Genomic DNA, 112,222 nt, shown 5'->3' with positions numbered 1-112,222 from the left:
CTGCTCGCCACCCAAGGAGCCGTCTCGAACTGGGCGCTGGAATGGGTCGGCTTCTACCTGGTGGCCAAGATCGTGATCGGCGTCCTCGCCGGGCTGGTGGTGGGGAAGGTCCTCGCCTACGTCGCGTTCCGGTCCAGCAGCCGGTCCCTGCGCGTGGCCGAACGCGGCGAGTCGCTGCTCGCCCTCGCGGCCCTGATCGCGTCGTACGGCGTCGGCGAGGTTCTCGGCGGCTACGGCTTCCTCTCGGTCTTCGTCTGCGCCATGGCCTTCCGTTCGGCCGAGCGCTCGCACGACTATCACGCGGCCATGCACGAGGTGGCCGAGCGGCTCGAGCGCCTGCTGACCCTCTTCGTACTCCTCGTTCTCGGGATCGCGCTCACGCGAGGCCTGCTCGAGGCTCTCGACTGGCGCGGGATCGCCATCGGGCTGGCGCTGATCCTCGTGGTCCGTCCGGCCGCGGGGATCCTGGCCCTGGCGCCGTGGCCGGACCGAGGAGAGCGTACGTCGCCTCTCACCCGGCACCAGCGCTGGGCCACGGCGTTCTTCGGTGTCCGCGGGGTCGGGTCCGTCTACTACCTCGCCTACGCCGCCGGGCAGGACGAGGCCCTGGCTCAGGACTGGCTGTGGTCGACGGTCGCCTTCACCGTCGTCGCCTCGGTGCTGATCCACGGAGTCCTCGCCACCCCGGTGATGGCGCGCGTCGATCCCGCCCGGGGATGACCACGAGGGGCGTACGTCAGGCGGGGCCGCCTTCGCCGCTGTCGGCGGCGAGCAGGTCGACGTCGACGTCCTCCTGACGCGAGATCCGGTCGGTGACGAGCTCCTGCTGCTCCTCGGTGAGGGTCACCCCGGCCTCGTGCAGCGCCTTGGCCAGCTCTTCCCGGATGGTTCCCTCGGGTGCGGTCTCCTGCCATGCGTTGACCCGTTCGACCACACCTTGGAGTGCCTGTACGCGTGCTTCGTCCTGGTTCATCTCAGTCATCTGCACGCGGTACCCGCCCTGGGCGAGGACATGCCGCAGACGGGTCAGGCCTGCGAGCGGGCTGGCCTCGGGATCATCCCTACCGGAGGAGGACACGACCCGCCGCGGCGGCCACCGTGGTTCCTGTGGTCGACGCATGGCGTCCCGCAGTCGTTCTGACAAAGGTGAGGGGTACCGATGAGCAGCACCGAGGTGGCAAGCCGAGCAGGTGGTGTCCTCCTCGTCACCTGCCTGTCGACCCTGGTGGTCAACGCCAACACGTCGGCGGTGAGCATCCTGCTCCCCGCCATCAGCGCCGATACCGACATGGATGTCACCACGCTGCAGTGGGCCGTCACGGGCTACTCGCTGGTGGGTGCCGCGACCATCGTGACCTCCGGCTCGTTGGGCGACGAGTTCGGCAGGAAGCGCATCTTCCAGCTCGGTCTGCTGCTGTTCATCGCTTCGTGCGTGCTGATCGCCCTCTCCGACTCTGGTGCAGCCGTCATTGCCGGGCGATGCATCCAGGGTGCATCCGGCGCGACGATCCTGGCCTGTGGCCTCAGCCTGCTCACGGTCGGCACACCTGAAGAGGGCAAGCTGCGGGCGGTCTCGCTCTGGGGCGCGGCGGCAGGCGTGGGTGCTGCGGTCGGGCCGCTGCTCGGGGGTGTCCTGGTCGAGCTGACGAGCTGGCAAGGTCTGTTCTGGCTCGACGCCGGCGTCGCGGCGGTGTGCATGGCGATGACCGCACGCATGGTGACCGAGTCCCGCGACGAGGACCGGCCACGCTCGATCGACGTCGGTGGCAGCGTGCTGGTCGCCGCCACCCTCACCCCGATCATCCTGGCGCTCAGCGAAGGCAGCGACTGGGGGTGGACGTCGTTGGCCACGCTCGGGTGCCTTGCCGTGGCCGTGGTGTCGGGATTCGCCTTCGTCGCGGTGGAGAAGCGGGTCGCCGTCCCCATGCTCGACCTGGCCCTGCTGCGCAACAGGGTGCTGGTCGCGTCCACGATCGCCATCCTCATCGGCGCCGGCACCATCAACGCGCTGATGTACCTGGTGAGCCTCTACTTCCAGGACCCGAGCACGCTCGGGCTCAGCTCGCTGCAGGCCGGCCTGGCGACACTTCCTGCCACCGCCGGCCTCGTCGCGGTTGCTCCCTTGGTGCCACGGGTCGCGGCGCGGTTCGGCGGTCGCCCGGTGGTCGGAGCCGGGTTCGCACTCACGGCGATCGGCTTCGGATGGATCGGCTTCGTCGAGGGCTCCTGGGGGTACGGCGCGTTCGTGCTGCCGCTCGTCGCGGCAGCGATCGGGATGGGCCTGTCCAACGGGCCCGCGACGTCAGCGTCGACCGCATGTGTCTCGGCGGCCCAGGTGGGGGCCGCCTCAGGTGTCTCCAACATGGCACGGTACGTCGGCGCAGCCGTGGCCACGGCGCTCGCTGCGACGATCTACGGGAACGTCATCGCCAGCCGGACCGCTGAGGGCCAGTCCAATGTCGATGCCCTGTCCTCCGGCCTCGCCGCCGCGTCCTGGGTGATGGCGGTGTTCAGTCTCGCCGGTGTCGTGATGGCCGTGGTCATGGGGCGTCACCGGGTCGCCCGGGGCACCATCGCCGACTCGGGCGCCGCGGCCGCTGCACACATGCACACCCTGCCGACCTCGGCGACACCGACGTCGGCCGGAAGGACACCCTGACGCCACGACGGCACGTTCGCCGCACCGAGAAGGCCTTTCACGACTCTGCCGGCCCGGCGACCTCCAAGCGCACCACGACGCCCTTCGAGGTCGGGGTGTTGCTGCCCTCGGCAACGCTGTCGAGCGGCACGAGCACGTTGGTCTCCGGATAGTACGCGGCCGCCGAACCCCGGCTCGCCGGATAGGCGACCAGGGTGAACCCCGGGGCGCGCCGCTCGACCCCGTCCTCCCAGACCCCGACGATGTCGACACGGTCGCCGTCGGACCGACCCAGCTCGGCGATGTCGGCCGGGTTGACCATCACGATGCGGCGAGCGTGGTGGATGCCGCGATAACGGTCGTCCATGGCGTACGGGATGGTGTTCCACTGATCGTGCGAGCGCAGCGTCTGCAGGATCAGATGACCCGGCGGGGCCTCCAACCACGTCAGGTCGTTGCGCGTGAAGACGGCCTTGCCGCTCGGCGTCCGATAGACACCGGAGTTGACCGGGTTCGGCAGAACGAACCCGGTCGGATTCTTGATCCGCTGGTTGAAGTCCTCGAACCCCGGCACCACTCGTGCGATCCGATCGCGGATCCGGCCGTAGTCCGCCTCGAAGTCCGCCCAGCGGATGCCGTACCGGCCACCGATCGTCGCCTGGGCCAGGCGCGAGATGATCGCGACCTCGCTGAGGAGATGCTCCGAGGCGGGCTGGAGCTTGCCGCGGGTGGCGTGCACGGAGCTCATCGAGTCCTCGACGGTGACGAACTGCTCACCGCTGGACTGGACGTCGATGTCGCTGCGGCCCAGCGTGGGCAGGATCAGCGCGGTCTCCCCGACCACCGTGTGCGAGCGGTTCAGCTTGGTGGAGACCTGGACCGTCAAGCGGCAGTTCCTCAACGCGGCCTCGGCGACGTCGCTGTCCGAGATCGCTCGGACGAAGTTGCCGGCGACGCCCACGAAGACCTTCGCCTTCCCGTCGCGCATCGCCCGGACACCGTCCACCGAGTCGTACCCGTGCTTGCGCGGTGGGTCGAACCTGAACTCGGCACCCAGTGCGTCGAGGAAGGAGTCGGGCATCTTCTCCCAGATGCCCATCGTCCGGTCGCCCTGCACGTTGGAGTGACCGCGGACCGGGCAGACCCCGGCTCCGGGCTTGCCGATGTTGCCCCGGAGCATGAGGAAGTTGACCACCTCGCGGATCGTCGGCACGCCGTGTTTGTGCTGGGTCAGTCCCATCGCCCAGCAGACGATGACCGAGCGGCTGGCCAGCACCTGCTCGTGGACCGCCTCGATCTCCTCGCGGGTCAAGCCGGTGGCCTCGAGCGCAGCCTCCCAGGTGATCGTGCGGGCGTGCTCGGCGAAGGCGTAGAACCCGGTCGTGTACTCCGCGATGTACTCCCAGTCCAGCACTCCGCCGCCCTCGGCCCGGTCCGTCTCGAGCAGACGACGGTTGAGCATCTGGAACAGCGCGAGGTCACCACCCGGGCGGATCTGCAGGAACTGATCGGCGATCTGGGTGCCGCGGCCCACCACTCCGCGGGCCTTCTGCGGGTTCTTGAACCGCATCAGTCCCGCCTCGGGCAGCGTGTTGACCGCGATCACCTTGCCGCCCCGCTGCTTGGTCTCCTCCAGCGCTGACAGCATCCGCGGATGGTTCGTGCCCGGATTCTGGCCGACCACGAACACCAGGTCCGCGTTGTAGATGTCGTCGAGCTGGACGCTGCCCTTGCCGATCCCCAGCGTCTCGTTGAGCGCCGAGCCGCTCGACTCGTGACACATGTTCGAGCAGTCGGGCAGGTTGTTGGTGCCGAACGCGCGGGCGAAGAGCTGGAGCAGGAACGCGGCCTCGTTGTTGAGCCGGCCCGAGACGTAGAACATCGCCTCGTCGGGAGAGTCCAGGCCGTTGAGCTCCTGAGCGATGGTGTGGAACGCGTCCTCCCAGGTGATCGGCTCATAGTGCGTCGCACCTGGCCGCTTGACCATCGGCTCGGTCAGCCGGCCCTGCTGGTTGAGCCAGTAGTCGGACTTCCCGTCCAGCTCCGAGACCGGGTGACGCGCGAAGAACTCGCGCGTCACCCGGCGCGACGTCGCCTCGTCGGCGATGTGCTTGGCACCGTTCTCGCAGTACTCGTTCCGGTGCCGGTGACCCGGCTCGGGCCAGGCACACCCCGGGCAGTCCATCCCGTCGGGCTGGTTGAGGTTCAACAACGTCAACGCCGTACGCCGCACCGATGTCTGCGTCAGCGAATACTCGATCGCCTTCCGCACCGCCGGCACGCCGGCGGCCCAGGTCTTCGGCTCGGTGACACTGAGTGCGTCCACCGGTTCTTCCACGGCGTACGAGCCGTTCGCGTCTTGTTTCACCTCAACCGTCCCTTCGCGACTCGAGCTAGCTAGCCGACAGCTCGGTGTCCTCGTCATCAGCCGATTCGTCGGCGGGCGCATCGGGATCACGGGAGACCTTGATGACGAAGTCGTCACCGTGCTCCGAGACCCCGTAGACGACGGCCTGCTCGACGGCCCTGGAGGCGTACTGGGCACGCACGACCAGCGGGTCCTCCCGGAGGTCCTTCACCAGGGACACGCACAACGCGATCATGACCAGCACGAACGGGACCGCCGCGACGATCGTGATCGTCTGCAGCCCGCTCAGCGCGTCGGAGCCGCCGACTAGGAGCATCACCGCAGCAACGGCACCCGTGGCGACACCCCAGAAGATCACCGTCGGCCTGCCCGGCTCGATGGAGCCGCGCTCGGAGAGCGTGGCCATCACGATCGATGCCGCGTCCGCGCCCGAGACGAAGAAGAGCGCCACCAGGACCATGACCACCACGCTTGCGGCCGTGGCCAGCGGGAAGGACCCGAGGGTCGTGAACAGCTGGGTCTCCACACCACCCGCGCCGGCGATGTCCACACCCTTCTGCTGCAGGTCGATGGCCGCGCCGCCGAAGACGGCGAACCAGACCAGGCTCACCAGCGACGGCACGAGGAGCACACCGGTCACGAACTGGCGAATGGTGCGGCCGCGCGAGATCCGGGCGATGAACATGCCGACGAACGGCGTCCACGAGAGCCACCAGGCCCAGTAGAAGACCGTCCACCCCGACAGCCAGGCGGCGGTCTCGGATCCCTCTGCCGACGTACGCGCCGACATCATCGCAACCTCCTGGAAGTAGCTTCCTACGGTTGTCGGGATCAGGCTGAGGATGAAGACGGTCGGACCGACCAGGAAGACGAACAGGGCGAGCCCGACGGCGAGCACCATGTTGATGTTCGAGAGCCACTGGATCCCCTTGGCGACACCCGAGACCGCCGAGAAGACGAACGCGACCGTGAGCACGGCGATGATGGCGACCAGGATGCCGTTGCCCGTCGTACCGAGCCCGCCGACGATCTCGAGTCCGCTGCGGATCTGAAGGGCGCCCAGGCCGAGCGACGCGGCCGACCCGAAGAGCGTCGCGAAGATCGCGAGCATGTCGATGACCTTCCCGCCTGCGCCGTGCGCGTGACGCCCGAGGAGCGGCTCGAAGACCGAGCTGATGAGCAGGCCGCGGCCCTTCCGGAAGACGCTGTACGCGATCGCGAGCCCGACCAGGGCATAGATCGCCCACGGGTGGATCCCCCAGTGGAAGAGGGTCGTGGCCATGGCCGTCTGGATCTTCTCGGACTCACCGTCGCCGACAGAACCCGGCGGAGGTGTGATGTAGTGGCTGATCGGCTCGCTGACGCCGTAGAAGATCAGCCCGATCCCCATGCCGGCGCTGAACATCATCGTGATCCACGAGACCGTACGGAACTCCGGCTCCTCGCCGTCGCGGCCGAGCGGGATGTTCCCGAACTTGCCGAACGCGAGCCACAGCACGAAGCCGACGAAGGTCGATGCCGCGGTGACGAAGAGCCAGCCCAGGTTGGCCATCACCCAGGACAACGACTTCCCCGAGACCGACGCCAGCGACTCCGTGCTGACGAATCCCCAGACCAGGAAGGCGATCGCGATGACCGCGGTCACCCCGAAGACGACGCGATCAAGACCGCCGGCATCCTTGGCGAGTTCCTCAGGAGGACAGTCGAGGGCCGGATGGGTCGGGCTTCCGTTCTGGCCGACCGATTTGTGGCGCGGCGATACCGGGGAAAGGTCGCCGCTACGTGCAGATGATCTCATGACGCACTCCGATCAAGAGCTCTTGGGATGAGCAGCATCTGTCGGTGCCATGAAGGCTCCGGGTGGCGGCACGACAGTGGGGCGCTACGCGGCCAGACGCTGATATACTAGTTACCTTATATGTGATGCATCACACAAGGCAAGGGTCGATCTCGACGACGAGCTCGACCTCCACCGGCGCATCCAGGGGCAGAGCCGAGACCCCGATGACGGAGCGTGCGTGTCGCCCCGAATCGCCGAACACCCGGCCGAGAAGCTCCGAGGCACCATTGGCGACCAGGGCCTGGTCCGCGAAGAGGGTGCCGGATGCGACGTACACGACGACCTTGACGATCCGCTTCACCTGCCCGAGATCACCGATCTCCGACTTGATCGCGGCGAGCGCGTTGAGCACGCACCATTGCGCACAGGCCTGACCGTCGGCGACACCGAGAGCGTCTCCGACCCGGCCGGTGGCGAGAAGCTCGCCCTCCCGGATGGGCAGCTGCCCCGAGGTGAAGACGAGCGTTCCCGCGCGCACCGCCGGAACAGGAGCCACGGCGGGCGCGGCCTCACGAACGGACAGGCCGAGCCCGGCCAGCACCACGTCCTGTGCCGACGCGGCCGCACTCGGCCCCCGAGGGCTCAGCAGCCGCAGCACCCGGCCCGAACGATCCGTCATAGGCTGACCCTATCACTGATATACTAGTTGTCGTTAGTGTGAGTTTTAGAGAGCTGGCGCACATGCACGACGTTGCTCCGGGGGTCGTGGACATCCACCCGACCACGAAGATGACCGCCGAGGAGCGCTTCGCCGAGATGGCGAAAGCCGAGCCCCGCTGCTTCTGGCTGGACGCTGGGCCCGGGCAGACCTCCCGGTCGATCATGGGGGCCTTGTGCGACGACGACATCTCCCTCACCTACGACGCCGGGCGAGGCGAGGTGCTTCGACACCGCGGCGGAGAGGTCAGCCTGGTTGGCACGGACATCTTCACCGTCCTCGGGGACGAGCTCACCCGCACGCCCCCGGACGAGATCTGGGTCGGCTACTTCGGCTATGCATGTCGTCCGGACCTCCCGGCCAGGGCGCGTCACGCGGGTCAGCCCGGAATGCCTGACGCGATCTGGATGCGCACCCGCAACACGACGATCGTCGACCAGCCGCCCGCACACTCGGCGCGCCCCACCGTGCGGCTCCCGCCTCCGCAGTCGGTGAGCACCGCCCCGACCGCCTACACGCGAGCCTTCGACGAGGTGCAGCGGGAGCTGCGGGCCGGCAACACGTACGAGGTGAATCTGACGCACCGGATCGAGGTCCAGGACGCCATCGACCCGGCCGTCGCGTACCTGCGTCTGCGCGAGCTCAACCCGGCTCCGTACGCCGGCTTCATCCAGCATCACGGGTTCCGGCTGCTCAGCTCATCACCCGAGCGCTACGCCACGATCGACCGCAACCGGTGGATCGAGACCCGGCCGATCAAGGGCACCACCCCGCGTGGCACGTGCGCCGACGAGGACGAGGAGCTGCGCCGGGACCTGGCGTCGAACCCCAGGTTCCGCGCCGAGAACCTGATGATCGTCGACCTCCTCCGCAACGACCTGGCGACGGTGTGCGAGCCCGGCACGGTGACGGTCCCGTCGTTGATGGCGGTCGAGTCCTACGCCTCGGTGCACCAGCTCGTGACGACCGTGCGCGGCCGGCTGCGTGACGACGTCACCGGCATCGAGGCGCTGCGCTCCCTCTTTCCGGCCGGCTCGATGACGGGCGCCCCGAAGCTGCGGACCATGGAGATCATCCGCCGCGTGGAGACCACCCCGCGCGGCGTGTACTCCGGCGCCTTCGGATGGATCGCACCTGACGGCCGGGCAGATCTCGGCGTCGTGATCAGAAGCCTCACGACCCCTGGCAACGGCACCTGGGAGCTCGGCACCGGGGGCGGAATCACCGTCCATTCGACCGCTCAGGACGAGTACACCGAAACGGGCTGGAAGGCAGAACGGCTCCTGCGGGTGTTCGGCACGCCGTTGCGACGTAACTGATGTATCAGACTAAGATGGTAAAAAGCGGCAGAGGATCTGATGCCGACGAGCCGGAGCGGACAAGTGGGGCAAGAACTCAATGACAGTTGACGAGATTCTGGCGGCAACGGCGAATCCCCCCGCCACCTCGCTCGCCGATCAGGCCTACCAGTACATCCGCGAGCGCCTGGTGATGCTCGACATCCGCCCGGGTGCGCCGATCAACGACGGCCAGATCGCAGAAGCGATCGGCATGGGGCGTACGCCTGTCCGGGAAGCGATCAAACGGCTCGAGGCCGATCACCTGGTCCACTCCTTTCCGCGCCGCGGCACCTTCGCCACGACCATCGACGCGACCGAGCTCAGCGCGATCGCCGAGATCCGGCGCCAGCTCGCCCCGTACGCCGCCCGCGCGGCCGCGGAACGCGCGACGACACAGCAACGTGAGCAGATGCGCGACCTCGCGGCCCAGATCGGCAAGGGCAAGCTGGGCGACGGTGATCGCACCTCCCTGATGCGCGTCGACAAGGCGGCGCACGGCCTGATCTACCAGTCGAGCGGCAATGCCCACCTCGAGGACATCCTGATCAGGTACGACAACCTCGCCATCAGGATCTGGTGGATGGTGATCGATCGCCTCCCCGACCTGGCCCACCACGTCCTCGAACAGGCCCAGCTCCTCAACGCAGTCGCAGACGGCGATGCCGACCGGGCCGAGAAGCTCACCCTCGAGCACATCGGCAGCTTCGAGCGCGAGATCCGCCAGGTTCTCTGACGCCGCAGGTGGCTGTCGGGCCGGGGACGACCCGACAGCCAGCGCTGCGTACGCCTCCTCAGCAGTCCAGCTGGATGTCACCCAGAGGCTTCGAGCAGCAGATCAGCACCTTCTGGTTGGCGATCTCCTTGGGCCGGATGCCGCCGTTGTGCTGCATGTCGACCTCCCCGGAGAGCATCGACACCTTGCAGGTCCCGCACATGCCCTGACCGCAGGCAGCCATCGGCCGCATGCCGGCCGCGACCGCCGCCTCCAGGATGGTCTCGTCCGGGCCACAGGTGATCATCCGGCCGCTGCGCGCGAACTCGACCGAGAACCCGGCTCCGGCCTCCTCCTCGGCATCCTGCTCGACGGGCGGTGCCGCCGTCGGAGCAGGGACCGCGGGAGCGCCGAAGTCGAAGCTCTCCTCGTGGTACATCTCCATGTCGTAGTCGAGCTCTTCGAGCAGCGACTTCGCCGCCGCCATGTAGCCCGCCGGACCGCAGATGAACGTCTCGCGCTCGTTGAGGTCAGGGGCCAGGATCTCGAGGACGGGCTTGGAGATGCGTCCCTGCAGACCCATCCAACGCTCGGTGGGGGCATCGCCCTCACAGATCTCCACCACTCGCAGGTTGGGCATCAGGCGTGCCATCGCCTCGAGCTCGCCGCGGTAGATGATGTCAGCCGGCGTACGCGCGCTGTGCACGAAGAGGATGTCCGCCTCGGAGCCGAGGTCGTACAGCGTCCTCGTCATCGACAGCACGGGGGTGATGCCGCTGCCGGCCGAGAGGAAGAGGTACTTCGGCGCGTCCTCCTCCGGCAGGACGAACGCACCTGCCGGAGCGTGCATCGAGATCCATGCCCCGGGCTCGAGGTTGTCGTGGAGCCAGTTCGAGACCACACCGTCGGCGACCCGCTTGACCGTGATGGCCAGCCGGTCCGGCCTGGTCGGCGGCGAGGCGATCGTGTAGCAACGGGTCATCAGCTCGCCGTCGATCTCGACCCGGATGGTGATGAACTGGCCCGCCTCGAAGTCGAAGGGACGTCGCTCGGGGGTCGTGAAGACGAAGGTCTTCACGTCATGGGTGACCGCCAGAACCTGGCTGCACACCAGGTCCATCACGTCGCTCTCGGCCCAGCAGGGCTCCAGCATCCGCTTGCTGCGTACGGGCGCCGGGCGGCCGTTCTGCAGCCCGAACGAGTTGGGCTCCGACACCTTGGGGATGTCGGTCTCCATGATGCTCATCTCTGCTCCCGGGCTCCGGCTAGGCGTTGGCTTGGACGCGTTGGACGTACCAGGTGACGAAGGCATCGACCTCTCCTTCGACCACGGAGTACGGACCGGGTACGTAGCCCGGGTCCGCCACTCCTCGCTGCGTGCCCTCGACGAGGACGCGGTCCTGGTCGTTGGTGGCGCGCCACACGGAGGTGAGCGACTCGACCGAGTAGTCGACTCCTTCGACGGCCTCCGGGTTCACCAGCCACGTCGTCCGGACCAGCGTCCGGTCGACCGCGAGCGGGATCACGGAGAAGACGACGGCGTGGTCACCGAGGAAGTGGAACCACGAGTTGGGCTGCATGTGCAGCGACAGGTCCCCGAACCTCGGGTCCTCGATGGACCCCATCAGCTTCGCGCACAGCTGCTGGCCATCGGGGCCGAACGAGGCACCCGCGCCGTCGAGCGGCAGGTGGGAGATCTGGAACGCCGTCGTACGGCCCTCGAGCTCGCAGCGCTCACCGACGGGGAAGCCGATGGCCTCGCAGGCCTTCTCCAGCTCCGCCTGCGCCACCTGGTAGCGCTCGAAGGTCGACTGCATGCGCGGCGGCACGTCCTCGGCCTCGTAGCGGCTGATCGGGAAGTACGCCGTCACCAGCTCGGGGTGGGAGGCGTCGCAGTGGTGACACTCGCGGTTGTTCTCCATCACCAGCTTCCAGTTGCCCTCCTCGACGATGTCCGTCTGGTGGGCGACCTTCGCCGAGGCGAGCGAGTAGGGCTTCAGGTAGGGCTCGATGAACTCGGCGACCTCGTCGAAGTCGGCCGGCGGCTCGTCGGCCAGGCAGAGGAAGACCAGTCCACCGACCGCGCGGACGTTGACCGGCTTGAGCCCGAACTTGTCGTACTCGAAGGTGCCCGGCTGCGACTCGGCGAAGATGAGGCTGCCGTCGACCCGGTAGGTCCACTGGTGGTAGGGGCACACGATGTTGCCGATCGAGCCGCAGGCGGACTCGAGCAGTCGCGAGCCACGGTGGCGGCACACGTTGCGGAAGGCACGGACGTTCTCGTCGTCGTCGCGGACGACGATCACGGAGTGAGCGCCCAGATCGACCGTGACGTAGTCACCGGGGTCCGGAATCTCGGCCTCGGCGACAGCGAAGATCCAGTGCTGGCCGAAGATGACGTCGAGGTCCTGCTCGTAGATCTCCGAGCTCGTGTAGAAAGGTGCCTCCAGGCTGTAGCCGGATGCTCGCCTGTCCGCCAGGGACGCCAGATCCTCAGGCGTCGATTCGATGCTCATTCGCGTCACGTTGATGTCTCCCACGCTCAAACCGGGCAGATTCCGGGTTCAGATACGGCGGTCCGCCAGACGGCGGTTGTTTCACTCTGCACAACTACTGCGTAGCGTGAAACGATTCTGCCGCGCCGAAGAAGACGCTGTCAACGGATCGATCTGGATTCGCCAGCAGGATTTACACGGGCTTTACGACGTACGCGAAGTGGCCCGCATGCACGAGGCATGCGGGCCACTTCGAGAGTGCCGATCCGTGTCTCGGCAGGCGCAGATCACTCAGCCTTGGGGAAGCCGTTCCGCTCGGAGATCGCAGCAGCGGCGGCCAGCACGTGCTCGGCCAGCTCGGGCACCTTCTCGGACGTGATGCGGAACGACGGGCCGGAGGCCACCACCGCGGCGATCACCCCGCCGCCCAGGGAACGGATCGGCGCGGCGACCCCGGTGAGACCGATCTCGTGCTCGTCGGCCGAATAGGCGTAGCCCAGCTTCCTGACCTCGGCGAGCTGCTCCTCGAGCAGCGCCGGGTCGACCACGGTCTCCTCCGTGTAGCGCTCGAGCCCGCCCTCGAGGATCCGTCGGCGGTCCTCCGGCGACATGGTCGCCAGGAAGACCTTGCCGGACGCAGTGGTGTGCAAGGGGCTCCGCTGCCCGACCCAGTTCACCGATGTGATCTCGGCACTCCCGATCACCTGGTCGATCGTGATGGCCTCCTCGCCGTCGTTGATGACGATGTTGACGGTCTCACCGACCGCGTCGGCCAACGCCATACAGATCGGGCGACTCGTGACCGAGATGTCGTGTTTGCGGGTCGCGCCGGCGGCCAGCTGGATGACGCCATAGCCGAGCTGATAGTGCCCCCGAGTCGCGTTCTGCTCCACCAGCCCGCGCGCCTCGAGGGTGGCCAGCAAACGGAAAACCGTTGACTTGTGCACCCCCAGTTCTTCGGAGATCGGCGTGACTCCGACAGCCCCCCGACGGGCGAGCACCTGGAGGATGGAGATGGCTCGGTCCACTGAGTGAACGGTCGTGCTCCGTGTTTCGCTCGTGTTGCTCATGCTGAAACAGTATGCCTCCCTGTCAGATTCTCCCCTTCGCCCCTACCGCCGGGTAGCCGCGGCGCGAGCCATCAGACGCCTCCGTACGAGCCCAGAAATCGGTCGGAACAGGGTCTTGATGCCGACGCCGTCGACGGTCTAGTTTGTTTCATATAGCGCTCTTGTTTCGCTATGAGAAACATCCCCGCAACTGAGCAAGCTGGACGCCCCCATCCGGGGCAGGAAGAAGAGACGCCATGGCAGACAACAGAGTCGTCGTCTACAAGGGGCCGGGCGAGGTGGCCGTCGAGTCCATCGAGTACCCGAAGCTGGAGCTCCCCCAGGACGTCGTGAGCGGCCTGGGCATCAAGCGCGCCGCGCCGCACGCGGTGATCCTCAAGCTCGTGACCAGCAACATCTGCGGCAGCGACCAGCACATGGTGCGCGGCCGGACGACCGCCGCCGTGGGTCAGACGCTCGGCCACGAGATCACCGGCGAGATCGTCGAGATCGGCGACGACGTCCTCTTCCACGAGGTGGGCGACATCTGCTCGGTCCCGTTCAACATCGCGTGCGGTCGTTGTCGCATGTGCAACGAGGGCAAGACCGGCATCTGCCTCAACGTGAACCCGGCGCGGGCCGGCGCGGCGTACGGCTATGTGGACATGGGCGGCTGGATCGGTGGCCAGGCGGAGTACGTCATGGTCCCGTTCGCCGACTTCAACCTGCTGAAGTTCCCCGACCGCGACCAGGCCCTGGAGAAGATCCTCGACCTGACGATGCTCTCCGACATCTTCCCGACCGGCTACCACGGTGCCTACACCGCCGGCGTCACCACCGGGTCGACGGTGTACGTGGCAGGCGCAGGCCCGGTCGGGCTCGCCGCGGCGTACTCGGCACAGCTGCTCGGTGCCGCCACCGTCATCGTCGGCGACATGAACGCGGACCGGCTCAAGCAGGCCGCCAGCTTCGGCTGCGCGACCGCCGACCTGTCCTCCGGTGACGCCCTGGCGGACATCATCGCGGACATCGTCGGGGAGCCCGTCGTGGATGCGGCGATCGACGCGGTCGGCTTCGAGGCCCGCGGCCACGGCCGAGACGCCGCCGAGCAGCCGGCCACCGTCCTCAACGACATCATGGACGTGGCGCGCGCGGGTGCTTCCCTCGGCATCCCCGGCCTGTACGTCACCGGCGACCCGGGCGCCGTCGACGACGCTGCCAAGCAGGGCCAGATCGGTGTCCGGCTCGGTCTGGGCTGGGCCAAGTCGCACACGTTCGTCACCGGCCAGTGCCCGGTGAAGCAGTACAACCGCCAGCTGATGAACCTGATCCTCGCCGACAAGGCCCACATCGCCGACGCCGTCAACGCGAAGGCCATCAGCCTCGACGAGGCGCCGGAGAGCTACGCCGCGTTCGACCAGGGCGCGGCCACCAAGTACGTCATCGACCCGCACGGCATGGTGAGCTGACGCAACCGGACAGCTCGACGGTCCTGCCCCTGGCCATGTCGGCCGGGGGCAGTACCGGTTCACCCACCCAACAGGCGTCGCGCCTCACCCACGGTGACGACGGAGCCGGTGACCAGTACCCGAGCCGGCGCTTCCTCGTCCGGGGAGAGGGCCAAGGCCTCCCTGGTCGCTTCGAGGAGCGCATCGGCGAGGCTGTCGATCTCCAGAACCCGATCAGCGCCGAGGACTCCTCGAGCCGCGGCCGCGGTGTCGCGAGAGGACAGTGAACGCGGACTGCTGTTCCGGGTGCAGATCATCGTCGTCACGACGGGGTCCAGCTCCGCGAGCATGCCCTCGAGGTCCTTGTCGCCCATCGCGGCGACCACGGCGACGGTCGGCCGCGTGCCCAGATCGGTGAGGCCGGCCGCCAGTGCCCGGGCACCGTCGGGGTTGTGGGCTGCGTCGAGGATCACCGCGGGGGTGCCGGGCAGCACCTCGAGCCGCCCGGGCGAGCGGGCCGAGCCCAGCGCCCGTCGCAGTGCGTCCAGCGGGATCACGTCTCCCAGGAGTGCTTCGATGCTCGCGATCGCGAGTGTCGCGTTGTGCGCCTGGTGGCGGCCGTGAAGCGACAGCGGGATCTCGGGATAGTGACCGGCGAGGCCGTTGACCGAGATGATCTGTCCATCGCCGAACGCTCGTCTGCCGCTCAGGCGGAAGTGACGGCCCTCGACCATGAGCCTCGCGAGATGCGCGTCGGCGTGGGCTCGGAGGAGCTGCTCGACATCTGGGGTCTGCCGAGCCGTGACGGCCAGCGCCCCCGGCTTGATGATCCCGGCCTTCTCGGCCGCGATGTCGAGCCTGGTCGGACCCAGGTGATCGACGTGGTCGAGGCCGATGGGGAGGATCGCGGCGACCGGGGCGTCGATGACGTTGGTCGCGTCCCACATGCCGCCCATGCCGACCTCGACCGCCGCGACGTCGATGCCGGCCGTCGAGAACGCCTGGTAGGCCATGGCGACAGTCATCTCGAAGAACGACAGCGGAGTGGGACCCTCGCGGTCCACGGCCTCGGCCGCGGAGAGGACATCGCGGTAGGCCTGGACGAAGCCATCCTGCGGGATCGGCCGCCCGCCGATGCTGATCCGTTCCCGGATGTCGGCGAGATGAGGGCTGGTGAACCGGCCGACCGTCGAGCCCAGCTCGAGCAGGATCGCCTCCACCATCCGCGCGGTGCTCGTCTTGCCGTTGGTTCCGGTGATGTGGATCGACCGGTAGTCGCGCTGTGGCCGGCCGAGCGCGTCTGTCACCGCTCGGATGCGCTCCAGGGACGGGGCGATCCTGGTCTCGGGCCAGCGGGCGAGGAGTCGCTGCTCCACCTCGTCGACGTCGAGGCCGACGTCGAGGCCGGTCACTGGGGTTCTCCGCCCAGGCGCGCCAGCAGGTCGCGGCGCCAGGTCTCGGTCTCGGCGACCTGGTTGAACGTGAACAGGTGCAGACCGGCGATCGCGGCTTCCGGCCCGTCCAGGTCCGGCGCCGCACGGGTGAGGAACCGCTCCGGCGAGTAGCCACCGGGCGCGGCGATGCGCGCGAACATGCCCTTGTTCTTGGCGAGGAACCGCGTCGACTCCCCCACCCCGATCTTGGTCGCCATGGTGAGGAGCTTGGCGGGCTCGACCGGGCCGGGCAGCCCGACGATGATCGGCGTCGTGACGCCTCGGGCGCGCACGCGACGTACCCAGTCGGTGAGGGCTCTGTCGTCGAAGGTGAGGTTGCTGACGATCTCGGTGGCGTGGTGGCGCTTGTCCCACATCGCCTGCACGAGACGGTCGTGGATGATCGTCGGATGGTCCTCGGGATAGCCGGCGACACCGACGTGACTGAACGGGTCGCCGAGATCGACCAGCGCCTCGAGGAGCTCCAGCGCACCGGGGAACGCGCCGGGGCGCTCCGCGTCGCCGGCAGGTACGAAGACCTTGTCGATGCGGGCTGCCTTCAGACGAGCAGTGATCTCGGCGAGCTCGGCCCGGCTCGAGACCATGCGGGCGGCGAGGTGTGGCACGACGTCGTAGCCGTGCTCGGCGAGCCGGATCGAAAGGTCCACCGTCTGCTCCAGGCCCTTGGCCGGCGAGGCGGTCACCGTGAGCGTTCGGCCTGCGGGAAGGGTGCTCGTGACGACGTCCTCGATCGAGGCGGTGGGAAGGACCTCGTAGCGAGCGTCGAGCAGCAGCCTCCGGACGGTCGCGGCGGCCGAGCGACGGCTCATCGCTGGCCGGCCCGGACCGGTTCGGCCGCGACCGTGGTCCCACGCAGGCGGGCAGCCACCCGAGAGGCGGCGGCGGCGCCGGAGACCGAGTGGACGCGTACGCCCCACGCTCCCCCGGCAGCGGCGATGGCGGCCACGGCGTCGGACGCCTCGTCCCGGTCCGCGGCGACGTCCGGGGCCCGCCGTCCGTACGCGGCGGCCTCGGCGAGGAACCGCTTGCGGGAGGCCCCGACGAGGACGGGGAACCCGAGGTCGCGCAGCGCCGGGAGGGCCGCGAGCAGCTCCCAGGACTGGGCGGCGTTCTTCGCGAACCCGAGACCGGGGTCGAGGACGATGCGCTCAGGACGTACGCCGGCGGCGAGCGCGGAGTCGACCCGGCCGCGGAGCTCGGCGCAGACGTCGCCGACGACCGAGTCGTAGAAGCAGAAGTCGTCCATCCGCATGGAGTGGGCGCGCCAGTGCATGAGTACGCAGGTGACCTCCGCCTCGGCCAGGAAGGGCAGCATCCTGGGATCGGCGAGCCCGCCGGACACGTCGTTCACGATGACGGCCCCGGCCGCGACGGCTCGCTGGGCGACCGAGGCGCGCATGGTGTCGACCGAGACCGGCAACCCCTCCCGGGCCAGGGCCTCGATCACCGGGATCACGCGGGCGATCTCCTCGGTCGCGCTGACCCGCTGGGCACCGGGCCGGGTGGACTCGCCGCCGACATCGAGGAGATCGGCGCCGTCGCGCATGAGCTCGAGGCCTCTGCGTACGGCGGCGTCGACGTCGAGGAACCGGCCGCCGTCGGAGAACGAGTCGGGGGTGACGTTGATGATGCCCATCACCTGGCAGCGCTGGTCTACCTCGGCGAGCAGCTGCGTGGCACTCATGTCAGAGCCCCGGCGATCGCCTCCCTGGCAGCCAGCTGCTGTTCGGCGATCTCGACGATGTTGGTCAGCAGCATGGCCCGGGTCATCGGTCCGACCCCGCCGGTGGCACCGCTCATCTTGCCCGCGACGACGTCCACGTTCGGATCGACGTCGCCCAGGATGCCTTCGATGGTGCGAGTGATCCCGACGGACAGGACCGTGGCGCCGGGGCTGACCCAGTCGGGCTTGACCAGATGAGCCACACCCGCCGCCGCGACGATGACGTCCGAGGCCCGGGCGTGGGCGGCGACGTCGCGGGTCTCGATGTTGCACAGCGTGACGGTGGCGTGCTCGGTGGGTCGGGTGAGCATGAGCCCGAGCGGCCGGCCGACGGTCAGACCGCAGCCGATGACACAGAACCGCTGTCCGGTGATCGGCACGTCGTGCTGCCTCAGGAGCTCGATGATCCCGCGCGGCGTACACGGCAGCGGAGCAGGAGTGCCGAGCACCAGCTTTCCGAGATTCGTGGGGTGAAGCCCGTCGGCGTCCTTGTCCGGGTCGATGAGCTCTAGGACCCGATGGGTGTCGACGTGGGGCGGCAGGGGCAGCTGGACGATGAAGCCGGTGCAGGTCGGATCCTCGTTGAGCTGCTGCACCGCTGCCTCGATCTCGGCCTGCGACGCGCTGGCGGGGAGCTCGATCCGGATGGAGGCGATGCCCACCTCGGCGCAGTCGCGGTGCTTGCCCGCGACGTAGGCGCGGGAGCCGGGGTCGTCACCGACGAGGATGGTGCCGAGGCCGGGGTCGATCCCGGCTTCGTGCAGTGCCTTCACCCGCACGGCGAGCGCGGTCTTCAGATCAGCAGCAACGCGCTTGCCGTCGATCTTTGCAGCGGTGGTCATGCACTTCTCCTTCTCGCGAGACCCGTGACGTCAGCATTCGATGACGTTGACGGCGAGGCCTCCGCGGGAGGTCTCCTTGTACTTGATCTTCATGTCGGCTCCGGTCTCGCGCATGGTCTTGATCGCGGCGTCGAGAGAGACCCGGTGGCTGCCGTCGCCGCGAGCGGCGATGCGGGCGGCATTGATGGCCTTGTTGCTGGCGATCGCGTTGCGCTCGATGCAGGGAATCTGCACCAGGCCGCCGACGGGGTCGCAGGTGAGGCCGAGATTGTGCTCGATGCCGATCTCGGCCGCGTTCTCGACCTGCTCCGGGGTGCCGCCGAGCACTTCGCACAAGGCTCCGGCAGCCATGGCGCAGGCCGAGCCGACCTCGCCCTGACAGCCGACCTCGGCCCCGGAGATCGACGCGTTGATCTTGAACAGGATGCCGACCGCGGCGGCAGCGAGGAGGAATCGCACGATCCCGTCCTCGTCCGCGCTGGGCACGAACTTCTCGTAGTAGTGGAGCACGGCCGGGACGATGCCCGCCGCGCCATTGGTCGGCGCAGTCACGATCCGTCCGCCCGACGCGTTCTCCTCGTTGACGGCGAGGGCGAAGAGGTTGACCCAGTCCATCGCTCTGAGCGGGTCCGTCTCGTCCGTCGATGCCTGGAGGTGGGTGTAGAGACCGGGCGCACGCCGCGGAACCTTCAACCCGCCGGGCAGCGTGGGGTCGGTGCGGGTGCAGCCGTTGTGCACGCACTCCTGCATGACCGACCAGATGTGCAGCAGCTCGCCGCGCACCTCCTCCTCGGTACGCCACGCCAGCTCGTTGGCCATCATCACGTCGCTGATCCGCTTGCCCGACTCGGCGCAGACCGCGAGCAGCTCCGCCCCGGTGGTGAACGGGTACGGGATCGGGGTCGCGTCCTCGACGATCCGATCGGCGCCGGCCGCGTGCTCGTCCACGACGAAACCGCCGCCGACCGAGTAGTAGGTGCTCTCCAGGAGCATCTTCGTGTCGGCGTCGAACGCGCGGAAGATCATGCCGTTCGGGTGCGCGGGAAGGGTCTTGGTGCGGTGCATGACGACGTCGTCGGCGTCGAACTCGATGTCCCGGGCGCCGGAGAGCCTCAGGCGCCGGGTGGCACGGACCTCGGCCACACGAGCGTCGGCGTTGCTGGTGTCGACGCTCTCGGGCCGGTTGCCCTCGAGCCCGAGGATCACGGCCTTGTCGGAGCCGTGGCCGTGACCGGTGGCACCGAGGGAGCCGAACAGCTCCACCTGGGCACGAGCGACGGCGTCGAGCAGTGAGCCTGCCTTCAGGGCATCGATGAACTGCGCCGCCGCGCGCATCGGGCCGACCGTGTGGGACGACGACGGCCCGATGCCGACGGAGAACATGTCGAACACGCTGAGTGCCATCAGCCGGATCCCAGGCGCTGTGTCGAGCTTGTCGAGATGAGCTTGAACTCGGCCATGGCGTCGATCAGCCAGCGGCCCAGGTAGTCGGCGTACGAGGCACGCGGCAGGATCCGGTAGGAGTCCGTGTCGACCTTCCAGAGGATCACCGGAACACGTCCGATGGTGCTGGCGACCGCCTTGCCCGGCGTGAAGGCCCTCGGGTGGAGGTCGAGCGGACAGCCCTTCTCGAGGACCGCCTGCGCCGAAGGTCCCTCGAGCCGGAAGGTGGTGCGGTTGGCCGACAGGTCGACGACCGCGGCACCGCCTCCCGTGACGCCTGCACGGAGGTAGGACACCAGGGTGGACCCGGCCACGCTCTGCGAGATGACCAGGAACTCGTCGGGCGAGAGCCACAGAACGACCACGTCGTGGCCGGTGGCGACCTCGCCGCACCAGGCGGGAAGCTCGGCGCCGAGGATCTTGGCCAGGCGCTCCCGGTCGGGCGAGCCGACCGGCACTCGCAGACCCACCATGGTGAGGAACTGCTCCTCACGCACGCGCACCCCGAGCGCTCCGGTGACGCCGGCGTCGACGAAGGCGCCGTGCAGGTGCTGGGCCGGGCTGACGCGCAGAGCCGAGATCTTCTTGTCGAGCGGCTCGATCGTGGTCTCAACCATCGCGGCGGGTTCCTTCCGGGTCGTAGAGGACGGTTTCAGCGACGACGACGTCGACCAGTCGGTCACCGACCGGCGCGACGAGGGTCTGGCCGATGCGGTTGCGGCCATCCTTGATGAGTGCCAGGGCGAACGAGCGCCCGAGCGCGGCACTGTGGTAGCTCGAGGTCACGTGCCCGAGCATCGGCACCGGTCCCTCGGCCGGGGTGATCGGCGTACCTGATGCGACCAGCTGGGTGCCCTCGGGCAACCGGAACGACTTGTCGACGGGCAGCACCGAGACGAGGTGCTTGCGGTCCGTGCGTGCGGTGTCGGCCCGGTTGTAGGACCGCTTGCCGACGAAGTCCTTCGCCTTGGAGACGATCCACTCCATGCCCGCATCCTGGGGAGTGACCGTGCCGTCGGTGTCCTGGCCGACGATCGGGTAACCCTTCTCGGCGCGGAGCACGTGCATGGTCTCGGTGCCGTACGGGGTGATCGCCCACTCCTGGCCGGCGGCGTGGATCTCTTCCCACACGCGCTGTCCGAACCAGGTCTCGACATTGACCTCGAAGGCGAGCTCTCCGGAGAACGAGATCCGGCACACCCGCGCCGGGATACCCGAGGCGAGCGTCGTCTCGCGGAACGTCATGAACGGGAACGCCTCGTTGCTGACGTCGAGCTCCGGAGCGATCTTGGCGATCACCTCGCGCGACTTCGGGCCGACGACGGCGACGGTGGCCCATTGCTCGGTCACCGAGGTGAAGCTGACGTCCAGGGTCGGCCACTCGGTCTGGTGCCACTCCTCGAGCCAGTCGAGGACCTTGGCGGCGCCGCCGGTGGTCGTCGTCATGAAGTAGCGACCCTCGTCGATGCGGAGCGTGACGCCGTCGTCGAAGATCATCCCGTCAGGCGTGCACATGACGCCGTAGCGCGCGGATCCGGGGGCGAGCTTCTTGAAGGCGTTGGTGTAGATCCGGTTGAGGAACTCACCGGCGTCACTCCCCCACACCTCGACCTTGCCCAGGGTGGTCGCGTCCATCATGCCGACGGACTCGCGGACGGCGGCGCACTCGCGGAGAACGGCCTCGTCCAGGGACTCGCCGTTCTGCGGGTAGTACGACGGCCGCAGCCACTGCCCCACGATCTCCATCTCGGCGCCGTGCGCGACGTGCCAGGGATGGATCGACGTCAGCCGGGCCGGGTCGAACAGGTCACCCCGCTCGCGGCCGGCAAGGGCGACGAACGGGACCGGAGCGTACGGAGCGCGGTACGTCGTGGTGCCGATCTCGCCGGGGCTGCGACCGTCGTTGAGCGCGGCGGCGATGACGCCGATGGCGTTGACCCCGGAGGTCTTGCCCTGGTCGTTGGCGGTGCTGATCGAGGTGTAGCGCTTGATGTGCTCGACGCTGCGCATGCCGGCCCCGGTCGCCCGCAGGACGTCGTGAACGGTCTGGTCGCGCTGGAAGTCCACGAAGTGGTCGACCAGATCGTCGAGCGGAACGGAGGCCTCGGCGGCGAGCCACAGAGGGCGGGTCGTGCCGTCACCTGTCGCCGCAGGGAGCGGCCCGGTCGGGGCCTCGGCCTCGCCGATGAAACCGGCAGCGAGGAGCGCGGTCGCTGCCGCATGCCGCCCCTCGGCGAGACACGCATCGAGGGTGTAGCTGCCCCGGGCCGATCCCACGATCTGCTGACCGGCGACCTCGCCGTCGGGGACGAACCCGGCCAGGTCCTCGTCCCAGCGGACCTTGCCCTGCCGCTGGCTGTGCAGGTGGACCACGGGGCTCCAGCCGCCGGCGACGGCGACGACGTCGCAGGCGATCTCTCGCCGCTCGCCGACCGCGGCGCCGTCGGCGTCGATCGCCGACACCGTCGCGCCGGTGACCCGCGGGTCACCGTCGGTGTCGAGGACCGCGGAGCCGAGGATGACCTCGATGCCAGCCGCCGCGGCGCGACGGGCGGCCTCGGACTGCTCCGCGCGAGCGTCGACCACAGCCGCCACGGCGACCCCGGCACCCGTCAGGTCGGCGGCGACCTCGTAGGCGCTGTCGTTCGTGGTGGCGAGCAGCACGTTGGAGCCGGCGGCCACGCCGTAGCGGTTCAGGTAGGTGCGGACCGCGGAGGCGAGCATCACGCCGGGGCGGTCGTTGTTGCCGAACACCAGGGGACGCTCGTGCGCGCCGGTCGCGATGACGACCTGCTGCGCCCGGATGTGCCAGAGGCGCTGGCGGGACACACCGGTGAGCGCCTCCTTGGCGGAGGCGTCGAGGTGGTCCAACCGGCTCTCGAGCGCGATCACGTAGTTGGCGTCGTAGCTGCCGAAGGCGTTGGTCCTGGTGAGCACCGTGACCTCGGGGGCAGCCGCGAGCTCCTCGGTGACGCCGCTGAGCCAGGCGTCGGTGTCCACGCCGTCGATGCTGAGACCGCGCGTGGAGAAAAGAGACCCGCCGAGCTCCGGCTGGTCGTCGATGAGGATCACCCGAGCGCCGGATGCGGCGACGGTGCGGGCCGCGGTGAGCCCGGTCGGACCGGCTCCGATGACGAGGACGTCGGTGTGGACGTACTTCTTGTCGTAGATCGCGGTGTCGTCGGCGGGGTCGAGATCACCGAGGCCGCTGAGGTAGTCGGCCTCGATCCCGTCGACGAGCTCGACGGTCGTGGCCGGCAGCATCGACTCGGTCACCGAGTCGCCGGGACGCCTCAGCTTGACCAGCGCGTTGGACTCCTCGAGACCGGCGGCGAGGACGCCGCGAGGACGCTGTCGGTACAGCGAGGGGCCACACTCGAGCACGCCGTTGGCGATCAGTGCCGAGGCGAGGGTGTCACCGGCGTGGCCGGCGTACTCCTGGCCGTCGACGCTGAAGGCGAGACGGGTGGATCGGTCGATTCGGCCGCCGTCTGCGAGGCGGTGCGACGTCGTGCTCACTGCGGGCCTCCATCCAGGGTGGGACGCGGTTCGCCGGCCTGATAGACGGCGGCGATGCGGTAGGTGACGGTGTCGCGAAGAACGTTGAACCACTTGCGGCAGCCGGAGCTGTGGACCCAGCGCTCGGCGAAGATGCCCTTGGTGTTCTCGCGGTAGAACAGGTAGCGACCCCACTCCTCGTCACTGAGGGCGCTCGGGTCCTCCGGGTAGGGGACGTGGGCCTGACCGCCGTAGTGGAACTCGGTCTCGTCGCGGGACCCGCAGTTGGGGCAGCTGATGAGAATCATCGTCGGCTCCTTTCAGTGGGCCACGGCGGCTGCGCCGTGCTCGTCGATGAGGGCACCGGTGCTGAATCGCTCCAGCGCGAACGGTGCGTTGTACTCGTGGGGCTCGTCGTGGGCGATCGTGTGCGCCATCGTCCAGCCGGCGCCCGGCGTGCCCTTGAACCCGCCGGTCCCCCAGCCACAGTTCACGTAGAGCTGGTCGATCGGCGTCTTGCTCACGACCGGGGAGGCATCCGGGGTGACATCGACGATGCCGCCCCAGGTCCTGAGCAGATGCGCGCGGGCGAAGATCGGGAACAGCTCCACGGCGGCCGCCATCTGCTCCTCGATCACGTGGAACCCGCCGCGCTGCCCGTAGCCGTTGTACGCATCGACGCCCGCGCCCATGACCAGCTCGCCCTTGTGGGCCTGGGAGACGTAGACGTGGACGTGGTTCGACATCACCACGGTCGGGTGGACGGGCTGGTGGAGCTCGGAGACGAGCGCCTGGAGCGGGTGCGACTGGATCGGCAGGTCGAAGCCCGCCATCTCGGCGAGGACGCTGGAGTGCCCCGCCGCGCACAGCGCGACCTTGCCGGCCGCGATCGTGCCGCGGCTCGTCTGTACGCCGACCACCCGGTTGCCGTCCTTGAGAATCCCGGTCACCTCGCAGTCCTGGATCAGGTCGACACCGAGCTCGTCCGCCTTGCGGGCGAACGCCCAGGCGACGTGGTCGTGCTTGGCGATGCCCGCGCGGGGCTGGTAGGTCGCGCCGAGGACCGGGTAGCGGATGTTGTCGCTGACGTTGATGATCGGGCAGACCTCCTTCACCTGGTCGGCGTCGAGCCACTCCGCGTCGATCCCGTTGAGGCGGTTGGCCTCGCAGCGCCGCACCGAGTCGCGTACGTCCTGCAGCGTGTGGGCGAGGTTGAGCACGCCGCGCTGGCTGAACAGGAAGTCGTAGTCGAGCTCCTCGGGGAGCACCTCCCACTGCTTGAGGGAGTGCTCGTAGATCGCCGCGGACTCGTCCCACAGGTAGTTGGACCGGATGATCGTCGTGTTCCGGGCCATGTTGCCGCCCGCGAGCCAGCCCCGCTCGAGAACGGCGACATTGGTGATGCCGTGGTTCTTCGCCAGGTAGTACGCCGTCGCCAGACCGTGTCCGCCGCCGCCGATGATGACGACGTCGTAGGAGGACTTGGGCTCCGGGTTGCGCCAGAGGAAGTCGGGGTGCTCGGGCAGCAGGTCTGCCATCACTCGGCTCCGTTCGACTCGATGAGGTGGGGGTAGAGCGGGTGCTTCTCGGCGAGGTTCGTGACCCGGCTGCGCAACGCGTCGGCCGTCTCGTCGGTGAAGTCGTCCTTCAGCGCGGCCGCGATGATGTCGGCCACCTCGCTGAAGTCGGTGTCGCCGAAGCCGCGGGTGGCGAGGGCCGGCGTGCCGATCCGCAGGCCGGAGGAGACCATCGGCGGACGCGGGTCGAAGGGCACCGCGTTGCGGTTGACGGTGATGCCGATGCGGTGGAGCCGGTCCTCGCCCTCCTGACCGTTGAGCTCGGAGTCGCGCAGGTCGACCAGCACCAGGTGCACGTCCGTGCCGCCGCTGACCACCGAGACTCCCGCGGCCGCGACGTCGTCGGCGAGCAGCCGCTCGGCGATGATTCGGGCACCGCGCAGCGTACGCTCCTGGCGCTCGCGGAACTCGGGCTCCGCGGCGACCTTGAAAGCGACCGCCTTGCCGGCGATGACGTGCTCGAGCGGACCGCCCTGCTGGCCGGGGAAGACCGAGGAGTTGATCTTCTTGGCGATGGCGGGGTCGTTGGTGAGGATGACGCCACCGCGCGGCCCACCCAGGGTCTTGTGCGTGGTCGAGGTGACGACGTCGGCGAAGGGCACCGGGTTCGGGTGGAGGCCGGTCGCGACCAGGCCGGCGAAGTGCGCCATGTCGACCATGAGGCGGGCGCCGACCAGGTCCGCGATCCGGCGGAACTCCGCGAAGTCCAGCTGCCGGGGGTAGGCGGACCAGCCGGCGACGATCAGCTTGGGCCGGTGCTCGAGGGCCAGGCGCTCGACCTCGGCCATGTCGATCAGGAAGTCCTCGCGGCTGACCTCGTACGGCACGACCTGGTAGAGGCGCCCGGAGAAGTTGAGCTTCATGCCGTGGGTGAGGTGGCCGCCGTGGGCCAGCGAAAGACCGAGGATGGTGTCGCCGGGCTCGAGGAGGGCGAACATCGCGGCGGCGTTGGCCTGGGCTCCCGAGTGCGGCTGCACGTTGGCGTACTCCGCGGAGAAGAGCGCCTTGAGGCGGTCGATGGCGAGCTGCTCGATGACGTCGACGTGCTCGCAGCCGCCGTAGTAGCGACGACCGGGGTAGCCCTCGGCGTACTTGTTGGTGAGGACCGAACCCTGAGCCTCCATGACGGCGGCGGGAGCGAAGTTCTCCGAGGCGATCATCTCCAGCGTCGTCTGCTGGCGGCTCAGCTCGGCGTCGATCTGCGCGCTGACCTCGGGGTCGAGGTCTGCGAGCGAGGCGGTCAAGACGTCAACCACGATGAACTCCCAAACTCTTGAAGTACGATTGATATATCAGTTCGGGATCAACAGTATGCTGGGTAGCGAACACCTGTCAACGGCCCAGATCAGAAAGCGGTGACTTGGTATGACCGACGTTCAGGCGCCCGCCCGGCCGGCGATCGGCGCAACGATCTCGCTGGCGCACGCGGCCTACGAGCGCATCCGGGACCGGCTGATCATGCTCGACATCAGGCCCGGCGAGCCGATCAACGACGGCCGGCTCGCGGACTCGCTCGGGTTCGGCCGTACGCCGGTGCGCGAGGCCCTCAAACGCCTGGAGACCGACCATCTGGTCGTCTCCTACGCACGCCGCGGCACGTTCGCGACGGCGGTCGACGTCACCGAGCTGGGCGCCATCTCCGACCTGCGCCAGCAGCTCGAGCCGTTCGCCGCCAACCGAGCGGCGACCGCCGCGACCGACCAGATGCGGGCCGAGCTGCGCGACATGGCCGAGCGGGTTCGCGGTCTCGATCCGTCGGGCGACGACCGACCCACCCTGATGCGGCTCGACATGTCTGTGCACCGGATGATCTACCGCGCCACGGGCAACAGGCACCTCGAGGACGTCCTGGTCCGCTACGACAACCTTGCGACCCGGATCTGGTGCCTGGTCGTGGACAAGCTCCCGGACCTGGCGTCCCACATCTCCGAGCACGCCCCGCTCCTGGAGGCGATCGCCGACGGCGACGCCGAACGCGCCGAGCGGCTGACCCGACAGCACATCGACGGCTTCTCCACCGAGATCCGTCGCGTTCTCTGACTGCGTTCTCTCAACATGAGATCGGGCGCCGGCCCACCCGGCCGGCGCCCGATCTCGACCCGTCGGGTCACCCGCGCAGGCGGCTCATCTCGGGGTCGAAGAGCGGCTCCGGGGTGACCGTCGCGGAAATCCGCTGGCCGAAGTACTCGATCTCGACCTGGTCACCCTCGCCGATCTCCGCCGGGAGGTAGGCGTATGCGATCGGCTTGCCGATCGTGAACCCGTACGCCGCACTGGTGACGTACCCGACCGCGGTCTCCCCCGACAGCACGGGCTCCTTGCCGAGCACCATGGACTTGCCGTCGTCGATGGTGAGGCAGCGCAGCCGGCGAGCCGAGGTCTCCACCGAGCGACCCGCGAGGGCGGCCTTGCCGACGAAGTCCTCCTTGGCGGTCTTCACCGCGAACCCGACCCCTGCCTCGTACGGGTCGTGCTCGGTGGTCATGTCGGCGCCCCAGGACCGGTAGCCCTTCTCCAGCCGGAGCGCGCCGAACGCGGCCCGGCCGGCGGCGATGACACCGTGCTCCTGCCCGGCGTTCCACAGCACGTCCCACAGCTTCTGGCCGTTCTCGGCGGAGGCGTAGATCTCCCAGCCGAGCTCGCCGACGTAGGACAGGCGCAGGGCGGTGACGGGGATCCCGCCGATGGAGGCCCGCTTGCCGCGGAAGTACTTCAGACCGTCGTTGGTGAAGTCGTCCGTGCTGACCTTGGCGATCAGGTCCCTGGCCAGCGGCCCCCACAGTCCGATGCAGCAGGTGCCGCCGGTGATGTCGCGGACATGAGCGGCGAGCGCCGGGTTCTCGGCACGCAGCTTGCGCGCCTCGCGCCGGAGGTACGCCAGGTCGACCGTGCCGTTGGCGCCGACCTGGTAGAGCTCGTCCTCGAGTCGGGCGACGGTGATGTCGCTCTTGATCCCGCCCTGCTCGTCGAGGAACAGGGTGTAGGTCACCGCACCGGGCTTCTTGGTGACGTCACCGGTGGTGAGCCGCTGCAGCAGGGTCTCGGCGCCGGGTCCGGAGACCTCGAGGCGGCGCAGCGGCGTCATGTCGTACATGGCGACCGCGGTGCGGGTCTTCCACGCCTCGACGGCCGCGATCGGAGAGTAATAGCGGGCCGACCAGTCGTCGCGCGTCGGCGACTTCCACTCCTCGGGCAGCTCGTCCAGCAGGGCTGCGTTGGCCTCGTACCAGTGCGGCCGCTCCCAGGTCCCGGCCTCGAGGAAGAAGGCGCCGAGCTCGACCTGACGGGCGTGGAACGGGCTGACCCGGATGTCACGGGGCGAGTCCTTGGGCTGCAGCGGGTGGAGGATGTCGTAGATCTCGACGAAGTTCTGCTGCGACGTCTCGCTGACGTACGCCGGAGCCAGCTGCGTCTCCTCGAACCGGTTGAGCTCGAGGTCGGCGAGGTCGTACTGCGACCGTCCTGTGGTCAGCACCTCGGCCACCGCCCGGGCGACGCCCGCGGAATGGGTGACCCAGACCGCCTCGGCCACCCAGAAGCCGTCCAGGTCGCGGGACTCACCGACGAGCGAGCCGCCGTCGGGCGTGAACGAGAAGATGCCGTTGAACGACGACTCCGCGATCTCCGTCTCCTGGAGGCACGGGAGCAGCTTGCGGCACTCGTCCCACGGGCCCTCGAAGTCCTCGGGCGTGAAGTCGAGCCGCGACGGCATGTTGTCGTGGTCGACGTGCTCCGGGGTCGGGCCGAGATCGGAGGCGACGTACGGCATCGGCCTGTGGGCGTACGAGCCGATCCCGTAGGCATCGCCCCACTCCCGGAAGTAGAGGTCCTGGTCCTGGTGTCGCAGGATCGGCAGGGTCGCGCCGTCGGGCGCCTCGTGCTTGCCGGCCAGGACCGGCACCGATGTGGTCTTGATGAACTGGTGGGCGAGCGGGAGGAGCGGCACGTCGGTGCCCGCCATCTTCCCCACCTCGACACCCCAGAAGCCGGCGCAGGAGACGACGATGTCGGCCTCGACCACACCGTTCGTGGTCTCGACGCCCGTGACGTGGCCGCCCTCCTGGAGGACTCCGGTCACCGCGGTGTGCTCGAGATAGGTGACGCCGGCCGCCTGCGTACGCTCGATGAGCAGGTCGACGGCGCGCGCCGCCCGGGCCAGACCGTCGCTGGGGATGTGCAGGCCCGCGAGGACCTGCGACTCGTCGATATGCGGGTAGAGGTTCTTGCACTCGGCGGGACCGATCACCCGGGCCTCGATTCCCCAGGACTTCGCGTAGCCGAGCTTGCGGTAGAGCTCAGCGACGCGGGCCTCGGTGGTCGCGACCTCGAGGCCGCCGACCTGGTTGAAGCAGCTCACCCCGTCCTTCTCGAGGGACAGGAACTTCTCCACGGTGTACTTGGCGAACAGGGTCATCGTCTTCGACGGGTTGATCTGGAAGACGAGACCAGGCGCATGGGAGGTCGAGCCGCCGGGCAGGCTGAGTGGGCCCTGTTCGATGACCGTGATGTCGGACCACCCGCGTGACACGAGTTCGTCCGCGAGGTTCGTGCCGACGATGCCGGCGCCGATGATGACTGTGCGGGGCGAGGACGTCATGAGCAACTCCTGAGATTCGGGTTGGTGGTCAGCGGAACACAACGGTGCTGGAGCCGTGCATGAAGACGCGGTGCTCGCAGTGCCAGCGGACGGCGCGCGAGAGTGCGAGGCACTCGGCGTCCTGACCGACGGTGGCCAGGGCCTGCGGTGTGTAGGTGTGGTCGACCCGGTTGACCTCCTGCTCGATGATGGGCCCCTCATCGAGGTCAGCGGTGACGTAGTGAGCGGTGGCGCCGACGAGCTTCACACCGCGTTCGTGCGCCTGGTGATAGGGCTTGGCCCCCTTGAAGCCGGGCAGGAACGAGTGGTGGATGTTGATCGCGCGGCCCTCGAGCTGGCGGCAGAGGCCGTCCGACAGGATCTGCATGTAGCGGGCGAGCACGACCAGGTCGACGTCGTACTCCTCGACCAGGTCGAGCATGCGCTGCTCGGCCTCCGGCTTGGTCTCGGGCGTGACCGGGATGTGGATGAACTCCAGTCCGGCCGCCTCCGCCATCGGCCGAAGATCGTCGTGGTTGGACGCGACGACAGCGATCTCGGCCCCCAGTGTCCCCCCGCGCCACCGGAAGATGAGGTCGTTGAGGCAGTGGCCGAACTTGGAGACCATGACCAGCAGTCGCGGCTTGCGCTCGTCGTGGAACGCGTACGACATGCCGAACCGGTCCGCGATCGGCCCGAACGCGGCGGTGAGCTCATCGACATCCGCCCCGTCGACGGAGGCGAACGCGGTCCGGAGGAAGAACAGCTCCCCCACCCGGTCGTCGTGCTGCTGGTGCTCGAGGATGTCGAACCCGCGGTCGTACAGGAAGCTCGTGACCGCCTGCATGATCCCCGGGCGCTCCTGACAGGACAGCGTCAGCACGTTGGTCGTCGCGGTGGGCGCGGTCGCCACGGACGCAACGGCGGTCGGGCTTGGCGGGCTGATGGTCATGCTGGGCTCCTGGTTGCCGATGATGATACACAACTCATATATCAGAATGATCGTAGAACGGCTCTCAGATCGCCGTCAAGGGCTTCGCCTATCGCGCGGCGAACACAGGTGCCTGAGTGCAAGGCATGGGATACAACAGGCTGTCGAAATGAAGAAAGCCTCTGACCAGTTCGTCTTCCCTGATCAGAGGTTCTTCAAGTGGCTTCCCGAGCCGCTACACGGTGACCGAGTTGCGGTTCTCGCCCACTGCCAACGGGTCATAGGTCGGGTTCAGCAACATCTCGTGGAGGTGGCGGCGTCGAACACCCATGTTCCCGCCGTCGTAGACGGGGAAGCAGAGCACGTCCTGCATGATCCGGCCGAGTGGCGTCCGGTCGCCGTAGGAGTCGACGCCGACCAGTCGCATGGCGTCGTACACCGTCTGGACAGAGAGTTCGGAGTTGTAGATCTTGACCATGTTGGAGAGCTCGCGGTCCGCCCCTCCTGTCTTGTCGAAGTGATCGGCTGCCTTCCAGGCGAAGTAGCGCCCAGCCTCGATGCGCGTCTTGATGTCGGCGAGCATGTAGCCCGCGTTCTGGTACTCCAGGATCGGAACCGGCCCGGATCGCTTCTCCGTCCTGACGAAGTCGTAGGCGATCTCGAAGGCCGCGCGCATCTTGCCGACTGCGGCCGCGCCGATGCTCGAACAGGTCCACGAGAAGGCAGCCTTGGTCAGGTTGAGGCCGTCACCGGGCTGCCCGATCAGGTTCGACAACGGCACCCGGACGTCCTTGAACTCCACGATCGGCGAGTTCGTCGCGGGGTGGCCGAAGGTGTCGATCATTCCGGTGATCTCCACGCCGGGAGTGCCCTTCTCGACGACGATGATGGCCAGCGACTCAGCCGGACCCTTCGTCTTGTCGATGCGGCACACCACGCTGATGAGGTCCGCGCCGTCGTCGTCCCAGCCGGAGGCATTCGTGGTGTACGCCTTACGACCGTTGATCACCCATTCGTCCCCGTCCTGGACGGCGAAGGTCTGCACGCCGAAGTCGGGGTCCGGGTGATCGAAGTTGGCACCACCGGCAGCCTCCGTGAATGCGATCGCCCCCAGGGCCGGGCTGCCGTCCAGGAAGGGCCGGAAGAAGCGTTCCTTCTGCTCCGGCGTACCGGCGACGACGATCGGGTAGACGCCCAGACCGGTCCCGAGCACGGCGGTGGGAGTGTTGATCTCCACGCGGGCCAGTTCCTCGACCGCCAGCGCGAACTGGAGATTGGTGAAGCGCTGACCGCCGTGCTCGGCGGGAATGAGGCCCTTGATGAACCCCGCGTCGACCATCTGCTGATAGAACGGCTTGAGCGCGCGGAAGCGTTCCAACGGCGTACTGATCGGTGCGATGACGGAATCAACGCCCGCGAGCACGCCCTCGGCGAACTCGCGGGCCTGGGAACGCAGGCCGAGCTGCTCCTCGGACAAGGTGAAGTCGATCGACATGGTGCTCCTTCGTTCGGTGTCGGCAGATAGGAAAACGTTCTGCCACTTCGAAGTGCGCTGCCGCGGACCAGAGTGCACATCAACCGGAACCACGGTGCATCGATCTGGCAGTGAGTCCGTGAGGGGCCGTTGACAACGAGACGCCGTCCGGAGTAACACCGACGTAGGCGGGGCATGCGTTGATTGGCTCAATCAACTGCGGGAGGTGGCGTTCGATGCGTTGGCAGACGAATACTCGTCCGCGAGCCGAGCAGTACAGCTACTGGCGCGAAGTCGTATGCGAGGCGTTCACCCCGCTTCGACCGACGGCTCGCGGCGCCCGCGACTCTTGGGATCGCGAGGGACTGTCCGGCTGGGTGGAGACGCACGCGTTCGGAGCGGTGAACGGCGCCGAGATCGGAACCTGCGACCAGACGATCCACCACGGCAAGGCGGAGGTCGACCGGTTGGAGGAGGGAGTCGCCTTCGTCAATCTGATGCTTCGTGGCCGATCCGTGGTCACGCAGGGCGGCTCCATGTGCCTGTCGGAGCCCGGCACCTTCTCGATCGTCGATGCGACCCAACCATTTCGCCTCGACTACCTCGATGACTGGCGCGCGATCTCGTTCCGGGTACCGCTGGAGCTGATTCCTGATGGCGTGGCCAATTCCGATACCGCCGTGCGTTACACCACGAGCCGAGGGCTTGCCTCGGTCCTTGCTGACACCATGCGATCAGCGTGGCGCGCAGGAACGACGCTCAACGACGGCCAGGCCGATGGCGCCGGCCTCGCCGTCGTCTCGCTCGTGACCGCGCTCCTCCGAGACGCACCGGCGACCGAGCTCGCCGCAGACCCGGTCGGCGGCACGGTGCTTCGGGAGAACATCGAGCACTTCGTGGCCAGACACCTCCAGTACGGCGAGGTCAATCCGACCGCGGTCGCCCAGCACTTCGGGATCTCGGTCCGCAAGCTTCACCTCCTGTACGAGGACAGACCCGCCACATTCGGCCAGACCGTGATGAGGCTGCGCGCCGAGCAGTGCGCAGAGGACCTCCTCGCGAATCCAGGCGGAATGACCATCACCGATATGGCGGCCAAGTGGGGATTCAGCGATCTGTCACACCTCAACAGGGTGTTTCGACGGCGCTTCGGCTGCCGAGCGTCCGAGTACGCACTGCAAGCGCCGCACGTTTCGACACCGTGAAATTTCCCGCGGGAATGCAGAGCGACCGTTGACAGCGGCACCGGAGAAGCGCACGGTTGACGGTCATACACCAGCACCGAGACTGGGGGGAGTTCTATGCCATCGCAAGAGCTCGTCGCGATCGACACGCAGCAGGTCGCCGCGACCGAGCGTGCCGACTACTGGCGCGAGAACGTATGCGACACCTTCGTCCCCCTGCGGGTGCAGCCTGCCGGCGATGACATCGGCGGGAGGATCACCGGTTCCACTTTGGCGCAGACGCACGTCCGACGCATCCGGGCCGTCGGCCACGAATTCGAACGACGCCCCGCCGACATCCGCCGCAGCGACCCCGAGGTTCTCCACTTCATGGTTCTCAACCGCGGTGTGACCCAGGTCGACCAGGATGGACGCACCGCGACACTCCATCCGGGCGACCTGCTCTTCTACGACAGCTCACGACCATTCCGATTCATCACCCCGAACGCCCTCGACTACACGATCGCACTGCTCCCCAAGCACCTTCTACCGGTATCCGAGCTGAGCGTGCGGTCCGGCACTGCCCGTGCCATCAGCGGCGACGAAGGGCTGTCGGCTGTCGCTCGCGACTTGGTCCGCGCCCTCGCTCGGCATGCCATCAGCGACGCGGCAGAGAGGCAATTCGCGCTCCAGCACACGCTGGTCGGGTTTCTCGCTGCCCTCCTTCCTGCCGAGGCGGCCCCGTCCCCTTCTGGTGCGGTCCACCGCCAACTTGCACGATCTTTCATCGAGCACCATCTCGGTGACCCCGACCTGTCCCCCGCCGACATCGCAGCTGCGTGCAGTATCTCGGTGAGCTACCTGCACCGGCTCTTCGCTGACGACGGCTGGACGGTGGCCGGCTACCTGCGCGAGCGGCGGCTTCAGGCCGCGTACGAAGAGCTGGCGGGCGGTCGCAACCCGGGCGAGCCGGTCGCCGCTGTCGGCCATCGGTGCGGACTTGTCGATCCGTCACATTTCAGTCGGCTCTTCAAGGCGCGCTTCGACCTGCCGCCCGGGGAGCTGCGCCGGGCGTCAGCGGCGTTGCCAGGGTCGAATGTGGAGCCATCGTCAACGGCTGGATAGTCGCGTCCTACGCTGATGTGAACCTGCCTTCCTAGTGTCGATCACGAGGTCACGAAGACCCACCCGACACCGCCAGGAGGCAGCCATGGAGTCCGCGATCGACCAGCATCTGACCTGTCCGAGGTCCCTGTCCCGCCGCGTCCCCGACGGCTACGAGCCACCGTTCCCGATGTGGGTCGGGCGCGCCGACGCCTCCGTGGAGCAGGTCGTGATGGCCTACCTGGGTGTGCAGTTCCGGGACGAGGCACAGCGTCCCGCAGCCCTCGCCGCGTTGCGCCACATGGTCAGCGGCCTCGAGGGCACCGACGGCGCCTCCCACCACGACCTCACCTACCACGTCGACAACCAGGGGCATCACAACCTGATGGTCGTCGGCTATTGGAACGACCCCGCCGCGTACTGCCGCTGGCTCCTCTCCGACAAGATCGCTGGCTGGTGGAGCTCGGAGGAGCGCCTCTCCGAGAGCCTCGGCTACTTCCGTGAGGCGGTGTCACCGCGGGTTGACCAGTTCGAGACGCTGTACGCCTTCCAGGACCAGTTGCCCGGCGTCGGCGCGGTCATGGACGGGATCAGCGGTGAGATCAACGAGCACGGCTACTGGGGTTCGATGCGGGAGCGCTTTCCCCTTTCCCAGACCGACTGGATGCAGGGCCGTGGTTCACTGACGGTCGTCTCCGGTGACCCCGACACCGGCGGCCGCGTGGTGGTCCAGGGCCACGACAACATCGCCCTCATCCGCTCGGGCCAGGACTGGATCGCCGCGGGCGCGGAGGAGCGGGCGCTCTATCTCGACGAGATCCTGCCGACGCTGCAGGCGGGCATGGACTTCCTGAGGGACAACGGTACCGAGGTCGGCTGCTACAGCAACCGCTTCGTGCAGAGCATCGACCTGGACGGAAACCTGCTGGACGAGAGCTACAACATCGGCCACTGGGCCTCACTGGACCGGCTCGAGCGCTGGGCCGAGTCACACCCGACGCACCTGCGGATCTTCACCACGTTCTTCAAGGTCGCCACCCGCCTCGACAAGCTCCGGCTCTACCACGAGGTTTCGGTCTCCGACGGGCGGCAGCAACTCTTCGAGTACATCAACTGCCACCCGGGCACGGGGATGATGCGCGACGCCGAGGTCCCGGCCGACGTCTGAGCGAGGCCCCTCGCCTGCGCCTTTCGGGCGCTCACGCATTTCGTCGGCGTGACTTTTCACCCCAATGCGTCGACAACCATTGACATATCGTTGCATTCAGAGCCACAGTCTCCGGACAACCGGGTGAGTTCCCAGCCACCCGACGCATCACCCTTTGGAGGAATCCCATGCCGATCGACCAGCCAGATGCGCAGGGCTTCGAAGCCCTCGCGACGGCCAACCGGCTCGCCATCGACCCCACCGATCTCTCGACCTATCTCGGTGCCGCGACCGGCCTGCTCCAGTCCTGGAATGTCGTGGAGGAGCTCTACACCGAGATCGCTCCCGTGATCCCCGAGCGGACGTGCAGTCGCCCCTCGGAGGAGGAGAACCCGCTCGGCGCCTGGTACGTCACGACCGAGATCACCGGCGCTCCCGACGGTCCGCTCGCGGGCCGACGTGTGGCGATCAAGGACAACACGGCGGTCGCAGGCATCCCGATGATGAACGGGTCGAGGACCGTCGAGGGTTATGTGCCCGCGACCGACTCCACCGTGGCTGCCAGGCTGCTCGCGGCAGGCGCCACGATCGCAGGCAAGGCGGTGTGTGAGGACCTCTGCTTCTCGGGCGGCTCGCACACCTCGAAGACCGGACCGGTCCGAAACCCGTGGGACACGACCCGCTCCGCGGGCGGCTCGTCCAGCGGCAGCGGCGCGCTGGTCGCGAGTGGAGAGGTCGACCTCGCCATCGGCGGCGACCAGGGCGGCTCGATCCGCATCCCGTCGGCCTTCTGCGGCACGGTCGGACACAAGCCGACCTTCGGACTCGTGCCTTACACCGGCGCCTTCCCCATCGAACAGTCCATCGACCACCTCGGCCCGATCGCTCGTACCGTCGCCGACGCGGCACTCGCTCTGAACGTACTTGCCGGCCCCGACGGGCTCGACCCTCGACAGCCTGACACGGTTGCCCCGGTCGACTACGTCGCGGCCCTGCAGGAACCGGCTGCGGGCCTGCGCATCGGCGTCATTGCCGAGGGCTTCGGGCTGGCCAACTCCGAGCCGGAGGTGGATGCGACCGTGCGCGACGCCATCGCCACCCTCGAGGGTGCCGGTCTGGTGGCCGAGGAGGTCTCGATCCCCTGGCACCGGCACGGTGCCGCGATCTGGGACGTGATCTCCGTCGAGGGTGCCACCTTCCAGATGGTCGAGGGCAACGGATACGGAATGAACTGGAAGGGCTACTACGACCCCGATCTGATCGCCCACTACGGGCGCCAGTGGCGCGATGACCCCAACGCATTCTCGGAGACCGTCAAGCTCGTCATGCTCGCGGGCAAGCACGCCCTCGGCACAGCGTACGGTCGCCACTACGCGATGGCACGTGCTCTGGAGGCCTCGCTCCGCGAGGCGTACGACGAGGCGCTCGCGACCTATGACGTGCTTGTCCTTCCGACCGTGCCGATTCGCGCCAGCGTCATCCCTGGCCCCGACGCCCCCGTCGAGGAGGTCCTCGGCCGCGCGCTGGAGATGGTCGCCAACACCTGCCCGTTCGACGTCACCGGCCACCCCGCGTGCTCGGTGCCGGCCGGGCTCTCCGACGGCCTGCCCGTCGGCCTGATGATCGTCGGCAAGTTGTTCGACGACGCCACCGTCCTGCGTGTCGCGCAGGCCCTGGAAACCGCAGTCGGGGGCTTCCCGCTGCCGACCACTGTAAGGAGCAACGCATGAACGGAGTGTTCGATCTCGGCGGCACCGATGGGATCGGTCCGATCGATCCGCCGGCGGAGGAGCCGATCTTCCGCGCCGAGTGGGAGAAGCCGATCTTCACCATGTTCGCCGCACTCTTCCGCGCCGGCTGGTTCGGCGTGGACGCGTTCCGCCACGGCATCGAGAACATGGATCCCGCGGTCTACCTCAAGGCGCCCTACTACGAGCACTGGCTGGCCAGCTTCGAGTACCACGGCGCCCGAACCGGCAACCTCGACATGGCCGAGCTGGACCGGCGGACCGCCCACTACCTGGCAAACCCGGATGCCCCGCTTCCCGAGCACGAGCAGAGCCAGGAGCTGCTCGACTTCGCCAACGCCGTGGTGCCGGCAGGTGCCAGCGCCCTCAGGCCGACCGACAACGAGCCCCGCTTCAAGGTCGGCGACACGGTCCGGATGAGCAGCGACGTCCCGTTCGGCCACACCCGCATCGCGGGCTACACCCGCGGCAAGGTCGGCACCGTCATCGCCCACCACGGCTCGTTCATCTACCCCGACACCGCCGGCAACAACCTCGGCGAGGACCCCCAGCACGTCTACACGATCAAGTTCGACGCCACCGAGCTGTGGGGTGCCCACGGCGATGCCAACGGCACGGTCTGCTTCGACGCCTGGGACCCCTACCTCACCCTCGTCACCACCACCGAAGGAGCAGCAGCATGAGCAGCCTCGTCCCCAGCCAGGAGGAGATCTCCGCCCGCGTCAAGGCCCTGGAGTCGATGCTCATCGAGCAGGGCGTCATCACCACCTCGATGGTCGACCGGATGGTCGAGATCTACGAGAACGAGGTCGGCCCCCAGCTCGGCGCCAAGGTCGTCGCCAAGGCCTGGAGCGACCCCGAGTTCAAGGCCCGCCTCCTCGAGGACGCCACCGAGGCCTGCAAGGAGCTCGGCATCAGCGGACTCCAGGGAGAGGACATGGCTGTCCTCGAGGACTCCGACGACGTCCACCACGCGATCGTGTGCACCCTGTGTTCCTGCTACCCCTGGCCGGTGCTCGGGCTGCCGCCGAACTGGTACAAGGAACCTGCGTACCGCGCCAGGATCGTGCGCGAGCCGCGCAAGGTGCTCGCCGACGAGTTCGGATACGTCGTCCCTGAATCCACCGAGATCCAGATCTGGGACTCGAGCTCGGAGATGCGCTATTGGGTCCTGCCCCAGCGCCCGGACGGGACCGACGGCTGGTCCGAGGACCAGCTCGCCGAGCTCGTCACCCGTGACTCGATGATCGGCGTCGGTCCCGTGAAGGTCGCGTCATGACTGCCACCATGACCGACCTCCACACACTCCCCATCGAAGCGCGCCGCCGGGTCGTCGAGCAACTGGTCTGCGGTCTTCCTGGTGGCCGCCCCGGCGAGCTGTCCTTCGAGCAGCCGTGGGAGATCCGGGCGTTCGCACTGGCCGTTGCGGCTCATAAGGCCGGCGAATACCGGTGGCCCGCCTTCCAGGGAGCACTCATCGACTCGATCAAGGAGTGGGAGACCCAGAACCCGGGCCTCACGGACCCGTCATGGTCCTACTACGAGCACTGGGTCACGGCCCTCGAGACCGTCCTCGGCGAGGCCGGGGTCATCGAGTCCTCGACGGTCGAGGAACGCACCCAAGAGGTTCTGGCCACACCCGCCAACCGCAACCACCACGAAGCTCACCTCGAACCGATCGCCATCGACCCTGCTCGCAGCTGAGCCATCCACCGAAGGAGAATCCCATGAGCAACTCGTCCCCATCGCTCGCTCCGGCACAGTCCGCCAGCGTCCCCCTCTGGGCCTGGGCGGTCGCCGCCATCGCCCTCTTCGCCGTGTACTTCCTGGTCCAGGAGAACGGTGCCATCCTCTCGGCTGACGCCGCCACCTGGCTCCACGAGGTCACCCACGACGGACGGCACGCACTCGGCGTGCCCTGCCACTGATGTCCGCGGCGAAGGCGGGCTGGGGAGCCCGCATGCTCACCGGTCTGGGCGCCGGCGCTGCTGCCGGCATCTCGTCCGCGGCAGTCCTTCTGCTGGCGGTCGAACCCCGCATCGACGCGGCCATCGCCATCGAGGAAGGCAACTCGGGTGGGCACGCTCACTCGCATGAGGCGGCCGCAGGTGCGCATGACCAAGGCGAACTGGTGACCCGGCTGCAACAGCAGATCGGTGGCGCAGTCACGGTCATCATCGTCGCCGCGCTGCTGGGGCTCGCCTTCGCCGTGGTCTATGCCCGGGTGCGACACCGCCTGCCCGGGTCGACAGAGGTCGGCCGCTCGGTCGCACTCGGCGTACTCGGCTTCACGGCGTTCGCCCTCGCACCGGCGCTGATACTGCCTGCCAACCCCCCTGCGGTGGGCGACCCGGACACGGTCAACCAGCGCACGGCCGGCTACCTGCTGGTCATCCTGCTGACGATCGTGCTCACGATCGCGGTGTTCGCACTCATCCGTTCGCTGGCAAAGCGCGGCGTCAGCTCGGAGACACGCTGGGTTGCGGGCTGCCTACTCGGCATCGTGGGCGCCGTCGCCATACTCATACTGTTCCCACGGGTGGACACCGAGATCCCACATGAGGTCCCTGCGGCGCTCATCTGGGAGTTCCGTGTCAGCTCGCTCGGGCAACTGGCGGCCATGTGGGGCGTCCTCGGACTGGTACACGGCGTGCTCGCCGGCCGGCTGCACACGTCCCGAAGCCGGCGCCGAGCCTCCAAGCCCAGGCCCGTGGCCGTCTGAGCGGCCGACGGGCATGCACACCACAGCCGCGGCAGGCGGTGACCGCTGTACCGTCACCGTCTGCCGCGGCTGCTGCTGCGGCAGCACCGAGGTCCATCCGGACGTGGACCACCCAGGGCTCGTCACCGACCTCGGCGACCGCCTCGGCACCCGAGTCTCGCTCCGCGTGACCGGCTGTCTGTGGGTCTGCGGCGCGGCTAACGTCGTCGTCGTCTCCCCAGGCGCCGGCGCGCGGCGCTCAGGCGCCCGGCCAGTATGGTTCGCACGCATCCTCGGCCCCGAAGAGAACGCGGCGATCGCTTCGTGGGTTCATGCGGGAGGCCCGGGGCGCGCCCCGCTCCCCAAGCTGCTCGAACAGCACCTCACGCTCCCCTTCCGACGCCGCCGGAAGCAGCTGCCGCTCACCTCGCCAGATGCGTGAGCTGCTCGGTCACGTGGAGTGTTCCGCCCTGAGAGGTGGCGAGATAGATCGGCTGACGCATACCCCGCCACGACGTGCTGACCCTCCCCCGCGGACCGTCGTACGTCACTCCCTCCCGAAGCCGTTCGCCGACCACGCCCGGATCCCAGGACCCACCGTCGGCGGCGGCCCGGGTGACCAGATGCACCGCCTCGTAGAGCCCCTCGGTCATACTCGACACAGGCGCCGCCCCGGCCCCGAACCGCCGGTGGTACTCGGTTTTGAATGCATTGTTGGCCGCGGAGTCGAGGCTCTCGAAGTACGAGAACGCCGTCCACAGCCCTTCGCTGGCGTCCGGGCCGATGAACTCGTGTGTCGACTCATCCAGGACGAGCGCCAGCGTCGCCACCTCCTGGCGTAGACCAGCGGCGTGCATCTGCTGCTCGAACGCGACCTCGTCAGCGCCGACGAGCGAAGAGACGACGAGATCAGCACCGCTACGGCGAATGGAAGTGATGAGCGAGGCGAAGTCGGTCGTCCCCAGTTCGGCGTACGCCTCTGCGGCCACCGATCCACCGGACCGCTCGACCACCCTACGAACCGCCCGGCTGGCGCCGCGGGACCAGCAGTAGTCGTTGCCCGCCAGGTAGAAGTGGGACCCACTCGTCGCACGCATCAGAGCTGGGATGGCGGCGGCCGCCTGGGCGGCGGGGCGCTCGCCGAGACGAAAGAGCTCTGGCCCGCCGGCACCGCCCTCGTTCAGCGGCGTGTGGATGATCAAGACGCCGTACTTGCGTGCCACCGGGCGCAGCGCTTGGAAGACCGCGGAGGTGACGTTCGCCAGCACCAACCGGCACCCGGCGTGAGCCAACCGGACGAGCTCGGCCGCGCCGAGGCCCGGATGGGTGCCGTCGTCACCCGTCATCAGCTCGAGCGGGCGGCCCAACACGCCACCGTCTGCGTTGATCTGCTCAACGGCCAACCGTGCGGTGCTCCGTGCCGCGATCGAGAACACGCTGGCTGGGCCTGTGCCGCTGGAGATCAGGCCGAGTCGCCAGACGTTGCCGGCCGCGGGAGCCGGAGCTGCCACCATCCGCCGTGCCCAGCCCAAGACCTCCTCGTCCAACTGCACCGCAACCCGCACCGTGGAACGCGCAGGGCCGTCGGGACGTACGCTCACCGTCACGCTCCCGGTCCACGGGAGGTCGTGGTGGACCACGAAGCGCCGGGGGCGGTCGACGCTCACGACGCGACCGAGGATCTCGACGCGCTGACTGCCGAGCGCGGCAGGAAGGGTCAAGGGGATGGCCACCGGCACGCCGAGTCGCAGCGCTTGCCGCCTCGGCAACCGCCAGCCCGGCAGGCCGCCGACGGCGATCACATCGAAGGCCTGCTCAGGTGGACACGGGAGTTGTTCTCGGTCCGCGAGGATGATCTCGCCCATGGGCGACCCCTGTCAGCCGGTAGCGGTGGAGCGCCCGTCTGCGCTCTGCGGAGCCACCCTGGAGTCGGACCTCAACTCGTCGAGCGAGTCCCGGTAGACCTGGGCGACGAACCCCACCAGCTGCGATGCGGGTGTCGGGTCGATGCTGTAGAGGCGGAAGCGGCCCTCACGACGCTCGGTCACCAGGCCGGCCATGCGGAGCACGCGTAAGTGGCTGGACACCGTCGTCCGGCCGACACCTTGGACCCGGTCGGCGATGTCGCCGACTGCGAGCTCCCCGTCCGCCAGCGCGAGCAGGATCTCGCGGCGCGTCGGGTCGGCGAGGGCTTCGAAAACGACCCCACCTTGCGGCGCCACGGCGGCCTCCGGATCCGTCGAGAGATGATGACATATCGACGATATCTCAACGATCAGGTGTGTGGGAAGAAGTCACGTATCGGTGTTCGCGCGGCGGCCGCTGGTCAACGACGTCCTGCTTCCAGACCCGGAGCTCGACGCGCCGACCCCAAGAGCGCTGCAAAGTGTGACCAAGCCTCTGAACCGGACAAAACAACGAACTCAGCCTGTCTTGTTTGACCAGGTCAGACGGAGTTTCTTGCTCCCCCGGTTGGACTCGAACCAGCAACCCTCCGTTTCGAAAGCCCGCCGACGGTGCTTGACGCACGTTGACGAACAGCCACCCTCACCTGCTGGAACGTGAAAACGTCGGACCCGCTGTCAATCCGTGTCATCTGCCCAAAAACGGGAGAAAGGCAGGATCCTCACCGATCCGGGTCGAATCTGCCCAGCTCCTCCAGCATGTCGGCGGGCGTACCGCCCACGTGCCGCTCGACCGCGCAACTCGCATCCGACCTCAAGCCGAGCCGCTCCGTTCGCGACTGTGCCAACGCTCGTCGAGCGCAGCCTGAATCTCGGACCTGATCTCCTTGTGAACTTTGAGCAGGTTGGCGTCTTTCTGGGTTTGCTCAGCGCCTGGCTTGGTCTTCGCCTCAATCGCGTCGATCCGTTTGTCCAGCACGCCCAGTACGACACTCTCGGCATCGTCGTACTTCGGACGAGTCGCCCTTTCGATGATCACTTCCGCGAACACATCGCGGAGGATCTCGGCGCCCCTGGCCAGGGCACCCTCGGCCTTACCTTGCATACGCTCGCGGCGAGATGGCTCCATCCGACGATGCTAGAGCGAAAGCCTCCCAGATGCTTCCGATTGCGGTTCCGCCAGCGATGGAGTTGCCCCTCTACTTGGTCCAGCCAACAGACTCCCCTCGCTAGCCTGGTAGTCCACTTCACGACCTCTGGTCTGTGGTGGCTGATGTCGTGGCTAGGTCTCCGACGAGGTCGCTGCTGTTCCCGCGCCCCGTACATCTGGAACACGTTCCTGGTTACCGTGTTCGGCACCAACGGGGCAGTCAGGGTGACTACTCCTACGTGGAGCGCGACACCACGATGGGTGCCGTTGGTGCCGCGGTCTCGGGCACCGACTCGGGACCGCGGTCTGGTTCACGGCCCCGCAGCGGCTGCTGGACTCGGGCGACCATGCGTCGGGAAAAATCTCCGGCATTCGGTTTAGAACCGGTCTCGTCGGGGTAAGAAGCAGGCATGAGGAAGCCTGTTGTCGAGTTCCCACCGGACCTGCTCGACGATCCATCGCTGCCGTTGCCGGAGCGGGTGGATCGGATGGCGGCTCGCAGTGACCTGGAGTGGGCGGCATGGCAGGAGGCGTACGGGAATGTGGTCGAGCTGCCGTTCGGGATGCGGGTGTTGCCGGTCGAGGCGGATGAGCCGGGTTGGTCGACGCCCGGAGAGTGAGCGCCGGGCCTGCGGACTGGACGCTCTTTTCGTCATGGGCTCAGAGCCGGTGGGACGGGGGCGCGTAGAGGGCGGCAGCGATTGCGTCGATCGCACAGGTGATTGCAGCGATAACGTCGTACCGGGTCGCTCATCAAGATCTGTTGACCCGTGGGCGCACCAGGCCGGCTCCGTTCGAAGAGGGCCGACCACTGGGCGGTGGCTCGCCGGGGGCGTAACGCTCGGTTGAGAGTTGGTCGGCGGAGACCCACTCCGTCGACCAGTCCGTCGGCGTCGTCATCCGCACGATCTGAGCCCACCACACGTACTCGCCGAACTGATCCGCCGGCGAGTGCGCCCAGCCCAAGAGGAACACCGGATCCCCTTCACTCCCCGGCGACGGCGACAGATGGCGCCAGCAATGCCGCGCCTCCGGACGAGGCGCGATGATGGGTGGCTCAAGGCGGGACGGCTTCGAGGAACCTGGCGCGCGGGTCATGAATCGATCATACGTTCGAAGTCGAACCCCGAGCGTTCCGGAAGGCTCCGAACCAGAACCAACAGCGTCAGCTCACCCTTGGGCTGCCCGTAATCCTGACCTGAACCGGAGGATCCTGCGCCGATCTATGTGACCCTCTGTTGGATGACCGCTTGGCGAATGGCGTCCTCCCCCCGGTGCGCCACGTGACGGTGATGACCTGCGAATACGGGCACGAGCAGAGCATTGGGCCCTATTGGACCCGTCTCGCCGCCACGATCCAGGCGCGCAAAGTTTGATCTCAGCGCTGACACGCACGGAGCAGCCTACGAGCCACCCGTTGTCCACGTTGTCAGGCAGATAGTCACATCTAGGGGTTCGTGATGCATTCCAACCACCGCCCGCGCCGCACGCTGGTATGAGTTGGAATATGAGCGCGGAGTGGGACCCCGAGGTGGTTCAGCATCTGGAGCACGCTCGCGCGGCGTACGAAGCCACGGAGGTAGTGCAGGTTGTTCACACCGTTGTGAAGGAGACTTGGAGCGCCAACCTTGCGAGGTGGTCTCCTAGTGCCCACTTCGACGACACGAACACGCTTGGGTACCAGACGAGTCGTAACGTCAATAACCGACTTGTAGCTGCAATGCAGCATGCTGAGGCGTTCGCTCCTGGCATGGCTGAGACGGAGTCAGGGATCTTGGTTGTCCGCGTCGAGGGGTACCGCTTGCGCGTTGTGAAGGCGCCAATCGAAAGTGGCATTACTCCTGACTTCCAAGCTGACTTCGACTGGTCTGCGTCGCTGTCCCGCGCGGCAGCAGCGCAGCGAAACCAATCCGTCTACTACCCGATGCGTGGCGATGGGACACTCCCCTATGAGACTGATCCGCGCCCCGCGCACTTACGACAAGTGGAGAAGTGCCGCGACGTTTTCCTGATCTGGGCAGCGGAGCTGACATCTACTCGCACTCTGGGATGGCTCGGACTCCCGTCACTTGGCGACCTGCCATGGATGGGCGTGATCGAGTTGTGGCGGGACGACGACGAGACGGCAGTCAGTTACGTATGGGATGACGACGATCCCGAGGACTAGTAGCACCTAGTCTCGTTCGCGAATGAGAAACCGCAACTGTTCGAGTCGGTCCTGATCCACTTCAGAGAGGGTCGCGTCGTAGATGTCATCTTCTTTCAGCACCTCGCTCGCAAGCGTCCATGCTGGCCCAAGTTCGGCGGAAAGGGCAAGAGCCCCGGGCCGGGAGATCCCACCGACCCTCATTAGAGTGACTGCCGTCTCGTCCGATGCACCGTACTCGACGGCGCCGGCGATCCATGTCGGTAGAGATAATTCGTAGATCTCGTTAGCCAGCGTGTGCGCGGCCGACCACGTCCAACTGCCTGGATAGCCAACCTTAGAGACGTACTCAGCCACATCAGAAACTCTGTCGGACTGATTGTTGCTCCCAAACAACCCTTGTCGACCGAAGGTTGGCATCGTTTCGGCAATTGAGGCGAAGTCGAGGCCTCTCATCCACATTGCGAGAGCATTGACTTCCGCCCAGAAAATTTCGCTTTCGACGTGCTCTTCGGCAGCGTTCTGGGCGAAGGACGATAGATATGCGGACTTCGCTATCTCGGTCTTGTGCTCGCGTCGCAGCCACAATGTCTGTGCCATCGTCTCCGTCGATTCGTACACAGTGCGTGCGACTTGCGAACACTGATCGAGCGTCAGATCCACGCTGTCCACTAGCGCTGGTAGCCAGCCATCGACGCCGGCCGCGATCGCCTCCTCAATGCGAGTGACGCTGCCCGTGCTCATGCCCGTTAGTCGAGCTCGCTTGCCTCTGTCCGTCAGCCGGAACGGGCTGGCTGCAAGGGCGAACCCGTCTCGTTCGAGGGACTCCAACACATCCTGGGTGAGGTCCTGAACGTGTTGTCGATGCGATGAGTTGCCGGTCTGGAACGTGAAGGTAGCCGCGGCGAGGCGCGACGCTTGGTCCGGGTAGTAACTGTCGCCGTCACCCAGCCAACCCACGACCTGGGACTCAAACTCGCCGTACCAGGTTGTTTCCTCCGCAGATTGAGGGTTAGCGGTGATCGTGCTCAGTTGACCGCGGACCTTTCCAGTCTGGGCTGTGGTCCAGAGCGTTCCGCGAATGTGCGATTGCAGTGTGGCCGCCTTCGAGCCAAGGATGAAGACGACCCCTTCCATCGCAATATTGGCGCGTCCAGCTCTTCCGATAATGTTCAGGTACAGATCGCGCTCGAGCTTCCCGGTACCTCCCTGGAAATTGAGATGGGGGATGACGACTGCCCTGAATGGAAGGTCGGCTCCTTCAGCAACGGTTGTCGTCGCCGCCACCGAACGTAGGATGCGGCTCGCAGCGAGGTCCTCAATCAAGCCGAGAACCATCGACGGCACCCCTGCGTGATGAAACGCGATTCCGTTGCGGAGACAGTGTGTCAAGGGGTGGTGGGGGCCCATCATCGATGAGACAACTTCGACGGCATCATTAAGTTGCTCGATGGCACCCGGGGGAAGGGCGTCAAGCCAAATTCGATTCCCAGTGGGGTCGTTCTCCACCAGTGAGGTCGCGATTTTTTCCGCATATGCCCGTTGTGTGCATACAGCAAGTACCGGGCGGTACTCACTGGAGAGCCGCGAGACCAAGAGAATTGCATCCTCGATTGGCTTCGCAGTCCGCGCCAACTCCGCAACGGCGGTTGGGGTGTGCTTGTCGACTCGCTGGACGAAGGCGCCGTCTGTCTCCCAGGCAACCTCGATGGTTCCGGTGGGTCGCCGACCGCTTCTGACAACATGTCCGCGTGTGAGCCAATCGGCGACGTCGTCCACTCCCTGGCTGGCAGCAGACAGCGCAAGAATCTGCATGCTCGGGAAACGCAGTCGAAGGCGGGTAAGAAGCAGTTCGAAGCGAGGCCCGCGGCCGGTACGGCCAATTAAGTGCATTTCATCGAACACTAGCAACTTGCACCGCTCGAGCGTCTCGCTACTCTTAGGATCAGAGGCGGCCGTGCGAATCAACGCGTCCAAACGTTCCGGCGTGCACACCAGCACATTGCCATACTTTTCGGGAGAGTCGACGTCGTACCCAGCGCCAAGGTCTTGGACAGTGTGGCGGAGTCTCGGCCCGAGGTATCGTTCGAAAGCTCTAGTCACTTGGCGCGCCAAGAGGCGGTACGGAGCGACATAGATGACTGTTGCGTCGGGATGCCGTTCAAGTGTTGCCGCGATCTTGAATTCCGCTAGAAGGGTCTTTCCGCTCGACGTTGGCAGAGAAACGGTTAGATCTCCGTCTCTCGTGAGACCAGCTTCGATCGCGGTGATCTGCGCCGGAAAAAGAACGTCGACGTCGCGTCGCTGCACATAGGTGGCAAGCGATTCCGATTCGAAGGTAGGGTCAGCGCCCTGAAGCACAGATAGCGGGTTCGCCGCCTTATGTGCTTCATACCAGGCAATGGTCGTGTCAAGCATTGCGATTCCGAGCCCATTGTCACCCAAGCGAATCAGTAAGTCTCGCGCCCTGACAGCGTAGTCAATGTCATCCCTAACCACGGCAGCGCGAAGTGCCCCTGCTACAGCGAGGTCACGCCGGGTGGCGTTGACGAGCTTGGAGGTCGACGCTGGCGCCCCAGGCCCTAAGCCTCGCTCAAGGTCGCTTCGTGCGGCAGCCGGAGCACCACTCAAGGCTTGGCCTAGCGCCGTTAGACCTAAACGCAGGTACTGGCGATCCGGCGATATGTTCGCCGCACCGGCGTGTAGTCGTGCTGCGAGGATTTTGACCCGAGCGAACTGCCCATCGCGGATCAGTAGAGTCAAACACTCAAGCAGGATGAAGACGCGGTCTTCAGGTTCATCGGGGACATCGGCTAACGCAATACTGACGATTGTTTCAACTTGAACCTCAGCCAATGAACTAAACGAGAGGTCGCGGGTTCGGTCGATGGCAAGAAGTTCGAGAAGGTGGTCTCGATGGGCCCTCGCGTTAACGCCTTGCCGGGGCATCGTGAGCGCGCTTTGAATGCGCGCTCGACGCAACTGCCGACGCGATACCGAGTAATCTGGAGCCCTCACTTCGGAACCAGCTGGTCATGGAGGGTTTCAAGGCCAGGCACAAAGAGCATCCGAAAATGCGCGTCGGGTTTATTTGAAGGCGATAGCAGCGAAGGCTGGTCGTCTAGGTTGCAGGCTGGGGTGGGGGAAGCTGCGCCAACACAAACGATGCGAACATTCGGCGTTCCGACCTGGCCGAGAAAGTGCATTACCCGATTGGCCCCCTCACCGAGCCCCTGCTCTTTCATTCGACCGTTGACGGTTATGAGTTGTCGGTACAAGTACGCCAGTGTGAGATCATCATCCACGGACTTTTCGAGCAAGTCGCGCATCCCGCTAGCGTGTTTCTGAATCGTGTGTTTGACGCTGACCAGGATGAGCCGCTCGCCAGCGACGATTGGTCCAGTGGTTGTGGGATCTAGTTCCACACCGATGACGTCGATGCCGCTGTCGCTCTTGGCCTCGGACATCTTGGGGACGTTGGGCATGTACAGATTGTCGAGGTGCGTCTGCTCCACGGAGACGACCGTGGCTGCAGCAACCAACTCGATCGCGTCGGCACGAGCGACCTTGGCGTGTTGCTTCGTGACGGGCGGCGGGCCGAGGCGATCGATCTCGAGTTCGACGAGCAGCGCATCGAGTTCGTCGTCGAGGCTGATGCTCAAGATTGCCTGGTAGGCGGCGACAGCACGGGTCACATCGTCGTCGGTTAGGTGCCATTGCTCTACGTCCCAGCCGTTGTTCGACTCCAGTGACACTACGGCGCAGTTGTCTGCCAGCGCCTGAACCTCGTCGCGGGCATGGGGTAGCACGCCGACAGCATAGGTTGAGAGAGGCGGACCCGGAGGCGGAATCGCGCGAGAACACGCTTGTCTGGAAGTGATCGCCGATGGGGCCGCGGGGTATGCGCAGGGTCATCGCCTTCGCCCAACGCGCATCGTTGCGCGGGCTGGCAGCCGCCGCCCTTTTCCGGGGTGACGCCGCCGACGTGCCGACCATCGTCACCGAGTTGCCAACCCAGTCGGGCCGCCCCAAGTGTGTGTCCATCGGCCGGCGACGCCTGCGGGAGAGCGACGGCTTAGACCGCCTCGACGTTCGGAGTCTCCGGCCTCGTGCAGCCCGATTCATGCAATCTACGACCTCTTGCGGGAGCGCTCTGCATTCCAGGAACTGATGGCATCCGGATGCCAGAGCGCTGTGCGGCCCACATGTTTCCCGGGGCTGGGCATCTGACCGCGGGCAGCGTATGCGCGAATCGTGGATGCCGCGACGTTGAGGTGCTTCGCAACGTCCTCCGTCGTCCACCATTCCAGATCAGCCGCGTGAGTGATCACCCCATGCTCGAGGTAAGCCACTTGCGCGTCGTGGCGTGCGTCGATTGCTGCCTGAACTCGACGAGAGAGGCGAGGAATCAGCCGACTGGGCAACTCAGAACTGGGGAAGTAGCCGTACGCCTCCAACTCGTCGGGAGGCAGCGCGATCGCATCGCGCTCTGCCTGCGAGAGCGTTCCGCCGTCGAAGACGAACAGGATCTTGTCGCCCTCCTTCTCTGAGGGTGCCCAATCAGCCACCAGGAGCTTGGTGATCTGGCGATTCAGGCCTAGCTCTTCCTTGATCTCGCGCTGGCATGCACCGATGGGTGTCTCGCCTGGCTCGACGTATCCACCGGGGATCTCCCATCCTTCCTTGTAGGTGGGCTTGACGAGCAGCACATGGTCGGCGGCATCAAAGAACAGTGCGCCAGCAGCGACGCGCGGCTTGGCCATCGGCGGGGTCGTCATACACCCACCCTAGGAGTAGTCGCTCCCACTCAGGCCACGCGGAGTCGATCCGCGAGTCCCTTCAGTTGGTGGCTCGGCTTGCCCTTGTGGGTCCGGACCCAGGTCTGGACTAGGTGGCGGCTGAGGAAGTGGTATCGAACCTGCTCAGGGGCAAGCTGTTCAGCCCTCAGAACCTCGACCAGCGCCTCGTCGCGGCGGTTGGCCGTGCTCAGCGCTCGTGCAACCTCAAGCGCGTGACGTACGCGCCGCTCGGTTGTGACCCCGGACGTGTCGAGGGATGGCCCCAAGTTCAGGGCTTGCTGAACGTCACCGAGTTCCATCGCGGTCGAGACGCGATGCATTCCGACGTTGGTCGGACCGAATGCCGTCCAGAGGTAGTTGCCGTCACGTCCGAGCCGCGCCGCCGTGCGCTCGGCCACATCGAGAAAGTCGCGAGCAGTTGAACGGTCGTCGTTACGCGCCGCCGCCATCGATCCGGCGAGGAGCCCGGTGCCATACACCGACAAAAGCGTTGCCCCCGGCTTTACAAGGTGGGGCTCCAGGAACTCAGCAGCGTGGTTCGTCAGGCTGACCGCCTCCGCGTAGGAGCCGGTCGACAAAAGTGAGTGTGCGACCGATCGCATCAGCGAGCCAATGACCACCGGATTCTCACTCTGGTGAGCCGCTTCGATACCCCGGTTGGAGGCGTTCCACGCAAGGTCGGCCTCGCCGAGTTTGGTGAGCACTGTGGCGGCCAACTGGTACGCCAGGGCGAGTCGTCCCGACGCTGTGCGACGAGCGTCGCCGGCCTCGGAGCTCATCGAATAGCGGGCCTCTGGGATGAAGTCGACGAGGCGGCTGACGACGTACCCGAACTTGGCCTGCTGGTAGCCGTCCCAGAGGTCATCCAGCGAGTCTTTGAGGCCATCCAGGCTCATCGGTTCGTGATCGCGCTCCGTGCCGATGTTCATGCCGGTGACTTGTCGGTAGTCCATGAGGACCGACCGCAGAGCCGGGACCGTCTGTTGGCCGCTGCCCTCGGTCCACTCCATCAGGCGCGGCTCGTCGATCAAGTCGGCTAGCGAAACGTCGAGCGCCTCGGCCAGTGCGCTGAGCACCGAGAGCCGGTCCAGATCCATTCGGCCGTTCTCGATTTTGCTGAGCCAGTCGACCGTTCTACCGACGCGGCCGGCGATGACCTCCTGCGTAAGGCCTCGGCGCTGGCGGTACCAGGCAATCCGCTCTCCGAGCGTGAGCTGTGTCGTCATTCCTCGCATGGCCCCAACCCTCGCCTCCCGAGAGGTATCAACCCCGGAATTTTTCTCCGGGCTGTCGGGCGAAACCGCTCCTAGCGTCTATGTCGAGCAAGAACCGCCGCCCAACTGAGGGTAGCGGGCTAGACAATACAGCGCAACGCTGTATTGTGGTCGATTGAGAGGACCTAGAGATGTTGGAGCGCGAACCCACGCTCGACGAGCTGGCAGCGATCGAAGCCGAGATGCCTTCGATCACGGCTGGTGTCGATCTGGTCGACGCGGAGTGCCGCGTTCTGGCCAATCCAGCAGACGTGCTGGCTCGACGGGCTCACCGTCGGGCGATGAGCGCCCTGCTGTCCCTGCTGGTTCAGGAGGCCAACCACGACGCGGCGATCAAGCCCGCGCCCGTCTACATGATCACCAACCTGAGCCCGGCCGCCGCGGCTGAGGCTGCCTGATTCTCGGAAGGAACCGTCATGGTTACCGCACCTTTGTTCATCATCTTCGCGATCGTGGCGTTCGTCGCGGTCAAGTGGGGACCGGCCACCCCTGGCGTTGTCCTTTTGGGCATGCTGCTGGGTCTGTCGCTGGCCTCGACCTCGATCGGTGGCCCGATCCTGTCTGGGCTGGAGACCGCTTCGGCCTCTGCGATTCAGACGATCACCGGCGCTGTTGGCGGTGCGCGATGAGTGCCGCGAAGTCCTGGGATCTGACCTGGGTCGCCACCCTCCTCGAGGGCCTCCCGAACGTCGAGATGCACGGGTTCTCGGTCGACGCCGAGCCGCGCCTGGAGTCCGCCAAGACGATTGGCGCCGCTGGTCGTCGGCCGATGGTGCGGCTGGCGATCCGCCCGGCCGGCTACGAGGCTGCGGCCAAGCTGGCTGAGTTCATGCACCTGTCTGAGCACATGACCGCCGACACCGAGGACGGTCTGGGGTTGCTGGTTCGCCACAGGTGGGCGGGCTGGGAGCCGAACGCCTCGACCGAGGTCGAGGTGTGGGTCGAGATCACCACGACCCAGCGGGTCTGGTCCGAGGCGGTGGCCTGATGGAACCCGCCGATCTCCGACTGGCCGGCTGAGTGAGCGATGACCGGTGCCAGGCGTGCGAGCAGTACCGCCGCGAGCTCTACCTGCTGCGCGACCGGCTGGGACAGATGACCCAGGGCTTGGCCGCCGTGGTGGTCCTGCTGGATGCCGAGCAGGTCGAGCCGTCGATGCCGAAACAACGGCTCCTGGCGGTCGTCCATCACCGCCTGACCCACCTGCTGAACCAGACCAGATGACACGGGACCTAGGAAGGAACCGAACAGTGACTGAGCACCAGAGCAACGAGATCGGCCTCGCCGATCGTGCTGATGACACCGGCGAGTTCGGTGAGGTGATCCCGTTCGACCGGGGCGCCGACGCCGAGCGCGTCGACGTGGTCGACGGGACCGTCCTCGCCGTGGTTGACCAGCTCGACCGCGTCACCGCCGCCGACGAGGACGAGTCGACGGATCTGGTCGAGTCCGGCGAACCGGACGACCTTCAGTCGTCGCTGACCTGGGCCGCGCCGGACCGGGCGTCCGGTGATCGTGCCCCGGTGATCCCGCCGTGGCTGCGGTCTGCCGAAGCCCGCAAGGCTGCCGCGGTTCAGGCCGTCTCGACTGCGCGCTACTACACCGCATTCCACGCCGTGCGTACGCCGATCTATGCCACCAAGACGCTCGGCTACTCGCTGGTCGGCGTCGGCCGGGTGACCGGCCGGGTCACCCGGTGGGTGCGTGCTGAGGAGGGCAACTACGAGCTGCGGCAGCAAGCCGCCGCCTCGAACGACGCCTACACCTGGCAGGCCCTGAACAAAGTCCGGGCACGAGAGGCACGCGGCCGGATGTGGGCACTGTCGATCGCGTCGGCCGCGCTGCTGGTCTTGGTCACGGTCCTGCTGACCACCGGCCTGCTTGCTGGACCGGTCCTTGCTGGTGTCCTGGTCGGTCTGGTGCTGCTGTTCGCCCGTCTGGGCCGTCCGGCTGACAAGCCGATCCTGGGCCGCGTCGCTTCGGGGCGGAAGTTCACCAAACTGACCGGTGACCTGGTCCGCAACGCCCTGGTCGCCCTCGCGGTGCGCGGGATCACCGGACCGGAGCAGGTCGAGTTCTGCCACCCCGGCATCCACCGCGACGGCCCGGGCTGGCTGGCCCGCGTGAACCTGCCTGAGGGTGTCACCGCGGTGAAGGTGCTGGAGAAGCGTGACGCCCTCGCGGCTGCGCTGCGGCTTCCGGTCGACCAAGTTTGGCCGGCCGCCGGCCCCGACCACCCCGGCCAGCTCGACCTGTGGGTCGGCTACCACCCCGCCTCCAAGACCGGCCAGCCGACTTGGTCCCTGGCCGGCGACACCGCCTCGGCGTCGTTCTTCGAGGAGGCCGAGTTCGGTACCGACGAGCGTGGCCGCCCCGTGACCACGACCCTGTTCCAGCGCTCCTACCTGATCGGTGGCCAGCCCGGGTCGGGTAAGTCCTACGCTGCCCGGGCGCTGCTGGGGATCGCGATGCTCGACCCGACCTGTGAACTCAAGATCGCCGAGTTCAAGGGCACCGGTGACTTCCTCGACCTCGAGGACCAGTGCTCCACCTACGTCTGTGGTGTCGATGAGGAAGCCCTCGACAAGGGTGTCGAGATCGGCCGCTGGCTGGTCGCCGAGGCCGAGAAGCGCGGCCGCCGCATCCTGGCCGCCCGTAAGCGTGGCGAGGCCCCGCAGGGCAAGGTCACCCCCGAGCTGGCCGCCAAGCCCGGCTCCGGGCTGCACCCCGTCTGCGTGTTGATCGACGAGGCCCACGAGCTGTTCCTCTACTCACCCGACGCCGCCGGCGACTTCGAGCGCGCGATCAAGCGCCTGCGCGCCCTGGGGATCTGCGTCATCCTCGCCACCCAGATCCCCGACAAGTCCAGCCTGCCGCCGGGCATCACCCGCTGCGTCACCAACCGCTGGTGCCTCTCGGTCGCTGGCCAGGTCGAGAACGACATGATCCTCGGCACCGGCGCCTACAAGCGCGGCCTGACCGGCACCGTCTACCGACCCGTCTTCGACGCCGGATGGGGCTGCATGACCGGCGGCGCTGCCCCGGTCGCGGTCCGCTCTCAGTTCCCCGATGACGAGGCCTGGGCCGGGATGGTCGCCCGATCCGCGTCGCTGCGTGGCGGAAAGGTCGTCGGTGCCCCGATCGAGACCGCACCGGCCCGAGATCTGCTCGCCGACCTGACCGAGGTCGCCGCATCCAACGGCCAGCACTGGGACACCGCCGCCGAGGCCCTGGCCGAGACCTGGCCCGAGGCCTACCCCCACCTCACCGCGGCCGCGCTCTCGGACATGGCACGTGCAGCCGGGCTCGCCTCGGTCAACGTCAAGATCACCGGCGAGGTCCGCCGTGGCTACCGCCGCACCGACCTGGTCCAGCTCCGCACGACCCGCGACGAGGCCACCCAAGGCACCCAGGCCAACACCGGCGCCGAGACCGCCAGCGACAACTGAAAGGCCCCTGACATGTTCGCCACCATCTTCGTGCTGCTCTACGTCGCCCACCTCCTGGCCGACTACCCGTTCCAGACCGACCACCAGGCTGCACACAAGGCCGAGAAGTCCGCCGCTGGGGTGGCCGCGAACCTCTCCCACGCCACCACGCACGTCCTCACTTCCGGAGTGGCCCTCATCGCCGGAATCGGTCTCCTCGGGCTCCACATCGGCCCGTGGGGCGTGATCGGCACCCTCGCCTGGATCGCGATCACCCATGCCGCGATCGACCGCCGTACCGGCGTTCAGGCGTGGATGCGCCTGGCCCGACAGACCCAGTTCGCCGAGCACGGCGGAGCCGCCCACGTCGACCAGACCGCCCACATCACCGCCCTGGCCATCGCGGCACTGACCCTCGCTGGAGATGCCAGCTAGCCCGAACCGAGGTAGCGCGGGAGGTAACGCCCCCGCTACGGGTAGCGGCCCCGCTACCCACCCCGCTACCACCAAACCCCGCCCTGACCAGCACACACGTTCGAAAGTAGCGGTAGCGACCCCTCGGCCGCACCCGCCCGAAACCCTCCAGGAGACCAATCCGATGACACCGCTCACGCTCGCTACCGCGACCGTCCTGGTCGCCCTGGCCGGCCTCGGGATCTACGCCTCGATCTGCGCCACGCTCCCGTTCACCGCATGCCGCCGCTGCGAGGGAACCGGCCACCACACCACCGGGATCCTCAACAAGCTCCGCCCGTGTCGCCGCTGCAAGGGCGTCGGCACCCACCTCCGCACCGGACGCAGGCTCTACCACTTCGCCCGCCGCGTCCACGCCGAGGCCTCTACCACCATCCTCCCGTCCCGAGACACCAAGCCGAACAAACCCGGCTGGTAGCCACCTCGTCGCCCGGCTCTGAGTCGCCCATTGACTCAGGTCCCTACCCGACCCATGTCCAGAACACCTCAGGAACACCGTCTGACCAGGAGAAACACACCATGAACACCGCACCCATACCCCTCTCCAGCCGCCTCTCTGGCCTGGCTGCTGTCGGCTACGGCATGACCGGCGTCGGGTTCGTCCAGGTCGCCGTGACCATCGCGCCGCAGGTCGCCGCGATGATCCCCGCCGCCGGTGCCGCCGCACCCGCTGTCGGCGTCGCGGTCGCCCTCGCCGCCGACGTCGTGTGGGCCGCCCTGGGGCACACCACGATCGCCGCCTACAAGTCCGGCCAGCGGGCTGCCGCCTACGGCTTCGGGGCCGCCACCGTGGTCGCTGTGGCCGTCTCGACGGTCCTGCTCGCTGCTGTCGGGCACATGGGCCCATGGTCCGCGATTCCGGCGATGGCTGCGCTGCTGCTGGTCGCTGACGGCATCCGGGATCAGGTCACCGTCTCAGCCGAGACCGCCGAGATCATCCGGGCCCGGACCGCCGAGATCCGCGACCAGCGCGCCCTGGCCGTCATCGAGGCCCGCCACGCCGCCCACATGGAGACCATCACCGGCTACCGCGAGTCCGCCCGGCTCGCTGCCAGGACGCACGCCCTGGCCGAGATCAAGGTGACCGTCGAGCGCGCCGAGAACCGCGCCGCCAAACGCCTCACCACCTCGGCCGAGAAGCACGCCGCCGGCGCGGTCGCCTACCGCGAGCTGCTCGGCAACCAGCCTGCCAGCAACCCTGACCACCAGCCTGACACCGAGGATGACACCGACCCTGACAACCGGCCCCACGCGATCACCGCCCCGGACCTCACCGTCACCTCGGATGTCACCCCAGATGTCAGTGCCACACCAGCCCTGACCGTCATCCCTGACACCCACGACATCGAGACAGTCCCGGACGACGCCGAGACCGGGCTGTGCGCCATCTGCGTCACCGACCTGGGCGAGGACGACGGCAACCACGTCCACCCCGCCTGTGCCGCCGTCGAGCTGCGCCGAGTCATGAGCGTGCCCGAGGTCGCCGAGCTGCTCGGCGTCACCGAGCGCACCGTCTACCGCTGGACCAAGGAGGCGAACCGCGATGACGTCGCCTGACACCACCGCCATCCACCCCGGTGAGCTGCCCGGCGCACTGTGCCCGCAGACCGATCCCGAGATCTTCTTCCCCGAGCCCGGCGGCAGCCCCGCGGCCGCCAAGAACGTCTGCGCCGCCTGCGACGTCCGACCCGACTGCCTCGCACTGGCGTTGTCCCTCGGCCCCGTCATGGGCGTGTGGGGCGGCCTGACCGAGCGCGAACGCACCAACCTCAAGCGCGCCGCCCGAACCCCAGCGCCGACCCGCCGCACCTGCCCGGGCTGCTCCGAAGAGTTCACCCGGCCAACTCCCCACGCCATCTACTGCAGCGACCTGTGCCGCCAGAAGGCCCGCCGTGCCACCAAGGCCACCTCCGCGGCCCGCCGCACCCGCAATGCCCGAGGAGAGAGGAAGGCCGCCTGATGTACGCCGCACCCCAGACCCGCCCGATGCTCGCCGGAGCCCTGGCCGCCGCTGCCCGTGGCTGGCACGTGTTCCCGCTCCTGCCGAACACCAAACGCCCCGCACGCCCCAACCACGCTGCCAACAAGTGCACAGGCACCGACCCCCGCTGTAAGACCGGCCACGCCGGCTGGGATGCCCGTGCGACCACCGACGAGACCCGGATCCGACGCGCTTGGTCCGACGACGCCCCGACCTACGGCCTAGGGATCGCTTGCGGCCCCTCCAGCCTGATCGTGGTCGATCTGGACACCGCCAAGCCCGACACCGAGATCCCCGAGCCGTGGAACCGGTTCGGGATCACCACCGGGGTCGAGGTCCTCGACCACATCGCCGGAGCCCGCGGCGGCACGATCACCCCGACCTTCACGGTGCGTACGCCCTCGGGTGGCACCCACCTCTACTACCGAGCCCCGGAGGGTGCCCGGTTCGGGAACACCGCCGGAACGATCGGCTGGCTGATCGACACCCGCGCCCACGGCGGCTACGTCGTCGCCCCGCCGACGATCATCGCAACCGGCACCGGTGCGAGCTGCTACGCGGTCGTCGAGGACCGGCCACCGGCCCCGCTGCCGCTGTTCCTGCTCGACCTCCTCGGCTGCCAGCACCGCCCCACCCCGGCCGGGCCAACGAGGATCCCGGCCGCGACCGACCGGCTGCCCGCCTACGTCAAGAGCGCGGTCACCCAAGAGGCCGCCAACGTCGCCAGCGCCCCGGCCAAACAGCACAACATGCGCCTGTTCGTCTCGGCGAAGTCGCTCGGCCAGCTCATCGCCGGGGGCGTGCTCGACGAGCACACCGCCTACGACGCCCTCACCACCGCCGCGCACTCGCTCATGGGTCCGGGCTGCGAGTGCAACCCCCACGAGATCGACAACACGATCCGCTCCGGGTTCCACGCCGGAGCCGCCAACCCCCGCACCCCCAACTCGAGGAAGGCCGCCTGATGCCCACGATGACCGACCTGTTCTGCGGCGGCGGAGGCTCCTCGACCGGCGGAGCCTCGGTGCCCGGTGTCGAGATCCGGATGGCCGCCAACCACCTCCCCCTGGCCGTCGAGGTCCACAACACCAACCACCCCGAGGCCGACCACGCCTGTGTCGACCTCCACCAGGAGGACCCGCGCTACTTCCCCCGCACCGACATCCTCTGGGCCTCCCCGGAGTGCACCAAGTGGTCCCAGGCATCGGGCAACAAGTACGCCAAGATCTCGATGGAGACCGACCTCCTCGACCTGCTCGACCCCGAGCTGGTCGATGAGGACCCGGAGAAGGCGATCGTGCAGCGCTCCCGGCTGCTGATGTTCGATGTGCTCCGGTTCGCCGAGCACCACCGCTACCGGGCAATGATCATCGAGAACGTCGTCGACATCGCCACCAACCCCCGCTACGCCGAAGCCTGGACGCTGTGGCGCAAGGGCCTGCGCAACCTCGGCTACGACTTCCGCGTCGTCTCCCTCAACTCCATGCACGCCCAAGCCCACGGCGACCCGGCCCCGCAGTCGAGAGACCGGCTCTACATCGTGTGCTGGCTCAAAGGCACCCGCGTGCCCAACATCGACAAGGTCCTCCGGCCGCTGGCCTGGTGCCCCAAGTGCGACCAGGTCGTCGAGTCCCGCCAGGCGTGGAAGAACGGCCGCACCGTGGGCAAGTACCGCTCCCAGTACGTCTACGTTCACAACGCCTGCGGCACGACTGTGGAGCCTGGCTACCTCCCTGCTGCGGCCGCGATCGACTGGACCATTCAGGGCACCCGGATCGGGGAGCGCACCAAGCCGCTCGCGGAGAAGACGCGGCGGCGGATCGCGGCCGGGATCGCCCGGTATTGGTCGCCGTTCCACCTTGAGCACGGCGGCAACCAGTACGACGCTGCCGACCCGAAACACCCCGCGCACGGCAGTCCCAACGGCTACTACCGCGCATGGTCCATGTACGACACCCTCCGCACCCTCCACACCCAAGAAACCAAGGCCCTCGTGGTCCCCCTCGAAGGTCGCGCCGGCGACCGGATCAAGACCACCGGGCACACCCTGCGGACCCAGACCAGCCGCCACCTCGACGCGCTCTGCGTCCCGGCCGGAGGGACCTGGAGCGACGCCGCCCGTCCCACCACCGAGGCGCACCGGACGATGACCACCCGCGAGACCACCGCACTGGTCACCACCGCGGCCCCTGCTCCGGAGCCGTTCATCGCCGAGCTGCGCGGCGGCGGCTCTACCGCCCGCCTGGTGGCCGACCCCGCAGCGACGTTCACGGCCTCGGGGAACCATCACGGGCTGGTGATGCCCTACTACGGCACCAGCCACACCGCGAAGCCCGCCAATGACCCGCTCGGCACGGTCACCACCCGCGATCGGCACGCCCTGATCACGCGGCACTTCGGCACCAACGGCGGCGCCGAGCACCGCATGACCACCCCCGCAGCCGAGTACATGCGGACCCTGACCACCACCGCCCAAATGTCGGTCCTCACCCCGGGCGACATCACCGCCGCTGAGGCCCAGGTCGACGACTGCCTGTTCCGGATGCTCGAACCTCACGAGGTGGCCGCCGGGATGGCGTTCCCCACCGATTACCAGTGGGCCGGCACCCGCCGCGAGCGGGTCAAGCTCGCCGGAAACGCCGTCACCCCACCAGCCGCGCGCGACCTCATCGCCGCCGTTGCCGAAGCCCTCGCCTGACCAGTTCCGACTCGGAGGAATCACTGTGACCACTGCTGACCAAGAGCCCCAAGACGCCAACCACTCCCGTAGCCCGTTCCGTCGAGAGGAGCACACCACTCACCTGCACTCCGTGCCCGGCGGGCGTCGCCGGATCAAGATCGGGTCTGACCCGCACGCGATCCGTGAACTCGCTCGCGAGATCGATGGCCGGTGCCTGCCCGAGACCTACGTTCACGAGGGCTCCCCCGTCGTCCTCGAGCGCGTCTCCGGCACCGCGCAGGTCGCTGCTGGTGACGAGGACGTGACCCTCCCGGTCCGCCCGACCGTGCTGCGTCCCTCGCTGCTGGCCCGGCTGCTGGCCGAGGAGGTCGAGGTCTTCCAGACCGCGAACAAACGCGGAGGAGGCGGCACCTATGACGAGGAGGTCACCCCCACGGCCGCCGTGCTCGGCGCGGTGCTCGCCCGCCAGACCTGGCCCGGACTCCCGGTGCTGCACAAGGTCATCTCCACCCCGGTCCTGCGGCCAGATGGGACGCTGCTGCAGGAGCCCGGCTACGACCCCGCGACCGGCTACTACCTCGCCGGCCGGATCCAGACCGGCCCGATCCCCGAGGCCCCCACCTCCGAGCAGGTCGCCGAGTCCCGTGAGTTCCTGCTAGGCACGTTCCTGCGCGACTTCCCCTGGCGCACGCCCGCCGACAAAGCCAACTACCTCGCCCTCCTCGCCACGCCGATCCTGCGGCCGATGAACCGCGCCCTGTGCCCCTTCGGCGTCGTGGATGCGACCATGCCCGGCTCCGGCAAGACCATCCTCACCTCGTGCGTCGGGCTGCTGGTCGGGCAGCGGGTGCTGACCTGGACCGACTCCGAGGAAGAGCTCAGGAAGTCGATCACGACCGTGCTCGGTGACCCGGCCGGGGTGGTGGTCTTCGACAACCTCGTCGAGGGCTGCACGATCGACTCCGCCGTGCTCGCCCGGCTGGTCACCGAACGCACCTGGACCGACCGGCGCCTGGGCACCAACTCGGCCACCGTCGCCGAGAACGACCGCCTGTGGCTGGCCACCGGCAACAACCTCCGCACCGGCGGCGACATGGCCTCCCGCGCAGTCTGGGTCCGCCTGGATCCGGACTGTCCGCGGCCCGAGGCCCGCACCGGGTTCAGCATCCCGCACCTGGACACCTGGATCCTCGACCCCGCCAACCAGGCGACCGTGCTGCGGCACCTGCTCATCCTGATCCTGGACTGGACCCACGCCGGGGCAAAGCCCTCCTACGACGTGCCCGCGATGCGGCAGTTCACCAAGTGGGCCCAGCACCTCGGCGGCTTCCTCGCCCACCACGGCGTGGCCGGGTTCCTCGCCAACGCCGAAGAGTCCCGCGAGCTCGACGACGACCAAGCCGAATGGCGCGCCTTCCTGCTCCAGTGGTCCCAGGTCATGCCCAACGTCCACGTCCCCGGAGCCGGACTCATGCCCCGCCGCGTCGGCGCCGCCGAGCTGCGGCGAAGCGCTGAACCAGAAGTGGGACCCGACCCGTGGGACGGCACCTTCCCCACCACCACCTCAGGCCGGCCCCTGACCGTCAAAGCCCTCGGCAAACGCCTCTCCGGACAGATCGGCCGATGGCGTGGAGACATCGTCCTGCGCTCCGAGATCGACCCCGCCACCAACACCCGCACCTACTGGATCGAACGCGAAGGAGACCCCAAACCACACCCCGACCAGACCCAAAAACTCCTCTGAGACCTCCAAACCAAACCCGGAAACCCGGAAACCCGGCAAAACAAGGGTTGACCTGGGGCTTTAACTTCCGGGTTTGAGTCCCGGGTTAACGGATGCAAACCCGGAAACCCGGCAAATCACCGGGTTTCCGGGTTTGGAACCAAAGTTAATGACTACTAACCCGGCGACGTTTCGCCAGGTCATCCCCTTAATTCCGGGTTTCCGGGTTTCCGGGTTTGATTCCCGCCCTCGCCCCGTAGAGCAACACCCGCATGGTCCAGCAGCACTCGCCAAACACAAGGAGCACCAACGATGGGACGCCCCTCGAAGTCCGCGCGACACCTCCGCTCTGCGTCATCATCTGTAGACGCCTCGCCTGCACCGTCTAGCCCGCGGTCATCGGTGCCGATCGACCCCACCGGAGCACCAATGTTCGAGCCGCTCTTGACGATCGACGACCTCGCCCTATGGCTTGGCAAGCCGCGGGGGACTCTCTATCAGTGGCGCACGCGCGGTCTCGGCCCGCGAGCAATCAAGGTCGGCAACGACCTTCGCTATCAGCGCAGCGAGGTTGAAGCGTGGCTTGCATCTCAGCTCGACACGCGAGAGTCCGCATGACCGTGATCCAGAACCAGCGAAAGGAGACCGACTGATGGCCCGCCGCCGTATTCCGATCGGCCAGCATGGCGAGATCCGGTTTGATAGGCCGACCGCCCAGACGGGTGGCAGCAACCCGTACCGCGCACGGTGCAACGTGCGCGACTTCGACGGCGCCCTTCGCGAGGTATCTGCGTCGGGGCCGTCGCGGGAGGCCGCGCGCCACGCGCTGCTTGAGGACATTCGCCTTCGGTTCGAGACGGCCTCCGGCGTGGGGGCCGATGGCATCACTCCTGACACGAAGATCCACGTTCTTGTCGATGAATGGCTCGAAGAATGCCGAACCCGCAACCTCTCGACGAGCACGATGCGGATCTACGAGTCGTCGGCACGGCTTTACATCAAGCCCTACATGGGCGAGTGGCTGATCCGCGAGGCGAAGACCGCGCGGGTGGACCGAGTGATCAAGGAGCACATCGCCGCCGGCCTGGACCACAAGGCTCTCCGGAAGCACCTGAACCAACTATTCGACGTTGCTATCCGCCACGACGCGCTGGCAACGAACCCAGTCGACGCGGTAGCCAAGGTCAACGCCAAGAGGTCAGGCGGCCGGAAGGTCAAGGGCATCGAGACAGCGGCCCAGGTTGCCGAGATCCGCGGGATCATCACAGCGTGGCAGACGAAGGACCGCCCCGGCCCCAAGGCCACGGACGACCTATTCCTGTTCGTCATGCTGCTAGTGGTGACCGGCCTTCGCCCTGGCGAGCTCCTCGCACTTCGGTGGTCGGACGTAAACCTGTTGGCACCGCGTCCGTACCTCGAAGTCACTGGCACCATCAAGCAGGAAAAGGGTCTCGGGGTCTACCGACAGGAGTACCCGAAGTCCGAGTCGTCAGAGCGCCCAGTCGAGATCCCCGGGTCGCTCGTTGCAATGCTCCTCGAGCGGCAGGTAAACCAGACCGGACCGAACCCCATCGACGCGGTCTTCCCCTCACGCGTCGGCTCCTGGATCCCGTACTCCAACATGCGGCGCCGCTGGGTCTCCGCCGTGGCAGGGACCAAGTACGCCTGGGTCACCTTCAAGACGTTCCGCAAGGCCGTGGCGAAGCTGCTCACCGAGCAGTACGACCTCCGCACGGCTCAGGAGCAGCTCGGCCACGCAAGCCAGACCACGACAGAGACGTTCTACGTCGGGCTCAACACGGAGGCACCAAAGGTCGCCGAGACCCTTGAGAAGTTCTTCAAGGAGTCCACTCCGAGCCCTAAAACCGGGTGAATTCCGGGAGAAACGGCCTTGGATCGAAATGACGAGAGCCGCTGACCTTGGTGTTTTGCCTGGTCAGCGGCCCTTTTCTTGCTCCCCCGGTTGGACTCGAACCAACAACCCTCCGGTTAACAGCCGAATGCTCTGCCAATTGAGCTACAGGGGAATTGCACCTTGCGGCGCGGGTGAAACCTTAGCAACCCGGCGGCGGCGATCGGAAATCGGCAGGCCGTCACTCGGCGACCAGGTTGCGGAGGCCGCGGCGGTGCTGTTCGAGGGCGGCCAGCTGGGCGAAAAGACGGTTGTACGCCTCGGGGTCGGCGGCTGCGTCGGAGCGCTGCAAGCGGCTCTTCACCTCGGCGATGCGGCGCTGGTCGAGGAGCTCGAGGAGGCGTACGACGTACTGCAGGACGTACGCAGCATCCGGCTCCTTCGCGGACGGGATCGGCTCCACGGCGAGCTCGGCGAGGATGCGGCTGACGAGCGGGTCCGAGGCGGCGGCACCGAGCTTCTGGGCCCAGCCGGCGTCGCCGGTGCCGGCACCGGGGCCACCGAGGCCGGCGATGATCTCCCACAGCGCCCGGTAGAGGGGGTGGGTGAAGGCCTCGGGGGTGATCTCGCCGGTGGTGCGTCCCAGGGCGACCGGGTGCTGCACGAAGAGCTTCAGGGTCTCGCGCTCGACCGTGAAGCGCGGCTCGCGCGGGTGCGGCATGGGCGGACGCTGCGGCGCGACGGGAGCCTCAGGAGCGGCCGCGGGCTCGCGCCGCGACGGAGCAGCCGAGGGCGCGGGACGGCCCGCGGCGCGGCGTACCTCTCGGGCCGCGTCGTCGGGATCGACGCCGAGGAAGCGAGCCAGGTCGCGGGTGAAGCCCATCTTCTTGGACTCGTCGCGCACGGAGGCGACCAGCGGGGCCGCCTCGCGGAGGGCATCGACCCGCCCGTCGGCACGGTCCAGGTCGTACTTGGAGGCGACGTTGCGCAGCACGAACTCGTAGAGCGGGACGCGGTTGGCGAGCAGCTCGCGGACCGCCTCGTCGCCCTTCTTGATCCGCAGGTCGTTGGGGTCGAGGCCATCGGGCTCGACGGCGACGTAGGTCTGCGAGGTGAAGTTGCCGTCGCCCTTGAACGCCTTCAGCGCCGCAGCCTGACCGGCGGCGTCGCCGTCGAAGGTGAACACGACCGCGCCACGCAGCTGCTGGTCGTCGGAGATGAACCGGCGCAGCACCTTCGCGTGGTCGTCACCGAAGGCGGTGCCACAGGTCGCCACGGCGGTGGTGATCCCGGCGAGGTGGCAGGCCATCACGTCGGTGTAGCCCTCCACGATCACGGCCTCGCGGGTGCGGGCCATCTCCTTGCGGGCCAGGTCGATCCCGTAGAGGACGTGCGACTTCTTGTAGATCGGCGTCTCGGAGGTGTTGAGGTACTTCGCCTCGATGCGGTCGTCGTCGAAGAGGCGGCGCGCGCCGAAGCCGATGACGTCGCCACCCGACTCCCGGATCGGCCACATCAGCCGACCGCGGAACCGGTCGTAGTGCGACCGCCCGTGCGCGACCAGGCCGGCAGTGACGACCTCCTCGTCCGAGAACCCGCGCGCACGCAGGTGGCGGTAGAGGTCCTCTCCCCCGCGCGGCGAGAAGCCGACTCCGAAGTGCAGCGCCGCGTCGCGGTCGAAGCCCTTCTCGGCGAGGAACTGCCGCGCGACGACGGCGTCCGGCGTCAGCAGCTGCTCGGCGTAGAACTCGGCGGCGACCTTGTGGGCCTCGACCAGCTTGCCGCGACCGGGGCCGCGCCGCACCGGCGCCTCGTCGCCCTCCTCGCGCTGGACCTGCACGCCGACCTTGTCGCCGAGCCGCTCGACCGCCTCGAAGAAGCTGAGTCCCTCGAGCTTCATCACGAAGTCGATGACATCGCCGCCCTCTTGGCAACCGAAGCACTTGAAGAAGCCCCGCGACGGGTTCACGTTGAACGACGGCGACTTCTCGTCGTGGAACGGGCACAGGCCCTTGTAGGTCCCCGGGCCCGCACGGCGGAGCGTGACGTACTGGGAGACGATGTCGTCCAGGCGCGCCTTCTCGCGCACCTCTTGGATGCTCGTCTCCTTGATGCGGCCCGCCACAACGTCTGATCCTACGGGGCCGTGGACCGGCCTGAGATGCTTGACCTGATGTCCACCACCACACCGGCCCGACCGCCGACCCGACCGCGAGCCCGCCGGGCGACTTTCTGGCTCGGTCTCGCGATGGTCCTGGCCGGTGTGGGGCTCCTCGGCTACACCGCCTGGGAGCTGTACGGCACCACGATCATCAGCAAGCAACGCCAGCAGGAAGCGACCTCGACGATCGAGAAGGCGTGGGACTCGGGCCGGGCCGAGGCCACGACCGAGTTCGGTTCGGCCGAGGCGCTCATCGAGATCCCCCGCTTCGGCGAGGACTACCGGATCCCGGTCCTCGAAGGCACCTCGGACCGGGCTCTGGGCGCCGGCGTCGGCCACTTCTCCGGCACCGCCGGGCCCGGCGAGGTCGGCAACTTCGCGCTCGCCGGCCACCGGATCACCGACGGCGAGCCGCTGCGCGACCTCCCCGAGCTCCGCGAAGGCGACGAGATCCGAGTGCTGACCAGGGAGAAGACGTACATATACGCCCTCACGACCGACGGCGACGATCTGATCGTGCCGTTCACGTCGGGCTGGGTCACGGACCCGCTTCCCGACAACCCCGATATCGACGGGGCGGAGCCCGAGCAGATCGAGGGTCAGCGGCTGATCACCCTCACCACCTGCTCCGAGCTCTTCCACACCGACTACCGGTTGATCGCCTTCGGCAGGCTCGTCGCCGAGGAGCATGCCGGCTGACGGACGGCTAGAGACGGAGCGTACGCCGCGGGCCGAGGTCGGCTCGGCGGTCTGCCCACATCCGCTGGTCGTCCCGGACGCGTGCGACCTCGGCCGGGTCGATCGTGGCGACGATCATCCCAGGAGTGGCGTCATCGAGCCGCTCGACCGGCCTACCGAGCGGGTCGTAGACCGCGGAGCCGCCGATGAGGCCCACCGGCCCGCCGACGAGACCGGCGAAGGCGACGTACATCGAGTTGTCCAGCGCCCGGGCGGCGTAGTGCAGATCGCGCCGGTGACCACCGCCGGGGAAGTAGGCACCGGTGTTGAGGTAGAGGATCGCGCCGTCGGCAGCCGCGGCGGCGGCGTGCTCGGGGAAGTTGGCGTCGTAGCAGACCGACAGGGCCACCCGGACGCCGTCGATCTCGATCGTCGTACCGTGCTGGCCGGGCTCGAAACGTTCGACCTCGGGCGGGTAGAGGTGCTGTTTGTCGTACGCCGCGACCGGCTGCTCCCCCGGCGCGATGACCAGGCTGGTGATCGCCCGTCGTCCGGCCTGGTCGAGGGGCGAGTTGAGCACGAGCACCGCACCGGCCTCGTCCACTGCGGCCTGCGCCGGGGCGAGCCAGGCGGTGTCCTCGAGCGAGGGCAGCGGGCCGTCGAAGGCGTCGAGGTCCCACGAGGTCGTGAAGGTCTCCGGAAGCGCGACCAGTCGGGCTCCCTTCGCGGCCGCTTCGCGGACCCGGTCCGCGGCTGTCGCGACGTTGGCCACCACATCGCCCGGCAGCGCCGTCTCCTGGACGACCGCGATTCGCAGCATGTCAGCAACCGTAGCGGCGGGGTAGTCCGGTAGCGAACTGCCCAAATACTGACGAGTAATAGGCAGTTCGCTACCGGACTACCCCGACATCAACGGATCAGTAGGCCCCCGACATCACGTTCGCGAGCGGCTCACCGGCGGCGAACCGCTCGAGCTGCTCGCGTACGACCCGGTAGGCGCGGGGCCACATCGCGCTCGACGCGCCACCGACGTGCGGGGTGATGAGCAGGTTGGGCGAGCTCCACAGCGGGCTCTCCGCCGGGAGCGGCTCGGTCTCGGCGACGTCGATCGCCGCGTGGATCCGCTCCGTGGCGAGCTCGGCGACCAGGTCCGAGGTGACGACGACACCGCCACGGGCGACGTTGACCAGCAACGCGCCGTCCTTCATCTGCCCCAGGAACTTGCGGTCGACGAGGCCGCGGGTCTCGTCGGTGAGCGGCGTGGCCAGCACGATCACGTCGGCCTCGGGCACGAGCGTGTCGAGCTCGTCGAAGCCGTGCACGCCATCCCGCGAGGTCCGCGCGACCCCGACCACCTCGGTCTCGAACGGAAGCAGCCGCGCCTCGATGGCCCGGCCGATCGCGCCGTACCCGACGATCAGGACCCTCTTGTCGGCCAGCGACGGGAACCAGCCCGGCCGCCAGGCGTGCTCGTCCTGGTGGCGTACGTGGCCGGGGATGCCCCGCAGCGACGACAGGATCAGCGTGACGGCGAGCTCGGCCGTGGAGGTGTCGTGGATGCCGCGGCCGTTGCAGAGGGTCACGCCCTCCGGGATGTGGCCGCGGGCGGCGTCGACCCCCGCGGTGAGCAGCTGCACCACCTGGAGCGCGGTCATCTGGCTGACGACGTCGAAGATGCGCGAGCCGAGCATGTAGGGCGGCAGGTAGAACGCCACCTCACCGACTGAGTCCGGCACCTCCACCTCGCCACCGGTGAAGCGGGTGTGGTCGAAGAGCTCGAAGCGGAGGCCTGCGGGCACCTTGCCCAGCTCGGACGGGTCGAACGGCAGCCAGACGAGGGGATCGCTCACACCGGAGACTCTCCCATACCCCGGGAGGGGTGATCTCAGTCACACCCCGTCGCTAGGGTGACCGCCATGGATCCGCTGGCCCCCGCTCACCCCACCTGGGTGATGCTCCTGATCGCCGCCGTGGCGGTCGCCGTACTCCTCTTCCTGATCGCCAAGGTCAAGCTGCACGCATTCATCTCGCTGGTGCTGGTCAGCGCGGTGACCGCGGTCGCGGCCGGGATCCCGGTCGCCGACGTGCCCGCGGCGATGCTGGCAGGCTTCAGCGCCACGATCGGCTCGGTTGCGCTGCTGGTGGCGTTCGGCGTGATGCTCGGACGGCTGCTCGAGGTGACCGGTGGTGCGCAGGTGCTCGCCGACACGCTCATCGGTGCGTTCGGCGAGAAGCGGGCCCCGCTCGCGCTCGGCGTCGCCGCGCTGATCTTCGGGTTCCCGATCTTCTTCGACGCCGGCCTGGTCGTCTTCCTGCCGATCATCTTCGCGGTCGCACGGCGCTTCGGCGGCTCGATCCTCGTCTACGCCCTGCCCACCGCCGGCAGCTTCGCGGCGATGCACGCGGTCGTGCCGCCTCACCCGGGCCCGGTCGCCGCGGCCACGGAGCTGGGAGGCGACATCGGGCTCACCCTGTTGATCGGCGTGCCGGTCGCCGTCCTGGCCTGGTTCCCCGGCGCCTACCTCGTCGGCACCAGGCTCGGCGCCCGATACAACCCGGAGCCGCCCAACGTGTTCGCGAGCAGTGAGTCGGACGCCGCGGCGAAGAGCGACGCCACTCCCCCGCCGTTCGCCACCGTCGTGCTCCTCCTGGCTCTGCCCCTCGTCCTGATCGGCCTCAACACGGTCGTCAGCACGCTGGTCGCCGCCGGGACGGTCAGCGAAGACGCCACCTGGGCCAGCGCACTGATCCTCATCGGCCAGACCCCGATCGCGCTGCTGATCACCGTGCTCGTCGCGATCTTCGTACTCTCCCCCGGCCGGTTCCCCATCGGCCGGGCGAGCGACATCCTCGACCAGGCGCTCGGCCCGATCTGCGCGATCATCCTGATCACCGGCGCAGGCGGGATGTTCGGCGGCGTGCTCCGCATCAGCGGTATCGGGGAGGCGCTGTCCACCTCGCTCTCCGGTCTCGGGCTGTCGCTCATCGTGCAGGCGTTCCTGATCTCGACCCTGCTGCGGGTGGCCCAGGGCTCCGCGACCGTCGCACTGACCACCACCGCCGGCCTGATCTCCGCACAGGTCGCTGCTGCAGGACTGGGCAACTTCGACATCGCCCTGCTCGTCTTCGCCATCGCGGCCGGCGCGACCGTCCTCTCCCACGTCAACGACTCCGGGTTCTGGCTGGTCAGCCGCTTCTTCGGGATGGACGTCATCACCACCCTGAAGACCTGGACGGTCCTGGAGACCACCCTCGGCCTCTCGGTCTTCGTGATCGCCTCGGCGCTCTGGATCATCGTTCCCTAGCTCCGGGTTCAGCCCGTACGTTGCACCCTGCTCTCGAGCGTCGCCAGCCCCGGCCCGGCGAGCTCGGGCAGGGCGACGGCCCGCCCGCAGACCGCCATCAGCAGCGCCTCCCCCGGCCCGTTGACCTCCTCGCCGCTCCCGTGGGACCAGGCGAGGTCGGTGGCCACCAGACGCAGGCCGCGTACGTTGCGCCTGGCCGGCAGCGGCGGCGCCATCAGCGCGAAGTCGAGCACCGGCGCGAGCCGCTCGGCCGGCACCTCGCGCGGCCGTCCGAGCGCCCGGCGGATGTCTTGGTGGTGGATGAGGCCGTCGGTCAGCCCGATCCTGGCATCGGCCATCGCCGTCGGCCCGGACGGTCGGGCATGCGCCCGCACGTAGGCGACCAGCTCGGCCGGAGCCCGGGCACCGAACTCCTCGAGCTGGCGGGCGTTCATCCGGCCGAACCGGAGCCCGGCGCGCAGGAAGCGCCCGGCGAATTCGCCCAGCCCGATCTCCTCGTAGCTGATCAGGTGCGCGACGACGTCGCGCACCGTCCACTCGCTGCAGAGCGAGGGCCGCTCCCAGTGCTCCGGCTCGAGCGTCTCGAGGAAGTCGGCGAGATCCTTCCGTTCGGCGGTCGCGAGCGCCGTGCGGTCCACCCCGATCACGGCTGCGCGAGAGCCCGGAAGCGCTCCAGATAGATCCCCCAGGCGTCCGATCCGGCGGCCCGGTCACGCCACCCCTGCCACCCGGCGCCGTGCCGGTCGAGGTGGCGGTGCTCGAGGCGTACGTGGGTCTGTTCGGCTCCCACCGCGGTGAAGGTGAACTCGACCTCGCTGCAGCGCGACGGGTCCGGTTCGAGCTGGAAGTCGGGGGTGATGTCCCAGGAGATCACCAGCCGGTGGGGCGGTTCGACGGCGAGGACGCGCGCCCACTGACAGGTGCTGCCGTCGACGCCGCGGTCGTAGACGCGCCCGCCGACCCGTGGCTCCAGCACCGTCTCGGCGATCTCGACGGGGAGCATGTTGTGCTCGCGCGGCTTGATCCGGTCGAAGTCCTCGGTGAACACCTTGAAGGCGTGCTCGACCGGGACGTCGACGGTGATCTCCAGGTCCACGGAGGTCTTGTCGCGGGTGGTGCTCATGACTACTCCTTCTGCTCGCTTCGCTCGCTTACTCTCTCGCTCGGCACGGACGGACGAGCAAGCTCGCCGCCCGACCTCGCTCCGGTCGTCTCTGCCCGGTAGCTGTCCTCAGCCACCTGCTTGAACGAATGCAACGCCTGGGTCCAGTAGGTATCCAGCTCGGCGCGCAGCTCGGCCAGGCCCTCGATCCGGGCCTGATAGATCCGGCGACGACCAGCCGGCGTCATCGACACCAGCCCGGCCTCGCGCAGGATCTTGAGGTGCTGGGACACCGCGGCCATGCTCACCGGCAGGGCATCGGTGAGCTCCCCCACCGAGCACGGCCCGGCGGCCACGCGAGCCAGGATCTGGCGGCGGGTGGAGTCGGAGACGGCGTACCAGGCATCGGTCACGACATTTAAGGTAGCGCTTAAATGTCGTGACCGCAATGGTCACGCGCGCCGGCAGAGCCGTTCGTGCCAGGACAGCGCGGTGATGTCGGTAAGCGAGGCGACCTGGTCGATCACGACGCGGAGCCGGGCGGCGTCGTCGGCCGCGGCGTGCCAGTCGTCGGCGAACTGCCGGTCGAGGTCGTCCGGCCCGGTGGCGACGAGGTGCTCGAGGAGTTCGCCGAGCAGGTTGCGCTGGCGGTCCATCTTCACGGCCCGCTCGTCGGTGCGCATCACGTAGTGCGCCGCGATCCCCTTCAGTAGCGCGATCTCCAGACGGGTCTGCTCCGGCACCACCAGGTCGGCGCCGTAGCGGACATAGGGACCGCCGCCGGCGGCGTACGTCGCCTCCCGCACCGCCCCGCAGAACCGGCCGATGATGTCGGAGGTCAGGTTCTTGAGCATGGCCCGGGACCGGCGAGAGGCGTCGTACGCGGCGCCCTCGGGGATCCAGCAGCCGGCGGCACTCAGGTCCGCGATGGTCGAGACCGCGAGAGTGCGGTCGAAGCCCGGGACGTACCAGTCGGCCACGGTCGCGGCGACCCCGTCGAGGTCGAGGCGGGCGAGGTCGATCTTGCCGGCGACGATGCCGTCCTCGACGTCATGGACGGAGTAGGCGACGTCGTCGGAGAGGTCCATGATCTGCGCCTCGACGCACTGCCGCTGGCCGGCGTCAGCCGCTCGCAGCCAGGTGAAGACCGGCAGGTCGTCCTCGTAGACCCCGAACTTGGACCCCTTGCGCTCACCGAAGCCCCACGGATACTTCGTGCAGGCGTCCAGTGTCGCCCGGGTCAGGTTGAGCCCGACCGAGCGCCCGTCGACGTCGAAGGTCTTCGCCTCCAGCCGGGTCAGGATGCGCAGCGTCTGCGCGTTGCCCTCGAACCCACCGATGCCCTTCGCCTGCTCGGCAAGCACGTTCTCGCCGTTGTGCCCGAACGGCGGGTGCCCGAGGTCGTGGGCGAGGGCCGCGGTCTCGGCGATGTCGGGCTGCGGCGAGTCCGGCCCGCTCAGGGCACGCGACAGATCCCGCGCGACCTGGGCTACCTCGAGCGAATGGGTCAGCCGGTTGCGTACGAAATCATCGGCCTGCGGCCCCACGACCTGGGTCTTCGCCGCCAGCCGCCGGGTCGAGGCGGCATGCACCACGCGGGCGCGGTCGCGCTCGAACTGCGTACGCTCCGGCGCGACCACCCGCTTGGGCGGCTCGGCGACGATCCGCTCGCGGTCGGCGGCCCCATATAGCTCCACATCCAGGAGGCTATCGGCTACAGCGGGATCGCCGTGGTCAGCACCCCGATGGCCAGCATCGTGAGCGACACCGCAGCCGCGCGCCACAGCACCTTCTTGTGGTGATCGGCGAGAGGCACCCGCGCCAAGGTCACCAGCAGCAGGATGGCGGGCACGAGCGGGCTCTGCATGTGGAAGGTCTGACCGGTGATCGAGGCGCGCGCCATCTCCTCCGGAGCGATGCCGTAGGTCGAGGCCGCCTCGGAGAGCACCGGGAGGACTCCGAAGTAGAAGGCGTCGTTGCTCATGAAGAAGGTGAACGGAAGACTGAGTACGCCGGCGATCACCGCCATGTGCGGGCCCAGCGCGGGCGGGATGATGTCGATCAGCCATCGCGCCATCGCCTCGACCATGCCGGTCCCCTGGAACACTCCGGTCAGCACCGCCGCGGCGAAGACCATCGCCACCACGGACACGATGCTCGGGGCGTGCCGAGTGATCGCCTCCTGCTGCTCCTTGACCTGCGGGAAGTTCACGACCAGCGCGATCGCGGCGGCGACCATGAAGAGCACCAGGATCGGCAGGATGTCGAGCACCAGGACGACCAGCAGCGTGGCGGTCAGGAGCGCGTTGAACCAGAACAGCCCTGGTCGCAGCGTCGAGCGCTTCGGGTCGAGCCCGTCTGCGAACCAGTCGGCGTCGTCGTTCTCCGCGTCGTGGCCCGAGCGGCCTCCTGCACCAGCCGCGGCCGAGGCGGGGGCGCCGGCACCGACCAGCACCCGCTCCTCGGTCGTCTGGGTCATCTCGGTCAGCTCCAGCGAGCCGATCCGGCGGCGCTCGAGGTATCCCAGGTGCACGGCGAAGGCCAGCACGACGGCCAGACCCGCGATCATCGACGGGATCATCGGCACGAACACGTCGGACGGGGAGACACCGAGCGAGGCAGCGGCGCGAGCCGTCGGACCACCCCACGGGAGGATGTTCATCGCGCCGTTGGCGAGGCCGGCCACCACGGTGAGCACGACCGGGCTCACCCCGAGCTTCAGGTAGAGCGGGAGCAGCGCGGAGGTCACGATGATGAACGTGGTCGACCCGTCGCCGTCGAGCGAGACGACCATCGCGAGGACAGCGGTCCCGACGACCAGACGCATCGGGTCGTAGCCGACCATCCGCAGGATCAGCTTGACCAGCGGGTCGAACAGGCCGACGTCGATCATGATCCCGAAGAAGATGATCGCGAAGAACAGCATCGCGGCGGTCGGCGCGAGCTCCTTGACCGCGTCAACGATCATGTCGCCGATGCCCAGCCCGGCGCCCGCGGCGATGCCGAACGCCACCGGCACCGCGATGAGGCCGACGACCGGGGTCGCCCGTCTGGACATGATCAGGAACATGAAGAGGGCGACCATCATGAAGCCGAGTGCTACGAGCATTGCCGATCCTGGTTCTATACGCCGTGTGCTGACCGTCACGTGGTGACACCCGAGACTGCGGGTGACGCGCACCACAGGTCAACGTTGCCGTCGTAACGGACGTTGTGGTCGTTGCGGTCAAGCGCGAGACGGCCCTCAGGGCAGCAGGATCGCGAAGTCCTCCGCATTGAAGCCGGCCGTCGACATCACGTCGTCGAGCGTGATCCCCGAGAGCTCGTCGAGGACGGCGCGGGCGACCCGGCGATCGAGGTCGACGAGGACACCCTGGATGTTGGCACCCACCGCGCAGGCGGGGTTGGGGCCATGGATCCCGAGGACCTGGTCGTCCCCCTGCAGCACCTGCCACACCTGGGCCAGGTTCACCGTCTTCGGGTCGACCGCCAGCTCCCATCCCCCGTGGGCGCCGGGCCGGGACCGAACCAGACCAGCCGTACGCAGCGGACCGAGCACCTTGCGCACATGGACCGGGTTGACCGCGGTGCTGCCGGCGAGCTCGTCGGAGCTGACGGGGGTCGTGCGGCCGGCGGCAGCGCACGAGGCGAGGTACGTCAGGACATGGACGGCCACCGCGAAACGGGTGTTCGTCGGGGCGGCCATACCCCCATCTTGCCTTATTGCCATCGGTATGACTACATTTATGGAACCGTCATCGCCGTGATTACAGTTACGGCACTACCGATAGGACTCCCATGACCATCGCCATCACCGGCGCCTCCGGCCAGCTCGGCCGCCTCGTCGCCGACCAGCTCCTCACCACCGTCGACCCCGCCGAGCTCGTGCTCCTCACCCGCGACCCTGCGAAGCTTGCCGACTACGCCGAGCGCGGTGCCGACGTCCGTGCCGCCGACTTCAGCAAGCCCGACGAGCTGGTCGAGGCCTTCGCCGGCGTCGAGCGCGTGCTGCTGATCTCCACCGACGCCGTCGGCGCCCGTGTCGAGGGCCACCTCGCCGCCATCGACGCGGCCGTCAAGGCGGGCGTGCGCCACATGGCCTACACCTCGGTCTCCGGGCCGACCGCGGACAACCCGGCCGGCGTCGTCGCCGACCACGCCGCCACCGAGGAGGCGCTGCGCGAGAGCGGCCTGGCCTGGACCATGCTCCGCAACAACCTCTACGCCGACATGCAGGTCGACTCCGTCGCCCAGGCCGCCGCGACCGGGCAGCTGGTCACCAACTTCGGCGACGGCGGCGCGGCCTACGTCACCCGGGCCGACTGCGCTGCTGTCGCCGCCGGGGTCCTGACGGGCGAAGGACACGAGGGCAAGGCGTACGACGTCACCGGCCCGCACGCCTACACCGCGGCCGACCTGGCCGAGCTCGCCACCGAGAAGTCCGGCAAGCCGGTCGAGGTCGTCCAGGTCGATGACGAGGCCTACACCGCCGGCCTGGTCTCCGCCGGGCTCCCCGACTTCATCGCCCCGCTGCTCACCTCGTTCGGCACCGCGACCCGCCTCGGCAAGCTCGCCACCGTCACCGACATCGTGGAGCAGGTCGGCGGTCGCAAGCCGACGCCGCTGAGCGCGCTGATCTGATCTCGCCTTGGCGACTCGGCGTAGATTTGGGGTGACTGACCGGGGATGAGGCTCCATTCGGACACCTCTTGTGCCGGTCGAGAGGCGGACATCATGTCGACGTCGCGAGAGATCGGCCAGTGACCATGGCCGGCATCGTCCTTCGCGTACGGCTCATCGGCGGTGACAGCCTGGACGTCATCTACGACGACGCAGAGACGGCGAGCGAGGCCGAGACGATCGACCACCTCGCCGCCGTGCTGTCGAGCGACACCGGGGTCATCCGCTGCAAGCACGGCGAGCGACTGCTGCTGTTGTACGCACGAGGGGTCTCCACCGTGGAAGTAGCGCCACGGGGCGCGGTCCTCTGAGCGACAAGCCCCGCCGAGTCGGCTCGAACTGACCACAAATCCCGCCGAGTCGGCGCGTCATGACGCGCCGACTCGGCGGCGTACTCGGTCAGAACGAGCCGACTCGGCGATTCAGTTGACGGCTACGTGCACGTGGTCGTAGTGGTTGGCGGTCGGGTCGCCGCGGTCCTCCATCGGGCGCCAGCCCTCGTCGGCCCGGACCGGGGTCCAGATGCGCTGGTACCAGATGATGTCGTAGATGTTCAGCGCCGCGGCGTGCTCCTGGACGAAGGCGGCGATGGCGTCGCCGAGCTCCTTGTCGTCGGTCATGAAGTCGAGCGCCTTGCCGTTGATGTGCTCGCCGTGCGGGTCGTAGCCGTACGTGGTGCCGGAGGCGACTGCGGGGAAGGCGTTGCAGACGGCGCGGTAGAGGTCGACCGCGTCGGGGACCAGACCGTCCTCGACCGAGGAGTCACCGCAGGCCGAGAAGTCGAGTCCTGCCGGGGCGTCCTCCGACGGCGTCGGGGAGGGCGTGGGGGTCGGCGTGGGAGTGGGCTCGGGCGGGGGTTCCGGCTTGGTCTTGCCGAGGTTGCCCTCGGGGATCCACACCGGGTTGCCCTCCAGGACGATCTCCTGGCGGTCACCCTCGTCGCGACCGGTGTAGTAGACCGCGCGCCCGAGCTTCAGCTCGCCGAGCTCCTTGGCGCGCTTTCCGTAGGAGGCGTAGACGGTGACGTCATCCTGTACGTAGCGCAGCACCGCCTTCTGGGCACCGCCGCTGACCGACGTCGGCCGCTCGATCAGCGACTCGATCGTGGCGACCTCGCTCAGCGCATTGGTCGCCGCCTCTCCCCCACGCTCACCGCTGCGGCTGACCGTCGCCTCCCGGCCGGTGACCTCGCGGCGGTCGTTCGACATCCGGGTGTCCTCCGGGGTCGTCGGCAGCGCCGGGACCTTCACCGTCGCCTTGGCCTCGGCCTCGATGCGCCGATCGGCCAGTGACGGCAGCCGGAGTCCGGACTTCTCCTCCACCTCGGAGATCACGACGCCGGGGTTCGCCGCGGCCGCCCCGGCGGCCATCGCACCGCTGGTCGCGAACGTCACGATTCCTGCGGTCGCCACGGCGTTCTTGGTTCTACGGACAGCTCGATAATCGCCTCTGTGGCTGGTGGCCACTGCGCAATCCTTCGCTCGACAATGTGGGGGTATCGCCCGAGAGCACCCATCGCCACTTCCGCTGAAGCTGGGTCGTGAGCCCGGGCACAGCGCCTGAGTCAAGCACACACCTGCGGGGGTATCCCACGACGGGTCGGAGACTTTTGCGAAGTTGTTGATCTTCCGACGGAGCGAAAACGCAGGTCGGCCCGGGCTTCGAGAGCCCGGGCCGACCTGTCGTCGAGACCAGTAGCGTCAGTTGGTGGAGACGTGCACGTGGTCGTAGTGGTTGGCGGTGGCGGACCCGCGGTCCTCCATGTAACGCCACCCCTCCGAGGCACGCACCGGCGTCCAGATCCGCTGATACCAGATGATGTCGTAGAGGTTGAGCTCCGCAGCGTGCTGCTGCAGGTAGGCGGCGATCGAGTCGCCGAGCGCCTTGTCGCCGGTCATGAAGTCGAGCGCTTTGCCCGAGGAGTGCTCGCCGTGACCGTCCCAGCCGCCGACCGTCATGGACTCGACCTCGGGGAAGGCGTTGCAGACGGCGCGGTAGACCGTGACTGCGTCGGAGACCAGACCGCTCTCGACCGAGGGGTCACCGCACGCGGCGGTGCTGACGCCGGCTGCGACACCGGTGGCCTCGGGCTTCTCGTCGACGAGGTGACCGGCGGTCACCCAGGCGACCTCGCCGTCGACGAGGATCTCGTCGCGGCCGGCCTCGGTGCGGCCGGTCGCGTAGACCAGCTCGCCGGCCTCGATCTCACCGGACTGGTTGGCGTGCTTGCCGTAGGCGGACCAGAGGTTGAGCGTCTCGTCGGTCCAGCGCTTGACTGCCTTGGCGGTGCCGGTCTCGACCTGCTCGGGACCCTTGGTCAGCGTCTCGACCGAGGAGACCGACTCGCGGTCGCCTCCGTCACGGCTGACGACGGTCTCGCGACGGTCGCTGGCGACGCGCGCGTCGTCACGGGTGCTCGGCACGTTGGCCGTGGACGAGGAGAGGGAAGCGCCTGCGTTCTTCGCGATCAGGGAGGAGGTTGGCTCCGCGAAGGCGGCTCCGGCGCCGACGGCGGCACCTGTCGCGAGAACCGCGACCCCTGCGCTGACAACTATGGATTTGGTCTTACGGACGGCCCGAGTGTCGCCTCTGTGGCTGCCGGCCACACGCAATCCTTTGCTCGACTACATGGTCTGTGCCCGAGATTCCCACGGTTTCAACGGATGAAACCCGTCGAGGGTTGTGCTGGTGGGGGCTCGGCACGGCAATGAGTACAACACACACGACAGGGGGTATTCCAATTCCCTTACCGAGTTTTTGCGTAGTTTTGTACCTGTCGAGCGACTGATTCCGAAGGCTCGAAACACGCCTCGAGACCCGTCCGAACAGGCCCCGCAGCCTCAGCCGCCGGAGGTCTCCGACACGTTCTCGGCGAACCCGCAGCCGCGCCCGTCGGCGTCGTCGAGCCACCCCTCCGGAAGGACCACCTTGTCCCGCGGCGCACCCTGCCGCCCACGCGGTGCACCCAGCTGTGACGAGGGGAAAGGCTCGTTCCGGTCGAGCTTGGCGAGCATCTCGTCGAGGTCGGCGAGGCTGTTCACCAGACCGAGGGTGCGGCGCAGCTCACCACCGGCGCCGAAGCCCTTGAGGTACCACGCGATGTGCTTGCGGATCTCCTTGCAGCCGCGCTCCTCGCCCATGTGCTCGCAGAGCAGCTCGGCATGCCGCCGCATGATGTCGGTCACTTCGCCGAGATTCGGCAGAACGTTGACCGTCTCACCGGCGAAAGCGGCCGCCAGGTCACGGAAGAGCCAGGGCCGCCCGAGGCAGCCGCGGCCGATGACGACACCGTCGACACCGGTCTCCTCGACCATCCGGATCGCGTCGGCCGCCTCCCAGATGTCGCCGTTGCCGAGAACCGGGATGTCGACCGAGGCCTTGAGCTCGGCGATGGCGTCCCAGTCGGCGGTGCCGGAGTAGGCCTGGGCGACCGTACGTCCGTGCAGCGCGATCGCCGCGGCACCGCTCTCCTGGGCGATCCGGCCGGCGTCCATGTAGGTCAGGTGGGCGTCGTCGATGCCCTTGCGGGTCTTCATCGTCACCGGTACGCCGTAGGGCTCCGCCGCGCGCACGGCGTGCTCCAGGATCTCGCCGAGCAGACCGCGCTTGTAGGGCAGCGCTCCCCCGCCGCCCTTGCGGGTCACCTTGGGCACCGGGCAGCCGAAGTTGAGGTCGACGTGCGCCACCCCGTATTCGGCGCAGAGGATCTCGGTCGCCTTGCCGACGTAGACCGGGTCGGTGCCGTAGAGCTGCACGCTGCGTACGGTCTCAGCCTCGTCGAAGACGAGCATGTCCTTGGTGTGCTGGTCGCCCTCGACCAGGCCGCGGGAGGTGATCATCTCGCAGACGTAGAGGCCGGCACCCTGCTCGGCGCACAGGCGTCGGAAGGCGGCGTTGGTGACACCGGCCATCGGCGCGAGCACCACAGGGGTGTCGACGGTCAGGCTGCCGAGCTTCAGAGGGCCAGGGAGGGACATGCCTTCCATTGTCCGGCCAGCGGCGCGCCGTACGAAATCAAGCGGTCGGCGTCAAGAGGTCGGCGAGGCGGAAGGCGATCCGGAGGGCTTCGGTGCCACGTACGGCGTCGGCTCGCTCTCCCAGGTGATCGGGTCGAACTCCTCGTAGGGCCGGAAGCTCACGCCGACGAGCTTGCCCTGGTCGGGGACGAGCATGACCAGGCAGGCGTTGACGCTGTCGCCCGCGGCGAACGGCTTGGGGAAGGTCTTGCCGTCGCAGGGCTTGAACGGCTCCTTGAACGCGGCCGCCTCGACCAGGTTGCCCTCGTCGTCGAGGCCCCACAGCGGTACGTCGTAGCCACCGAGGTCGGTATCGCCGTCGTTCTTGATGGTGGCGCGAACGAAGTAGGGAGCGCGGGCCAGCGTCGCCTCGTCGAGCTTCCAACCGGAGAAGGTCTGCTTGTAGGAGGTCGACTCGAGCTTGGTGACGGTGATCGAGAGCTTGCCGTCGACACCCTCCTTGGGCGCCCACTCGACCGTCGCGGTCTCACCGAGCCTGCGGTCGGCACCGGGCTCGGTGAGCGCCCCGGCGGAGGGCGAGGCCGACGCCGAGGGTGAAGCGGAGGCCGAGGCGGATGCACTCTCGGACGGCTTGGGCGCGTTCGTCCGCGGCGCGGTGCCGCTGCACCCCATCACTGACATCGCCATGGCCGCACCCGTGAGGGATGCGGCGAGTACGGACCCCGCTCGTTGCATAGGGATATCCTGCCGCACGCCTCTCGAGATCGTGCGGCAGGACGCCCCCTGCAAGGTTTACGAGGTGGTAACGGCCCGGCGTTGAGCTACTGGCTCAGGCGCCGATCAGACGCTCGGCGAAGTAGCGGCTCACGCCCTCGAGCGGGATGCGCTCCTGCTTCATGGTGTCGCGCTCGCGGATGGTGACTGCGTTGTCCTCGAGGGTGTCGAAGTCGACGGTGACGCAGTACGGCGTACCGATCTCGTCCTGGCGGCGGTACCGCTTGCCGATCGACTGGGAGTCGTCGAAGTCGACGGCCCAGTTGGCGCGCAGCTCGGCCGAGAGCGCCTTCGCCTTCGGGGAGAGCGCCTCGTTGCGGCTGAGCGGGAGCACGGCGATCTTGACCGGCGCGACCCGGTGGTCGAGACGGAGCACGACCCGCTTGTCGACACCGCCCTTGGCGTTGGGGGCCTCCTCCTCGGCGTACGCGTCGACGAGGAAGGTCATCAGGGCACGGGTCAGACCGGCCGCGGGCTCGATGACGTAGGGCAGGTAGCGCTCGTTGTTGGCCTGGTCGAAGTACTGCAGGTCCTGGCCCGAGTGCTTCATGTGGGTGCCGAGGTCGAAGTCGGTGCGGTTGGCGATGCCCTCGAGCTCGCCCCACTCGCTACCGGGGAAGTTGAAGCGGTACTCGATGTCGACGGTGCGCTTGGAGTAGTGGCTCAGCTTCTCCTTGGCGTGCTCGTAGTGACGCAGGTTGTCGGGGTTGATGCCGAGGCCGGTGTACCACCGGGTGCGCTCGTCGATCCAGTACTGGTGCCACTCCTCGTCCTCGCCCGGCTTGACGAAGAACTCCATCTCCATCTGCTCGAACTCGCGGGTGCGGAAGATGAAGTTGCCCGGCGTGATCTCGTTGCGGAAGCTCTTGCCGGTCTGGGCGATGCCGAACGGGGGCTTCTGGCGGGTCGAGGTGACCACGTTGGCGAAGTTGACGAAGATGCCCTGCGCGGTCTCCGGACGCAGGTAGTGGAGGCCCGACTCGTCCTCGAGGACACCGAGGTGGGTCTTGAGCATGCCGGAGAACTCACGCGGCTCGGTCCAGGCGCCACGGGTGCCGCAGTTCGGGCAGGCGACGACCTCATTGATGTCCACGGTGTCGGGGTCGTCGATGCCCTTCTTCTCCGCGTACTCCTCCTGGAGGTGGTCGAAGCGGTAGCGCTTGTGGCACGACTGGCACTCGACCAGCGGGTCGTTGAAGGTCTCGACGTGGCCGGAGGCGACCCAGGTCTGGCGCGGCAGGATGATGCTCGAGTCGAGGCCGACGACGTCGTCGCGCTGCTGGACCATCGCCTTCCACCACTGGCGCTTGATGTTCTCCTTGAGCTCGACACCGAGGGGGCCGTAGTCCCAGGCACTCCGGGTGCCGCCGTAGATCTCGCCGCTGGGGAAGACGAATCCGCGCCGCTTGGCGAGGGAGACGACGAGGTCAAGGGTCGATGCTGGCGGCTTTGCCACGATGAATGCTCTCTGCTCGAGGTGAGCCCGGCCGGCTGCCGGGCCTGGTGTTGAGGGGGATGTCTACAGCGACAGGGAAATCCTATCCGTGGTGTCATCTTGTTATGTACGCCGCCCGCGGGGCCAATTCGCTCGGCCGCTCGGGCATCTGCCGATAGCGTCGCTGGACATGGAGTCGAACGCGCGTCGTCTGTGGAAGCTGCTCGAGCCGATCCATGCGGTGGGCTACTTCTCACCCGAACCGATCGCCCTGCTCAAGGCGGCCGGCTACCGCGGCTACTGGATGGGCTACTTCGCCGCTCGGTCGGCTCCGCTGGGCGCTGTTCCGGCCGAGGTCGTCCATGCCATCTTCTACAACTTCGCCTTCTCACACGTCTCCCGGGCGCTTCCGGACGCCTGGACGTACGCTCCGCCCGGGGCCGCGCACGATGCCCGCCGCTCCGGCGCCGTCGCTGCGCTCCGCCGTCACCTCGGCCCGCTCACCGATTCCGACGACCTGACCCGGGCTGCCTCGCTCGCCTCGCGAGCCGCTCTCGGCGCTCCGTTGGAAGGCCGACCCCTGTACGCCGCACTGCGCTCGCTCCCCGTCGCCGAGGACCCGCTGACCCTCCTGTGGGATTCGGCGACGCTGCTGCGGGAACATCGGGGCGACGGTCACGTCGCGACCCTGCTGGCTGCCGGGATCGGTGGCCGCGAGTCGCACGTCTTCCATGCCCTCGCCAATGGCACCGCTCCGTCGGTCTACGCCACCTCCCGCAACATCCATGAGACCGAGTGGGACGCCCTCATCTCCGGACTGCGATCCCGCGGGCTCGTCACCGACGACGGCCAGTCCCTCACCGACGCCGGCAGGGAGACCAAGGCCGGGATCGAGTCGACGACCGATGCGCTTGCCGCCACGGCGTACGCGAGCCTGGAGCCTGCCGAGATCGACGATCTCATCGCGCTGCTGCGGCCACTGACCAAGGCCGTGGTCGCCTCCGGTGAGATCCCCGGCCAGTCGCCGATGGGCCTGAACCTCGACGACATCTAACCCGTTGCCGCTCCGAATTCAGGGGGTCATGCTGGGCCCCATGGCCATGAAAGACCTCGATCCCCGGCTCGCACCGATCCTCGAGCTGGCCGCTGTCGCCGCGCAACGCCCCGAGGTCGACGTCGATGAGGAGACCCTGCGCGAGATCTTCGAGGAGGCCGCGATGTTGCTCGACCTCGGAAACGTCCTCGACGAGCTCGACGACCACGACTCTGGCAGCGTGGTCGCCGGCCTGTGCACCGACCTGCTGGCTGCCGACCCTGCCGACAGCGTCCGCGCCCACGCCGAGCTCGCCCTGGCCGACGAATCGCTGCACGACCCCGTGGCCGCCGCAGTCGCCTTCCGCATGGCTGCCCACGCCCTTCGCCTCTGACGCAGACGGTGTCGGCAGCAGGTGGGGCGCGATCGTCTCGGCGGTCTTCACGGACGTCAGCGGCTCGGGTCGTTGAGGGAGAGGATCTGGCGGCGCTCGGCGTACTCGTCTCGGAGGTCGTCGCGCCGGCGCAGGATGTCGCGGACGGCCAGGTGGTTGCGTACGTTCATGGTGCCGGCCGCGCACACGTACACGTGGCGCCGGGGTCGCCCGTTCGGCGCGACGGTCATCGCACCGGCTTCTAGGATCTCGGCATGAGCCAGCCCGCGACCACCTCCCCTCTCCAGCTCGGCCGACAGGGATTCGGTGCCATGCGCCTGCGCGACACCAAGTCCGGCGACCCGGACCGGGACCCGTTCCGGGTCGTCAACACGGCGCTGGACGAGGGAGTCGCGATGATCGACACGGCTGAGCTGTACGGCAACGAGGAGCTGGTCGGCCGCACGATCGCCGCCCGGCGCGACGAGGTGGTGCTGGCCAGCAAGTTCGGAGTCGTGCGGACCGACGGCCGTCCCGATGGCCCTCCCGACGGCTTCGAGGTGCGAGCGGACGCCGGGCAGGTTCGGCGCTCCTGCGAGGCCAGCCTTCGCCGGCTCCGGACCGACCGGATCGACCTCTACTACCTGCACCACCGCAGCGAGACGGTCCCCATCGAGGAGACCGTCGGAGCGATGGCGGACCTCGTACGGCAGGGGAAGGTCGGCGCGATCGGGCTCTCCAACGTCACCGCCGAGGATCTCCGACGCGCTCATGCCGTCCACCCGGTGGCGGCGCTCCAGGAGCACTGGTCGTTGGCCGAGCGCACGGTCGAACGTGACCTCGTGCCGGCCGCCGCCGAGCTGGGCGTCGCACTCGTCGCCCACTCGCCTACGTCGCACGGTGTGCTGCACGGTGCCGCGGGCGACGCTGCCCCGGCCGACGAGAGGCAGGTGGTCCACCGCGAGATCGCCGCAGCGCACGGGGTGTCGGCAGGTCAGCTCGCGATCGCGTGGGTCCACAGCCGCGGGCCCCTGCACGGCCTCGAGGTGGTGCCGTTGCCCGGGACGACGCGCGCGAGTCACGTTCGTGCGAACGTGGCTGCCCGGGAGATCGTCCTCGGTGCCGAGGAACTGCGGCGACTGACGGCGGCGTGGTCACCGACCGCCTGACCGAAGCGGTGCTCGGGCGCGCGCGACCTGCTCACCGCCGACCCGGCCGCCAGCAGCCGCGCCGGAAGCATCAGCGGCTGGGGTCGTTGAGGGAGAGGATCTGGCGGCGCTCGGCGTCGGTCAGGTCGGCGGCGGCGGCGAGGACCTTCTGCAGGACGTCGGACTTGCGGGCGATGTAGGTGTCGATGTCCATGTCGGGGTCGGCGGCCAGCGCCAGCTTCACGGCTGCGTACTCGTCGCGAAGGTCCTCACGGCGGCGCAGGACGTCGCGGACGGCGAGATGATTGCGTACGTTGAGCGTCCCCGCGGCGCAGACGTAGACGTGGCGTCTCGGGTCATCGTCGGGGGCGAAGAACGCCTCGCGGCCGGCGACGCCGAGGTCGCCGCGGTGGACGTAGCCGATGCGGACGAGCGCAGCGACCGCAGCGGGGACGTCCTCCGGCGCGACGATCACGTCGATGTCGAGGATGGGCTTCGCGGCCAGCCCCGGGACCGAGGTCGAGCCGACATGCTCGATGCTCGCCGACGGGCCGTCGGCCAGCGCGCCGCTCAGCGCCGCGGCGACCTTCTCGAACCGGTCCTGCCACGAAGGGTCGTACGCCACTACCTCGATGCTCACAGGCACCAGAGTCTGGCAGGTCGGCTCAGGCTTCGGCGGCGAAAGGCCGAAGCCGCCGACGCGGGCCGGTGACGAACCCGGCGACGGCGTCGGAGAGCGCGAGGACGAGCGCCGCGGGGGTCGCGGCGCCGACCAGGACCGCGGAGGTGACCACCGGGCTTCCGGACAGGTCGAAGAGGAGCCAGGCCAGCCAGGTGGCTCCGGCGGTGAGGAGCACGAGGATCGCGGAGCCGGCGAGGAATCCCTTGAGCCCACCGAGCACACGGGCAGCGAGCGCCGCAGGGGCCGCGATGGCCACGCAGAGCGCTCCGACGGCAGCCCCGAGAAGTACGAGCACCGGGCCCGCGAGCGGTCCGCCCATCCCGTGGCCGCCGGTCGCAGATGCGACCAGAAGGCCGAGGTAGACCAACCCTGCGAGCACCGGGTAGGCGAGCCCGACGAGCACCATGGTGACGACGAAGGAGGCGATGCGAACGGCGGTCACGGGCAGACTCATGCGCTCAGGATGCCCGGCACCGCCGCGCGCCGCCGCAGACGTTGACCCTTCGTTGACGAACAGCGCCATTGTCAATCGATCCGCGGTCAACCGACGTGCGCCTCGACCTGGGCGAGGAGCGGGTCGCGAAGACCGACGGCGTCGTGCGCCCAGAACGCCTCACAGTAGACGAACGCACCGGTCATCCAAGGCTCGTACGCCGGGAGCCGGGTCACCTGGAACGCCTGCTGCGGAATGCGGGACGAGGGGGCGGTGAAACCGAGCGGCGTCGCGGCCGAGAAGCCGCGGGAGCCGTAGTAGTCCCAGCCTCCCTCGAGAAAGACCGCCGGAGCCTCGAGGCGCTCCGCCTCCGCGAGCGCCGCTGCGACCAGCGCCGTGCCGATCCCGGCCCGCTGGCGGTCCGGGCGCACCGAGAGCGGACTCAGCACGAGCACGTCGACGAGCCGCTCGCGCGCGTCCACCCACGAGCGTGACAGCGCGAGATGGCCCACGATCTCGCCACCAGCGACCGCGACCAGGCTCGCTCGCAGCGCACCGGAGTCGGCCAAGGCACGCAACAGCCGCACGATCCGCCCGTCGGTCTCCTCCTCGAAGGCGCCTGCGGCAACGGCCTCGATCGCGGCCTGGTCTTCGGCGAGGGCAGCTCGGATCTCCATGGCCGAACCGTTTCACGGCTGCATCACCGCCGCCAACGGGTTTCGCCAGCGCGGTCAGACCCGCCCACGGACCATCCCGATGAGGCGGTCCAGGACCTCCTCGGGGGCGACCTGGACGCCGTTGTGGAGGTGGGCGTTGGTGATCCACGGGCGGAGGGTGGGGACCAGCTCGGCGGTGCCGAGGGAGTGCTCGCGCAGGACGTAGGGGTCGTCGTAGTAGACCGCCGCGGCGCACGGGACATCGACGGCGGCGAGCACGCTCGGGTCGTAGAGGCTCGGCCACTCGCGCTCAGCCAGCAGGTCCGCCGTCTCGGCGAAGGGAGCCAGCAGCGGATCCTCGGTGAGGTGCCACGGGAAGAGGTGCTCGGCGGTGAAGAGGGTCGGGTCCTCGTACGCCGCGGGCTGCACGCGCGCGGAGGCCCACCGGGTGGCCTGAGCATCGGCGTAGCAGGCCTCGTGGACGAGTACGTAGAGCGGCGAGTGGCCGCTGAAGGGCAGCAGCGACGCGACCTCGTGACCGAAGCCGAGTCCGGCCGGGTCGCGCTCGAGGAGGTAGTGGATCTGCTCGGAGCCGCCGGTCATGCCGAGGCGGTTGCCGATGGAGCGTGCCTGGCGGGCGGAGAGCGGGCCGCCGTGCGGGAGCCGGATCTCACCGGCGTCGCAGCGCTCGATCAGCGCCCGCATCCGGTCGCGGTCCCGGGGAAACCTGGCGTAGTGGCGCTCGGTGAGCTCGATCGTGCGGGCGAAGGTCGCGGCGTAGATCTCGTCGACGGGCAGCCCTACCGGCGGCACTCCCCCGGTGAACATCACCTCACGCAGCGACTCGGGATGGGCCGAGAGGTAGCGCAGCGAGCAGAAGCCGCCGAAGGACTGGCCCAGGAGCGACCAGCGCTCGATCCCCAGTGACACGCGGAGGAGCTCGGCGTCCTCGACGATCGAGTCGGCGCGGAAGTGAGCCAGGTAGTCGGCCTGCTCCTGCGGGCTCATCCCGGTCATCGCGGTGAGCGGTGTCGACCGTCCGGTCCCCCGCTGGTCGAGGAGGATCAGCCGATAGTCCTCCAGCGCCCGTTCGAGCCATCCCGGCACCATCGGCAGGTCGATCGGGCGCGGGCTCTCTCCGCCCGGGCCGCCTTGGAGGAAGAGCAGCGCGTCGCGGTCGTCGCGATCGCCAGGACGGCGCACTTCGCGGGCGAAGACGGTCAGCGTCTCCGGCCCACCGCCGCGGTGATCCAGCGGCACCTCGATCTCGTGCTCGATCAGGACCAGTCCAGGGATCGTCTCGGTGTGCACCAGTCGATCCTATGCCGGTCAGATGGACGGCGGCGTTGCGGTACGGCCCGACAGAACCTAACCTGAACACCGTTCAACTGAACGTTGTTCAGGTAGCCATCCCGAGGAGACTCCCGCATGACGACAGCCTTCGACCAGCTAGCCGACCGGATCCTGTCCGGCGGGGCCGCCACCGCGGAGGACGCAGTGGCCGTGCTGCGTACGCCCGACGCGGAGCTGATGAGTGTCGTCGCCGCGGCGGGGCGACTGCGGCGCGAGCACTTCGGCAACACCGTGAAGGTGAACTACCTGGTCAACCTCAAGTCAGGGCTGTGCCCGGAGAACTGCAACTACTGCAGCCAGGCCCTCGGCTCGCAGGCGCCGGTCCTGAAGTACTCCTGGCTCTCCAAGGACGAGACCCTCGAGCAGGCCGGTGCCGGGCTGCGTGGTGGCGCCACCCGCGTCTGCATGGTCTCCTCGGGCCGCGGACCGTCCGATCGCGACATCGACAAGGTCGTCGAGATGACCTCCGCACTGAAGGACGCGCACGAGGGCGTCGAGGTCTGCGCCTGTCTCGGGCTGCTCAAGGGCGGCCAGGCCGAGCGGCTCAAGGCCGCCGGGGTGGATGCGTACAACCACAACATCAACACCGCCGAGTCCAACCACGACAACATCGTCCAGACCCACACCTACGAGGACCGCGTCGACACGATCGGCAAGGCCAAGGACGCCGGCCTCTCGCCGTGCTCGGGTCTCATCGCGGGCCTGGGCGAGACCGACGAGCAGCTCGTCGAGGCCCTCTTCGCGCTCAAGGAGCTCGACGCCGACTCGATCCCGGTGAACTTCCTGATGCCGTTCGACGGGACGCCGTACGAGAACACCTGGGAGCTCTCCCCCACCCGCTGCGTGAAGATCCTGGCGATGGCGCGCTTCGTCTGCCCGGACAAGGAGATCCGGATCGCCGGCGGCCGCGAGATGCACCTACGCTCGCTGCAGGCTCTTGCCCTCCAGGTCGCCAACTCGATCTTCCTCGGTGACTACCTGACCTCCGAGGGGCAGGACGCGTTGGCCGACCTGGAGATGCTGCGCGACAACGGCTTCATCATCCTCGGCATGGACGAGAGCGCATTCGGCGAGCTCATCGAGGAGCACCGCACCAAGGTTGCCGCGCGCGCAGCGGGCGGGTGCGGCAGCAGCTGCGGTGATGGCTGCGGCTCTGCTTCTGGCGGGGCCTGCGGTGGTCACGACGAGCAGGGCGGCCCGGTGATCCGGCGCCGCGGAGCGGGGACCGATGTCGCTGCCAACGCTTGATCGGGACATCCATCGGGGCGCTGATCGGGCCCACGACCTGCTCGCGTTCGACCGCGAGCACCTCTGGCACCCCTACACCTCGATGACCGACCCGGCGCCGGTGCGGCTCGTCACCGGCGCCGAGGGCGTACGCCTCCACCTCGACGACGGCGGCGAACGGCTCGAGGTCGTCGACGCGATGTCGTCATGGTGGTCTGCGGTCCACGGCTACCGGGTGCCCGAGCTGGACGCCGCGCTCGCCGAGCAGGCCGACCGGATGGCACACGTGATGTTCGGCGGCCTGACCCATGCCCCGGCGATCGACCTCGCCGAGCGGCTCGTCTCGATGACCCCGGCCCCCCTGCAGCACGTCTTCCTCGCCGACTCCGGCTCGGTCAGCGTCGAGGTGGCGATCAAGATGGCCCTGCAGTCACAGCGCGGCCGCGGTCGGCCGGAGCGGACCCGGCTGCTGACCGTGCGCGGCGGCTACCACGGTGACACCTTCGGGTGCATGAGCACGTGCGACCCGGTCGGCGGGATGCACTCGATGTTCACCGAGATGCTCGCGCCGCAGGTCTTCGCCGAGCGCCCGCCCGCGCCGGGCGGCGACGTGGAGGCGTGGGCCGAGGGCGTACGCCGTCTGGCGGCCGAGCACGCCCACGAGCTCGCCGGAATCATCCTCGAGCCGCGGCTCCAGGGTGCTGGCGGGATGTGGGTCTACGACGACCAGTGCCTGGTCGTGCTCCGCGAGATCGCCGACGAGCACGGCCTGGTGCTGATCTTCGACGAGATCGCCACCGGCCTCGGCCGCACCGGCGACCTCTTCGTGTCCTCGCTGGTCACCCCCGACATCCTCTGTCTCGGCAAGGCGCTCACCGGCGGCTACATGACCCTGGCCGCGGTGCTGACCACCACCGAGGTCGCGCACGCGATCTCCCGGAGCGAGTCGGGCGTGCTCATGCACGGGCCGACCTTCATGGGCAACCCGCTCGCCTGCGCGGTGGCGCTGGCCTCACTCGACCTGCTGACCGCCCGCGGCTGGGAGCAGGACGTACGCCGGGTCTCCGCCGCGCTCTCGACGGGCTTCTCTCCGCTGGCCGCCGCGCCGGGCGTCAGCCAGGTCCGCGTCCTCGGCGCCGTCGGTGTGGTCCAGCTCGACCATCCGGTCGATGTCGCCAAGGCCACCGACGCCGCGCTGCGTGAGGGCGTCTGGATCCGGCCGTTCCGCGACCTGATCTACACGATGCCGCCCTACATCACCGGCGAGGACGACCTCGCCCGCATCTGCCGGGCCGTCGCCGCGGCCGCGGAGGTGGCCTGAGATGGGGTGGCAGACCTGGCTGGAGGAGGCAGCCACCGCGCGCGAGGAGGCGGGGCTGACCCGGCGACTGCGGCCGCGCGGACCCGACGACGCCGTCGTCGACCTGGCGGGCAACGACTACCTAGGACTCTCCCAGCACCCCGAGGTACGCCACGCAGCCGCCGAGGCGGCGATGCTCTGGGGCGGCGGCGCGGGTGCGTCTCGGCTGGTCACGGGCACCTTGACCCTGCACGGCGACCTGGAGGCCGAGCTCGCCGACTGGCTCGGCCAGCCGGGCGCGCTGACGTTCTCGAGCGGCTACCACGCCAATCTCTCGGTCGTCGGCGCACTCGCCGACCGGACCGCCCACGTCGTCTCCGACGCCCACATCCACGCCTCGCTGATCGACGCGGTGCGGCTCTCCCGGGCACAGCTGACGGTCGTGCCGCACAACGACGTGGCGGCGGTCCGGGAGGCGCTGGCCGCGCGTCCCGGCGTACGCAGCCTGGTGCTGGCCGAGTCCGTCTACTCGGTCCTCGGCGACGAGGCGCCGCTGACGGAGCTGGCCGAAGTCTGCGCGGAGCACGGCGCGCTGCTCGTCGTCGACGAGGCCCACGGCGTCGGTGTGCACGGACCGGGGCTCGTCCACCGCCACGGTCTCGCCGGGCGGCCCGACGTACTCGTCACCGCGACGCTCTCCAAGAGCCTGGGCAGCCAGGGCGGAGCCGTCCTGGGGCCGCAAGCGGTCCTCGCCCATCTGGTCAACGCCGCCCGCCCGTTCATCTTCGACACCGGCCTGGCGCCCGCCTCCGCCGCCGCAGCCCTGGCCGCGGCGCGGATCGCGCGCGCTCGCCCGGACCTCGCCGACACCATCCGCGCTCGCGTCACCGAGCTGGCCCGGACCCTCGGCGTCCCCGCCCCTGCCGGCGCGGTGCTGTCGGTGCCGATGCCGTCGCCCGAGGCGGCGGTCTCCGCGCAGGCGGCCCTGCTCAGCGAGGGCGTACGCGTCGGCTGCTTCCGCCCGCCGTCGGTCCCCGACGGGATCTCCCGGCTGCGGATCACCGCCGGAGCGGGTGTCACCGACGAAGCCTGGGAGCGGGCGACCAAGGCCATCGACACGATCGTGGGTGAGGTCCGGTGACCGGGTCGACCGGGCGGGTGGTGATCGTCACCGGCACCAACACGGGCGTCGGCAAGACCGTCGCGACGGCGACGCTGGCCGCCCGGGCGCGTACGAACGGCGAGAAGGTCGCGGTCGTGAAGCCGGTGCAGACCGGCACCGCCGACGGCGACTGCGACGCCGCCGAGATCCACCGGCTGACCGGAATCGAGGTCCACGAGCTCACCAGCCTGGAGGAGCCGCTCGCACCCGACACCGCCGCGCGGCGGGCGGGGGTGGAGATCCCGCCGGTCGCTGCGTACGCTCCGACGATCTCGACCCTGACCAGCGAGAACGACCTCGTTCTCGTCGAAGGCGCAGGTGGTCTGCTCGTGCGCCTGGACACCGACGGTGGCACGCTCCTGGACCTGGCCGATGCACTCCTCGCCGACGGCGTACGGACCTCGTTCATCGTCGTCACCGCGGCCGGGCTCGGCACTCTCAACCACACCGAGCTGACCGTGGCCGCGCTGCGCGCTCGCGGGCACGAGCCCGACGGGCTGATCATCGGCTCCTGGCCGGGCGATCCAGGGCTGGCCGAGCGGTGCAACCGCATCGACCTGCCTCGTGTGACCGGCGTACCCCTGCTGTTCGGCATCCCGGAAGGAATTGACAACCATTCTCAACTGACCTGAGAATGGTTCTCATGACCCCCACTACCCGCTCCGTAGGCCTCCTTGCCGCCGGCGCACTCCTGCTCACCTCGGGCTGTGCCGCCCTCTCCGACGACTCCGGTTCCTCCGCCTCCGGTTCCGACTCGGGGAAGGTCCAGATCGCGGCCGCGTTCTACCCGCTGGAGTTCGTCGCGGAGCGGGTAGCGGGTGACCTCGCCGAGGTCACCCCGCTCACCAAGCCGGGCGTCGAGCCGCACGACCTCGAGCTCAGCATCAACCAGACGGCCGCGCTGCAGAGCGCCGACCTGATCCTCACCGAGCACGGCTTCCAGCCCGCCGTCGACGACGCGGTCGAGCAGGACGTCAAGGGCGAGGTCGTCGACGTCGAGAAGATCGTCGAGCTCCGCAAGGCCGAGGAGGGCCACGAGGAAGGCCACGAGGACGAGCACGCCGAGGGTGAGGAGGCCGCCGCCGAGGACGAGCACGCCCACGGCGAGTCCGACCCCCACTTCTGGCACGACCCGCTGCTGATGGCGCAGTACGCCGAGGGCGTACGCGACGCTCTGGTCAAGGCCGACCCCGACAACGCCGAGACCTACGAGGCCAACGCCAAGTCGCTGACCGAGGACCTGACGAAGGTCGACGAGGAGTTCAAGACCGGCCTGGCGCAATGCAAGATCAAGGACGTCGTGGTCTCCCATGACGCCTTCGGCTACCTGGACAAGTACGGCCTGGAGTTCGAGTCGATCGCCGGTCTGACCCCCGACGCCGAGCCCAACCCGGCCCAGCTCGCCGAGATCGGCGAGCACGCCAAGGAGCACGGCGTGACCACGATCTTCTCCGAGCGCCTGGTCAGCACGGCGCTCGCCGACACCCTCGCCGACGACCTCGGTCTGAAGACCGCGGTGCTCGACCCGATCGAGGGCCTCTCGGCAGACACCGAGGGAGAGGACTACCTTTCCCTCATGCGCCAGAACCTCGACGCCCTGAAGGCGGCCAACGGTTGTCAGTGACCAGATCAGGGACCGGAAGCACCGTCCCCGCCGATGTCCCCGTGCAGCTCCTGCACGGGGATGTCGCCCTGTCCGGACGTCCCGTCCTTCGCGAGGTGGACCTGACCGTCAAGCGCGGTGAGTTCGTCGCGCTGATGGGCGCCAACGGCTCCGGCAAGTCGACGCTCGTACGCACCCTGGTCGGCCTCAACCCGCTCTCGGCCGGTCGCCTGGAGCTGTTCGGCCGCCCCCTGGCCGGCTTCCACGACTGGTCGCGGGTCGGCTACGTGCCGCAGCGAAGCACGGCCACCGGTGGCGTACCCGCCTCGGTCTGGGAGGTCGTCGCCTCCGGCCGGCTCACCCACCGCAAGCTGCTGCGGCCGCTGCGCAGCGCCGACCGGGCCGCGATCCGGGCGGCGCTCGAGGTCGTCGGGATGGATGCCTACGCCCACCGCGGGGTCGCCCAGCTCTCCGGCGGTCAGCACCAGCGGGTGCTGATCGCGCGGGCGCTCGCCGGCCGTCCCGAGCTGCTGCTGCTCGACGAGCCCACCGCCGGCGTCGACCTGCCCAACCAGCACGCGCTGGCCGGGGCACTCGGCCGCCTCAAGGAAGAGGGCGCCACGATCGTGCTGGTCGCCCACGAGCTCGGGCCGCTGGCCCCGCTGGTCGACCGCGCCGTCGTCATGCGTGACGGGCGCAAGGCCTACGACGGCCCGCCCCTCTCCGACGCCGACGTCCACGCGCAGGGCTTCGACGCCGGGCACGTCCACTGTGACGACGCGTCGACGCCCAAGCCCAACGCCGCCGTCCCGACCCCACTCAAGGAGCTCTGATGACTCTCCTCGAGCTCTTCTCGGTGCCGTTCATGCAGCGGGCCCTGATCGCGGCGTTCCTCGTCGGGATCGCCGCGCCCGCGGTCGGCACCTACATCGTGCAGCGGCGACTGGCGCTGATGGGTGACGGCATCGGTCACGTCGCCGTCACCGGCGTCGCGATCGGCCTGTGGACCCAGACCTCGCCGACCTGGGCCGCGGTGATCGTGGCCATCGCCGGCGCCGTGGTCATCGAGATCGTGCGCGAGCGCGGCCACGCCGAGGGCGACGTCGCCCTGGCGATGCTCTTCTACGGCGGGCTCGCCGGCGGCGTCTTCGTCACCGGCCTCGCCGGCACCGGCGCCTCCCGGCTGCAGGAGTTCCTCTTCGGCTCGATCCTGACGATCTCGGTCGACGACCTGCTCGTGACGATGGCCCTCGCGGTCGTGCTCATCGTGATCTGCGTCGGCCTCTCGCCGCAGCTGTTCGCGGTCTCCCAGGACGCCGACTACGCCAAGGTGGCCGGGCTGCCGGTGCGGTTCTACTCGATCCTGGTCGCCGTGCTCGCCGCACTGAGCGTGGTGATCGCGATGCGCACCGTCGGGCTGCTGCTCGTCTCCGCACTCATGGTCGTACCGGTCGCGATCGTCCAGCAGCTGACCCGGTCGTTCCGGATGACGCTGCTCGGCGCGATGGGCGCCGGCCTGGTCGCCTCGGTCGGCGGCCTCGGGCTGGCGGCTGCACTCTCCCGCACCGGCGCCAACGTCCAGCCCGGCCCCAGCATCGTGCTGGTCGCGCTGGCCGGGTTCTTCCTGGTCTGGCCGATCGGCGCCTGGCTGCGCCGCCGGCGGGCCCTGGTGGCCCCGTTCCCGGAGACCGCGCCCGTGGAGAAACCGGTCGACGAGGCACACCCGCACCACCACGGCGAGAAGTGCGGCCACGTAGCGGTCGAGCACGGCGACCACGTCGACTACATCCACGACGGGCACCGGCACGCGGCGCACGTCGGCACGGAGGGAGAGCACTATGACGAGCATTGATCCGCCGAGCTCCCTGCGCCCCACCAAGCAGCGGCTCGCCGTGGCCGAGGCACTACGGGCGTACGACGGCTTCCACTCCGCCCAGGAGATCCATTCCCGGCTGGACGGTGCCGTCGGCCTGGCCACGGTCTACCGCACGCTGACCGCACTGGCCGAGGCCGGCGCGGTCGACGCGATGCGCTCCGAGGACGGCGAGACGATCTACCGCCGCTGCTCCGACACGCATCACCATCACCTGGTCTGCCGTCAGTGCGGCCGCACCGTCGAGGTCGAGGGCCCTGCCGTCGAGCGCTGGACCAAGACCATGGCCGAGGACAACGGCTTCACCGACGTCTCCCATACCCTGGAGATCTTCGGCACCTGCACCGACTGCCGCTGACTCCGAATCTGCGGTTCTGGCGGCCGAATCGGTAGTTGTGGCGGACGATTCGACACTTTCGTCAGCCACAACTACCGATTCGGCCCCCGCTTCTACCTTCTCGGCTCGACGGGGTTGGGGAGAGCGCCGCCGTAGCGACGGTCGCGGGAGGCGTACGTCTCGATGGCGTGCCACAGGTGGCGGCGGTCGACGTCGGGCCACAGCACGTCGGTGAAGACGAACTCGGAGTAGGCGGCCTGCCAGAGCATGTAGTTGGACAGGCGCTGCTCACCGGAGGTGCGCCAGATGAGATCGGCGTCGGGGAGGTCGGGGACGTAGAGGTAGCGCTCGAAGGTCTTCTCGGTGATCTTCTCCGGACGCAGCTTCCCGGCGCGTACGTCCTCCCCCATCCTCCGCACGGCGTCGGTGAGCTCGGCACGACCGCCGTAGTTGACGCACATCGTCAGCGTGCAGACGGTGTTGTCCTTCGTCATCTCCTCGGCGATCTTCAGCTCGTTGATGACGGACTTCCACAGCCGCGGCGCGCGACCGGCCCAGCGCACCCGGACCCCGAGCTCGTTCATCTCGTCGCGGCGGCGGCGGATGACGTCGCGGTTGAAGCCCATCAGGAACTTCACCTCGTCGGGCGAGCGCGACCAGTTCTCGGTGGAGAACGCGTAGGCCGAGATGGCCTTCACGCCGATCTCGATCGCACCTTCGACGACGTCGAAGAGCGAGGACTCACCCTCTTCGTGGCCCTTGGTCCGGGGGAGGCCACGCTCCTTGGCCCATCGGCCGTTGCCGTCCATGATGATCGCCACGTGGTGCGGGACGAGGTCCTTGGGGACCGGGGGCGGGGTAGCCCCGGACGGGTGGGGTGTTGGGGTACGGACCGGCTTGCTCACGAGGTGCAACCCTAGTCGGGCGATAGCCAGGAGGCGGCTGCGGCCCAGGAGGCTGCGGCCTGGGCGGGACCATCGGGCGCCGGGGCGCGTCGTACTCCATCTCTTCGGGTCGCCCGGCCGGACCGGGGAGGGTCAGCGCGCCGATGATCGTGGTGATCGGCATCGCCAGGACGACCCCGATGCCCGCGGCCATGGTGGCGACGATCTCGCCGGCCATCTGCTCGGTCGTCAGCAGCGAGAGGAAGGTGCGGTCGTAGAGCTGGATCACCAGCAGCAGGGTGAGCGCGCTGCCGACGTAGGCGAACACGATCGTGTAGATCGTCGAGGCGACGTGATCGCGGCCGATCCGCATCGCGCCGCGGAAGACGTCCCAGCGCGAGGTGTCCGGACCGGCGGCACGCAGCTCCCACACCGCGGAGGCCTGGGTGATGGTGACGTCGTTGAGCGCGCCGAGGCCGGCGATGATCACCGCGGCGACGAGCAGGGTCTGCAGGTCGAGCGCGGCGTCGAGCGAGGAGAGCGTCTGACCGCTCTCCGAGCCCAGCCCGGACAGCCGGCTCGCACCGATCGCGAAGGTGCCGATCAGCGCGGTCACGGCGACCCCGGCCAGGGTGCCGGCGAGCGCCACCGAGGTACGCACCGAGAACCCGTGGGTGGTGTAGAGCACCACGTAGAGGATCAGCACCGAGGAGACCAGCGCGACCCACGCCGCGGGCTCGCCGGAGAGCAGCGCGGGCAGCAGGAACAGCCACACCACCGCTCCCGCGAACCCCAGGCCGAGCACCGCCATCAGCCCGCGCATGCGGGCGACGGCGACAACGCACGCCACAAAAAGGCCGACCAGCAGGAGCAGCGGCGGCCCGCGCTTGACGTCGAAGAAGGCGTACGTCGCCTCCCCCTCCTTCTCGGTGCGGGAGAGCTCGACCTCGTCGCCGGCCTCCAGCCCGGAGCGGGCCATCGGGGTCGAGATCTCCACCGCGACCTCGGCGCCGGTGTCGGGTCCGCTGGTCAGCGTCGCGGCGGCGGTGTTGCAGCCCTTGGGAGTGCCCTCGGCGCTGCACGGCTCGGCGACCGAGGTGATCTCGGCCGTCTCGAAGACGACGCCGTCGGCGACGAACTCCTGTGACCCCTGGAGCTTCTCGACCGCGGCACGGTCGGGCCACCACAGGGCCACTCCGACGACGGTGATGACAGCCACGAACACGAGCGAGACGGTCAGCACCATCCGCGGCAGGGCCTCGACCTCCACCTCGGCGTCGTGCCCACCGTGGGAGTGGCCGTGGGAGTGGGCCATCGTTCCTCAGCTCTCGACGTATTCCAGCGAGCGCAGATTGCGGTCCAGATGCCAGGAGAGGTACGCGGCGACCAACCCGCTCGCCTGCCTGCTGGTCCGGTCCTCGGCGCCGCCGACGGTATCCCAGTCACCTGAGAGCAGCGCACCGAGGTGACTGAGCGTCTCGGGCGAGGGCGTCGCCGATCCCGGCACCCGGCAGGTCGTGCACAGCGCGCCGCCCATGGAGACGTTGAACCATCGGTGCGGACCCTCCAGGCCGCACCTCGCGCACGCCTCGAAAGAGGGCGCGTAGCCGGCGACGGCCAGCGAGCGGAGCAGGTAGGAGTCGAGGACGTGCCGGGGCAGCCGGTCGCCCTGGGCGAGCACCCGCAGCCCGCCGACGAGCAGCAGATACTGCTGCGGCGCCGGCTCGCCCTCCTCGTGGACCAGCCGGTCGGCGGTCTCGAGCATCGCGGTGCCGGCGGTGTAGCGGTCGTAGTCCAGTCCGATCCCGGCGTGGAACAGGGTGAGCGTCTCGGCCTGGGTGATCGTGTCGAGGTTGCGCCCCTCGGCGAACTGCAGGTCGACGTGGGTGAACGGCTCCAGCCGCGAACCCCACCGCGAGGTGGTGCGCCGCACGCCCTTCGCCACCGCACGCACCCGTCCGTGGTGACGGGTGAGCATGGTGATGATGCGATCGGCCTCACCGAGCTTGTGGGTGCGAAGCACGATGGCCTCGTCGCGGTAGAGGGGCACGGTCCCATTCTGCAGCACTCGCCTGGCCATCGGGTGCCGCCGGGTCCGCGTCGCCGAGAAACCAGAAATCCCGCGAGAAACCAGATCATAATGCGCCATGCCCAGGATCAGCCCTCGGTCCACCTTCGCCGTGGCCGACGTACGGACTCGAAGGCTGACCTTTGACCAGCTCAGCCTGTTCACCATGCTCTGGGCCGGACAGGGTCTGATCCAGCTCCTCACCTATGAGTACTTTCCCCACGACGCCCTGTTCGGCCTGCTTCTGGTGGCAACGCTCGTGGCCATCGTCCTTCCCAACCGCGCTCTGGCGCTCGCGACGATGCTCGTGCTCAACCTGGCCTACTCCTGGGCGCACCTGCCCTATCAGGTCAATCATCATCTGCTCGAGGACTGCATCAATCTGATCCTGCTCGGCGCGCTGGCCATCGGGTGGATGCGGCACAGACGCGGTCGAGCCGACCTCGGCATCCGCGCGGCGACGTACGAAGCCTTCGCGGGTCCGGCCCGCGGTGCTGTGGTCGTCATGTACCTGTGGTCGGGGATCGCGAAGGCCAACAACGACTTCTTCGACCCGATGGTGGGTTGCGCGACCACGCTGCTCGGCACCGCTCTCCATGCCGAGCAGAGCAGCGCCATCGTGGCGTGGCTCGCGACTCCGGTCACGGCCGGCACCTTGGTCACCGAGATCGCCCTGGGACTGCTGCTCGCCTTCCGCAGAACGCGGTTCCTCGCCATTCCGATCGGGCTGTTGTTCCACCTCTCCCTTGCGGTGGTCCCGATCGCGGCGATCCAGGCGTTCAGCTACGCCGCCGTCGCAACGTATGCCTTGTTCCTCAGCCCCGAGGTCGCCACCGCAGCCAGCGACCTGGTCGGCAACAGCCTTCGTCGGCTACGACGCCACCTGGTCGCGACCGTCGCGAGCGGTGCGGTGGCGGTCGGCGTCCTGGTGGTCGCCGTGACGCTCGCATCCAGGGCCATCGGGGACGACGAGGCCTTCACCTATGCCCGGGTGGGTCTGTGGTTCCTCGGCCTCGTGGTTCTCATCGTCGTATATTTTCGGTCCCTGCTCGCGGTGGTACGCCGCGACGGACCGCGTGCCATAGCCGTCTCCGACCCGCTGTTCACCGGATCGCCCGTGCTGTGGGGCGTGACCTTGCTCGTCCTGGTGAACGGCAGCCTCCCCTACCTCGGTTTCAAGACCCAGACATCGTTCACGATGTTCAGCAACCTCTGGACCGAGGACGGCCGGACGAACCACTGGTTCATCAGCCCAGCCATCCAGATCGGCGACTATCAGGGCGACCTGGTCGAGATCATCGAGACCGAGGACCCCGAGCTTGCCGCGGTCGCTGACGCCCAGCACTCGTTGACCCGGTTCGAGTTCGAGCGGATTCTGAGCACGAAGGACGACATCTCCGTGGAGTGCAGCTGTTATGGGCAGCTCCGTCGCATCCAGAAGGTCGACGGCGAGTTCATCGGATATGAACCCCAGTTCTCCTACAGCCCGTTCTTGGGCAGGGTGTTCTCGTTTCGCTCGGTCCCAGACGGCAAGGTCGCCTGCACCCAGTGACCACGCTGCCGACCTCACGTCGCAGCCACACGATGGCAACGACGCGTGTGGGTGACCGTGATCGGTCGGCTCGTCTCCTATCGTGCCGGTCATGAGCTCAACAGGCATCACGACCGTGCCGACCCGCCCCGCGCACGACGACCGCAAGCCCGGCACCGCCGCTGGACCGCCGGTCACGGTCGTCGACTGGCTGATGCTGGTGCTCGCCATCGTCTCGGTCGCGGCGGCCGTGTGGGTGACGTTCTGGGATGTGTCGCAGATCTGGTACGACCGGGTCGTCGCCGCCGACTACGTCGTGTGCGCTGTCTTCGCCATCGAGTTCGTGTGGCGCTGGACCCGCTCGGGGCTCGGGTGGAAGTTCCCTCTCCTCTACTGGTACGAGCTGGTCGGGATGATCCCGCTCGGTGTCGCCGCCAGCCCGGCCTTCCGCGGCCTCCGGCTGCTGCGGATCGTGCTGATCCTGCTCCGGCTGATGCGTGCGGCGGACCGTGCCTTCGGCGACCGCGTCTCGGCGTACGTGGTGGGGAGGTTCTCGGGGGCGATCGTCAACGCGATCCGCAAGCCGATCACGGTCGCGGTGCTCGACGAGGTGATCGCGGTGATCCAGACCGGCAACTACACCCGGCACATCTCCAGCGCGATCGAGGAGAACCGGGCCGAGATCGACACGCTCATCGTCGACCTCATCCGCCAGGACCAGGCGACCGGGAAGCTGAGATACCTCCCCTTCCACGACGACGTGGTCCGTCTCGTGGCCGATACGGTGCTGCGCCTGGTCGACGAGGGCCTGGCCGACCCACGGGTCCACGAGATCATCTCCGACGCCATCCGCGAGTCCGCCAAGGAACTGCGGGAGAACGTCGGATCGGACCAGCACGCCGCGGTCAAGCGCGACCAGGAGCGGTTCGGGAAGTAGGTCTCGTTTTCTTTGCGAAACAGACTGAAGTAGGTGTCACCGCGGCCCGTCGGGTCGGATTCAGGGCATGATTCGGCCATGAGCGCGACCTTCCCGACACATCTCGGGCGGCTACAACAGGTCCGCCACATCGGTGCCGGTGCATTCGCCTCCGTGTGGCTCTACTACGACCCCGATCTCGACTCCCATGTCGCGGTCAAGGCGCTCTCCCCCGGCTGGGTGTCGAACCCCGAGATCCACAAGCGGTTCCTCCAGGAAGCGCGGCTGCTCCGCTCGGTCGACTCACCCCATGTCGTACGTGTCTACGACATCGGCCAGACGTCCACCGGCATCCCCTTCTTCGTGATGTCGTACGCCGACGGCGGCTCGGTCGCCGACCTGCTCAAGGGCTCGCCGGCCGGCCTGGACGTGCGCGAGGTCGCCGACATCGTCTCGCAGGCCGCCGACGGCCTGATGGCCCTGAAGGCACGCGGGGTGATCCACCGCGACATCAAGCCCGCCAACCTGCTCCTCACGTCCGAGACCTCCGGTGGCACCGCCGGGGCCCGCCGGGTGATGATCGCCGACCTCGGCGTGGCCCGCTCGCTCGACTCGCTCAACGAGGTCACCCGCGACATCGGCACCCCGTCCTACATGGCCCCCGAGCAGCTCGACCCGTCACTGCCGATCGACCACCGCGCCGACGTACGGGCCCTCGGCGCGGTCGCCTGGGCCCTGCTCGCCGGCCGCTCCCCCGCCCCCGCGCTCGGCCTCACCTCCCGGGTGCCCGAAGCCGGAACCGTGCGTCCCCTTCCCGCCTCGATCAGCCAGGCCATCGGCCGGGCGCTGGAGCCCCGGGCCGAGGACCGCTGGCCCGATGCCCGCTCCTTCGGCGACGCCCTTCGCGCCGCGGTCCAGGGCGCTGGCGCCGCCGGCGCGCCACAGACCCCCAGCGCGCCTCAGCCTCCGCCGCCCACCTCGACCTCGCCGTGGCAGAAGTCGGCGGCCCCCGTGCCGCCCGTCGGCCCACCCAGCGGGCCACCACCCAGCGGACCAGCGAGCAGGCCACCCACCGGATCGCCCTTCGACCAGCCGACCACCGTTCCGACGAGCGCCGGGTCCCAGCAGCGGCCGAAGCGGCGCACCGGGCTGCTCGTCGGTGGCTCGATCGCCGCGGTCGTGGTCATCGGCCTGATCGGCGGCCTCATCTATCTGGTGAGCAGCGCCGGAAGCGACATCCCCGAGGCCGGTGAGTGCCGCGACCTCGACTTCGACGCGGGCAACACGTTCGTCGACGAGACGGCCCCGGTCGACTGCGCGGAGCCGCACACGCTCTACACGTTCCACGTCGCCACCGACGTCGAGAACTACAACGACAACGAGGCCGCCGGCGCCGCCTGCTACAGCCGCATCGAAACCGGGCTCGGGCTGCGTCCCGAGATGATGGCCCGCACGGCCTACCTGGTGAACTGGTACTGGCCCAAGGAGTCGACCTGGAACGACGGCGACCGCTACGTCAGGTGCGACATCGTCGTGACGGTCCTGAAGGCCCCGCTGATCGACCTGCCCGAGGACCCGATCCCGGCCCCGGCGGACCTGCGAGCGTGCATCGACAGCACCGTCGACAAGATCGTGCGCTGCGGGACCACCCACGACTACGTCGTCGTCGACACCTTCGAGATGACCGGTGACGCCTACCCCGACCAGGCCGAGACGAACGCCCAGGGTCTGGCCGGGTGTCCGACGGACGCGACCAGGTTCAAGCCTCCGTTCGAGTCGGCCTGGAACTCCGGCAGTCGGATCGGCCTCTGCGCGAAGTACGACGTCGGCTCCTAGGAGATCAGTGGCGCAAGGCGCCTGACCGCCTCCCGGAGGCGATCGGGGGTCGTCGCCGCGTAGCCGATCACCAGGCCGGGCGGCCCCTCACCCTCGCGGTGCCGGCTCAACGGGTGGACGGCGATGCCCGCCTCGAGCGCGGCCGTGGCGACAGCCGCGTCGTCGACTCCCTCGGGCAGCGTCGCCAGCACGTGCAGCCCGGCCGCGACGCCTCGGACCCGAACCGCCGGCAGGTGCTCGCCGAGCGCCTCGAGCAGTGCATCGCGGCGAGCCTTGTGTCGCTGCCGGACCAGTCTCAGGTGCCGTTCGAAGGCACCCGAGGTGAGCATCCGCGCCAGGGTGATCTGGGGTAGCGCCGGGCTGGCCAGGTCGAGCCAGTAGCGCGCCTCGACCAGCTCCTCCTGCATCCCGGACGGGGCGACCAGCCAGCCGATCCGCATCGCGGGCGCGAGCGTCTTGGAGACGCTGCCGAGGTGGACGATCTGGTCGGGTGCGAGCACCTTCACGGCCGCGACCGGCGGCCGGTCGTAGCGGTGCTCGGCGTCGTAGTCGTCCTCGATCACCAGCCGGTGTGGCACCGCCCGGACCCACTCGACCAATTCCCGGCGCCGCTGCGGGGAGAGCACGACCCCGGTCGGGAACTGGTGCGCGGGCGTGACCACGACGGCATCGACACCGCTGGCATCGAGCGCCGCGACGTCCAGACCGTCGCCGTCCACCGGCACCGGGACCGTCGTCATCCCCCACCGCTGCAGGTGCACGCGGCCGCCGTACGATCCCGGCTCCTCGAAGCCGACCCCGGTCCGGCCGCGCTCCTCGAGCCAGCGCGCCAGGAGCACGAGTCCCTGGGCGACGCCGTTGATCACCAGGATCTCGTCGGGAGAGACCGTGAGGCCGCGGGTGCGGCCCAGCCAGACCGCGAGCGCCTCCCGCAGTGCCGGCACGCCCCGCGGATCGCCGTAGCCGAGGTCGGCGCTGCCGATCTCGGTGAGCACCTCCCGCGACGCCTTCGCCCACGCCGCCCGCGGAAAGGCCGAGAGGTCGGGCACTCCCGGGGAGAGGTCCAGCTCGGGAGTCGGCAGGCGGGTGGCGGCGCCGAGGCGGCGTACGGCTCCGGGGACCGCGCTCACCCGCGTGCCGCCGCCGCTGCGGGCGGAGAGTAGTCCCTCGTCGGTGAGCCGCTGGTACGCCTCGACCACCACCCCGCGCGAGACGCCGAGCTGGGTGGCGAGGGTGCGCGATGCCGGCACCCGAGCCCCGACCGCGAGCCGGCCGTCGGCGACCGCGTCGCGCAGCGCACCGGTGAGCCAGGTCGCCAGCCCTCCCGGTGGCACCCCGGCCGGGTCGAGCTGAAGGAAGTCCGCTCCGGTCACTTGGTCCACTCTGCCACGCGTGGTTTGGATCTGTCTGCCAGACCAAGTTGGAGCGAACCTCGTAGACATGACCACCGAAGCCCTCCCACACCCCGATACCGCCGGCGGAACAACGCTGCACCGCGGCCCCCTGATCGGCATCGCCTTGGCCGCGGCCGGGATGGTCTGCGTGGGCAGCAGCGTCGCGGTCTCGGCGGCGATCACCGATGCCCCGCTCTTCACCCTCCAGTCCGTCCGCTACGCCCTCGCCGCCCTGCTCCTGCTCGTCGTCGCGCGCGTCACCGGCTGGCGGGTGCCGCGCCCGCGCGGGCGCGAGTGGCTCTGGCTGGCCGGGGTGGCGACCGTGGGGCTGGTGCTCTTCAACGTCGGGGTCGTCCGAGGCGTCGCCCACGCCGAACCGGCGGTGATCGGGGTGGCCGTGGCCGCGGTCCCGATGCTGCTCGCGGTCGTCCCGGCGATCGCGACCCGCACGCTCCCGGCGCGCACGGTGATCATCGGCGCCACGGTCGTGACGACGGGAGCGATCCTGGTCCAGGGCTTCGGACGGACCGATGCGGCGGGCATCGGCTACGCGATCCTCGTCCTCGTCTGCGAGGCGGGCTTCACGCTGCTGGCGGTGCCGGTCCTCGCTCGGCTGGGTGCCTTCGGCGTCTCGTTCCACTCGGTGTGGATGGCGGCCGCCGGCATGGCCCTCATCGGCGTCGCGGCCGAGGGTCCGGCGGCCGTCACCACGCTCGACGCCGTCGATCTGCTCGCGGCGCTCCATCTGGCCGTGGTCGTCACCACGCTCGCGTTCCTGCTCTGGTTCACCGCGGTCGGGCGGCTCGGCTCCGGGCGCGCCGGCCTGCTCACCGGCGTCGTGCCCGTGGCCGCGGCCGGCCTCGGCGTACCTCTCAACGGCATCGTCCCCGGACCGATGGTGTGGCTGGGCACCGCGGTCGTCGCCGTGGGTCTGGTGATCGGGCTTCCCGGGACGCCGAGTCGGCGCGTTCGAACGCGCCGACTCGGCAGGTCCCGGCAGAACCTCAGCCGCGCGGGATCGTGACCGCCTGGGCACGGTTGGCCGCGCAGACGACGGCCCGCAGGGAGGCGGTGACGATGTTCTCGTGGATGCCGATACCCCAGACGATCTCGCCGGCGATCTCACACTCGACGTACGCAGCCGCGGACGCGTCGCCACCGGCGGAGAGGGCGTGCTCGGCGTAGTCGAGGACCCGGATCTCGGCGCCGGCCTCCTTCAGCGCGTCGACGAACGCGGCCACCGGGCCGTTGCCGACGCCCTTGTAGGTGCGCTCCTCGCCGCGGACCCGCAGGTCGACGACCTGCTCGTCGCCACCCTCGGCGTCGGTCACCGAGGACCAGCTCTCCAGGGCGTACGGCTCCTCGCGCTCGAGGTACTCGGCGGAGAAGATCGACCAGATCTCCTCGGGGCTGACCTCGCCACCCTCGGTGTCGGTGTGCTGCTGGACCACGCGGCTGAACTCGATCTGCGCGCGACGCGGCAGGTCCAAGGAGTGCTCGGTCTTGAGCAGGTAGGCCACGCCGCCCTTGCCGGACTGGCTGTTGACCCGGATGACGGCCTCGTAGGTGCGGCCGACGTCCTTGGGGTCGATGGGCAGGTAGGGCGCCTCCCACGGGATCTCGCTGGTCGGCTTGCCGGCCTCGGCGGCGATCCGGTCGAGGTCCTCCAGGCCCTTCTTGATGGCGTCCTGGTGGGAGCCGGAGAAGGCGGTGTAGACCAGGTCGCCCGCGTAGGGGTGGCGCGGGTGGACGTTGATGTTGGTGACGTACTCGACCGTGCGGCGGATCTCGTCGATGCCGCCGCCGACCCTGAAGTCGATCTGCGGGTCGACGCCCTGGGAGAAGAGGTTCATGCCCAGGGTGACCAGGTCGACGTTGCCGGTGCGCTCACCATGACCGAACAGGCAGCCCTCGACGCGGTCGGCGCCGGCCATCAGGCCGAGCTCGGTGGCCGCGACCGCGGTGCCGCGGTCGTTGTGCGGGTGCAGCGAGATCGCCGAGTGCTCGCGGCGGGTCAGGCCCCGGCCGAAGTACTCGATCTGGTCGGCGTAGGTGTTCGGGGTAGACATCTCCACGGTGGCGGGCAGGTTGAGGATGATCTCCCGGCCGGCCTCCGGCTGCCACACGTCCGAGACCCGCTCGCAGACCTCGAGCGCGTAGTCGGTGTCGGTCTGGGTGAAGATCTCCGGGCTGTACTGGTAGCCGAAGTCCTCGGTGCCGATCAGCTCGGGGACGTGCTCCTCGGCGTACTTCATCACCATCTCGGTGCCGCGGACCGCGATCCCGATGCATTCGGCCGGGGTCACGTTGAACACGACCCGGCGGAACAGTTCGGCGGTGGCGTTGTAGAGGTGGATCGTGGCGCGCGGGGCGCCGGCGATCGACTCGGCGGTGCGCGAGATGAGGTCTTCGCGCGCCTGCGTCAGAACCGAGATCTGTACGTCATCCGGGATCCGGTCGTCCTCGATCAGCTTGCGCACGAAGTCGAAGTCGGTCTGCGAGGCCGACGGGAAGCCGACCTCGATCTCCTTGTAGCCCATCGCGACCAGCAGCTCGAACATCCGCAGCTTGCGGGCCGGCGTCATCGGGTCGATCAGGGCCTGGTTGCCGTCACGCAGATCGGTGGAGAGCCAGCGCGGGGCCTTGGTGATCTTCTTCGTCGGCCAAGTGCGGTCGGGTACGTCGACCGGCACGAACGCACGATAGCGCTCGAACGGCATCCCCGACGGCTTCTGCTGGTTGCTGGAGTTGCTCAGGTTGGTCATGCGGAATCCTCATCAGATGGAAGCGAGTGCCGGCGCACGTCGAACCTCCGCAGCGAGGGAGTCCGGCTTCTCAGACCCCGCTGCGGCAGCTAAGGAGGAGGCTGCGCATCATGACTCGGTAACAATAACAGAACAGAACTGGCAGACTGGCCGGGCAGGCGATTGATCCTCAACACTGAGACGCAGAAGTGACGACGAAGGGGAGGAACGGGCGTGGCCCAACTGGAAGAGCTCACGGTCGAGGAGTCCTGGCGGCTCGCGACGGACACCCAGGTGTCCCGGATCGGCTGGACCGGCCCGCGCGGCCCGGTGGTGCTACCGGTCAACCACGTCGTGCACGAGGAAGCGCTCTGGATCCGGACCTCCGCGCACTCCTCGATGGCCGAGCAGATCGACGAGAGCGCCGTCGCGCTGCTGGTCGACGACCTCGACCCCGACACCCATGTGGGCTGGTCGGCGCTGTTCAAGGGACACGCGGAGATCCTCTACCGCGACGACCAGATCCCCGACCTCGTCAAGAACCTCCACCCCTGGCCGGCCGGCCCTCGTCCGTTGTGGGTACGGCTGCGCCCCAAGGAGGTCACCGGCCGCCGTCTGGGCGCTGACGGCTGATGCCTCGCCTGCTCGTCGTCCACCACTCCCCCACCCGGTCGCTGCGGCGTCTGACCGACGCGGTGGTCTCCGGCGCCAACGATCCCGAGATCGAGGGGGTCGAGGTCGTCGTACGGCCCGCGCTGGAGGCGACGGCCGACGACGTCCTGGCCGCCGACGGCTATGTCCTCGGCACGAGCGCCAACTTCGGCTACATGTCGGGCGCCCTGAAGCACTTCTTCGACTCGATCTTCCTGGACGTGGGCGGGGCGCTCGACCCCTCCGGCGGCGCCGGAGAGTCGGCCGGTGCCACCGCCAAGCGCCCCTATGGCTTCTACGTCCACGGCCGCTACGACACCACCGGCGCGATCCGCTCGGTGCAGTCCATCGTCGGTGCGCTCGGGTGGTCCCAGTCCTACGACATCCTCGACGTCCTGGGAGACGTCGAGGACGCGCATGTCGAGGCGGCGTACGAGCTGGGAGCCACCCTCGCGGCCGTCCTCGACTGAGCTGTGCTTCCGCTCTGGGCTTTCGGCCCTGCTCAGGATTCGCAAGTAGAGTCGATCCCCGTGATCGGCCATACCCCCAGACGTACGACATCTGTGTCGCTCCTGATCGTGGTGCTCGCCGTCCTCGCGCTCAGCGGGTGCGGCGGTGATCGGGCGGCCGCCAAGGGCGAGGACCCGAAGCAGGTGGACTCGACCGCGCTGCCCGAGGTCGGCAAGTGCCGCAACCTCACCCACGAGGACGTCGCCGAGGCCTACAACTTCGACAAGTACGTCGCCTGCGACGAGCCGCACAACGCCGAGACCTTCGGCGCCGGACCGCTCCCGGACGAGTTCAAGGACGCGGAGTACGGCGACGAGAAGGTCAACGAGTGGGCCTTCAGCCAGTGCCGCAAGCTGCTGGAGAAGTACGTCGGCACCAACCAGAGCGTGCTGATGCGCTCGATGCTCTCCCACGTCTACTTCGGCCCCTCGGAGAAGGCCTGGGACGAGGGCGCGCGCTGGATCCGCTGCGACGTGGTCGGTGGCGGCCAGCAGGGCGCCGAGTACGTCGACCTGCCGACCACCACCCGCAACCTCCTCAAGGTCAAGAACATCGAGGACATCGAGGACCGTTGGATGGTGTGCGCGCAGGGCAAGACGGTCGCCTCCGCGAAGGTGCCCTGCTCCGAGCCGCACCAGATGCGCGCGGTCACGACCATCAAGCTGGGCGAGGACAAGACCAAGTTCCTCGGTGTGGCGGAGTCGAAGAAGAAGGCCTCCCAGTACTGCAAGGGCTCGGTCCAGGCCTGGATGGGTTACCCGGAAAGCTTCGACTACGGGTACACATGGTTCGGAGAGAAGGAGTGGAACGCCGGCAACCGCTGGGCGGTCTGCTGGGCGGTGACCGAGGAGTGAGCATGCGAGACACGCTGAAGCGGAGCCCGAAGCGATCGGCGCCGTTGTGGGGCGCTCTCGTCGTCGTGGGGGCCATGGCTCTCGCCGGTTGCGGTGGAGGCGAGCCGAAGTCGGCTCCGTCACCCTCGTCGGCGCCTCCGTCCGCCTCCGCATCCGCGGCACCCTCCCCAAAGGAGGGGGCCTGCTACAACCTCACCTACGACGAGGCGCTGGCCCCGACCGCCGGCGGCACCGCGGTCTCCTGCAAGGGCAAGCACACCACCCAGACGTACGCCGTGGGCCGACTGAGGAACGTCGTCGACGGCCACCTCGTCGCCGTCGACTCCGAGCAGGTCGCGGCCCAGGTCGCCGAGGCGTGCCCCAACAAGGTCACCAAGTACCTCGGTGGCGACGCCGACGACCTGCGCCTCTCGATGCTGCGCCCGGTCTGGTTCACGCCGACGATCAAGGAGTCCGAGGCCGGCGCCAACTGGTTCCGCTGCGACGTCATCGGCATCGCCGGCCCCCAGGCCCTGATGACCCTCAAGGGCAACATGAAGGGCGTCCTGGGCGACTCCAAGACCGCCGAGCCGTTCCGGATGTGCGGCACTGCCTCGCCGAAGTCCGAGTCCTTCAAGCGCGTCCCCTGCTCCCTCAAGCACACCTGGCGCGCCCTGTCGGTCATCGACCTCGGTTCCGGGAAGTACCCCGGCGAATCGAAGGTCAACAGCGCCGGCGCCGAGGACTGCAAGGCCGCTGCCGCCGAGGTCGCCGACGACCCGCTCAAGTACGAGTGGTCCTGGGAGTTCCCCAGCGCCGAGCAGTGGCAGGGCGGGCAGACGTACGGGATTTGTTGGGCGCCGAGCTAGGGCGGTTGGAATACCCGGTTAACCGGGTATTCCTGCACTTCTCGGGCATTGCAACAGCCGAGAAGTGCAGGAAACACCCGAGCGCTGTGACCGGTGAGACGTCTGGGACTAGAACCCGAGCTTGCGCAGCTGCCGCGGATCGCGCTGCCAGTCCTTGGCGATCTTGACGTGCAGGTCGAGGTAGACCGGCATGCCGAGCAGCTCCTTGATCTGCAGGCGCGCGCGCTGACCGACATCCTTGAGGCGTGAGCCCTTGTGGCCGATCACGATGCCCTTCTGGGAGTCGCGCTCGACGTAGAGGAAGGCGTGGATGTCCATCAGCGGCTTGTCCTCCGGGCGGTCCTCACGCAGACGCATCTCCTCGACGACGACGGCGATGGAGTGCGGGAGCTCGTCGCGTACGCCTTCCAGGGCTGCCTCGCGGATGAGCTCGGCGACGATGATCTCCTCGGGAGAGTCGGTGAGCTCGCCGTCGGGGTAGAGCGGCGGTCCCTCGGGGAGGAGCTTGATCAGCAGGTCGCCGAGGAGGTCGACCTGGTCGCCGCCGACGCTGGAGACGGGGACGATCTCGGCCCACTCGATGCCGAGCTCGACCCCGAGGGTCTGGATCGACATCAGGTGCTCGCCGATCTGCTCGGGGGTGGCGAGGTCGGTCTTGGTGGCGATCGCGACCCGCTTGATGCCCTTCTTGAGCTTGTTGGCGTTCTCCGCGATCCGGCGGTCACCGGGGCCGATCTTCTCGTTGCACGGGAAGCAGATCGCGACCACGTCGACCTCGGTCCAGGTGGCCTCGACGAGGTCGTTGAGGCGCTCGCCGAGCAGCGTACGCGGCCGGTGGATGCCCGGGGTGTCGACCAGGATCAGCTGGCCGTCGGGCCGGTGGACGATGCCCTTGACCACGGTACGAGTCGTCTGCGGCTTGTCGGAGGTGATCGCCACCTTGGTGCCGACCAGCGCGTTGGTCAGGGTGGACTTGCCCGCGTTGGGGCGTCCGACGAACGACACGAAGCCGCTCCGAAATTCTTGTGCTGGCGGCGCCGGGCTCGGCTCGGTCACTGTTGCTCCTGTTGCTCGTCGTATCGCTGCCAGATCTGCTCGTCGGTGAGCCCCTGGGCCTTGCCCTCACGCCACACCGGTCCGGGATCGACCGAGCGCGGCTGCCGCTTCTGGCCGCCTCCGCGCCAGTAGCCCATCACGTCGTAGGCGTGCGAGTCGAGCTTCCGCTCGCGCATCAGATGCTTGCGGATCGCCCGCATCTGGCTGGACTCACCGGCCATCCAGAAGTAGCCGTCGCCTTCGGGCCACTCGATCTTCTCCACGGCTGCCGCCAGGTCGGAGGAGGTCTCCGACGGCGGCGTGGACCAGGTGACCTCGGCGGTCTCAGGAAGATATCCGGGCAGGTCGTCGGGGGTCTCGGCCCAGATCCGCGTCGGCAGCGTGGTGGTCTCGGCGATCCGCGCCATGGCCGGCATCGCGGTCAGGTCGCCGACCAGCAGCAGCCACTGCGCGCCGTCGGGCGCCGCGTAGGAGCCCTTGGGCTCGGTGATCGTGACCGTCTGCCCGACAGGGTCGGTGCGCGTGGCCCACTCGGTCACCAGACCGACGTCGTGGACGACGACGTCGAGGGTCAGCTCGCCACCCTGCCATGACCGGACGGTGTAGTAGCGCGACTGGAACTGACCCGGGACGACCAGCCCGACCCATTCGTCGGGGATCCCGGTGGACTCGAACCCGGCCAGGCCGGGACCGCCGAGCACCAGGCGTACGAGGTGGGGCGTGATCTGCTCGCGCCGCAGCACCTCCGCGGCGTACTGCTGGGCCTTGACACTCATCGTCTCAAGGTTATCCGCGCAGACGCAGCCCGCCCGCATCAGCGCCGCACTCATTCGTGGCTGATGGGCGAGCAGAGCCTCTCGTGTCGCGTCGTCGGCCGGGAACATCGCCTCCACCGCGATCTCGTCGACCGTGACATCACGAGGCGCTCCGATCACGGAGAGGACGTAGAGGAAGGACAGATCGCCGAGGCTCGTACGCAGCAGCAGCGGCAGCACCGGCAGGGCACCGTCCCTCGCCGTGACCGCCGGCGCCTCCACGTCGGATCCGGGCGGGGCCGGATAGCCCTCCACGTCTTCGAGGAGCTCGACCAGTCCGTCGGCCGCGGTGCGGTAGAGCTGCCGGCGGATGCGGCCGACGACGTGTGCCCGCCACTGCGTGTAGTTGCGCACCTGCTCCGCCAGGCCGTCGGGATGCAACGTCGCGCGCAGCATGTTGAGCCGAGGCTGCCGCAGCGCGTCCGGCAGCGGAGCCAGGAAGAGCTCCATGGGCCGGTTGGTCGCCACCATGTCCCAGCGGACGTCGACCGCGCAGGCTGGATAGGGCTCGTGGGCGGTGAGCACCGCCTCGACGGCGGACCTGGCGGCGCCGAGGTCGTCGAGCGGCCGCTCCTGGTAGACGGGCGCGAACCCTGCCGCGAGATAGAGCCGGTTGCGCTCACGCAGCGGCACCTCGAGCTCCTCGCAGAGCCGCTCGATCATCGTCCGGCTCGGGCCGGACCGGCCGGTCTCGATGAAGCTGAGGTGGCGGGCCGACACATCGGCCGCGATCGCCACCTCGAGCTGCGAGCGGCGGCGCCGCTCGCGCCAGTCCCGAAGCAGCTCTCCGACGCTCAGCTGGGCCGTTGTCATGCACCCAGGCTGCCGGGCGGGGCGCGGCGCGGCAACTACCCCAGAGGTAATCGACAGGGCTCGCCCGGAGGCGGATCGTCGTGGCCATGACGACTGAAACCACACCCCGCTCACCTGCCGCCACCGCCGAGGCGTACGTCTCGTTCTGGAACCTCTCTGCCGAGGAGCAGCGCACCCTCGGCGCCACCCTTTTCGCCGACGACGTCGCTCGCTCCACCCCGATCGGCGAGTCCACCGGCCTCGAGGCGCTGATCGACTTCACCCACCAGTTCGCCGAGGGCGTCGGCGACTACACGTTCGTGGCGCGCGCCGAACCCGATTCACACCACGGGCACGTCCGCGTGCGCTGGGAGATCCGCAAGGAGGAGGGCTCGTTCGCCGAGGGTACGGACGTGCTGGATCTGGACGAGTCCGGGCGGATCGCCGCGATCACCGCGTTCATCGATCGCGCCCCTGACGGCTTCGATCCCGACGCCCACCACGAGGAGGCCTGACGTGTTCCTGATCGAGATCGCAGCTCCCGCCGGCGCACTCACCGACGGCGACCGCGCGACGCTGACCAAGGCGGTGACATCGCTCCTCAACGACGGCGTCAGCGCGCCGGAGGAGACGATGGCTCGAGGCCGGGCGGTGACCCACATCGCCTTCCGGGAGCTCGTCGGATGGAGCA

108 protein-coding genes, 1 tRNA gene and 2 pseudogenes (2 of these 111 running past the window's edge) are annotated in these 112,222 nt (G+C 68.5%); 57 read left to right on the top strand and 54 right to left on the bottom strand.

Annotated features, from left to right (window positions below; all coding sequences use genetic code 11):
• On the top strand, positions 1 to 720 hold the 3' portion of the coding sequence (locus ACIO3S_RS17545) for a cation:proton antiporter (protein WP_400466136.1). 561 nt of this gene lie to the left of the window's left edge; the window shows 720 of its 1,281 coding nt (coding positions 562–1,281); the start codon falls outside the window, past its left edge; it ends in the stop codon at positions 718 to 720.
• A gap of 16 nt (positions 721 to 736) precedes the next feature.
• On the opposite strand, the gene ACIO3S_RS17540 is transcribed toward ACIO3S_RS17545, so the two are convergent.
• A complete protein-coding gene (locus tag ACIO3S_RS17540; RefSeq protein ID WP_400466133.1) occupies positions 737 to 982 on the bottom strand; it encodes a hypothetical protein in 246 nt (81 codons plus the stop codon).
• A 177-nt stretch (positions 983 to 1,159) separates the two neighbouring features.
• On the opposite strand from ACIO3S_RS17540, the gene ACIO3S_RS17535 reads away from it, so the two are divergent.
• On the top strand, positions 1,160 to 2,659 hold the full coding sequence (locus ACIO3S_RS17535) for an MFS transporter (protein WP_400466130.1): 1,500 nt from the start codon (positions 1,160 to 1,162) through the stop codon (positions 2,657 to 2,659).
• A 37-nt stretch (positions 2,660 to 2,696) separates the two neighbouring features.
• On the opposite strand, the gene ACIO3S_RS17530 is transcribed toward ACIO3S_RS17535, so the two are convergent.
• The 3 genes from ACIO3S_RS17530 to ACIO3S_RS17520 form a co-directional block, all read right to left on the bottom strand.
• A complete protein-coding gene (locus ACIO3S_RS17530; protein WP_400466127.1) occupies positions 2,697 to 4,964 on the bottom strand; it encodes an FdhF/YdeP family oxidoreductase in 2,268 nt (755 codons plus the stop codon).
• 67 nt (positions 4,965 to 5,031) lie between these two features.
• Complete coding sequence (locus ACIO3S_RS17525; RefSeq protein WP_400466124.1) at positions 5,032 to 6,804, bottom strand: BCCT family transporter; 1,773 nt, start codon at positions 6,802 to 6,804, stop codon at positions 5,032 to 5,034.
• Between the two features lie 130 nt (positions 6,805 to 6,934).
• Complete coding sequence (locus ACIO3S_RS17520) at positions 6,935 to 7,465, bottom strand: RidA family protein (protein WP_400466121.1); 531 nt, start codon at positions 7,463 to 7,465, stop codon at positions 6,935 to 6,937.
• A gap of 62 nt (positions 7,466 to 7,527) precedes the next feature.
• Here ACIO3S_RS17520 and ACIO3S_RS17515 point away from each other — a divergent pair, with 62 nt between their 5' ends.
• Positions 7,528 to 8,823, top strand: coding sequence for an anthranilate synthase component I family protein (locus ACIO3S_RS17515; RefSeq protein ID WP_400466118.1), 1,296 nt, complete (start codon positions 7,528 to 7,530; stop codon positions 8,821 to 8,823).
• A 79-nt stretch (positions 8,824 to 8,902) separates the two neighbouring features.
• Positions 8,903 to 9,577: a GntR family transcriptional regulator gene (locus tag ACIO3S_RS17510; RefSeq protein ID WP_400466115.1), complete on the top strand. Its 675-nt coding sequence runs from the start codon at positions 8,903 to 8,905 to the stop codon at positions 9,575 to 9,577.
• A gap of 58 nt (positions 9,578 to 9,635) precedes the next feature.
• Here the strand turns inward: ACIO3S_RS17510 and ACIO3S_RS17505 are convergent, their stop codons facing one another.
• The 3 genes from ACIO3S_RS17505 to ACIO3S_RS17495 all read right to left on the bottom strand — a co-directional run bounded on the left by ACIO3S_RS17505 (position 9,636) and on the right by ACIO3S_RS17495 (position 13,121).
• Complete coding sequence (locus ACIO3S_RS17505; protein WP_400466112.1) at positions 9,636 to 10,802, bottom strand: FAD-binding oxidoreductase; 1,167 nt, start codon at positions 10,800 to 10,802, stop codon at positions 9,636 to 9,638.
• A gap of 19 nt (positions 10,803 to 10,821) precedes the next feature.
• Complete coding sequence (locus ACIO3S_RS17500) at positions 10,822 to 12,072, bottom strand: aromatic ring-hydroxylating dioxygenase subunit alpha (protein ID WP_400466109.1); 1,251 nt, start codon at positions 12,070 to 12,072, stop codon at positions 10,822 to 10,824.
• A 266-nt stretch (positions 12,073 to 12,338) separates the two neighbouring features.
• The gene (locus ACIO3S_RS17495; RefSeq protein ID WP_400466106.1) at positions 12,339 to 13,121 is read right to left on the bottom strand and encodes an IclR family transcriptional regulator; all 783 of its coding nucleotides are present in this window, start codon (positions 13,119 to 13,121) and stop codon (positions 12,339 to 12,341) included.
• A 236-nt stretch (positions 13,122 to 13,357) separates the two neighbouring features.
• Between ACIO3S_RS17495 and fdhA the strand changes: the two genes are divergently transcribed.
• Complete coding sequence (fdhA, locus tag ACIO3S_RS17490) at positions 13,358 to 14,569, top strand: formaldehyde dehydrogenase, glutathione-independent (RefSeq protein ID WP_400466104.1); 1,212 nt, start codon at positions 13,358 to 13,360, stop codon at positions 14,567 to 14,569.
• 59 nt (positions 14,570 to 14,628) lie between these two features.
• On the opposite strand, the gene ACIO3S_RS17485 is transcribed toward fdhA, so the two are convergent.
• Genes ACIO3S_RS17485 through glyA form a run of 10 tightly spaced genes read right to left on the bottom strand, consistent with a single transcriptional unit; the run spans position 14,629 to position 26,341 of the window.
• On the bottom strand, positions 14,629 to 15,960 hold the full coding sequence (locus tag ACIO3S_RS17485; protein ID WP_400466101.1) for a bifunctional folylpolyglutamate synthase/dihydrofolate synthase: 1,332 nt from the start codon (positions 15,958 to 15,960) through the stop codon (positions 14,629 to 14,631).
• Positions 15,957 to 16,811, bottom strand: coding sequence for a methylenetetrahydrofolate reductase (locus ACIO3S_RS17480; RefSeq protein WP_400466098.1), 855 nt, complete (start codon positions 16,809 to 16,811; stop codon positions 15,957 to 15,959). The genes ACIO3S_RS17485 and ACIO3S_RS17480 overlap by 4 nt, the downstream gene beginning before the upstream one ends.
• Positions 16,808 to 17,686, bottom strand: a complete 879-nt coding sequence (gene folP, locus ACIO3S_RS17475) for a dihydropteroate synthase (protein ID WP_400466095.1) — start codon at positions 17,684 to 17,686, stop codon at positions 16,808 to 16,810. The genes ACIO3S_RS17480 and folP overlap by 4 nt, the downstream gene beginning before the upstream one ends.
• On the bottom strand, positions 17,683 to 18,567 hold the full coding sequence (locus ACIO3S_RS17470) for a bifunctional methylenetetrahydrofolate dehydrogenase/methenyltetrahydrofolate cyclohydrolase (RefSeq protein WP_400466092.1): 885 nt from the start codon (positions 18,565 to 18,567) through the stop codon (positions 17,683 to 17,685). Before ACIO3S_RS17470 ends, folP begins: the two co-directional genes overlap by 4 nt.
• A gap of 30 nt (positions 18,568 to 18,597) precedes the next feature.
• Positions 18,598 to 19,971, bottom strand: a complete 1,374-nt coding sequence (locus ACIO3S_RS17465; protein WP_400466090.1) for an L-serine ammonia-lyase — start codon at positions 19,969 to 19,971, stop codon at positions 18,598 to 18,600.
• Entirely contained in the window at positions 19,971 to 20,627 is a 657-nt protein-coding gene (locus ACIO3S_RS17460) for a sarcosine oxidase subunit gamma (RefSeq protein WP_400466087.1), read from the bottom strand. The genes ACIO3S_RS17465 and ACIO3S_RS17460 overlap by 1 nt, the downstream gene beginning before the upstream one ends.
• Positions 20,620 to 23,529 (bottom strand): FAD-dependent oxidoreductase, encoded by a 2,910-nt coding sequence (locus ACIO3S_RS17455; RefSeq protein WP_400466084.1) that lies wholly within the window; start codon positions 23,527 to 23,529, stop codon positions 20,620 to 20,622. The genes ACIO3S_RS17460 and ACIO3S_RS17455 overlap by 8 nt, the downstream gene beginning before the upstream one ends.
• A complete protein-coding gene (locus ACIO3S_RS17450; protein ID WP_160028376.1) occupies positions 23,526 to 23,816 on the bottom strand; it encodes a sarcosine oxidase subunit delta in 291 nt (96 codons plus the stop codon). The genes ACIO3S_RS17455 and ACIO3S_RS17450 overlap by 4 nt, the downstream gene beginning before the upstream one ends.
• A gap of 12 nt (positions 23,817 to 23,828) precedes the next feature.
• Positions 23,829 to 25,046, bottom strand: coding sequence for a sarcosine oxidase subunit beta family protein (locus ACIO3S_RS17445; protein ID WP_160028374.1), 1,218 nt, complete (start codon positions 25,044 to 25,046; stop codon positions 23,829 to 23,831).
• On the bottom strand, positions 25,046 to 26,341 hold the full coding sequence (gene glyA, locus ACIO3S_RS17440) for a serine hydroxymethyltransferase (RefSeq protein ID WP_350712841.1): 1,296 nt from the start codon (positions 26,339 to 26,341) through the stop codon (positions 25,046 to 25,048). The genes ACIO3S_RS17445 and glyA overlap by 1 nt, the downstream gene beginning before the upstream one ends.
• Before the next feature lie 109 nt (positions 26,342 to 26,450).
• Between glyA and ACIO3S_RS17435 the strand changes: the two genes are divergently transcribed.
• The gene (locus tag ACIO3S_RS17435) at positions 26,451 to 27,125 is read left to right on the top strand and encodes a GntR family transcriptional regulator (RefSeq protein ID WP_400466079.1); all 675 of its coding nucleotides are present in this window, start codon (positions 26,451 to 26,453) and stop codon (positions 27,123 to 27,125) included.
• A gap of 67 nt (positions 27,126 to 27,192) precedes the next feature.
• Here the strand turns inward: ACIO3S_RS17435 and ACIO3S_RS17430 are convergent, their stop codons facing one another.
• The 3 genes from ACIO3S_RS17430 to ACIO3S_RS17420 all read right to left on the bottom strand — a co-directional run bounded on the left by ACIO3S_RS17430 (position 27,193) and on the right by ACIO3S_RS17420 (position 32,087).
• A complete protein-coding gene (locus tag ACIO3S_RS17430) occupies positions 27,193 to 29,682 on the bottom strand; it encodes an FAD-dependent oxidoreductase (protein ID WP_400466076.1) in 2,490 nt (829 codons plus the stop codon).
• Between the two features lie 28 nt (positions 29,683 to 29,710).
• Entirely contained in the window at positions 29,711 to 30,613 is a 903-nt protein-coding gene (gene purU / locus ACIO3S_RS17425) for a formyltetrahydrofolate deformylase (RefSeq protein ID WP_400466073.1), read from the bottom strand.
• Positions 30,614 to 30,827: 214 nt separating this feature from the next.
• Positions 30,828 to 32,087, bottom strand: coding sequence for an acyl-CoA dehydrogenase family protein (locus tag ACIO3S_RS17420; RefSeq protein WP_400466070.1), 1,260 nt, complete (start codon positions 32,085 to 32,087; stop codon positions 30,828 to 30,830).
• Positions 32,088 to 32,302: 215 nt separating this feature from the next.
• Between ACIO3S_RS17420 and ACIO3S_RS17415 the strand changes: the two genes are divergently transcribed.
• The 10 genes from ACIO3S_RS17415 (at position 32,303) to ACIO3S_RS17370 (ending at position 40,371) form a co-directional block, all read left to right on the top strand.
• Complete coding sequence (locus ACIO3S_RS17415; RefSeq protein ID WP_400466068.1) at positions 32,303 to 33,271, top strand: helix-turn-helix domain-containing protein; 969 nt, start codon at positions 32,303 to 32,305, stop codon at positions 33,269 to 33,271.
• 96 nt (positions 33,272 to 33,367) lie between these two features.
• Positions 33,368 to 34,354 carry a helix-turn-helix domain-containing protein gene (locus tag ACIO3S_RS17410; RefSeq protein ID WP_400466066.1) on the top strand — a complete coding sequence of 329 codons (987 nt, stop codon included), beginning with the start codon at positions 33,368 to 33,370 and terminating at the stop codon, positions 34,352 to 34,354.
• 85 nt (positions 34,355 to 34,439) lie between these two features.
• Positions 34,440 to 35,501 carry a phenylacetaldoxime dehydratase family protein gene (locus ACIO3S_RS17405; protein WP_400466063.1) on the top strand — a complete coding sequence of 354 codons (1,062 nt, stop codon included), beginning with the start codon at positions 34,440 to 34,442 and terminating at the stop codon, positions 35,499 to 35,501.
• A gap of 167 nt (positions 35,502 to 35,668) precedes the next feature.
• Positions 35,669 to 37,210 carry an amidase gene (locus ACIO3S_RS17400; RefSeq protein WP_400466060.1) on the top strand — a complete coding sequence of 514 codons (1,542 nt, stop codon included), beginning with the start codon at positions 35,669 to 35,671 and terminating at the stop codon, positions 37,208 to 37,210.
• Positions 37,207 to 37,911 (top strand): nitrile hydratase subunit beta, encoded by a 705-nt coding sequence (gene nthB / locus ACIO3S_RS17395; protein ID WP_400466057.1) that lies wholly within the window; start codon positions 37,207 to 37,209, stop codon positions 37,909 to 37,911. Before ACIO3S_RS17400 ends, nthB begins: the two co-directional genes overlap by 4 nt.
• The gene (gene nthA / locus ACIO3S_RS17390; protein WP_400466054.1) at positions 37,908 to 38,507 is read left to right on the top strand and encodes a nitrile hydratase subunit alpha; all 600 of its coding nucleotides are present in this window, start codon (positions 37,908 to 37,910) and stop codon (positions 38,505 to 38,507) included. Before nthB ends, nthA begins: the two co-directional genes overlap by 4 nt.
• A complete protein-coding gene (locus tag ACIO3S_RS17385) occupies positions 38,504 to 38,932 on the top strand; it encodes a nitrile hydratase accessory protein (protein WP_400466051.1) in 429 nt (142 codons plus the stop codon). The genes nthA and ACIO3S_RS17385 overlap by 4 nt, the downstream gene beginning before the upstream one ends.
• Positions 38,933 to 38,955: 23 nt before the next feature.
• Positions 38,956 to 39,156, top strand: a complete 201-nt coding sequence (locus ACIO3S_RS17380) for a CbtB-domain containing protein (protein WP_400466049.1) — start codon at positions 38,956 to 38,958, stop codon at positions 39,154 to 39,156.
• A 32-nt stretch (positions 39,157 to 39,188) separates the two neighbouring features.
• On the top strand, positions 39,189 to 39,950 hold the full coding sequence (locus tag ACIO3S_RS17375) for a CbtA family protein (protein ID WP_400466047.1): 762 nt from the start codon (positions 39,189 to 39,191) through the stop codon (positions 39,948 to 39,950).
• Positions 39,951 to 39,963: 13 nt separating this feature from the next.
• Positions 39,964 to 40,371 carry a (2Fe-2S) ferredoxin domain-containing protein gene (locus ACIO3S_RS17370; protein WP_400466044.1) on the top strand — a complete coding sequence of 136 codons (408 nt, stop codon included), beginning with the start codon at positions 39,964 to 39,966 and terminating at the stop codon, positions 40,369 to 40,371.
• On the opposite strand, the gene ACIO3S_RS17365 is transcribed toward ACIO3S_RS17370, so the two are convergent.
• The 3 genes from ACIO3S_RS17365 to ACIO3S_RS17355 form a co-directional block, all read right to left on the bottom strand.
• Positions 40,352 to 41,794, bottom strand: coding sequence for a substrate-binding protein (locus tag ACIO3S_RS17365; RefSeq protein ID WP_400466043.1), 1,443 nt, complete (start codon positions 41,792 to 41,794; stop codon positions 40,352 to 40,354). The genes ACIO3S_RS17370 and ACIO3S_RS17365 overlap by 20 nt on opposite strands.
• A gap of 12 nt (positions 41,795 to 41,806) precedes the next feature.
• Complete coding sequence (locus ACIO3S_RS17360) at positions 41,807 to 42,151, bottom strand: ArsR/SmtB family transcription factor (RefSeq protein WP_400466040.1); 345 nt, start codon at positions 42,149 to 42,151, stop codon at positions 41,807 to 41,809.
• Positions 42,152 to 42,647: 496 nt separating this feature from the next.
• Positions 42,648 to 42,962 carry a hypothetical protein gene (locus ACIO3S_RS17355; RefSeq protein WP_400466037.1) on the bottom strand — a complete coding sequence of 105 codons (315 nt, stop codon included), beginning with the start codon at positions 42,960 to 42,962 and terminating at the stop codon, positions 42,648 to 42,650.
• A gap of 431 nt (positions 42,963 to 43,393) precedes the next feature.
• Between ACIO3S_RS17355 and ACIO3S_RS17350 the strand changes: the two genes are divergently transcribed.
• Positions 43,394 to 43,603, top strand: coding sequence for a hypothetical protein (locus ACIO3S_RS17350; protein ID WP_400466035.1), 210 nt, complete (start codon positions 43,394 to 43,396; stop codon positions 43,601 to 43,603).
• 1,130 nt (positions 43,604 to 44,733) lie between these two features.
• Positions 44,734 to 45,150, top strand: a complete 417-nt coding sequence (locus ACIO3S_RS17345) for a hypothetical protein (RefSeq protein WP_400466033.1) — start codon at positions 44,734 to 44,736, stop codon at positions 45,148 to 45,150.
• Between the two features lie 6 nt (positions 45,151 to 45,156).
• Here ACIO3S_RS17345 and ACIO3S_RS17340 read toward each other — a convergent pair whose 3' ends face one another.
• The 4 genes from ACIO3S_RS17340 to ACIO3S_RS17325 form a co-directional block, all read right to left on the bottom strand.
• The gene (locus tag ACIO3S_RS17340; protein ID WP_400466030.1) at positions 45,157 to 47,547 is read right to left on the bottom strand and encodes a DEAD/DEAH box helicase; all 2,391 of its coding nucleotides are present in this window, start codon (positions 47,545 to 47,547) and stop codon (positions 45,157 to 45,159) included.
• A 596-nt stretch (positions 47,548 to 48,143) separates the two neighbouring features.
• Positions 48,144 to 48,938 carry a hypothetical protein gene (locus ACIO3S_RS17335; protein ID WP_400466027.1) on the bottom strand — a complete coding sequence of 265 codons (795 nt, stop codon included), beginning with the start codon at positions 48,936 to 48,938 and terminating at the stop codon, positions 48,144 to 48,146.
• Between the two features lie 321 nt (positions 48,939 to 49,259).
• On the bottom strand, positions 49,260 to 49,907 hold the full coding sequence (locus ACIO3S_RS17330; RefSeq protein ID WP_400466025.1) for an NUDIX domain-containing protein: 648 nt from the start codon (positions 49,905 to 49,907) through the stop codon (positions 49,260 to 49,262).
• Between the two features lie 29 nt (positions 49,908 to 49,936).
• Positions 49,937 to 51,154: a helix-turn-helix domain-containing protein gene (locus tag ACIO3S_RS17325; RefSeq protein WP_400466022.1), complete on the bottom strand. Its 1,218-nt coding sequence runs from the start codon at positions 51,152 to 51,154 to the stop codon at positions 49,937 to 49,939.
• A gap of 179 nt (positions 51,155 to 51,333) precedes the next feature.
• Between ACIO3S_RS17325 and ACIO3S_RS17320 the strand changes: the two genes are divergently transcribed.
• The 14 genes and pseudogenes from ACIO3S_RS17320 (at position 51,334) to xerC (ending at position 63,361) form a co-directional block, all read left to right on the top strand.
• Positions 51,334 to 51,600, top strand: coding sequence for a DUF6284 family protein (locus ACIO3S_RS17320; protein ID WP_400466019.1), 267 nt, complete (start codon positions 51,334 to 51,336; stop codon positions 51,598 to 51,600).
• An 18-nt stretch (positions 51,601 to 51,618) separates the two neighbouring features.
• Positions 51,619 to 51,831: a hypothetical protein gene (locus ACIO3S_RS17315; protein ID WP_355018061.1), complete on the top strand. Its 213-nt coding sequence runs from the start codon at positions 51,619 to 51,621 to the stop codon at positions 51,829 to 51,831.
• Positions 51,828 to 52,190, top strand: coding sequence for a hypothetical protein (locus tag ACIO3S_RS17310; RefSeq protein ID WP_400466016.1), 363 nt, complete (start codon positions 51,828 to 51,830; stop codon positions 52,188 to 52,190). The genes ACIO3S_RS17315 and ACIO3S_RS17310 overlap by 4 nt, the downstream gene beginning before the upstream one ends.
• A gap of 32 nt (positions 52,191 to 52,222) precedes the next feature.
• Positions 52,223 to 52,426, top strand: a complete 204-nt coding sequence (locus ACIO3S_RS17305) for a hypothetical protein (protein WP_400466013.1) — start codon at positions 52,223 to 52,225, stop codon at positions 52,424 to 52,426.
• A gap of 26 nt (positions 52,427 to 52,452) precedes the next feature.
• Entirely contained in the window at positions 52,453 to 54,651 is a 2,199-nt protein-coding gene (locus ACIO3S_RS17300) for a hypothetical protein (RefSeq protein ID WP_400466010.1), read from the top strand.
• Positions 54,652 to 54,663: 12 nt separating this feature from the next.
• The gene (locus ACIO3S_RS17295) at positions 54,664 to 55,065 is read left to right on the top strand and encodes a DUF3307 domain-containing protein (protein ID WP_400466007.1); all 402 of its coding nucleotides are present in this window, start codon (positions 54,664 to 54,666) and stop codon (positions 55,063 to 55,065) included.
• A 163-nt stretch (positions 55,066 to 55,228) separates the two neighbouring features.
• Complete coding sequence (locus ACIO3S_RS17290; RefSeq protein ID WP_400466004.1) at positions 55,229 to 55,522, top strand: hypothetical protein; 294 nt, start codon at positions 55,229 to 55,231, stop codon at positions 55,520 to 55,522.
• Between the two features lie 101 nt (positions 55,523 to 55,623).
• Positions 55,624 to 56,661, top strand: coding sequence for a helix-turn-helix domain-containing protein (locus ACIO3S_RS17285; protein WP_400466001.1), 1,038 nt, complete (start codon positions 55,624 to 55,626; stop codon positions 56,659 to 56,661).
• Positions 56,648 to 56,887 (top strand): annotated as a pseudogene (locus tag ACIO3S_RS17280) (WhiB family transcriptional regulator); the annotation flags it as partial. The gene ACIO3S_RS17285 and the pseudogene ACIO3S_RS17280, both read left to right, overlap by 14 nt.
• A gap of 176 nt (positions 56,888 to 57,063) precedes the next feature.
• Positions 57,064 to 58,050, top strand: coding sequence for a bifunctional DNA primase/polymerase (locus tag ACIO3S_RS17275; RefSeq protein WP_400465998.1), 987 nt, complete (start codon positions 57,064 to 57,066; stop codon positions 58,048 to 58,050).
• Positions 58,050 to 59,783: a DNA cytosine methyltransferase gene (locus ACIO3S_RS17270; RefSeq protein WP_400465995.1), complete on the top strand. Its 1,734-nt coding sequence runs from the start codon at positions 58,050 to 58,052 to the stop codon at positions 59,781 to 59,783. The genes ACIO3S_RS17275 and ACIO3S_RS17270 overlap by 1 nt, the downstream gene beginning before the upstream one ends.
• A gap of 25 nt (positions 59,784 to 59,808) precedes the next feature.
• Entirely contained in the window at positions 59,809 to 61,509 is a 1,701-nt protein-coding gene (locus ACIO3S_RS17265) for a hypothetical protein (protein WP_400465992.1), read from the top strand.
• A gap of 291 nt (positions 61,510 to 61,800) precedes the next feature.
• A complete protein-coding gene (locus tag ACIO3S_RS17260; protein WP_400465989.1) occupies positions 61,801 to 62,106 on the top strand; it encodes a helix-turn-helix transcriptional regulator in 306 nt (101 codons plus the stop codon).
• A gap of 34 nt (positions 62,107 to 62,140) precedes the next feature.
• Positions 62,141 to 63,361, top strand: a complete 1,221-nt coding sequence (xerC, locus tag ACIO3S_RS17255) for a tyrosine recombinase XerC (protein WP_400465986.1) — start codon at positions 62,141 to 62,143, stop codon at positions 63,359 to 63,361.
• Positions 63,362 to 63,442: 81 nt separating this feature from the next.
• On the opposite strand, the gene ACIO3S_RS17250 is transcribed toward xerC, so the two are convergent.
• Positions 63,443 to 63,515: transfer RNA gene (locus ACIO3S_RS17250), tRNA-Asn, on the bottom strand.
• A 66-nt stretch (positions 63,516 to 63,581) separates the two neighbouring features.
• Positions 63,582 to 65,465, bottom strand: coding sequence for a DNA primase (gene dnaG / locus ACIO3S_RS17245; protein ID WP_160028354.1), 1,884 nt, complete (start codon positions 65,463 to 65,465; stop codon positions 63,582 to 63,584).
• 48 nt (positions 65,466 to 65,513) lie between these two features.
• On the opposite strand from dnaG, the gene ACIO3S_RS17240 reads away from it, so the two are divergent.
• A complete protein-coding gene (locus tag ACIO3S_RS17240) occupies positions 65,514 to 66,200 on the top strand; it encodes a class E sortase (RefSeq protein ID WP_400465983.1) in 687 nt (228 codons plus the stop codon).
• Between the two features lie 7 nt (positions 66,201 to 66,207).
• Here the strand turns inward: ACIO3S_RS17240 and ACIO3S_RS17235 are convergent, their stop codons facing one another.
• Both ACIO3S_RS17235 and ACIO3S_RS17230 read right to left on the bottom strand, forming a co-directional pair.
• Complete coding sequence (locus tag ACIO3S_RS17235) at positions 66,208 to 66,999, bottom strand: carbon-nitrogen hydrolase family protein (RefSeq protein WP_400465980.1); 792 nt, start codon at positions 66,997 to 66,999, stop codon at positions 66,208 to 66,210.
• A gap of 97 nt (positions 67,000 to 67,096) precedes the next feature.
• Positions 67,097 to 68,029: a 2-hydroxyacid dehydrogenase gene (locus tag ACIO3S_RS17230; RefSeq protein ID WP_400465977.1), complete on the bottom strand. Its 933-nt coding sequence runs from the start codon at positions 68,027 to 68,029 to the stop codon at positions 67,097 to 67,099.
• A gap of 66 nt (positions 68,030 to 68,095) precedes the next feature.
• Here ACIO3S_RS17230 and ACIO3S_RS17225 point away from each other — a divergent pair, with 66 nt between their 5' ends.
• Positions 68,096 to 69,484, top strand: coding sequence for a GntP family permease (locus tag ACIO3S_RS17225; protein ID WP_400465975.1), 1,389 nt, complete (start codon positions 68,096 to 68,098; stop codon positions 69,482 to 69,484).
• Between the two features lie 8 nt (positions 69,485 to 69,492).
• Here ACIO3S_RS17225 and ACIO3S_RS17220 read toward each other — a convergent pair whose 3' ends face one another.
• From ACIO3S_RS17220 to ACIO3S_RS17195, 6 genes are all read right to left on the bottom strand, one after another.
• Positions 69,493 to 70,131, bottom strand: a complete 639-nt coding sequence (locus ACIO3S_RS17220) for a maleylpyruvate isomerase family mycothiol-dependent enzyme (protein ID WP_400465972.1) — start codon at positions 70,129 to 70,131, stop codon at positions 69,493 to 69,495.
• Positions 70,128 to 70,607: an SRPBCC family protein gene (locus ACIO3S_RS17215; protein ID WP_400465969.1), complete on the bottom strand. Its 480-nt coding sequence runs from the start codon at positions 70,605 to 70,607 to the stop codon at positions 70,128 to 70,130. The genes ACIO3S_RS17220 and ACIO3S_RS17215 overlap by 4 nt, the downstream gene beginning before the upstream one ends.
• A gap of 2 nt (positions 70,608 to 70,609) precedes the next feature.
• Entirely contained in the window at positions 70,610 to 70,999 is a 390-nt protein-coding gene (locus ACIO3S_RS17210; protein ID WP_400465966.1) for an ArsR/SmtB family transcription factor, read from the bottom strand.
• A 39-nt stretch (positions 71,000 to 71,038) separates the two neighbouring features.
• On the bottom strand, positions 71,039 to 72,283 hold the full coding sequence (locus tag ACIO3S_RS17205; protein ID WP_400465963.1) for a deoxyguanosinetriphosphate triphosphohydrolase: 1,245 nt from the start codon (positions 72,281 to 72,283) through the stop codon (positions 71,039 to 71,041).
• A 17-nt stretch (positions 72,284 to 72,300) separates the two neighbouring features.
• The gene (locus tag ACIO3S_RS17200; protein WP_400465960.1) at positions 72,301 to 73,695 is read right to left on the bottom strand and encodes a CitMHS family transporter; all 1,395 of its coding nucleotides are present in this window, start codon (positions 73,693 to 73,695) and stop codon (positions 72,301 to 72,303) included.
• Between the two features lie 135 nt (positions 73,696 to 73,830).
• Entirely contained in the window at positions 73,831 to 74,292 is a 462-nt protein-coding gene (locus ACIO3S_RS17195; RefSeq protein WP_160028336.1) for an Rrf2 family transcriptional regulator, read from the bottom strand.
• A gap of 92 nt (positions 74,293 to 74,384) precedes the next feature.
• Between ACIO3S_RS17195 and ACIO3S_RS17190 the strand changes: the two genes are divergently transcribed.
• Both ACIO3S_RS17190 and ACIO3S_RS17185 read left to right on the top strand, forming a co-directional pair.
• On the top strand, positions 74,385 to 75,227 hold the full coding sequence (locus tag ACIO3S_RS17190) for an SDR family oxidoreductase (RefSeq protein WP_400465954.1): 843 nt from the start codon (positions 74,385 to 74,387) through the stop codon (positions 75,225 to 75,227).
• A 125-nt stretch (positions 75,228 to 75,352) separates the two neighbouring features.
• Positions 75,353 to 75,577 (top strand): hypothetical protein, encoded by a 225-nt coding sequence (locus ACIO3S_RS17185; protein WP_160028332.1) that lies wholly within the window; start codon positions 75,353 to 75,355, stop codon positions 75,575 to 75,577.
• A gap of 111 nt (positions 75,578 to 75,688) precedes the next feature.
• Here ACIO3S_RS17185 and ACIO3S_RS17180 read toward each other — a convergent pair whose 3' ends face one another.
• The 5 genes from ACIO3S_RS17180 to ACIO3S_RS17160 form a co-directional block, all read right to left on the bottom strand.
• The gene (locus ACIO3S_RS17180; protein WP_400465951.1) at positions 75,689 to 76,678 is read right to left on the bottom strand and encodes a mucin-2 protein; all 990 of its coding nucleotides are present in this window, start codon (positions 76,676 to 76,678) and stop codon (positions 75,689 to 75,691) included.
• A gap of 288 nt (positions 76,679 to 76,966) precedes the next feature.
• Positions 76,967 to 77,872 (bottom strand): mucin-2 protein, encoded by a 906-nt coding sequence (locus tag ACIO3S_RS17175; RefSeq protein ID WP_400465949.1) that lies wholly within the window; start codon positions 77,870 to 77,872, stop codon positions 76,967 to 76,969.
• A gap of 234 nt (positions 77,873 to 78,106) precedes the next feature.
• Positions 78,107 to 79,243 carry a tRNA dihydrouridine synthase DusB gene (gene dusB / locus ACIO3S_RS17170; protein ID WP_400465946.1) on the bottom strand — a complete coding sequence of 379 codons (1,137 nt, stop codon included), beginning with the start codon at positions 79,241 to 79,243 and terminating at the stop codon, positions 78,107 to 78,109.
• A gap of 51 nt (positions 79,244 to 79,294) precedes the next feature.
• Positions 79,295 to 79,978 (bottom strand): hypothetical protein, encoded by a 684-nt coding sequence (locus tag ACIO3S_RS17165; RefSeq protein WP_400465943.1) that lies wholly within the window; start codon positions 79,976 to 79,978, stop codon positions 79,295 to 79,297.
• A gap of 94 nt (positions 79,979 to 80,072) precedes the next feature.
• Entirely contained in the window at positions 80,073 to 81,473 is a 1,401-nt protein-coding gene (locus tag ACIO3S_RS17160; protein WP_400465940.1) for a glycine--tRNA ligase, read from the bottom strand.
• Positions 81,474 to 81,642: 169 nt separating this feature from the next.
• Here ACIO3S_RS17160 and ACIO3S_RS17155 point away from each other — a divergent pair, with 169 nt between their 5' ends.
• Positions 81,643 to 82,506, top strand: a complete 864-nt coding sequence (locus ACIO3S_RS17155) for a hypothetical protein (protein ID WP_400465937.1) — start codon at positions 81,643 to 81,645, stop codon at positions 82,504 to 82,506.
• 40 nt (positions 82,507 to 82,546) lie between these two features.
• Entirely contained in the window at positions 82,547 to 82,879 is a 333-nt protein-coding gene (locus ACIO3S_RS17150) for a hypothetical protein (protein ID WP_400465934.1), read from the top strand.
• 56 nt (positions 82,880 to 82,935) lie between these two features.
• Here ACIO3S_RS17150 and ACIO3S_RS17145 read toward each other — a convergent pair whose 3' ends face one another.
• Positions 82,936 to 83,142, bottom strand: a complete 207-nt coding sequence (locus ACIO3S_RS17145) for a GrpB family protein (protein ID WP_400466447.1) — start codon at positions 83,140 to 83,142, stop codon at positions 82,936 to 82,938.
• Between ACIO3S_RS17145 and ACIO3S_RS17140 the strand changes: the two genes are divergently transcribed.
• Positions 83,134 to 84,027 carry an aldo/keto reductase gene (locus tag ACIO3S_RS17140; protein ID WP_400465931.1) on the top strand — a complete coding sequence of 298 codons (894 nt, stop codon included), beginning with the start codon at positions 83,134 to 83,136 and terminating at the stop codon, positions 84,025 to 84,027. The two genes, ACIO3S_RS17145 and ACIO3S_RS17140, sit on opposite strands and share 9 nt — an antisense overlap.
• Before the next feature lie 70 nt (positions 84,028 to 84,097).
• Here the strand turns inward: ACIO3S_RS17140 and ACIO3S_RS17135 are convergent, their stop codons facing one another.
• The 4 genes from ACIO3S_RS17135 to ACIO3S_RS17120 all read right to left on the bottom strand — a co-directional run bounded on the left by ACIO3S_RS17135 (position 84,098) and on the right by ACIO3S_RS17120 (position 87,088).
• Positions 84,098 to 84,646 (bottom strand): GrpB family protein, encoded by a 549-nt coding sequence (locus ACIO3S_RS17135; protein WP_400465929.1) that lies wholly within the window; start codon positions 84,644 to 84,646, stop codon positions 84,098 to 84,100.
• A gap of 25 nt (positions 84,647 to 84,671) precedes the next feature.
• Entirely contained in the window at positions 84,672 to 85,142 is a 471-nt protein-coding gene (locus ACIO3S_RS17130) for a hypothetical protein (RefSeq protein WP_400465926.1), read from the bottom strand.
• Positions 85,143 to 85,228: 86 nt separating this feature from the next.
• Positions 85,229 to 85,798: a GNAT family N-acetyltransferase gene (locus ACIO3S_RS17125; protein WP_400465923.1), complete on the bottom strand. Its 570-nt coding sequence runs from the start codon at positions 85,796 to 85,798 to the stop codon at positions 85,229 to 85,231.
• A 54-nt stretch (positions 85,799 to 85,852) separates the two neighbouring features.
• Positions 85,853 to 87,088 (bottom strand): alpha/beta fold hydrolase, encoded by a 1,236-nt coding sequence (locus ACIO3S_RS17120; protein WP_400465920.1) that lies wholly within the window; start codon positions 87,086 to 87,088, stop codon positions 85,853 to 85,855.
• A 117-nt stretch (positions 87,089 to 87,205) separates the two neighbouring features.
• On the opposite strand from ACIO3S_RS17120, the gene bioB reads away from it, so the two are divergent.
• Genes bioB through ACIO3S_RS17080 form a run of 8 tightly spaced genes read left to right on the top strand, consistent with a single transcriptional unit; the run spans position 87,206 to position 94,653 of the window.
• Positions 87,206 to 88,378: a biotin synthase BioB gene (gene bioB, locus ACIO3S_RS17115; protein WP_400465917.1), complete on the top strand. Its 1,173-nt coding sequence runs from the start codon at positions 87,206 to 87,208 to the stop codon at positions 88,376 to 88,378.
• The gene (gene bioA, locus ACIO3S_RS17110) at positions 88,359 to 89,678 is read left to right on the top strand and encodes an adenosylmethionine--8-amino-7-oxononanoate transaminase (RefSeq protein ID WP_400465914.1); all 1,320 of its coding nucleotides are present in this window, start codon (positions 88,359 to 88,361) and stop codon (positions 89,676 to 89,678) included. Before bioB ends, bioA begins: the two co-directional genes overlap by 20 nt.
• A gap of 1 nt (position 89,679) precedes the next feature.
• The gene (locus ACIO3S_RS17105; RefSeq protein WP_400465911.1) at positions 89,680 to 90,798 is read left to right on the top strand and encodes an 8-amino-7-oxononanoate synthase; all 1,119 of its coding nucleotides are present in this window, start codon (positions 89,680 to 89,682) and stop codon (positions 90,796 to 90,798) included.
• A complete protein-coding gene (gene bioD / locus ACIO3S_RS17100) occupies positions 90,795 to 91,451 on the top strand; it encodes a dethiobiotin synthase (protein WP_400465907.1) in 657 nt (218 codons plus the stop codon). The genes ACIO3S_RS17105 and bioD overlap by 4 nt, the downstream gene beginning before the upstream one ends.
• Before the next feature lie 11 nt (positions 91,452 to 91,462).
• Entirely contained in the window at positions 91,463 to 92,443 is a 981-nt protein-coding gene (locus ACIO3S_RS17095) for a metal ABC transporter substrate-binding protein (protein ID WP_400465904.1), read from the top strand.
• Positions 92,440 to 93,255: a metal ABC transporter ATP-binding protein gene (locus ACIO3S_RS17090; RefSeq protein ID WP_400465902.1), complete on the top strand. Its 816-nt coding sequence runs from the start codon at positions 92,440 to 92,442 to the stop codon at positions 93,253 to 93,255. Before ACIO3S_RS17095 ends, ACIO3S_RS17090 begins: the two co-directional genes overlap by 4 nt.
• Positions 93,255 to 94,274, top strand: a complete 1,020-nt coding sequence (locus ACIO3S_RS17085) for a metal ABC transporter permease (RefSeq protein WP_400465900.1) — start codon at positions 93,255 to 93,257, stop codon at positions 94,272 to 94,274. Before ACIO3S_RS17090 ends, ACIO3S_RS17085 begins: the two co-directional genes overlap by 1 nt.
• Complete coding sequence (locus ACIO3S_RS17080) at positions 94,261 to 94,653, top strand: Fur family transcriptional regulator (protein ID WP_160028290.1); 393 nt, start codon at positions 94,261 to 94,263, stop codon at positions 94,651 to 94,653. Before ACIO3S_RS17085 ends, ACIO3S_RS17080 begins: the two co-directional genes overlap by 14 nt.
• Positions 94,654 to 94,745: 92 nt before the next feature.
• Here ACIO3S_RS17080 and ACIO3S_RS17075 read toward each other — a convergent pair whose 3' ends face one another.
• The 3 genes and pseudogenes from ACIO3S_RS17075 to recO all read right to left on the bottom strand — a co-directional run bounded on the left by ACIO3S_RS17075 (position 94,746) and on the right by recO (position 97,566).
• A complete protein-coding gene (locus ACIO3S_RS17075) occupies positions 94,746 to 95,546 on the bottom strand; it encodes an isoprenyl transferase (protein ID WP_400465896.1) in 801 nt (266 codons plus the stop codon).
• Between the two features lie 139 nt (positions 95,547 to 95,685).
• A pseudogene (locus tag ACIO3S_RS17070) lies at positions 95,686 to 96,495 on the bottom strand (YibE/F family protein); the annotation flags it as partial.
• A 342-nt stretch (positions 96,496 to 96,837) separates the two neighbouring features.
• Positions 96,838 to 97,566, bottom strand: a complete 729-nt coding sequence (gene recO / locus ACIO3S_RS17065) for a DNA repair protein RecO (protein ID WP_141805688.1) — start codon at positions 97,564 to 97,566, stop codon at positions 96,838 to 96,840.
• Positions 97,567 to 97,663: 97 nt separating this feature from the next.
• Here recO and ACIO3S_RS17060 point away from each other — a divergent pair, with 97 nt between their 5' ends.
• From ACIO3S_RS17060 to ACIO3S_RS17050, 3 genes are all read left to right on the top strand, one after another.
• On the top strand, positions 97,664 to 99,136 hold the full coding sequence (locus tag ACIO3S_RS17060; RefSeq protein ID WP_400465892.1) for an HTTM domain-containing protein: 1,473 nt from the start codon (positions 97,664 to 97,666) through the stop codon (positions 99,134 to 99,136).
• Positions 99,137 to 99,227: 91 nt separating this feature from the next.
• Positions 99,228 to 100,052 (top strand): ion transporter, encoded by an 825-nt coding sequence (locus ACIO3S_RS17055; protein ID WP_400465889.1) that lies wholly within the window; start codon positions 99,228 to 99,230, stop codon positions 100,050 to 100,052.
• A gap of 78 nt (positions 100,053 to 100,130) precedes the next feature.
• Positions 100,131 to 101,867, top strand: coding sequence for a protein kinase (locus ACIO3S_RS17050; RefSeq protein ID WP_400465886.1), 1,737 nt, complete (start codon positions 100,131 to 100,133; stop codon positions 101,865 to 101,867).
• Here ACIO3S_RS17050 and ACIO3S_RS17045 read toward each other — a convergent pair.
• Positions 101,864 to 103,240: a PLP-dependent aminotransferase family protein gene (locus ACIO3S_RS17045; protein WP_400465883.1), complete on the bottom strand. Its 1,377-nt coding sequence runs from the start codon at positions 103,238 to 103,240 to the stop codon at positions 101,864 to 101,866. The genes ACIO3S_RS17050 and ACIO3S_RS17045 overlap by 4 nt on opposite strands.
• A 67-nt stretch (positions 103,241 to 103,307) precedes the next feature.
• On the opposite strand from ACIO3S_RS17045, the gene ACIO3S_RS17040 reads away from it, so the two are divergent.
• On the top strand, positions 103,308 to 104,285 hold the full coding sequence (locus ACIO3S_RS17040) for a DMT family transporter (RefSeq protein WP_400465880.1): 978 nt from the start codon (positions 103,308 to 103,310) through the stop codon (positions 104,283 to 104,285).
• On the opposite strand, the gene leuA is transcribed toward ACIO3S_RS17040, so the two are convergent.
• Positions 104,266 to 106,026 (bottom strand): 2-isopropylmalate synthase, encoded by a 1,761-nt coding sequence (gene leuA, locus ACIO3S_RS17035; protein ID WP_400465877.1) that lies wholly within the window; start codon positions 106,024 to 106,026, stop codon positions 104,266 to 104,268. The genes ACIO3S_RS17040 and leuA overlap by 20 nt on opposite strands.
• Before the next feature lie 213 nt (positions 106,027 to 106,239).
• On the opposite strand from leuA, the gene ACIO3S_RS17030 reads away from it, so the two are divergent.
• Genes ACIO3S_RS17030 through ACIO3S_RS17015 form a run of 4 tightly spaced genes read left to right on the top strand, consistent with a single transcriptional unit; the run spans position 106,240 to position 108,868 of the window.
• Positions 106,240 to 106,638: a pyridoxamine 5'-phosphate oxidase family protein gene (locus ACIO3S_RS17030; protein ID WP_160028274.1), complete on the top strand. Its 399-nt coding sequence runs from the start codon at positions 106,240 to 106,242 to the stop codon at positions 106,636 to 106,638.
• Positions 106,638 to 107,126, top strand: a complete 489-nt coding sequence (locus ACIO3S_RS17025) for a flavodoxin family protein (protein ID WP_400465874.1) — start codon at positions 106,638 to 106,640, stop codon at positions 107,124 to 107,126. Before ACIO3S_RS17030 ends, ACIO3S_RS17025 begins: the two co-directional genes overlap by 1 nt.
• A gap of 60 nt (positions 107,127 to 107,186) precedes the next feature.
• Complete coding sequence (locus ACIO3S_RS17020) at positions 107,187 to 108,020, top strand: septum formation family protein (protein ID WP_160028270.1); 834 nt, start codon at positions 107,187 to 107,189, stop codon at positions 108,018 to 108,020.
• Between the two features lie 2 nt (positions 108,021 to 108,022).
• Positions 108,023 to 108,868, top strand: coding sequence for a septum formation family protein (locus tag ACIO3S_RS17015; RefSeq protein ID WP_400465871.1), 846 nt, complete (start codon positions 108,023 to 108,025; stop codon positions 108,866 to 108,868).
• Between the two features lie 108 nt (positions 108,869 to 108,976).
• Here ACIO3S_RS17015 and era read toward each other — a convergent pair whose 3' ends face one another.
• Both era and ACIO3S_RS17005 read right to left on the bottom strand, forming a co-directional pair.
• The gene (gene era / locus ACIO3S_RS17010; RefSeq protein WP_400465868.1) at positions 108,977 to 109,924 is read right to left on the bottom strand and encodes a GTPase Era; all 948 of its coding nucleotides are present in this window, start codon (positions 109,922 to 109,924) and stop codon (positions 108,977 to 108,979) included.
• Positions 109,921 to 111,552: an SIP domain-containing protein gene (locus tag ACIO3S_RS17005; RefSeq protein WP_400465865.1), complete on the bottom strand. Its 1,632-nt coding sequence runs from the start codon at positions 111,550 to 111,552 to the stop codon at positions 109,921 to 109,923. Before ACIO3S_RS17005 ends, era begins: the two co-directional genes overlap by 4 nt.
• Before the next feature lie 86 nt (positions 111,553 to 111,638).
• On the opposite strand from ACIO3S_RS17005, the gene ACIO3S_RS17000 reads away from it, so the two are divergent.
• A complete protein-coding gene (locus tag ACIO3S_RS17000; protein ID WP_400465862.1) occupies positions 111,639 to 112,046 on the top strand; it encodes an isomerase in 408 nt (135 codons plus the stop codon).
• A 1-nt stretch (position 112,047) separates the two neighbouring features.
• Positions 112,048 to 112,222, top strand: partial view of a hypothetical protein gene (locus ACIO3S_RS16995; RefSeq protein ID WP_400465859.1) — the beginning only. 446 nt of this gene lie beyond the right edge of the window; the window shows 175 of its 621 coding nt (coding positions 1–175); its start codon is at positions 112,048 to 112,050; its stop codon lies off the right edge, out of view.

It is taken from the genome of Nocardioides sp. NPDC087217 (assembly GCF_044744805.1).
Classification (GTDB): Bacteria; Actinomycetota; Actinomycetes; order Propionibacteriales; family Nocardioidaceae; genus Nocardioides.
Note: the sequence above shows the minus strand (reverse complement) of the source record. Positions and strands in the feature narration are given on the sequence as shown.

Excerpts from the sequence above, each read along its gene's own strand:
- ACIO3S_RS17410 (WP_400466066.1), top strand. The coding sequence starts at position 33,368 with ATGCCATCGCAAGAGCTCGTCGCGATCGACACGCAGCAGGTCGCCGCG.
- bioB (WP_400465917.1), top strand. The coding sequence starts at position 87,206 with ATGACGACAGCCTTCGACCAGCTAGCCGACCGGATCCTGTCCGGCGGG.
- ACIO3S_RS17330 (WP_400466025.1), bottom strand. The coding sequence starts at position 49,907 with ATGACGACCCCGCCGATGGCCAAGCCGCGCGTCGCTGCTGGCGCACTG.
- ACIO3S_RS17525 (WP_400466124.1), bottom strand. The coding sequence starts at position 6,804 with ATGAGATCATCTGCACGTAGCGGCGACCTTTCCCCGGTATCGCCGCGC.
- ACIO3S_RS17080 (WP_160028290.1), top strand. The coding sequence starts at position 94,261 with ATGACGAGCATTGATCCGCCGAGCTCCCTGCGCCCCACCAAGCAGCGG.
- ACIO3S_RS17150 (WP_400465934.1), top strand. The coding sequence starts at position 82,547 with ATGGCCATGAAAGACCTCGATCCCCGGCTCGCACCGATCCTCGAGCTG.
- ACIO3S_RS17385 (WP_400466051.1), top strand. The coding sequence starts at position 38,504 with ATGACTGCCACCATGACCGACCTCCACACACTCCCCATCGAAGCGCGC.
- folP (WP_400466095.1), bottom strand. The coding sequence starts at position 17,686 with ATGAGTGCCACGCAGCTGCTCGCCGAGGTAGACCAGCGCTGCCAGGTG.
- ACIO3S_RS17495 (WP_400466106.1), bottom strand. The coding sequence starts at position 13,121 with ATGAGCAACACGAGCGAAACACGGAGCACGACCGTTCACTCAGTGGAC.
- ACIO3S_RS17275 (WP_400465998.1), top strand. The coding sequence starts at position 57,064 with ATGTACGCCGCACCCCAGACCCGCCCGATGCTCGCCGGAGCCCTGGCC.
- ACIO3S_RS17500 (WP_400466109.1), bottom strand. The coding sequence starts at position 12,072 with ATGAGCATCGAATCGACGCCTGAGGATCTGGCGTCCCTGGCGGACAGG.
- ACIO3S_RS17365 (WP_400466043.1), bottom strand. The coding sequence starts at position 41,794 with ATGGGCGAGATCATCCTCGCGGACCGAGAACAACTCCCGTGTCCACCT.
- ACIO3S_RS17420 (WP_400466070.1), bottom strand. The coding sequence starts at position 32,087 with ATGTCGATCGACTTCACCTTGTCCGAGGAGCAGCTCGGCCTGCGTTCC.
- ACIO3S_RS17505 (WP_400466112.1), bottom strand. The coding sequence starts at position 10,802 with ATGAGCATCATGGAGACCGACATCCCCAAGGTGTCGGAGCCCAACTCG.
- ACIO3S_RS17375 (WP_400466047.1), top strand. The coding sequence starts at position 39,189 with ATGCTCACCGGTCTGGGCGCCGGCGCTGCTGCCGGCATCTCGTCCGCG.
- purU (WP_400466073.1), bottom strand. The coding sequence starts at position 30,613 with ATGACCATCAGCCCGCCAAGCCCGACCGCCGTTGCGTCCGTGGCGACC.
- ACIO3S_RS17405 (WP_400466063.1), top strand. The coding sequence starts at position 34,440 with ATGGAGTCCGCGATCGACCAGCATCTGACCTGTCCGAGGTCCCTGTCC.
- ACIO3S_RS17345 (WP_400466033.1), top strand. The coding sequence starts at position 44,734 with ATGGCTGAGACGGAGTCAGGGATCTTGGTTGTCCGCGTCGAGGGGTAC.
- leuA (WP_400465877.1), bottom strand. The coding sequence starts at position 106,026 with ATGACCAACCTGAGCAACTCCAGCAACCAGCAGAAGCCGTCGGGGATG.
- ACIO3S_RS17520 (WP_400466121.1), bottom strand. The coding sequence starts at position 7,465 with ATGACGGATCGTTCGGGCCGGGTGCTGCGGCTGCTGAGCCCTCGGGGG.
- ACIO3S_RS17540 (WP_400466133.1), bottom strand. The coding sequence starts at position 982 with ATGACTGAGATGAACCAGGACGAAGCACGCGTACAGGCACTCCAAGGT.
- ACIO3S_RS17285 (WP_400466001.1), top strand. The coding sequence starts at position 55,624 with ATGAACACCGCACCCATACCCCTCTCCAGCCGCCTCTCTGGCCTGGCT.
- ACIO3S_RS17240 (WP_400465983.1), top strand. The coding sequence starts at position 65,514 with ATGTCCACCACCACACCGGCCCGACCGCCGACCCGACCGCGAGCCCGC.
- ACIO3S_RS17350 (WP_400466035.1), top strand. The coding sequence starts at position 43,394 with ATGAGGAAGCCTGTTGTCGAGTTCCCACCGGACCTGCTCGACGATCCA.
- ACIO3S_RS17055 (WP_400465889.1), top strand. The coding sequence starts at position 99,228 with ATGAGCTCAACAGGCATCACGACCGTGCCGACCCGCCCCGCGCACGAC.
- ACIO3S_RS17050 (WP_400465886.1), top strand. The coding sequence starts at position 100,131 with ATGAGCGCGACCTTCCCGACACATCTCGGGCGGCTACAACAGGTCCGC.
- ACIO3S_RS17400 (WP_400466060.1), top strand. The coding sequence starts at position 35,669 with ATGCCGATCGACCAGCCAGATGCGCAGGGCTTCGAAGCCCTCGCGACG.
- dusB (WP_400465946.1), bottom strand. The coding sequence starts at position 79,243 with ATGTCCCTCCCTGGCCCTCTGAAGCTCGGCAGCCTGACCGTCGACACC.
- ACIO3S_RS17270 (WP_400465995.1), top strand. The coding sequence starts at position 58,050 with ATGCCCACGATGACCGACCTGTTCTGCGGCGGCGGAGGCTCCTCGACC.
- ACIO3S_RS17165 (WP_400465943.1), bottom strand. The coding sequence starts at position 79,978 with ATGCAACGAGCGGGGTCCGTACTCGCCGCATCCCTCACGGGTGCGGCC.
- ACIO3S_RS17340 (WP_400466030.1), bottom strand. The coding sequence starts at position 47,547 with ATGCTTGACACGACCATTGCCTGGTATGAAGCACATAAGGCGGCGAAC.
- ACIO3S_RS17480 (WP_400466098.1), bottom strand. The coding sequence starts at position 16,811 with ATGAGCCGTCGCTCGGCCGCCGCGACCGTCCGGAGGCTGCTGCTCGAC.
- ACIO3S_RS17040 (WP_400465880.1), top strand. The coding sequence starts at position 103,308 with ATGACCACCGAAGCCCTCCCACACCCCGATACCGCCGGCGGAACAACG.
- ACIO3S_RS17415 (WP_400466068.1), top strand. The coding sequence starts at position 32,303 with ATGCGTTGGCAGACGAATACTCGTCCGCGAGCCGAGCAGTACAGCTAC.
- ACIO3S_RS17310 (WP_400466016.1), top strand. The coding sequence starts at position 51,828 with ATGAGTGCCGCGAAGTCCTGGGATCTGACCTGGGTCGCCACCCTCCTC.
- ACIO3S_RS17470 (WP_400466092.1), bottom strand. The coding sequence starts at position 18,567 with ATGACCACCGCTGCAAAGATCGACGGCAAGCGCGTTGCTGCTGATCTG.
- fdhA (WP_400466104.1), top strand. The coding sequence starts at position 13,358 with ATGGCAGACAACAGAGTCGTCGTCTACAAGGGGCCGGGCGAGGTGGCC.
- ACIO3S_RS17235 (WP_400465980.1), bottom strand. The coding sequence starts at position 66,999 with ATGCTGCGAATCGCGGTCGTCCAGGAGACGGCGCTGCCGGGCGATGTG.
- ACIO3S_RS17215 (WP_400465969.1), bottom strand. The coding sequence starts at position 70,607 with ATGAGCACCACCCGCGACAAGACCTCCGTGGACCTGGAGATCACCGTC.
- ACIO3S_RS17325 (WP_400466022.1), bottom strand. The coding sequence starts at position 51,154 with ATGACGACACAGCTCACGCTCGGAGAGCGGATTGCCTGGTACCGCCAG.
- ACIO3S_RS17380 (WP_400466049.1), top strand. The coding sequence starts at position 38,956 with ATGAGCAACTCGTCCCCATCGCTCGCTCCGGCACAGTCCGCCAGCGTC.
- ACIO3S_RS17295 (WP_400466007.1), top strand. The coding sequence starts at position 54,664 with ATGTTCGCCACCATCTTCGTGCTGCTCTACGTCGCCCACCTCCTGGCC.
- ACIO3S_RS17315 (WP_355018061.1), top strand. The coding sequence starts at position 51,619 with ATGGTTACCGCACCTTTGTTCATCATCTTCGCGATCGTGGCGTTCGTC.
- ACIO3S_RS17005 (WP_400465865.1), bottom strand. The coding sequence starts at position 111,552 with ATGACAACGGCCCAGCTGAGCGTCGGAGAGCTGCTTCGGGACTGGCGC.
- ACIO3S_RS17015 (WP_400465871.1), top strand. The coding sequence starts at position 108,023 with ATGCGAGACACGCTGAAGCGGAGCCCGAAGCGATCGGCGCCGTTGTGG.
- ACIO3S_RS17510 (WP_400466115.1), top strand. The coding sequence starts at position 8,903 with ATGACAGTTGACGAGATTCTGGCGGCAACGGCGAATCCCCCCGCCACC.
- ACIO3S_RS17060 (WP_400465892.1), top strand. The coding sequence starts at position 97,664 with ATGCCCAGGATCAGCCCTCGGTCCACCTTCGCCGTGGCCGACGTACGG.
- ACIO3S_RS17370 (WP_400466044.1), top strand. The coding sequence starts at position 39,964 with ATGCACACCACAGCCGCGGCAGGCGGTGACCGCTGTACCGTCACCGTC.
- ACIO3S_RS17000 (WP_400465862.1), top strand. The coding sequence starts at position 111,639 with ATGACGACTGAAACCACACCCCGCTCACCTGCCGCCACCGCCGAGGCG.
- xerC (WP_400465986.1), top strand. The coding sequence starts at position 62,141 with ATGGCCCGCCGCCGTATTCCGATCGGCCAGCATGGCGAGATCCGGTTT.
- ACIO3S_RS17155 (WP_400465937.1), top strand. The coding sequence starts at position 81,643 with ATGGAGTCGAACGCGCGTCGTCTGTGGAAGCTGCTCGAGCCGATCCAT.
- ACIO3S_RS17465 (WP_400466090.1), bottom strand. The coding sequence starts at position 19,971 with ATGGCACTCAGCGTGTTCGACATGTTCTCCGTCGGCATCGGGCCGTCG.
- ACIO3S_RS17140 (WP_400465931.1), top strand. The coding sequence starts at position 83,134 with ATGAGCCAGCCCGCGACCACCTCCCCTCTCCAGCTCGGCCGACAGGGA.
- ACIO3S_RS17130 (WP_400465926.1), bottom strand. The coding sequence starts at position 85,142 with ATGAGTCTGCCCGTGACCGCCGTTCGCATCGCCTCCTTCGTCGTCACC.
- ACIO3S_RS17445 (WP_160028374.1), bottom strand. The coding sequence starts at position 25,046 with ATGGCAGACCTGCTGCCCGAGCACCCCGACTTCCTCTGGCGCAACCCG.
- ACIO3S_RS17515 (WP_400466118.1), top strand. The coding sequence starts at position 7,528 with ATGCACGACGTTGCTCCGGGGGTCGTGGACATCCACCCGACCACGAAG.
- ACIO3S_RS17195 (WP_160028336.1), bottom strand. The coding sequence starts at position 74,292 with ATGGCCGCCCCGACGAACACCCGTTTCGCGGTGGCCGTCCATGTCCTG.
- ACIO3S_RS17260 (WP_400465989.1), top strand. The coding sequence starts at position 61,801 with ATGGGACGCCCCTCGAAGTCCGCGCGACACCTCCGCTCTGCGTCATCA.
- ACIO3S_RS17085 (WP_400465900.1), top strand. The coding sequence starts at position 93,255 with ATGACTCTCCTCGAGCTCTTCTCGGTGCCGTTCATGCAGCGGGCCCTG.
- ACIO3S_RS17535 (WP_400466130.1), top strand. The coding sequence starts at position 1,160 with ATGAGCAGCACCGAGGTGGCAAGCCGAGCAGGTGGTGTCCTCCTCGTC.
- nthA (WP_400466054.1), top strand. The coding sequence starts at position 37,908 with ATGAGCAGCCTCGTCCCCAGCCAGGAGGAGATCTCCGCCCGCGTCAAG.
- ACIO3S_RS17355 (WP_400466037.1), bottom strand. The coding sequence starts at position 42,962 with ATGGAGCCATCTCGCCGCGAGCGTATGCAAGGTAAGGCCGAGGGTGCC.
- ACIO3S_RS17435 (WP_400466079.1), top strand. The coding sequence starts at position 26,451 with ATGACCGACGTTCAGGCGCCCGCCCGGCCGGCGATCGGCGCAACGATC.
- ACIO3S_RS17185 (WP_160028332.1), top strand. The coding sequence starts at position 75,353 with ATGGCCGGCATCGTCCTTCGCGTACGGCTCATCGGCGGTGACAGCCTG.
- ACIO3S_RS17105 (WP_400465911.1), top strand. The coding sequence starts at position 89,680 with ATGGGGTGGCAGACCTGGCTGGAGGAGGCAGCCACCGCGCGCGAGGAG.
- ACIO3S_RS17125 (WP_400465923.1), bottom strand. The coding sequence starts at position 85,798 with ATGGAGATCCGAGCTGCCCTCGCCGAAGACCAGGCCGCGATCGAGGCC.
- ACIO3S_RS17450 (WP_160028376.1), bottom strand. The coding sequence starts at position 23,816 with ATGATTCTCATCAGCTGCCCCAACTGCGGGTCCCGCGACGAGACCGAG.
- nthB (WP_400466057.1), top strand. The coding sequence starts at position 37,207 with ATGAACGGAGTGTTCGATCTCGGCGGCACCGATGGGATCGGTCCGATC.
- ACIO3S_RS17225 (WP_400465975.1), top strand. The coding sequence starts at position 68,096 with ATGGATCCGCTGGCCCCCGCTCACCCCACCTGGGTGATGCTCCTGATC.
- ACIO3S_RS17095 (WP_400465904.1), top strand. The coding sequence starts at position 91,463 with ATGACCCCCACTACCCGCTCCGTAGGCCTCCTTGCCGCCGGCGCACTC.
- ACIO3S_RS17460 (WP_400466087.1), bottom strand. The coding sequence starts at position 20,627 with ATGGTTGAGACCACGATCGAGCCGCTCGACAAGAAGATCTCGGCTCTG.
- bioA (WP_400465914.1), top strand. The coding sequence starts at position 88,359 with ATGTCGCTGCCAACGCTTGATCGGGACATCCATCGGGGCGCTGATCGG.
- ACIO3S_RS17320 (WP_400466019.1), top strand. The coding sequence starts at position 51,334 with ATGTTGGAGCGCGAACCCACGCTCGACGAGCTGGCAGCGATCGAAGCC.
- ACIO3S_RS17200 (WP_400465960.1), bottom strand. The coding sequence starts at position 73,695 with ATGCTCGTAGCACTCGGCTTCATGATGGTCGCCCTCTTCATGTTCCTG.
- ACIO3S_RS17190 (WP_400465954.1), top strand. The coding sequence starts at position 74,385 with ATGACCATCGCCATCACCGGCGCCTCCGGCCAGCTCGGCCGCCTCGTC.
- ACIO3S_RS17430 (WP_400466076.1), bottom strand. The coding sequence starts at position 29,682 with ATGACGTCCTCGCCCCGCACAGTCATCATCGGCGCCGGCATCGTCGGC.
- ACIO3S_RS17025 (WP_400465874.1), top strand. The coding sequence starts at position 106,638 with ATGCCTCGCCTGCTCGTCGTCCACCACTCCCCCACCCGGTCGCTGCGG.
- ACIO3S_RS17290 (WP_400466004.1), top strand. The coding sequence starts at position 55,229 with ATGACACCGCTCACGCTCGCTACCGCGACCGTCCTGGTCGCCCTGGCC.